General features: G+C 59.4%; 101 protein-coding genes and 1 tRNA gene (1 of these 102 only partly in view). 55 read left to right on the forward strand and 47 right to left on the reverse strand.

Annotation, left to right across the window (positions count from 1 at the left end):
* A partial coding sequence (locus V0R60_RS08360) for a retention module-containing protein (RefSeq protein WP_330079123.1) occupies nucleotides 1-3,446 on the reverse strand: 3,446 nt, incomplete at its 3' end.
* A gap of 344 nt (nucleotides 3,447-3,790) precedes the next feature.
* On the opposite strand from V0R60_RS08360, the gene V0R60_RS08365 reads away from it, so the two are divergent.
* The 3 genes from V0R60_RS08365 to V0R60_RS08375 are packed head-to-tail and all read left to right on the forward strand — an operon-like array spanning nucleotide 3,791 to nucleotide 8,688.
* Nucleotides 3,791-5,128, forward strand: coding sequence for a TolC family outer membrane protein (locus V0R60_RS08365; protein WP_136473934.1), 1,338 nt, complete (start codon nucleotides 3,791-3,793; stop codon nucleotides 5,126-5,128).
* A 40-nt stretch (nucleotides 5,129-5,168) separates the two neighbouring features.
* Nucleotides 5,169-7,325 carry a type I secretion system permease/ATPase gene (locus V0R60_RS08370; RefSeq protein WP_330079124.1) on the forward strand — a complete coding sequence of 719 codons (2,157 nt, stop codon included), beginning with the start codon at nucleotides 5,169-5,171 and terminating at the stop codon, nucleotides 7,323-7,325.
* A gap of 1 nt (nucleotide 7,326) precedes the next feature.
* The gene (locus tag V0R60_RS08375) at nucleotides 7,327-8,688 is read left to right on the forward strand and encodes an HlyD family type I secretion periplasmic adaptor subunit (protein ID WP_375547265.1); all 1,362 of its coding nucleotides are present in this window, start codon (nucleotides 7,327-7,329) and stop codon (nucleotides 8,686-8,688) included.
* Nucleotides 8,689-8,739: 51 nt separating this feature from the next.
* Here the strand turns inward: V0R60_RS08375 and V0R60_RS08380 are convergent, their stop codons facing one another.
* Complete coding sequence (locus V0R60_RS08380) at nucleotides 8,740-9,759, reverse strand: helix-turn-helix transcriptional regulator (RefSeq protein ID WP_330079126.1); 1,020 nt, start codon at nucleotides 9,757-9,759, stop codon at nucleotides 8,740-8,742.
* A gap of 206 nt (nucleotides 9,760-9,965) precedes the next feature.
* Between V0R60_RS08380 and V0R60_RS08385 the strand changes: the two genes are divergently transcribed.
* From V0R60_RS08385 to V0R60_RS08410, 6 genes are all read left to right on the forward strand, one after another.
* Nucleotides 9,966-10,790 (forward strand): tetratricopeptide repeat protein, encoded by an 825-nt coding sequence (locus V0R60_RS08385; RefSeq protein ID WP_330079127.1) that lies wholly within the window; start codon nucleotides 9,966-9,968, stop codon nucleotides 10,788-10,790.
* An 87-nt stretch (nucleotides 10,791-10,877) separates the two neighbouring features.
* On the forward strand, nucleotides 10,878-11,330 hold the full coding sequence (locus tag V0R60_RS08390) for a MarR family winged helix-turn-helix transcriptional regulator (RefSeq protein WP_330079128.1): 453 nt from the start codon (nucleotides 10,878-10,880) through the stop codon (nucleotides 11,328-11,330).
* Nucleotides 11,327-13,417, forward strand: a complete 2,091-nt coding sequence (locus tag V0R60_RS08395) for an FUSC family protein (protein ID WP_330079129.1) — start codon at nucleotides 11,327-11,329, stop codon at nucleotides 13,415-13,417. The genes V0R60_RS08390 and V0R60_RS08395 overlap by 4 nt, the downstream gene beginning before the upstream one ends.
* Nucleotides 13,414-13,626: a DUF1656 domain-containing protein gene (locus tag V0R60_RS08400; RefSeq protein ID WP_136473941.1), complete on the forward strand. Its 213-nt coding sequence runs from the start codon at nucleotides 13,414-13,416 to the stop codon at nucleotides 13,624-13,626. Before V0R60_RS08395 ends, V0R60_RS08400 begins: the two co-directional genes overlap by 4 nt.
* On the forward strand, nucleotides 13,623-14,498 hold the full coding sequence (locus V0R60_RS08405; protein ID WP_136473942.1) for an efflux RND transporter periplasmic adaptor subunit: 876 nt from the start codon (nucleotides 13,623-13,625) through the stop codon (nucleotides 14,496-14,498). The genes V0R60_RS08400 and V0R60_RS08405 overlap by 4 nt, the downstream gene beginning before the upstream one ends.
* Nucleotides 14,495-15,913 carry an efflux transporter outer membrane subunit gene (locus V0R60_RS08410; RefSeq protein ID WP_136473943.1) on the forward strand — a complete coding sequence of 473 codons (1,419 nt, stop codon included), beginning with the start codon at nucleotides 14,495-14,497 and terminating at the stop codon, nucleotides 15,911-15,913. Before V0R60_RS08405 ends, V0R60_RS08410 begins: the two co-directional genes overlap by 4 nt.
* A gap of 34 nt (nucleotides 15,914-15,947) precedes the next feature.
* Here V0R60_RS08410 and V0R60_RS08415 read toward each other — a convergent pair whose 3' ends face one another.
* Both V0R60_RS08415 and V0R60_RS08420 read right to left on the reverse strand, forming a co-directional pair.
* Nucleotides 15,948-16,700: a slipin family protein gene (locus V0R60_RS08415; RefSeq protein WP_136473944.1), complete on the reverse strand. Its 753-nt coding sequence runs from the start codon at nucleotides 16,698-16,700 to the stop codon at nucleotides 15,948-15,950.
* Between the two features lie 2 nt (nucleotides 16,701-16,702).
* Nucleotides 16,703-18,088 (reverse strand): NfeD family protein, encoded by a 1,386-nt coding sequence (locus tag V0R60_RS08420; RefSeq protein WP_330079130.1) that lies wholly within the window; start codon nucleotides 18,086-18,088, stop codon nucleotides 16,703-16,705.
* Nucleotides 18,089-18,190: 102 nt separating this feature from the next.
* Between V0R60_RS08420 and V0R60_RS08425 the strand changes: the two genes are divergently transcribed.
* The 3 genes from V0R60_RS08425 (at nucleotide 18,191) to V0R60_RS08435 (ending at nucleotide 19,663) form a co-directional block, all read left to right on the forward strand.
* Complete coding sequence (locus V0R60_RS08425; protein ID WP_136473946.1) at nucleotides 18,191-18,649, forward strand: aminoacyl-tRNA deacylase; 459 nt, start codon at nucleotides 18,191-18,193, stop codon at nucleotides 18,647-18,649.
* 61 nt (nucleotides 18,650-18,710) lie between these two features.
* Nucleotides 18,711-18,953 (forward strand): DUF2789 domain-containing protein, encoded by a 243-nt coding sequence (locus V0R60_RS08430; protein WP_136473947.1) that lies wholly within the window; start codon nucleotides 18,711-18,713, stop codon nucleotides 18,951-18,953.
* Between the two features lie 71 nt (nucleotides 18,954-19,024).
* Nucleotides 19,025-19,663: an NADH:ubiquinone oxidoreductase subunit N gene (locus V0R60_RS08435; RefSeq protein ID WP_136473948.1), complete on the forward strand. Its 639-nt coding sequence runs from the start codon at nucleotides 19,025-19,027 to the stop codon at nucleotides 19,661-19,663.
* Between the two features lie 16 nt (nucleotides 19,664-19,679).
* Here the strand turns inward: V0R60_RS08435 and V0R60_RS08440 are convergent, their stop codons facing one another.
* The 16 genes from V0R60_RS08440 to V0R60_RS08515 form a co-directional block, all read right to left on the reverse strand.
* A complete protein-coding gene (locus V0R60_RS08440; RefSeq protein ID WP_136473949.1) occupies nucleotides 19,680-20,120 on the reverse strand; it encodes a CBS domain-containing protein in 441 nt (146 codons plus the stop codon).
* A gap of 180 nt (nucleotides 20,121-20,300) precedes the next feature.
* A complete protein-coding gene (locus tag V0R60_RS08445; protein ID WP_330079131.1) occupies nucleotides 20,301-20,765 on the reverse strand; it encodes a DUF805 domain-containing protein in 465 nt (154 codons plus the stop codon).
* A 15-nt stretch (nucleotides 20,766-20,780) separates the two neighbouring features.
* Entirely contained in the window at nucleotides 20,781-21,134 is a 354-nt protein-coding gene (locus tag V0R60_RS08450) for a DUF4190 domain-containing protein (protein WP_330079132.1), read from the reverse strand.
* A gap of 107 nt (nucleotides 21,135-21,241) precedes the next feature.
* Nucleotides 21,242-22,495: a VWA domain-containing protein gene (locus V0R60_RS08455; RefSeq protein ID WP_330079133.1), complete on the reverse strand. Its 1,254-nt coding sequence runs from the start codon at nucleotides 22,493-22,495 to the stop codon at nucleotides 21,242-21,244.
* A 12-nt stretch (nucleotides 22,496-22,507) separates the two neighbouring features.
* Nucleotides 22,508-23,911 (reverse strand): VWA domain-containing protein, encoded by a 1,404-nt coding sequence (locus tag V0R60_RS08460; protein ID WP_330079134.1) that lies wholly within the window; start codon nucleotides 23,909-23,911, stop codon nucleotides 22,508-22,510.
* A 44-nt stretch (nucleotides 23,912-23,955) separates the two neighbouring features.
* Nucleotides 23,956-24,459 (reverse strand): hypothetical protein, encoded by a 504-nt coding sequence (locus V0R60_RS08465; protein ID WP_330079135.1) that lies wholly within the window; start codon nucleotides 24,457-24,459, stop codon nucleotides 23,956-23,958.
* A gap of 9 nt (nucleotides 24,460-24,468) precedes the next feature.
* Nucleotides 24,469-25,155, reverse strand: coding sequence for a hypothetical protein (locus tag V0R60_RS08470; RefSeq protein ID WP_330079277.1), 687 nt, complete (start codon nucleotides 25,153-25,155; stop codon nucleotides 24,469-24,471).
* Between the two features lie 70 nt (nucleotides 25,156-25,225).
* A complete protein-coding gene (locus V0R60_RS08475) occupies nucleotides 25,226-26,674 on the reverse strand; it encodes a formylglycine-generating enzyme family protein (protein ID WP_136478857.1) in 1,449 nt (482 codons plus the stop codon).
* Between the two features lie 91 nt (nucleotides 26,675-26,765).
* A complete protein-coding gene (locus tag V0R60_RS08480) occupies nucleotides 26,766-27,989 on the reverse strand; it encodes an ABC transporter permease (protein ID WP_330079137.1) in 1,224 nt (407 codons plus the stop codon).
* Nucleotides 27,973-28,671 carry an ABC transporter ATP-binding protein gene (locus tag V0R60_RS08485; RefSeq protein ID WP_330079138.1) on the reverse strand — a complete coding sequence of 233 codons (699 nt, stop codon included), beginning with the start codon at nucleotides 28,669-28,671 and terminating at the stop codon, nucleotides 27,973-27,975. The genes V0R60_RS08480 and V0R60_RS08485 overlap by 17 nt, the downstream gene beginning before the upstream one ends.
* Before the next feature lie 5 nt (nucleotides 28,672-28,676).
* A complete protein-coding gene (locus tag V0R60_RS08490) occupies nucleotides 28,677-30,632 on the reverse strand; it encodes a vWA domain-containing protein (RefSeq protein WP_330079139.1) in 1,956 nt (651 codons plus the stop codon).
* The gene (locus V0R60_RS08495) at nucleotides 30,632-31,648 is read right to left on the reverse strand and encodes a hypothetical protein (RefSeq protein ID WP_330079140.1); all 1,017 of its coding nucleotides are present in this window, start codon (nucleotides 31,646-31,648) and stop codon (nucleotides 30,632-30,634) included. The genes V0R60_RS08490 and V0R60_RS08495 overlap by 1 nt, the downstream gene beginning before the upstream one ends.
* A gap of 4 nt (nucleotides 31,649-31,652) precedes the next feature.
* A complete protein-coding gene (locus V0R60_RS08500; protein ID WP_330079141.1) occupies nucleotides 31,653-34,349 on the reverse strand; it encodes a virulence factor SrfC family protein in 2,697 nt (898 codons plus the stop codon).
* Nucleotides 34,346-37,423 carry a virulence factor SrfB gene (locus V0R60_RS08505; RefSeq protein WP_330079142.1) on the reverse strand — a complete coding sequence of 1,026 codons (3,078 nt, stop codon included), beginning with the start codon at nucleotides 37,421-37,423 and terminating at the stop codon, nucleotides 34,346-34,348. Before V0R60_RS08505 ends, V0R60_RS08500 begins: the two co-directional genes overlap by 4 nt.
* Nucleotides 37,424-37,440: 17 nt before the next feature.
* Nucleotides 37,441-38,895, reverse strand: a complete 1,455-nt coding sequence (locus tag V0R60_RS08510) for an SrfA family protein (protein WP_330079143.1) — start codon at nucleotides 38,893-38,895, stop codon at nucleotides 37,441-37,443.
* Between the two features lie 270 nt (nucleotides 38,896-39,165).
* Entirely contained in the window at nucleotides 39,166-39,483 is a 318-nt protein-coding gene (locus tag V0R60_RS08515; protein WP_136473961.1) for a DUF3077 domain-containing protein, read from the reverse strand.
* Between the two features lie 413 nt (nucleotides 39,484-39,896).
* On the opposite strand from V0R60_RS08515, the gene V0R60_RS08520 reads away from it, so the two are divergent.
* Nucleotides 39,897-40,808, forward strand: coding sequence for a hypothetical protein (locus tag V0R60_RS08520; RefSeq protein WP_330079144.1), 912 nt, complete (start codon nucleotides 39,897-39,899; stop codon nucleotides 40,806-40,808).
* A gap of 256 nt (nucleotides 40,809-41,064) precedes the next feature.
* On the opposite strand, the gene V0R60_RS08525 is transcribed toward V0R60_RS08520, so the two are convergent.
* Nucleotides 41,065-41,403, reverse strand: coding sequence for a hypothetical protein (locus V0R60_RS08525; RefSeq protein WP_136473963.1), 339 nt, complete (start codon nucleotides 41,401-41,403; stop codon nucleotides 41,065-41,067).
* Nucleotides 41,404-41,769: 366 nt separating this feature from the next.
* Nucleotides 41,770-41,846 (reverse strand) — tRNA-Arg (locus tag V0R60_RS08530).
* Nucleotides 41,847-42,107: 261 nt separating this feature from the next.
* Here V0R60_RS08530 and gabD point away from each other — a divergent pair.
* From gabD to V0R60_RS08545, 3 genes are all read left to right on the forward strand, one after another.
* The gene (gabD, locus tag V0R60_RS08535) at nucleotides 42,108-43,550 is read left to right on the forward strand and encodes an NADP-dependent succinate-semialdehyde dehydrogenase (protein ID WP_136473964.1); all 1,443 of its coding nucleotides are present in this window, start codon (nucleotides 42,108-42,110) and stop codon (nucleotides 43,548-43,550) included.
* A 183-nt stretch (nucleotides 43,551-43,733) separates the two neighbouring features.
* The gene (gabT, locus tag V0R60_RS08540) at nucleotides 43,734-45,014 is read left to right on the forward strand and encodes a 4-aminobutyrate--2-oxoglutarate transaminase (protein WP_136473965.1); all 1,281 of its coding nucleotides are present in this window, start codon (nucleotides 43,734-43,736) and stop codon (nucleotides 45,012-45,014) included.
* Between the two features lie 140 nt (nucleotides 45,015-45,154).
* A complete protein-coding gene (locus V0R60_RS08545) occupies nucleotides 45,155-46,363 on the forward strand; it encodes a response regulator (RefSeq protein WP_330079145.1) in 1,209 nt (402 codons plus the stop codon).
* Nucleotides 46,364-46,402: 39 nt separating this feature from the next.
* On the opposite strand, the gene V0R60_RS08550 is transcribed toward V0R60_RS08545, so the two are convergent.
* Both V0R60_RS08550 and desA read right to left on the reverse strand, forming a co-directional pair.
* On the reverse strand, nucleotides 46,403-47,431 hold the full coding sequence (locus V0R60_RS08550; RefSeq protein ID WP_375547264.1) for a GGDEF domain-containing protein: 1,029 nt from the start codon (nucleotides 47,429-47,431) through the stop codon (nucleotides 46,403-46,405).
* Nucleotides 47,432-47,527: 96 nt separating this feature from the next.
* On the reverse strand, nucleotides 47,528-48,712 hold the full coding sequence (desA, locus tag V0R60_RS08555; protein ID WP_330079147.1) for a delta-9 fatty acid desaturase DesA: 1,185 nt from the start codon (nucleotides 48,710-48,712) through the stop codon (nucleotides 47,528-47,530).
* Nucleotides 48,713-48,860: 148 nt separating this feature from the next.
* On the opposite strand from desA, the gene dibA reads away from it, so the two are divergent.
* The 13 genes from dibA (at nucleotide 48,861) to V0R60_RS08620 (ending at nucleotide 62,591) form a co-directional block, all read left to right on the forward strand.
* The gene (gene dibA / locus V0R60_RS08560; RefSeq protein ID WP_136473969.1) at nucleotides 48,861-50,756 is read left to right on the forward strand and encodes a phosphodiesterase DibA; all 1,896 of its coding nucleotides are present in this window, start codon (nucleotides 48,861-48,863) and stop codon (nucleotides 50,754-50,756) included.
* 169 nt (nucleotides 50,757-50,925) lie between these two features.
* Nucleotides 50,926-51,108 (forward strand): sulfur starvation response protein OscA, encoded by a 183-nt coding sequence (oscA, locus tag V0R60_RS08565; protein WP_007941032.1) that lies wholly within the window; start codon nucleotides 50,926-50,928, stop codon nucleotides 51,106-51,108.
* A gap of 75 nt (nucleotides 51,109-51,183) precedes the next feature.
* The gene (locus V0R60_RS08570) at nucleotides 51,184-52,191 is read left to right on the forward strand and encodes a sulfate ABC transporter substrate-binding protein (RefSeq protein ID WP_136473970.1); all 1,008 of its coding nucleotides are present in this window, start codon (nucleotides 51,184-51,186) and stop codon (nucleotides 52,189-52,191) included.
* Nucleotides 52,192-52,278: 87 nt separating this feature from the next.
* Nucleotides 52,279-53,097 carry a sulfate ABC transporter permease subunit CysT gene (gene cysT / locus V0R60_RS08575; RefSeq protein ID WP_136473971.1) on the forward strand — a complete coding sequence of 273 codons (819 nt, stop codon included), beginning with the start codon at nucleotides 52,279-52,281 and terminating at the stop codon, nucleotides 53,095-53,097.
* A 14-nt stretch (nucleotides 53,098-53,111) separates the two neighbouring features.
* Nucleotides 53,112-53,984 carry a sulfate ABC transporter permease subunit CysW gene (cysW, locus tag V0R60_RS08580; protein ID WP_136473972.1) on the forward strand — a complete coding sequence of 291 codons (873 nt, stop codon included), beginning with the start codon at nucleotides 53,112-53,114 and terminating at the stop codon, nucleotides 53,982-53,984.
* Between the two features lie 3 nt (nucleotides 53,985-53,987).
* A complete protein-coding gene (locus tag V0R60_RS08585; protein WP_330079148.1) occupies nucleotides 53,988-54,956 on the forward strand; it encodes a sulfate/molybdate ABC transporter ATP-binding protein in 969 nt (322 codons plus the stop codon).
* A gap of 352 nt (nucleotides 54,957-55,308) precedes the next feature.
* Nucleotides 55,309-57,651, forward strand: coding sequence for a TonB-dependent receptor (locus V0R60_RS08590; RefSeq protein WP_330079149.1), 2,343 nt, complete (start codon nucleotides 55,309-55,311; stop codon nucleotides 57,649-57,651).
* 244 nt (nucleotides 57,652-57,895) lie between these two features.
* A complete protein-coding gene (locus V0R60_RS08595) occupies nucleotides 57,896-58,690 on the forward strand; it encodes an energy transducer TonB (protein WP_136473975.1) in 795 nt (264 codons plus the stop codon).
* Nucleotides 58,691-58,717: 27 nt separating this feature from the next.
* Complete coding sequence (locus V0R60_RS08600; RefSeq protein WP_136473976.1) at nucleotides 58,718-59,440, forward strand: MotA/TolQ/ExbB proton channel family protein; 723 nt, start codon at nucleotides 58,718-58,720, stop codon at nucleotides 59,438-59,440.
* A gap of 1 nt (nucleotide 59,441) precedes the next feature.
* Nucleotides 59,442-59,843, forward strand: coding sequence for an ExbD/TolR family protein (locus V0R60_RS08605; RefSeq protein ID WP_136473977.1), 402 nt, complete (start codon nucleotides 59,442-59,444; stop codon nucleotides 59,841-59,843).
* Between the two features lie 200 nt (nucleotides 59,844-60,043).
* Nucleotides 60,044-60,625, forward strand: a complete 582-nt coding sequence (locus tag V0R60_RS08610) for an alpha/beta hydrolase (RefSeq protein ID WP_136473978.1) — start codon at nucleotides 60,044-60,046, stop codon at nucleotides 60,623-60,625.
* A gap of 64 nt (nucleotides 60,626-60,689) precedes the next feature.
* A complete protein-coding gene (locus V0R60_RS08615; RefSeq protein ID WP_136473979.1) occupies nucleotides 60,690-61,631 on the forward strand; it encodes a sigma 54-interacting transcriptional regulator in 942 nt (313 codons plus the stop codon).
* A gap of 174 nt (nucleotides 61,632-61,805) precedes the next feature.
* Entirely contained in the window at nucleotides 61,806-62,591 is a 786-nt protein-coding gene (locus tag V0R60_RS08620) for a MetQ/NlpA family ABC transporter substrate-binding protein (RefSeq protein WP_136473980.1), read from the forward strand.
* Between the two features lie 144 nt (nucleotides 62,592-62,735).
* On the opposite strand, the gene V0R60_RS08625 is transcribed toward V0R60_RS08620, so the two are convergent.
* Nucleotides 62,736-65,105 (reverse strand): penicillin acylase family protein, encoded by a 2,370-nt coding sequence (locus tag V0R60_RS08625; RefSeq protein ID WP_330079150.1) that lies wholly within the window; start codon nucleotides 65,103-65,105, stop codon nucleotides 62,736-62,738.
* Between the two features lie 84 nt (nucleotides 65,106-65,189).
* Between V0R60_RS08625 and V0R60_RS08630 the strand changes: the two genes are divergently transcribed.
* Nucleotides 65,190-65,738 (forward strand): sugar O-acetyltransferase, encoded by a 549-nt coding sequence (locus V0R60_RS08630; RefSeq protein ID WP_136473982.1) that lies wholly within the window; start codon nucleotides 65,190-65,192, stop codon nucleotides 65,736-65,738.
* Here V0R60_RS08630 and V0R60_RS08635 read toward each other — a convergent pair.
* Nucleotides 65,735-66,304, reverse strand: a complete 570-nt coding sequence (locus tag V0R60_RS08635) for a DUF6436 domain-containing protein (protein ID WP_330079151.1) — start codon at nucleotides 66,302-66,304, stop codon at nucleotides 65,735-65,737. The genes V0R60_RS08630 and V0R60_RS08635 overlap by 4 nt on opposite strands.
* 99 nt (nucleotides 66,305-66,403) lie before the next feature.
* Between V0R60_RS08635 and V0R60_RS08640 the strand changes: the two genes are divergently transcribed.
* On the forward strand, nucleotides 66,404-67,345 hold the full coding sequence (locus tag V0R60_RS08640; protein ID WP_330079152.1) for a phospholipase BipL: 942 nt from the start codon (nucleotides 66,404-66,406) through the stop codon (nucleotides 67,343-67,345).
* On the opposite strand, the gene V0R60_RS08645 is transcribed toward V0R60_RS08640, so the two are convergent.
* Nucleotides 67,346-68,095: a DUF2059 domain-containing protein gene (locus V0R60_RS08645; protein WP_136473985.1), complete on the reverse strand. Its 750-nt coding sequence runs from the start codon at nucleotides 68,093-68,095 to the stop codon at nucleotides 67,346-67,348.
* 113 nt (nucleotides 68,096-68,208) lie between these two features.
* Between V0R60_RS08645 and V0R60_RS08650 the strand changes: the two genes are divergently transcribed.
* Together V0R60_RS08650 and V0R60_RS08655 are read left to right on the forward strand one after the other, a co-directional pair.
* Nucleotides 68,209-68,844: a 2OG-Fe(II) oxygenase gene (locus V0R60_RS08650; protein WP_330079278.1), complete on the forward strand. Its 636-nt coding sequence runs from the start codon at nucleotides 68,209-68,211 to the stop codon at nucleotides 68,842-68,844.
* The gene (locus tag V0R60_RS08655) at nucleotides 68,831-69,328 is read left to right on the forward strand and encodes a DUF523 domain-containing protein (protein WP_330079153.1); all 498 of its coding nucleotides are present in this window, start codon (nucleotides 68,831-68,833) and stop codon (nucleotides 69,326-69,328) included. The genes V0R60_RS08650 and V0R60_RS08655 overlap by 14 nt, the downstream gene beginning before the upstream one ends.
* A 62-nt stretch (nucleotides 69,329-69,390) precedes the next feature.
* Here V0R60_RS08655 and V0R60_RS08660 read toward each other — a convergent pair whose 3' ends face one another.
* Nucleotides 69,391-70,158 (reverse strand): transporter substrate-binding domain-containing protein, encoded by a 768-nt coding sequence (locus V0R60_RS08660; RefSeq protein WP_136473987.1) that lies wholly within the window; start codon nucleotides 70,156-70,158, stop codon nucleotides 69,391-69,393.
* 239 nt (nucleotides 70,159-70,397) lie between these two features.
* Here V0R60_RS08660 and V0R60_RS08665 point away from each other — a divergent pair, with 239 nt between their 5' ends.
* On the forward strand, nucleotides 70,398-70,874 hold the full coding sequence (locus V0R60_RS08665; protein ID WP_136473988.1) for a DUF4399 domain-containing protein: 477 nt from the start codon (nucleotides 70,398-70,400) through the stop codon (nucleotides 70,872-70,874).
* A 91-nt stretch (nucleotides 70,875-70,965) separates the two neighbouring features.
* Here the strand turns inward: V0R60_RS08665 and serA are convergent, their stop codons facing one another.
* Nucleotides 70,966-72,195, reverse strand: coding sequence for a phosphoglycerate dehydrogenase (gene serA / locus V0R60_RS08670; RefSeq protein WP_136473989.1), 1,230 nt, complete (start codon nucleotides 72,193-72,195; stop codon nucleotides 70,966-70,968).
* Nucleotides 72,196-72,367: 172 nt separating this feature from the next.
* On the opposite strand from serA, the gene V0R60_RS08675 reads away from it, so the two are divergent.
* The 4 genes from V0R60_RS08675 to V0R60_RS08690 all read left to right on the forward strand — a co-directional run bounded on the left by V0R60_RS08675 (nucleotide 72,368) and on the right by V0R60_RS08690 (nucleotide 76,532).
* Nucleotides 72,368-73,765 (forward strand): FAD-binding oxidoreductase, encoded by a 1,398-nt coding sequence (locus V0R60_RS08675; protein ID WP_136473990.1) that lies wholly within the window; start codon nucleotides 72,368-72,370, stop codon nucleotides 73,763-73,765.
* 42 nt (nucleotides 73,766-73,807) lie between these two features.
* Nucleotides 73,808-74,473 carry a fumarylacetoacetate hydrolase family protein gene (locus tag V0R60_RS08680; protein WP_136473991.1) on the forward strand — a complete coding sequence of 222 codons (666 nt, stop codon included), beginning with the start codon at nucleotides 73,808-73,810 and terminating at the stop codon, nucleotides 74,471-74,473.
* A 146-nt stretch (nucleotides 74,474-74,619) separates the two neighbouring features.
* Nucleotides 74,620-75,552, forward strand: a complete 933-nt coding sequence (locus tag V0R60_RS08685; protein ID WP_330079154.1) for an SdiA-regulated domain-containing protein — start codon at nucleotides 74,620-74,622, stop codon at nucleotides 75,550-75,552.
* 68 nt (nucleotides 75,553-75,620) lie between these two features.
* A complete protein-coding gene (locus V0R60_RS08690) occupies nucleotides 75,621-76,532 on the forward strand; it encodes an SdiA-regulated domain-containing protein (RefSeq protein ID WP_330079155.1) in 912 nt (303 codons plus the stop codon).
* A 19-nt stretch (nucleotides 76,533-76,551) separates the two neighbouring features.
* On the opposite strand, the gene rpiA is transcribed toward V0R60_RS08690, so the two are convergent.
* Complete coding sequence (gene rpiA, locus V0R60_RS08695; protein WP_136473994.1) at nucleotides 76,552-77,223, reverse strand: ribose-5-phosphate isomerase RpiA; 672 nt, start codon at nucleotides 77,221-77,223, stop codon at nucleotides 76,552-76,554.
* Between the two features lie 136 nt (nucleotides 77,224-77,359).
* Between rpiA and ilvA the strand changes: the two genes are divergently transcribed.
* On the forward strand, nucleotides 77,360-78,874 hold the full coding sequence (gene ilvA / locus V0R60_RS08700) for a threonine ammonia-lyase, biosynthetic (protein WP_136473995.1): 1,515 nt from the start codon (nucleotides 77,360-77,362) through the stop codon (nucleotides 78,872-78,874).
* Between the two features lie 38 nt (nucleotides 78,875-78,912).
* Complete coding sequence (locus V0R60_RS08705) at nucleotides 78,913-79,341, forward strand: DUF2269 domain-containing protein (protein ID WP_330079156.1); 429 nt, start codon at nucleotides 78,913-78,915, stop codon at nucleotides 79,339-79,341.
* Between the two features lie 89 nt (nucleotides 79,342-79,430).
* Here the strand turns inward: V0R60_RS08705 and V0R60_RS08710 are convergent, their stop codons facing one another.
* On the reverse strand, nucleotides 79,431-80,087 hold the full coding sequence (locus tag V0R60_RS08710) for a histidinol-phosphatase (protein ID WP_136473997.1): 657 nt from the start codon (nucleotides 80,085-80,087) through the stop codon (nucleotides 79,431-79,433).
* A 140-nt stretch (nucleotides 80,088-80,227) separates the two neighbouring features.
* Between V0R60_RS08710 and V0R60_RS08715 the strand changes: the two genes are divergently transcribed.
* Nucleotides 80,228-80,707 carry an RNA pyrophosphohydrolase gene (locus tag V0R60_RS08715; RefSeq protein ID WP_010222140.1) on the forward strand — a complete coding sequence of 160 codons (480 nt, stop codon included), beginning with the start codon at nucleotides 80,228-80,230 and terminating at the stop codon, nucleotides 80,705-80,707.
* 22 nt (nucleotides 80,708-80,729) lie between these two features.
* Complete coding sequence (ptsP, locus tag V0R60_RS08720) at nucleotides 80,730-83,009, forward strand: phosphoenolpyruvate--protein phosphotransferase (RefSeq protein WP_136473998.1); 2,280 nt, start codon at nucleotides 80,730-80,732, stop codon at nucleotides 83,007-83,009.
* Nucleotides 83,010-83,041: 32 nt separating this feature from the next.
* Here ptsP and V0R60_RS08725 read toward each other — a convergent pair whose 3' ends face one another.
* Nucleotides 83,042-83,788 (reverse strand): NRDE family protein, encoded by a 747-nt coding sequence (locus tag V0R60_RS08725; protein WP_136473999.1) that lies wholly within the window; start codon nucleotides 83,786-83,788, stop codon nucleotides 83,042-83,044.
* A gap of 129 nt (nucleotides 83,789-83,917) precedes the next feature.
* Between V0R60_RS08725 and V0R60_RS08730 the strand changes: the two genes are divergently transcribed.
* Genes V0R60_RS08730 through V0R60_RS08740 form a run of 3 tightly spaced genes read left to right on the forward strand, consistent with a single transcriptional unit; the run spans nucleotide 83,918 to nucleotide 86,543 of the window.
* Nucleotides 83,918-84,700, forward strand: coding sequence for a sulfite exporter TauE/SafE family protein (locus tag V0R60_RS08730; protein ID WP_136474000.1), 783 nt, complete (start codon nucleotides 83,918-83,920; stop codon nucleotides 84,698-84,700).
* Between the two features lie 14 nt (nucleotides 84,701-84,714).
* Complete coding sequence (gene lgt / locus V0R60_RS08735; RefSeq protein ID WP_136474001.1) at nucleotides 84,715-85,524, forward strand: prolipoprotein diacylglyceryl transferase; 810 nt, start codon at nucleotides 84,715-84,717, stop codon at nucleotides 85,522-85,524.
* A gap of 47 nt (nucleotides 85,525-85,571) precedes the next feature.
* Nucleotides 85,572-86,543, forward strand: coding sequence for a thymidylate synthase (locus V0R60_RS08740; protein ID WP_330079157.1), 972 nt, complete (start codon nucleotides 85,572-85,574; stop codon nucleotides 86,541-86,543).
* A 95-nt stretch (nucleotides 86,544-86,638) separates the two neighbouring features.
* Here V0R60_RS08740 and cadR read toward each other — a convergent pair whose 3' ends face one another.
* Nucleotides 86,639-87,082, reverse strand: a complete 444-nt coding sequence (cadR, locus tag V0R60_RS08745; protein WP_330079158.1) for a Cd(II)/Pb(II)-responsive transcriptional regulator — start codon at nucleotides 87,080-87,082, stop codon at nucleotides 86,639-86,641.
* 82 nt (nucleotides 87,083-87,164) lie between these two features.
* Here cadR and V0R60_RS08750 point away from each other — a divergent pair, with 82 nt between their 5' ends.
* From V0R60_RS08750 to V0R60_RS08780, 7 genes are all read left to right on the forward strand, one after another.
* On the forward strand, nucleotides 87,165-89,408 hold the full coding sequence (locus V0R60_RS08750; RefSeq protein ID WP_330079159.1) for a heavy metal translocating P-type ATPase: 2,244 nt from the start codon (nucleotides 87,165-87,167) through the stop codon (nucleotides 89,406-89,408).
* Nucleotides 89,409-89,415: 7 nt separating this feature from the next.
* On the forward strand, nucleotides 89,416-90,300 hold the full coding sequence (locus V0R60_RS08755; RefSeq protein WP_136474005.1) for a LysR family transcriptional regulator: 885 nt from the start codon (nucleotides 89,416-89,418) through the stop codon (nucleotides 90,298-90,300).
* 144 nt (nucleotides 90,301-90,444) lie between these two features.
* Entirely contained in the window at nucleotides 90,445-91,509 is a 1,065-nt protein-coding gene (locus tag V0R60_RS08760; protein WP_330079160.1) for a putative 2-aminoethylphosphonate ABC transporter ATP-binding protein, read from the forward strand.
* A 1-nt stretch (nucleotide 91,510) separates the two neighbouring features.
* Entirely contained in the window at nucleotides 91,511-93,235 is a 1,725-nt protein-coding gene (locus V0R60_RS08765; protein ID WP_203584173.1) for a putative 2-aminoethylphosphonate ABC transporter permease subunit, read from the forward strand.
* Nucleotides 93,236-93,276: 41 nt separating this feature from the next.
* A complete protein-coding gene (locus tag V0R60_RS08770) occupies nucleotides 93,277-94,302 on the forward strand; it encodes a putative 2-aminoethylphosphonate ABC transporter substrate-binding protein (RefSeq protein WP_330079161.1) in 1,026 nt (341 codons plus the stop codon).
* Between the two features lie 86 nt (nucleotides 94,303-94,388).
* Entirely contained in the window at nucleotides 94,389-95,516 is a 1,128-nt protein-coding gene (locus V0R60_RS08775; protein WP_330079162.1) for a TIGR03364 family FAD-dependent oxidoreductase, read from the forward strand.
* 10 nt (nucleotides 95,517-95,526) lie between these two features.
* Nucleotides 95,527-96,081 (forward strand): phosphonate degradation HD-domain oxygenase, encoded by a 555-nt coding sequence (locus V0R60_RS08780; protein WP_330079163.1) that lies wholly within the window; start codon nucleotides 95,527-95,529, stop codon nucleotides 96,079-96,081.
* A gap of 65 nt (nucleotides 96,082-96,146) precedes the next feature.
* Here V0R60_RS08780 and V0R60_RS08785 read toward each other — a convergent pair whose 3' ends face one another.
* Together V0R60_RS08785 and V0R60_RS08790 are read right to left on the reverse strand one after the other, a co-directional pair.
* Nucleotides 96,147-97,511 (reverse strand): GTPase/DUF3482 domain-containing protein, encoded by a 1,365-nt coding sequence (locus V0R60_RS08785; protein ID WP_330079164.1) that lies wholly within the window; start codon nucleotides 97,509-97,511, stop codon nucleotides 96,147-96,149.
* Complete coding sequence (locus V0R60_RS08790; protein WP_330079165.1) at nucleotides 97,504-98,895, reverse strand: DUF2868 domain-containing protein; 1,392 nt, start codon at nucleotides 98,893-98,895, stop codon at nucleotides 97,504-97,506. Before V0R60_RS08790 ends, V0R60_RS08785 begins: the two co-directional genes overlap by 8 nt.
* 63 nt (nucleotides 98,896-98,958) lie before the next feature.
* On the opposite strand from V0R60_RS08790, the gene V0R60_RS08795 reads away from it, so the two are divergent.
* Nucleotides 98,959-99,477, forward strand: a complete 519-nt coding sequence (locus V0R60_RS08795; protein WP_136474013.1) for a dihydrofolate reductase — start codon at nucleotides 98,959-98,961, stop codon at nucleotides 99,475-99,477.
* 81 nt (nucleotides 99,478-99,558) lie between these two features.
* On the opposite strand, the gene V0R60_RS08800 is transcribed toward V0R60_RS08795, so the two are convergent.
* The 12 genes from V0R60_RS08800 to V0R60_RS08855 all read right to left on the reverse strand — a co-directional run bounded on the left by V0R60_RS08800 (nucleotide 99,559) and on the right by V0R60_RS08855 (nucleotide 111,932).
* Nucleotides 99,559-100,950, reverse strand: a complete 1,392-nt coding sequence (locus V0R60_RS08800; protein WP_330079166.1) for an L-cystine transporter — start codon at nucleotides 100,948-100,950, stop codon at nucleotides 99,559-99,561.
* Nucleotides 100,951-101,123: 173 nt separating this feature from the next.
* On the reverse strand, nucleotides 101,124-101,768 hold the full coding sequence (locus tag V0R60_RS08805) for a methionine ABC transporter permease (RefSeq protein ID WP_136474015.1): 645 nt from the start codon (nucleotides 101,766-101,768) through the stop codon (nucleotides 101,124-101,126).
* The gene (locus tag V0R60_RS08810) at nucleotides 101,758-102,885 is read right to left on the reverse strand and encodes a methionine ABC transporter ATP-binding protein (RefSeq protein WP_330079167.1); all 1,128 of its coding nucleotides are present in this window, start codon (nucleotides 102,883-102,885) and stop codon (nucleotides 101,758-101,760) included. The genes V0R60_RS08805 and V0R60_RS08810 overlap by 11 nt, the downstream gene beginning before the upstream one ends.
* A 1-nt stretch (nucleotide 102,886) precedes the next feature.
* On the reverse strand, nucleotides 102,887-103,690 hold the full coding sequence (locus tag V0R60_RS08815; protein WP_330079168.1) for a MetQ/NlpA family ABC transporter substrate-binding protein: 804 nt from the start codon (nucleotides 103,688-103,690) through the stop codon (nucleotides 102,887-102,889).
* Nucleotides 103,683-105,068 (reverse strand): LLM class flavin-dependent oxidoreductase, encoded by a 1,386-nt coding sequence (locus tag V0R60_RS08820; RefSeq protein ID WP_136474018.1) that lies wholly within the window; start codon nucleotides 105,066-105,068, stop codon nucleotides 103,683-103,685. The genes V0R60_RS08815 and V0R60_RS08820 overlap by 8 nt, the downstream gene beginning before the upstream one ends.
* A complete protein-coding gene (locus V0R60_RS08825; protein ID WP_330079169.1) occupies nucleotides 105,068-106,273 on the reverse strand; it encodes an SfnB family sulfur acquisition oxidoreductase in 1,206 nt (401 codons plus the stop codon). The genes V0R60_RS08820 and V0R60_RS08825 overlap by 1 nt, the downstream gene beginning before the upstream one ends.
* A gap of 20 nt (nucleotides 106,274-106,293) precedes the next feature.
* Complete coding sequence (locus V0R60_RS08830; RefSeq protein WP_330079170.1) at nucleotides 106,294-107,535, reverse strand: SfnB family sulfur acquisition oxidoreductase; 1,242 nt, start codon at nucleotides 107,533-107,535, stop codon at nucleotides 106,294-106,296.
* 176 nt (nucleotides 107,536-107,711) lie between these two features.
* Entirely contained in the window at nucleotides 107,712-108,431 is a 720-nt protein-coding gene (locus tag V0R60_RS08835) for a hypothetical protein (RefSeq protein WP_136474021.1), read from the reverse strand.
* A 170-nt stretch (nucleotides 108,432-108,601) separates the two neighbouring features.
* Entirely contained in the window at nucleotides 108,602-109,363 is a 762-nt protein-coding gene (gene tcyN, locus V0R60_RS08840; RefSeq protein ID WP_136474022.1) for an L-cystine ABC transporter ATP-binding protein TcyN, read from the reverse strand.
* Between the two features lie 3 nt (nucleotides 109,364-109,366).
* Entirely contained in the window at nucleotides 109,367-110,032 is a 666-nt protein-coding gene (tcyL, locus tag V0R60_RS08845) for a cystine ABC transporter permease (RefSeq protein ID WP_168198502.1), read from the reverse strand.
* A complete protein-coding gene (tcyJ, locus tag V0R60_RS08850) occupies nucleotides 110,032-110,826 on the reverse strand; it encodes a cystine ABC transporter substrate-binding protein (protein WP_136474024.1) in 795 nt (264 codons plus the stop codon). Before tcyJ ends, tcyL begins: the two co-directional genes overlap by 1 nt.
* A gap of 107 nt (nucleotides 110,827-110,933) precedes the next feature.
* Nucleotides 110,934-111,932 carry a D-cysteine desulfhydrase gene (locus V0R60_RS08855; protein WP_330079171.1) on the reverse strand — a complete coding sequence of 333 codons (999 nt, stop codon included), beginning with the start codon at nucleotides 111,930-111,932 and terminating at the stop codon, nucleotides 110,934-110,936.
* 190 nt (nucleotides 111,933-112,122) lie between these two features.
* On the opposite strand from V0R60_RS08855, the gene epsC reads away from it, so the two are divergent.
* Both epsC and betT read left to right on the forward strand, forming a co-directional pair.
* Nucleotides 112,123-113,055 carry a serine O-acetyltransferase EpsC gene (gene epsC, locus V0R60_RS08860; RefSeq protein WP_136474026.1) on the forward strand — a complete coding sequence of 311 codons (933 nt, stop codon included), beginning with the start codon at nucleotides 112,123-112,125 and terminating at the stop codon, nucleotides 113,053-113,055.
* Between the two features lie 212 nt (nucleotides 113,056-113,267).
* Nucleotides 113,268-113,751, forward strand: the 5' portion of a protein-coding gene (gene betT, locus V0R60_RS08865) for a choline transporter BetT (protein WP_168198423.1). Its footprint extends 1,478 nt past the window's final position; only the first 484 of its 1,962 coding nucleotides appear in the window; it begins with the start codon at nucleotides 113,268-113,270; its stop codon lies off the right edge, out of view.

Genomic DNA, 113,751 nt, shown 5'->3' on the forward strand with positions numbered 1-113,751 from the left:
GTGGTATGGACGTTGTCAGGCGCAACAAACTCCACCGTACCGGTGCTTTGACCCACTGGAATGGTGATGTGCTGACCGTTGGCCAGGTTAATGACCAGGTCGGAGCCGGTGACTGGGGCGCTAACGGTCGCGGTGTAAGTAATCACGCCGCCTTCACCGATAGTGCCGACATCTGCGGTCAGTTCTACGGTCGAAGTGTCGGTAGTGTCTTTGACTTCGGTAACGGCTGGGGTTTCGTCAACGGCCAGTTTCTCGAAATCACCACCGGTGGTGCTTTCGATCGAGGCTTCAACGGTACCGGCGTCGATATAGACGTCATCCTTCGGCGCATCGAAATCGACCGAGCCAGTGGTTTCCCCGGCGGGGATGTTGATCACGGCGCCGTTACTCAGGGTCACGGTCATTGCCGTGCCAGCCGGATGGGTCAGTGTGGCGGTGTAGGTGATCTGGCCGCCTTCGTCAACGCTGCCAGTGGCGCTCAACGACAGGCCGGTTTCGTTCTGGGTGCCAGGACCGTCAGTAACGGTGACGGTGGTTTCACCCGAGGTTTCGAGCTTCTCGTAGTTACCGCCAGTGGTGCCGGTGATGCTGTTGGTCAGATCCGGGTTGGTGGTATGGACGTTGTCTGGGGCCGTGTATTCAACGGTACCGGTGCTCTGGCCAACCGGAATGGTGATGTGCTGACCGTTGGCCAGGTTGATAACCAGGTCCGAGCCGGTGACAGGCGCACTAACGGTAGCGGTGTAAGTGATCACGCCGCCTTCACCGATAGTGCCGACATCTGCGGTCAGCTCCACGGTCGAAGTGTCGGTGGTGTCTTTGACTTCGGTAACAGCTGGAGTCTCGTCTACGGCCAGCTTCTCGAAATCGCCACCGGTGGTGCTTTCGATGGAGGCTTCAACGGTACCGGCGTCGATATAGACGTCATCCTTCGGCGCATCGAAGTCGACCGAGCCAGTGGTTTCCCCGGCGGGGATGTTGATCACGGCGCCGTTACTCAGGGTCACGGTCATCGCCGTGCCAGCTGGGTGGGTCAGCGTGGCGGTGTAAGTGATCTGACCGCCTTCGTCAACGCTGCCAGTGGCGCTCAACGACAGGCCGGTTTCGTTCTGGGTGCCAGGACCGTCAGTAACGGTGACGGTGGTTTCACCCGAGGTCTCGAGCTCCTCGTAGTTACCGCCAGTAGTGCCGGTGATGCTGTTGGTCAGATCCGGGTTGGTGGTGTGAACGTTGTCCGGTGCAACAAACTCCACCGTACCGGTGCTTTGACCCACTGGAATGGTGATGTGCTGACCGTTAGCCAGGTTGATAACCAGGTCCGAGCCGGTGACAGGCGCGCTAACGGTAGCGGTGTAAGTGATTACACCACCTTCACCAATGGTGCCGACATCTGTGGTCAGTTTCACCGTCGAGGTGTCGATGGTGTCTGCAACGTCGGTAATCGCTGGAGTGTTATCCACAGCCAGCTTCTCGAAATCGCCACCGGAAGTGCCGTCGATCGTGACTTCAACTTTACCGGCATCGAGGTAAACGTCGTCCTTCGGCGCGTCGACGGTAACGGTTCCGGAAGTGCCACCAGCCGCGATGTTGATCACTGCACCGTTGCTCAGGGTCACGGTCATCGCCGTGCCAGCTGGGTGGGTCAGCGTCGCGGTGTAGGTGATCTGGCCACCTTCGTCGACAGAGTCAGTGGCGGTCAGTTTCAAGCCGGTCGTGTCTTGCGAGCCAGGGCCATCGGTAACGGTGGTCACTGGCTTGCCGGCAGTGTCCAGCTTCTCGTAGTTACCGCCAGTGGTACCGGTAATGCTGTTGGTCAGGGCTTCGTTGGTGGTGTGGACGTTGTTCGGTGCGACGAATTCGACGGAGCCAGTGCTCTGGCCGACAGGAATAGTAATTTGCTGCCCATTGGCCAGGGTAATGACCAGCGCCGATCCGGTAACAGGTGCCGTCACCGAAGCGGTGTAGGTAACCACGCCACCTTCAGCGACGCTTGGGGTGGCGGTAAGGGTTACCGTCGAGGTGTCGATGGTGTCGGTAACTTTGGTTACCGCTGGCTCTTTGCTTGCCACCAGGTTTTCGAAGTTGCCGCCTTCGGTCTTGCTGATGGTCGCGCCGACATTGCCAGCATCGATGTACACGTCATCTTTAGGTGCAGCTACGCTGACAGTCCCTTGAGTCTGACCAGCGGCAATATTGATCACCGCACCGTTGCTCAAGGTTACGGTCATCGCGGTGCCGGCCGGGTTGGTCAGCGTCGCGGTGTAAACGATCTGGCCACCTTCGGCCACCGTACCGGTGGCCGTCAGGCTCAGGCCGGTGTTGTCGATCGAGTCGATGATATTGGTGACGGCTGGATTCGGATTAGGTACCAGATTCTCGAAGTTGCCGCCCGTGGCGCCAGTAATGGTCGCGCTGACACTGCTGCCATTGTTGTAAACGTCGTTCGGAGGCGTCTGTACATCAACCGAACCGGTCGTTTGGCCTGCACCGATAGTGATGGTGGTGCCGTTGGACAGGGTGACAGTTACCGGTGTCTGCGCCGGGTTGGTCAGGGTGGCGGTATAGGTGATCACGCCCCCTTCGGTGACGCTCGGATTCGCCGTCAGGTTAACCGTAGTCGTGTCGACAGTATCAGTGATCTGGGTAGTCGCTGGCGTCTTGTCGGGGGTGACAACCAGTCCGCCACCACCTGTGGTACCGGTGATAGTCGCTGAAATCTCGCTACCATCGATGTACACGGTATCGTTTGGCGGGATGACCACGCTGACGCTACCAGAAGTCTGGCCGGCGCTGATGACGATGGTGTGGCCATTGGACAAGGTCACTGTCAGGTCAGTCAGAGGCGGCTGACCGACGGTGGCGGTGTAGATGATCTCCCCGCCCGCTTCGGTGATCGACGGCGTGGCAGTCAAAGTCAGCCCGGTCGCGACGTCCGGGGTAGGAGCCAACGGGTTGTTGCTGTTGTCCAGGCGGCCCAGTTCTTCACGCTCGTCACCGGTGGCAAAACCAATTGGCCCGGTCGGGAAGCCAATGGTCGGGTCGACCGATCCTGCGGTGGCATCAAGCATGACGAAGCTGTGACCGCCACCGGCAGCACCACTGCCTGCTGCCGAGGGGCCGGCAGCGGTGGCTTCAAGTTCGGTAGTCGGGTCAGCACCGGCGGCGATCGCCTGTTGTAGCTCTTCAACCGAGGGCGCAGCCTGAGCTGTGGCCGCTGCGAGGTCGGTGCTGCTGTCCGGCGCATCGGCGCTCCATTGAGTGTCCCGGCCCAAGTCCAGGGTGCGGCCATCGGCCAATTCCAAAGTAACTGCGCCCGCAAGGCCAGTCAGTACCTGATCACCAATGAAAAGGCGGTCACCTTCGATGAGTACGCGCCGAGCCCCTTCGGGAGATACAGCGATAACTTGACCAACAATGCTTTTGACGATGGCAACAACACTGCTCATTGGACTCTCCGGTTTACCAAATCAGTTGGCTTCCATGCCGGCGCGCGTGCGACGCCGTCTTCTTTGGAATGCTTCAAATGTTATTTTGACGCTTATGGCGTCAAAAACTTGTCTATAATTTTTGGCTATTAACTTTATGCCAAACTATTGACCTTCCTGCTGCCATCCTAAACAATCACCACCGTAATGTCACATTGATATTTAAGCGGCTTCCACCCTTCCTACGTACGCTCGAGTACCCATTCGGAAGTTTCCGACAGAACGTCTACTTGGTTGCCATTTTCGAATGCAGCAACGTTCTTTTGCTGTGATCTGGGACAAGAGGTCCCTAGGAAAAAATTCTAATGCGCGCGTTATTGTTCACCGCTGTTCCATTCGCTTTCGCTGCCAGCTTTGTTCAGGCACAGACGCTGCCAGAGGCCATGCAGAAAGCCTTGGAAGTGCATCCGGAAATCCAGGCTGGGGTCAATAGCCGTATCGCTGCTGACTACCAATTGCGTGCTGCCAAGGGCGGCTATCTGCCCAAGGTCGATGTGCTGGCAGGGTACGGCCGCGAAGGGACCGATAGCCCAAGTACCGGCAACCGTTGGGAGACTCTCAACCGGGGTGAATCAAGCGTGCGTCTGCGCCAAATGGTTTTTGACGGTTTCGCTACTTCCAGCGAAGTAGGGCGTCAACAAGCCACCGTTAACTCTCGTGCCTATTCCTTGCTTGGTTCGTCCGAGCGCACGGCATTGACCGTAGCTCAGGTTTATCTCGATGTCCTGACTCGACGCGAAATGGTGCGTCTGGCCGAAGACAACCTGCGCAGTCACGAGCGTATTTATGATCAGATCAAACTGCGTACCACCCGCGGCGTTGGGCGTCTGGCTGACCTCGACCAGGCCGAAGCGCGTCTGGCCCAAGCCAAGAACAACCTGATCACCGAGCAAACCAACCTGGCGGATGCAAAAACCAACTACCTGAGCGTGGTGGGTGAAATGCCCGATGAGTTGAGCGCACCTGCACCGTTTATCGACATGCTGCCAGCCAACCTTGATGAAGCTCGCCATCAGATGGTCGAAAGCAGCCCGATCCTGCGTTCGGCTGAATCCGACATCGCAGCGGCGGAAAAGCAATATGAAGCCGCCAAGTCTACGTTCTATCCACGTTTCGATGCAGAACTCGGACGGACGGCAGATAACGATATTGATGGTGCGAACGGCCACAATAACGAATGGCAGGCTATGCTGCGTATGAGCTTCAACCTGTATTCCGGTGGCAGCAACAAGGCTGACCTGGAATCGAAGTCCTACCTGACCAACCAGGCTCTGGACATCCGCAACAATGCTTTGCGCCAGCTCAATGAAGAACTGGGCCTGTCATGGAATGCTATGGATAACGCCAACGCGCAATTGCCGATTGCCCAGCAATATGTCGATTACAGCAACAACGTGCGCAGTGCGTATCAGAAGCAATTCAGCCTTGGCGAGCGAACTCTGCTCGACTTGCTCGATAGTGAAAACGAACTCTTCACCGCCCAGCGTCGTCTGACTGAGGTGAAGTACATTCAAGTGTTTACTCAGTATCGAATCAAGGCGACCATTGGCCAACTGCTCAAGAGCCAGGGTGTTGTAGCGCCAATGGCAACTGTTGTGCAGAACGATTTGAAGCCCCAAGTGAGCCTGCCAGGCATGAACTGAGGCTCAGTTACCCCCAACCGCATTTACCAAGAGAAGCCGCGTGGAATCAGAAGTTAGTCGAGTTCAACTCAGTCATGATCCACGCAGCCAGCACGATGATCCGTTGCTGGACAGCCTGCTCTCGCTTTGCGTTCTGCATCAAAAGCCTGCCAGCCGGGCGATGTTGACCACCGGTCTACCCTTGCCCGCCCAGCGCCTGAGTCCGGAGCTGCTGCCTCGTGCAGCAGCCCGTGCCGGCCTACAGGGGCGCTTGCTGCAACGCAAGCTTGAGCAGATCCCGAGCATTGCCATGCCGGCCATGCTGCTGCTCAAGGATGGTCGCAGCACGGTGTTGCTCGGGTGGGAGAATGATGACACCGCGCGGCTGTTGCTCAGTGAGAGTGACGGCGGCGAGGTGCATGTCAGCCGTGATGCGTTGCAGGCTGACTACAGCGGTCGGGTGTTCTTCGCTCAACCGCAGCACAAGTTCGACGTTAATCACGGCAACCTGATACCGCGCGCGCGATCCTGGTTCCGTGACACGCTCAAGCGCAGCCGCTGGCTGTACATCGATGCCATCGCTGCAAGCCTGGTGATCAACCTGATTGCTTTGGCCGCACCGCTTTTCGTCATGAACGTGTACGACCGCGTGGTGCCCAACCAGGCGACCTCGACGTTGTGGGTGCTGGCTATCGGCATCGGCGGTGCCTACGTCTTCGACCTGATACTCAAGAGCCTGCGTAGCCTGTGCCTTGACCTTGCGGGGAAGAAGACCGACCTGATCATTTCTGCGACTCTTTTCGAGCGCATCGTCGGCATGGCGATGAAGTTTCGTCCGGCGCGGGTCGGCAGCTTCGCGCAGAACATTCATGAATTTCAGGGCCTGCGCGATTTCCTCGCTTCGCTGACCCTTGCCAGCCTTATTGACCTGCCGTTCACGCTGTTGATCTTGATGGTCATTGCCATCATCGGCGGGCATCTGGTGTGGATTCCGATTATTGCCTTCCCGCTGGCCCTGGGTATCGGCTATGCCCTGCAGAAGCCGTTGGTGGCGACGCTGGAACAGACCATGGCCCTGGCTTCGGAGCGTCAGTCCAGCCTGATCGAAACGCTGGCAAGCCTTGACGCGGTTAAAGTCAACAATGCCGAGAGCGAACGTCAGTACATGTGGGAGCAGACCATCGGCACCCTCAGTCGCTTGGAGATGCGGGTCAAGGTGCTCTCTGGCCTGGCGATGAACATCACGTTGCTTATCCAGCAGTTGGCCGGCGTGGCGCTGATTTGCGCCGGCGTGTACCAGATCATCGCCGGTAACCTCAGCATGGGCGGTCTGATTGCTTGCTACATGCTCAGTGGCCGCGCGCTGGGCCCGATGAGCCAACTGTCTGGTTTGCTTACGCGTTATCAGCAGGCCAAGGTCACCATGGTTTCAACTGACCAGATGATGGAGCTACCCCAGGAACGAAACTTCGAGGAACGTCCGCTGAGCCGTCAGGTTCTGCAGGGCGCAATCGAATTCCGCGGCGTTGACTTCACTTACCCGAACCAGCAAAACCAAGCCCTCAAGGGCGTCAGTCTTACGATTCGCCCGGGTGAAAAAATCGGCATCATCGGTCGCAGCGGCTCGGGTAAAAGTTCGCTGGCCAAGTTGATCGTCGGTCTTTACGAAGCTGATAAAGGGTCGCTACTGATCGATGGCGTGGATATCCGCCAGATCGACGTCAGCGAACTGCGCCACAACATTGGCTACGTCCCCCAGGACATTCAATTGATGGCCGGTACGTTGCGCGACAACCTGGTCAGTGGCGCGCGTTACGTCGAAGACGAGATGGTCCTGCAGGCGGCCGAGCTGTCTGGTGTTCATGAATTTGCACGTTTGCATCCCCAAGGTTATGAACTGCAAGTAGGGGAGCGCGGCCAGAACCTTTCTGGCGGGCAACGTCAGAACGTCGCACTTAGCCGTGCATTGCTGCTCAATCCTCAGATTCTACTGCTCGACGAACCTACCAGTGCGATGGACAACACCGGTGAGGAGCGCCTCAAGCAACGCCTGCAAGCCGTTATCGAAAGCAAGACCGTGGTCCTGGTCACCCACCGGGCATCGTTGTTGTCACTGGTCGATCGCTTGATTGTGGTTGATCGGGGACAGATTGTTGCGGATGGCCCGAAAGCCGCCGTTATGGATGCGCTGAAGAAGGGGCAGATCAGTGTTGCTTAAGATGGATATGGGGCAGTTCAAGGAAAGCCTGCGCAAATATTTCAAAGGCTCGGAATCCCTCAGTGGCCAGCCGCTTCCCGAGGTCAACAAGGCGCTCATCGAAGATGCACCGCGTATCGTGCGCATGACCATCTGGGGGGTGATCGCATTCTTCCTGTTTCTGGGGTTGTGGGCTCACTTTGCAATTATTGACGAAGTCACTCGCGGTGAAGGCAAGGCAATTCCCTCCTCCAAACTGCAAAAAATCCAGAACCTGGAAGGCGGCATCGTTGCGCAGATCTACGCCAAAGAAGGCCAGATTGTCGAAGAAGGTGCGCCATTGCTGCGCCTGGATGACACTCGTTTTGTTTCCAACGTCGGCGAGACCGAGGCTGACCGCCTGGCGATGGCCCTGCGTGTTGAGCGCCTGAGCGCGGAGGTCGAAGACCGTCCGCTGAAAATTGACGAAGAAATTCGCAAAGCTGTCCCCAGCCAGGCAGCCAACGAAGAAGCCTTGTACCAGAGCCGGCGTCAGCAGCTACAGGACGAACTTGGCGGAATGCATGAGCAACTGGTACAGCGTCAACAGGAGCTGCGTGAGTTCAGTTCCAAGCAGGCCCAGTATCGCAACAGCCTGCAGCTCCTGCGCCAGGAAATCAGCATGTCCGAGCCGTTGGTGGCCCAGGGCGCAATTTCTCAAGTTGAAGTATTGCGTTTGAAACGCGCTGAAGTTGAAAACCGCGGCCAGCTCGATGCCACCTCGCTGGCCATTCCGCGAGCCGAGTCGGCGATCAAAGAAGTTGAGCGCAAGATTGACGAGACCCGCGGCAAGTTCCGCAGCGATGCCCTTACCCAACTCAACGAGGCGCGCACCGACCTGAACAAGGCCAAGGCCACAGGCAAGGCGCTGGACGATCGCGTCAATCGAACCCTGGTAACTTCGCCGGTGCGCGGCATCGTCAAGCAAATGTTGGTCAACACCGTCGGTGGCGTTATCCAGCCTGGCAGTGACCTGGTCGAAATCGTACCGCTTGACGACACCCTTCTGGTCGAAGCCCGTGTTCGTCCGCAAGACATTGCGTTCCTGCATCCGGGCCAGGAAGCCATGGTCAAGTTCACGGCCTACGACTTCACCATCTACGGTGGTTTGAAAGCCAAGCTAGAACAGATCGGCGCCGATACCATCACCGATGAAGACAACAACACCTTCTACGTGATCAAACTGCGCACGGAGCGCAGTCACCTGGGTTCAGACGAGAAGCCCTTGTTGATCATCCCTGGCATGGTTGCTTCGGTGGATATCATCACGGGCAAGAAAAGCGTGCTGAGCTACCTGCTCAAACCCATCATCCGCGCCCGCGCCGAGGCCTTGCGCGAGCGCTAAGCCTGCCCCGCGATCTTGGGCAACGCGGCAGTAGTCTGAGCGCTTGTTGAATCAGGCCTGCTGCGCCGCCTGGTACTGGGCGGCCGCGTTACTCAGGGTTTCAGCCATTTGCTGGCGTAGGGTCAGGGGCTGCTCGACGATCAAACCGTCGCCTTGGCTCAGTAGCCACCAGCGCAGTTGCCAGCTGTTGCTCACGGTGGCTCGCAGACAATGACCCTGTTCCAGCTTGACGAGCTGCATATCCGCTGACAGCGGGGTCTCACGTACCAGGCGTGCCAGGTTGTCGCTGATCCAGGCCTGCAACTCGATCTTGTCGGTATCCCCGAACTGCAGAGCATCACTGCGCAAGTAGGCCTGCAGGTCGAAGTCGCGCAAGCCTTCGGTTGCGCTGCCGAGCACGCGCAGATGGCGAAAGCGATGTACTGCGAATTGGCGAATATCACTGTAGGGCGCAGCGGTGGCGATCAGGTAGCTGATCTGGCCACGCTGGATCAATGCCAGTGGATTGAGGGTCAACTCGCTGACCTTATCGGTGTGCGCTGAGTAGTACTGGCAGTGCAACTGGTACTCCTCGAGCAGCGCTTGTTGCAGGGTCTCCAGAATACTGTCCGGCACTTCCGGGGCCTGCATATTCATGTCTGCCCGTACACTGGCGACCTTGTCCAGCCAGCGTGCCGCCTTGTTGGCACCGGAAAGATGTTCAAGCTTCTGCCGAGCATGGCTGAAGCGTGGATCGAGCACCTTGAGCATGCTGCTTGGCAGCAAGGGCCGCACGGCTTCTTCGACCAGCGCCAGGCTTAAAGCCTCGCTGATACTGATGCCGCGCAGTTCGATGCAGGCGTTGGCTGCCCAGTGCCAGCCGTAGGGAATGCTCTTGTCATTACGCTCCAGCGGAAAGATCAGCGACAACTCGTTGAGGTCGCGCTCGATACTGCGTTTGCTGATGGGAAAACCGGCATCTTGCAGGCGAGCTACCAGCTCGGCGCTGGTAATGCCTGGTGAGCGGCTGGGCAGTTGGCGCAGTAACTCCCATTGACGGCTGAGAGTGGCACGGGTGGTTGCGGAGGGCAAAAGATAACGTCCTTGTCTAGGCTTGCGGTTGTAGCATGGTCTCAGTGGCGAGTTATGGCAATTGGCCATTTAACTATTAGATCAAGGATGAAGCCGTTGATTTGCCTCAACCGAATCGTTCGCGACAGGTTTTGTCGTGGCTCTGCGCAGAATCACGCCTCATTACACCCGCCAGCGTTTGGGAGGGTTGTTCAACGAGGATGAACATGTCGGCTGCCAGCAATATTTACCCACTGCTCGAGCGTCTGCTGCCTGAGCGAATCACTCCTGTGTCGGGTCGAACCGGCCAGTTGGAGCGGATGTACGCTGGCGTGGGCATGCCCAGTCAGCGGGCAGCGTTGGGCGAAAGCTTCCTCCTGATCAGTCGCCTCGAAGAAGCCTCGGATCTGCAGGCGCTGTACAGCGATCTGCGCAGCCAGGCGTTGGACGGCAGTGTCGCGGCGCTCAACGATCTGGGCTGGATCTGGCTGAATGGAAAATATTGGCGCGCCGACACCCCACTGGCCGGGCATCTGTTGCGTATGGCGGCATTGCAAGGCAGCGCTGTGGCCTGGTTCAACCTCGGCCAGCAGTATTACTTCGGCAAGGGGGTCGAGGTCGCCTATGCCAGCGCGGCCGAGTACTACCAGCATGCGTTCGAGCGCGGCCTGGAACAGGCGGCTGCGGCCTTGGGTGATCTCTATGAAGAGGAGATCTGCGACGGCGACTTGCAGACCTGGAGCGTTGATCTACAAATGGCGTACAGCTGGTTTTCGCGCGGCGCCCAGAGCGGCGATGCGCGTTGCCGTTTTGAAGTGGGCTATCGGCTGTTGCACGGGCAGAGCGTTGCAGCCGACCACAAGGCTGGCGTGTACTGGTTGGAGCTGGCAGCAGTGGCTGGGGTCATGCAGGCCGCAGAAGAGCTGGCGGTGCACTTCAGTGTTTCTCATGATGCTTTGCGCTATTTGTTTTGGCGTGATCAAGCCATCCATATGGGCAGCTCGCTTGCCTTGACCATGAAGCTGGACGATCAACTTCAGCCCGGAGTTTGACGCCGGTCAGCCGCACTTGACGATGAGGGCGTGGATCGAAGAATATAGATAGTTAGCAAACTATGAATATGCGAAGGCCTTCCCTTCATGACTCTCGATGCACTGCAACGCACTATCAGCAGCGGAATGGTGGTGGCCGGTCGGCACTGGCGGCGGATCTGTCAGGCGACCCTGGCTGGCTACGGTATTTCCGAAGCCTGCGCCATCCCGTTGCTGATGATCGTGCGCCTGGGTGATGGCGTGCATCAGGTGGCGGTGGCCCATGCAGCTGGCCTTGAAAGCCCCTCGTTGGTACGCCTGCTCAATCAACTGTGCAGCGCTGGGCTTATCTGTCGCACTGAAGACCCTGTCGATCGCCGCGCCAAAGCGCTGAGCCTGACTGAAAGTGGCCGCGCCCTGGCCGAAACCATCGAAGATGAGTTGGTGCGACTGCGCCGCGATGTGCTGCAGGGTATCGATGAGGCCGATCTGTTGGCTGCCCTGCGCGTCATTCGTGCCTTCGAACAGGCAGCGCAACGCACGCCGGGCGTGCTGGTGTGAAGGGCTTTTTCAGTTCCCTGCCGCCTGCTCGCGACTGGTTCTATGGTGTGCGTACGTTCGCCGCCTCGATGATTGCGTTGTACATCGCTTTGCTGTTGCAGTTGCCCCGGCCTTATTGGGCCATGGCCACGGTGTATATCGTTTCCAGCCCCTTTGTCGGCCCCACCAGCTCCAAGGCGTTGTACCGCGCAATGGGCACCTTGCTGGGTGCTGCAGGTGCAGTGTTCATGGTCCCGCTGCTGGTACAGACACCACTACTGCTGATTGTGGCCATTGCCTTGTGGACTGGCACCTTGTTGTTTCTCTCGTTGCACCTGCGTACCGCCAACAGCTATGCCTTGATGCTGGCGGGCTACACCTTGCCGATGATTGCCCTGCCCGTAGTCGACGATCCATTGCGGGTGTTCGATATCGCTTCGTCCCGCGCCCAGGAAATCTGTCTGGGCATTGTTTGCGCTGCAGTGGTTGGCGCTATTTTCTGGCCACGGCGTTTAACCCCGGTAGTCGTTGGCGCCACAGGCAACTGGTTCAACGAAGCAATCCGCTACAGCGATACCTTTCTTGCCCGCACCGCGTCCACCGACACGGTCGGCACCTTGCGCGCTTCGATGGTGACCACATTCAACACGCTGGAGCTGATGATCGGGCAACTGTCGCATGAGGGCGCGCGCCCGCAGACGGTGAAGAATGCTCGTGAGCTGCGCGGTCGCATGATTCACCTACTGCCCGTGGTCGACGCCCTGGACGATGCCTTGCTGGCCTTGGAGGCCCGCGCACCGGCCCAGGCCGAGCAGTTGCAGCCGTTACTGGATCAGGCCCGTGAATGGCTGAAAAGCACTTCCAGCGACGCGTCCCCCAGCCGTTGGTCGGCTCTTCGGGCTCAACTTGAACACCTGCAGCCCAGTGTCGCGGACCTCGATGAGCGCCCGGCGTTGTTGCTGTCCAATGCGCTCTACCGCCTGGCCGAATGGGTCGACCTGTGGCAAGACTGCTGCAGCCTGCAACACGCCATTCGCAACGAAGACTTGTCGCCGTGGCGGGCTGTGTACCGACATTGGCGCCTGGGTCGCCTGACGCCGTTCTTCGACCGTGGCCTGATGCTCTATTCAGTGTTTTCCACGGTGACGGCAATTATTGCGGCGACCACGCTATGGATACTCTCAGGCTGGAATGATGGCGGCAGTGCGGTGATTCTCGCTGCCGTCGCTTGCAGCTTTTTTGCGGCGATGGATGACCCTGCACCGCAGATTTACCGGTTTTTCTTCTGGACCGCCCTGTCTGTTGTGTTCGCTAGCCTTTACCTGTTTCTGGTATTGCCCAACCTGCATGACTTTCCGATGCTGGTGCTGGCCTTTGCCATTCCCTTCATTTGCGTCGGAACCCTGACGGTACAACCGCAGTTCTACCTTGGCACCTTGCTGACCATTGTGAACACAGCCTCGTTCATCAGTATCCAGGGCGCTTACGATGCCAACTTCCTGACCTTCATCAACTCCAACCTGGCCGGGCCTGTGGGGTTGCTGTTCGCGTTTATCTGGACGTTGGTGATGCGCCCGTTCGGAGTGGAACTGGCGGCCAAGCGGCTGACGCGCTTCAGTTGGAGGGACATCGTTGGCATGACCCGTCCAGCGACGCTGGCCGAACATCGTTATTTGGGCGTACAGATGCTCGACCGCTTGATGCAACACCTGCCACGTTTAATCCAGACCGGTCAGGACACGGGGTCAGCGTTGCGTGATCTGCGCGTGGGTTTGAACCTGCTCGATTTGCTTGCCTACATGCCTCGGGTTGACGTGGGGCCGCGGCATTTGCTGCAGCAGGTCGTGGAGGAGGTGGGCGAGCACTTTCAGGGTTGTCTGGATGCTCGCCGCCGTCTGCATGCGCCCGAAGTACTGCTGCAGAGCATGGAACGCGCCCGCAGGGCTCTCAATCTCAACGACCTGGCCGACAGTGGCGAAACCCGAATTCACCTGTTGCACGCCTTGAGCGGCTTACGCCTGGCTCTGCTGCCTGGTGTGGAAGTGGTGCTGGAGCCGTCTGATGACAAGCCGCAACTGCCTTATGGCATCGATGGAGCCCCCCTGTGATCGGTGAACTGGATATCAGCGGGGTATTTCTGCCCACGTTGCTGGTGATGATGGTCCTCACCTACCTGTTGTTTCTTGGGGTGCACGCGCTGCTCACCCGTTTGCATTTCTACCGCCTGGTCTGGCACCGGGCGTTGTTCAACGTTGCGCTATACGCCGTGCTGCTCGGCACGGTCGATCACTTTTGCCGAAACCTGATGCTGCCATGAAAAGACCTTTATTGACCTTGGGCCGTGTGGTCCTGACCCTGCTGGTTGTGACACTGGCGACCGTACTGGTCTGGCAGATGGTCATGTACTACATGTTCGCCCCGTGGACACGCGATGGGCATATCCGTGCCGATGTCATCCAGATTGCTCCAGACGTTTCCGGGCTAATCCAACAGGTCGAGGTGCGCGACAACCAGATGATCAAGCGCGGCGACGTGCTTTTCACCATCGACCAGGACCGCTTCAAGCTGGCGCTGCGTCATGCCCAGGCCATCCTGTCTGAACGTAAGGAAACCTTGGCCCAGGCCCAGCGCGAGGCGCGGCGCAACCGTGGTTTGGGCAACTTGGTGGCGCAGGAGCAGCTCGAGGAAAGCCAGTCCCGGGAAGCGCGTGCGCAGGCGGCAATGGCCGAGGCGCAAGTGGCGGTGGACGCCGCTCAACTCAACCTCGATCGCTCGGTAGTGCGCAGTCCGGTGGATGGTTATCTGAATGACCGCGCGCCGCGTGCGCACGAGTTCGTCAGTGCCGGCAAGCCGGTGCTGGCCGTCGTCGACAGCGCTTCCTACCATGTCGATGGCTATTTTGAAGAAACCAAACTGGGAGGCATCAAAATTGGCCAGGCGGTGGACATTCGGGTGATGGGTGACAACACTCGCTTGCGTGGCCATGTGCAGAGCTTTGCTGCCGGTATCGAAGACCGTGACCGCACCAGCGGTGCCAACCTGCTTCCCAACGTCAACCCGGCCTTCAGCTGGGTGCGCCTGGCCCAGCGGATTCCGGTGCGCATTGCCTTCGACGAAGTGCCCGCGGACTTTCGCATGATTGCCGGACGTACCGCCACGGTTTCCATCATCGACGGTAACGCGCAATGAAGTGCCTTCCACTGCTGGGTTTAAGCCTGATGCTGTCGGCCTGCCAGATGGTTGGGCCGGATTATCAACTGCCCAAAGACGCTGCAATCCAGCGTGCTGACCTGCAAGGTAACTTGCGCCAGGACGCCGACAGCGTGGTTTCTGCACCGGTGCCGCAAAACTGGTGGCACCTGTATCACGACCAGCGGCTCAACACCTTGGTCAGTCAAGCACTGACCGCCAATACCGAACTGCGTGTGGCCACGGCCAACATCAGCCGTGCCCGCGCCCAGGTCGAACAGGCCCAGTCCCAGGGCGGGCTCAACGGTGGTGTAAAGCTCGGCGCCCAGCGCTTGCAAGAGTCTGGCGAAGCGTTCTTGCTGCCAGAGAAAGTACCCGTGGCGAACATCGGTGAGGCAATCATCAGTGCCTCATACCAGTTCGACCTGTGGGGCACCCTCAAGCGTGGGGTGGAAGCGGCCCAGGCCAATGCCGATGCAACCCAGGCCGCTGCCGACACTGCACGCATCACCGTGGTGGCCGACGTCGTGCGTGCCTACACCCAGGTCTGTGCGGCCAACGAGGAATACCACATCGCGCGCGAATCTCTGGATTTGCAGGAGCAGAGTGTGACCATGACGCAACGCTTGCGTGACGCCGGACGAGGCGACGAAACCCAAGTGACGCGTTCGCAAACCCAGTTCAAGTCGCTGCGAGCCGAGTTGCCACGCTACCACGCCGCACGCGAAGCGGGTCTGTATACCCTGTCGATGTTGCTGGCCAAGCCGGTGGCGCAGTTGCCAACAGGTACGGCCGAGTGTGCCGAGCTGCCGCATATCGCCCAGGTTCTGCCCGTAGGCGATGGCGCCGCATTGCTCAAGCGTCGCCCAGATATTCGTCAGGCGGAACGCCAATTGGCAGCGTCCACTGCAACCATCGGCGTGGCTACCGGCCAGTTGTACCCGGATATCAGCATCGGAGCGCAAGTTGGCACCATTGGTATCCTGGATAACCTCGGAGAGCCTCAAACCAATCGCTGGGGCTTTGGCCCGCTGCTGACCTGGACTGTGCCAACCAATGGCTCGCGGGCGCGAATCCGTGAGGCTGAAGCCTCCACCCAGGCGGCGCTGGCGCATTTTGACGGCGTGGTGCTCAACGCCATTCGTGAAACCCAGACCAGTCTGGCGCAATACAGTGCATTGCTGCAGCGGCGTGATGCCTTGCTCGAAGCGGAACAATCGGCGCAACAGGCAGCAGAGCAGACACATCGCTTCTACAAGGCCGGTCGCGAATCCTTCCTGGCAGACCTGGAAGCGACACGCACCTACACCGACATGCGCGCACAACTGGCAATGGCCAATACCCAGGTAGCGATGGGCCAAATCCGCCTGTTCCTGGCCTTGGGTGGTGGTTGGTCAGCCGAACCTGGCCGGTAGGCGCGGGCTCGCCCTGCGATCCCGCCCCCACTCACTACTTCTCCTTCTCCACCATCCCTTTAAGCAAGTCGATCGGCAACGGAAAGACGATGGTCGACGACTTGTCCCCGGCAATACTTCCCAGCGTTTGCATGTAACGCAGTTGCATGGCCCCCGGCTGGCGCCCAAGCATTTCTGCTGCCTGCATCAGTTTCTCCGAGGCTTGCAGCTCCCCTTCGGCATGGATCACCTTGGCTCGCCGTTCCCGCTCGGCCTCAGCCTGACGGGCAATGGCACGGATCATCGACTCATTGAGGTCAACATGCTTGATCTCGACATTGGCGACCTTGATGCCCCAGGCATCGGTTTGTGCATCCAGCACCTGGCGGATATCCAGGTTCAGGCGTTCGCGTTCGGCCAGCAGCTCATCCAGCTCATGCTTGCCGAGCACTGCGCGCAGTGTGGTTTGGGCCAGTTGGCTGGTAGCCATGAGAAAGTCTTCGACCTGGATAATCGCCTTCTGCGGGTCGAGCACGCGAAAGTAGATAACGGCGTTGACCTTCACCGATACGTTGTCACGGGTAATCACATCCTGCGGCGGTACATCCAGCACCACGGTACGCAAATCGACCCGGACCATCTGCTGGATACCCGGGATCAGCAGTACCAGCCCCGGCCCCTTGACTCTCCAGAAACGGCCGAGCTGGAAAACCACCCCTCGCTCGTATTCGCGCAGGATGCGAAACGCCGATAGCAACAGCACGGCGGTAAATGCCAGCAGCGCACCAATGCCCAGTTCGAAAAACATAGTCACTCTCCTTGCGCCACAGCTTCAGCTGCTGCACTGACGTCCAAAAGTACGCCCTTGCGTGAGATAACTCGCACGTGTTGCCCCACTTGCAGCGGTGTCTGACTCTGCGCCTGCCACTGCTCACCCTGTGCCTGTACCGAGCCGATGAACGGATCGCTGTCGTTGACCGCCATGACCGTCGCCAGGCTTCCAATCAGCCCGGCATCGCCGCTCACCAGCGCACGTTTTCGAGCCTTCATGGCCGCCCCCAGCACGCCGCCAAGCAGCAAGGCCGAGAATATTGCCAGGAACAGGATCAACGGCAGCGCAATGCCGTAGCCGGGCACATCGGTGTCCATCAGGATCACCGCACCGACGACGAAGGCGACGATGCCTCCAAAGCCGACTACGCCGAAGCTGGGCATGAATGCCTCGGCAATCATGAACGCTACGCCCAGCAGAATCAGACCGGCCCCGGCGTAGCTCACCGGTAGCAACTGCAAGGCGTACAGCGCCAGCAACAGACAGATACCGCCGACAACCCCGCCTACCCCAGTGCCAGGGCTCATGAACTCGAACATCAGACCGTACACACCCATCATGATCAGAATCAGCGCGACGTTGGGATTGGTGATCACGGCCAGCAAGCGTGTGCGCCAGTCTGGCTGGCGCTCGATCAGCGCAGCGTTAGCGGTGTGCAATTGCACGGTCTGGCCAGCGGCCTCCAGTGATTTGCCGTCGAGCTGGCGCATCAAGTCGGGCAGGTCGTTGGCGACGCGGTCGATTACCTTCAGGCGCAAGGCTTCGTTGGCTGGCAGGCTCACGGTCTCGCGCACCGCCTGCTCCGCCCATTCGGCATTGCGTCCACGCAACTGTGCCAGGCTGCGGATATAGGCCGCAGCGTCGTTGACCTGTTTGCGCGTCAAGGTGTCTTGTTCGTTCGGCGCAGGTTGCTTGTCGCCGGTCGGCGTAGCAGGCGGTGCGCCAGGGTCTTTGGGTGCACCGGGCAGGCCGCCAATCTGCACCGGTGTCGCAGCGCCTAGATTGGTGCCGGGGGCCATGGCTGCTATGTGGCTGGCGTAAAGAATATAAGTGCCAGCACTGGCCGCTCGGGCCCCGCCGGGGGCGACGAAGCTGGCCACTGGCACGGGGCTGGCCAGAATGGCTTTGATAACTTCCCGCATCGAGCTGTCCAGCCCGCCTGGCGTGTCGAGGCGGATCACCACAAGCTGGGCCTGCTCGGACCTGGCCTGCGCGAAACCACGTATCAGATAGTCGGCACTGGCCGGACCTATAGCGTCGTTAATACTCAATACCAACACCGGGTTACCGGGCGCAGCTTGTCCGCCAGGCACCGCGCCGAGCAAGAGCAGCAAAAGCAGCTGCCGACACCAGCGAGCGATCACCTGAATTCACCCGAGTTGTGCGTGTCCAATAAGTTTAGTCCGCGGCCCACAGCAGCAGGGCCTAAACTTCATCACTGGGGGAGCTGTATCTGGAGGTGCATCATGCGTATGGCAAAAACCCTGCAGCGCTGCCTCGACACGGCAGGCTGCGATTACGACATCGTTCCTCATGCCCACTCATCCACCAGCCTTGAGTCGGCCCGTATGGCTGGTGTGCCAGCGGAAAGGGTGGCCAAGTCCGTCATGCTCGACGACCGTCACGGCAACTATCTGATGGCCGTGCTACCGGCCAATCGTCACCTCGACATGAGCAAGGTGCAGGCCACCGGTCAGTGGCACATGACCTCGGAAAGCAACCTGCCACACTTGTTCGGCGACTGTGAGCGAGGCGCCATTCCGGCAATGGGAGACGCCTACTCGATCAAGATGCTGGTTGACCCGACGCTCACCCGCCAAGGCGATATCTACGTGGAGGCGGGGGATCACGATCATTTGATCCACATGAACATGTCGCAGTATCTGAAACTGGTGCCGAACGCCGAAGTGCGTGAGGTTTGTTGATGATCAACCCACTGCCAGACCTGGCGTCGTAGACGACCAGCCTGGCTAACAGGAGTGCCCCATGGAAGCACCTAACCACAAGTTCTCGGAACTGTTCAAACAACTTGGGCTACCAGACGACCCCGTTGGAATCGACCAATTCATCACCAGTCACTCACCACTCAAGGGCGATGTAAAACTGGTCGATGCACCGTTCTGGACCCCGGCGCAAAAGGCTTTTCTGCAAGAAAGTGTCATTGAGGACGCCGACTGGGCGGTGCCTTTCGACCAACTGAACGAGGCGCTTCGGCGACCGAAAAAATAAACGCTCAGTGGCACTGATACCGACGTTCGGCGTTGCTATGCTCAGAAAAAAACAACAAGGGGATAGTGCCAATGAAAGATCCCTACACAGTTGGTTTCTGGTGCGCCTTGAGCGCTTTGGGACTGCTGACCGTCGGTTACTTCTATGGTGTCAAAGAGGCCTACCAACTCAATCAGGCACTGGTATTTCTATACGCAGCAGGTGGAGTAATTGGTGCCCTCGCGCTTACGGCCCTAGCCTGGATTGCCTGGCAGCAATTGCGGGTCAGCAGGCGCCAGCTTGCACAGGGTCGCACGCTGGTAGCTATCTGGAATACCAAAGTTGCCCTGCGTCGCGTTGAAACAGTGTTCGACCGTTACTTCTGGGGCAGCTACTGGCAGCCGGGGCGCACTTTCCAGGAGGTTATGGGCGAGCTGGAAGGCACACCGCTGGAGCAAAGTCTTGAAGCCCTGAAGAGTCAGTGCCGGGAGCTGGACAAGGAAACCCACGATCTGCGCCGTCACTGGTTGGACAACGCCCGCGAGCTGTCTACCGTGGCCACCGCCATGGCCCGTGAGCGCTATCAATTGGACCTGTGCGACTCCCAGCAAAGCAGCGGACGCGGTGCGGCGGTGCTTAACCGCGATCTGGAAGTACTGGTGTACACCTGGTCGGCACGCCTGCGCAGCTTCGACCACCAGCTCGATGAGCTGGAGGGCGAGTACCGCTGATCGGTGCCGCGACCCATTAGTCGCCGCGAATGTACTGCTCTAACTGTTGAATCATATTGGCCTGCTCGGCGATGGCCTCTTTTACCAGGTCACCAATCGACAGCAGGCCCAGCAACTCGCCGTTTTCCACTACGGGCAGGTGGCGCAAGTGGCTGTTGGTCATCATGTTCATGCAAAACTCGACGTTCTGGTGCGGATCAACCGTAATCACCGGGGCGCTCATGATCGCGCTGACCGGCGTGCCCACCGACGAGCGGCCTTTGAGCACCATTTTGCGTGCGTAGTCCCGCTCACTGACGATACCCACCACTTGACCTCCCTCGACCACCGGCAGGGCACCGACGTTCTTTTCGGCCATCAACTTCAGCGCATCGAGCACCATGTGATTCGGGCCAATGGTATGAACCTGATGATGCTGCTGGGCTTTGGTTTTCAGGAGCTGTGCCACGGTTTTCATAGAGGCCTCTGCAATGCTGGGAGTTGTTGACGGCAGATACCTACAGAATCGTGTACAGATGGCCGCAGGGCAAGGGAGAAAGCGGCATCGAGGCGATTGAAAAACGTCATTGGTCGGCACACAAACAAAAAAGCGACCCAGGAAAGGCCGCTTTTAGTCGACAAACTGATCATTAAATGATCATGCGATCCCCTTCGGGTTCGGGCCGAAACGGTTGGCGCCCGGGGTGCTGTCCAGGCACAGGAAGACGATATTGACGATTGGCAGCAGCAACCACCAGCCGCTACGGTCGCTGTCATGCATGCGACGAACACCAACGGCGATGCCGGGTATGAACATCGCCAGCGAGTAGACGTTAGAGAGGGTTGCATTCATTCCCAGCAGCGCTTCGACAGTGGCAATACCACAGGCAATCAGAAAGCTGATCAGGAAGAACATCCAGTATTCCTTGCGGCGCGCGCGGCCGGCGAATACGGCGTACTTCTTCAGTACGGCGATGTACCAGTTACCTGTTTGCTCAGGCGCAACTGCTGCTGTCGAAGCCGGCGTACTGCGGTTGAAAGCTTGCGGCGCGCCGCACTGTGGACAGGCGACGGCGCTTTGGTGGATCTCTTTGGCGCAGCCCCGGCAAAAAACCATACTCATTTGTTATCCCTCACGTTAATTAATTGAATATCCAATAAACACAAACAGCGAAATGCCCGACATGACTACGCCGGCAATGCCCATGTTGCTGCCGGGCTGTCGCTGGGCAATGCTGATGACGCCTAAAACCAGACTGGCGATGGCAAACACCGAGAGTCCAGCGACGGTGTCACTGTCCCAGTCAGATATATCGAACAAGGACAGGACGCAAAGAATGCCGAGAATCAGTGAAACAATGCCCATCCACGGCGACACTTCAGTGGCCGCTGAGGTTGGGCCTTGCAGGAACTGAGATGCACCGCATTGAGGGCAGGTGGGCGCCGTTTCATGTATTTCCTTGGCGCAACCGCGACAAAAAACCATTGTCATGACAAATCCTTATGCGGGTTTCTGCTGCGTGTCGGCAGCAGAAATTGGAAGCAAAGTTTACCAATTATTTCCGTGATGTCGAAATAATGGCGATGATAATTCGACGCTCAATTGCAGCCGGACGCGTTTGAAACCTCCAGGCTGGCTTCCTGCAATGCGGCGGCCACGGCGGCGGCATCGTTGGCGGTATACACCCGGCCGCCAGTGTTCTCTGCGGCACAGTTGGAGCCGGTGCTGGCGCTGATGTTGACGATGTTGACCCGCAGGCGTGGTTGCTGCTCAGCAATCTGGCGCGAAACTGCGCACACGCTCTGACCACAGCTGTCGCTACCATCGACGAACATGATGATCACGCCGTCGCGGTCGCGGCCGTTCATGTGGGAAGCAGCGGCTTCCAGACTGGTGCCTAATGCGGTTCCGCCTTGAGGCTGCAACCTGTTGATGCGCTCGATCAGATTGCTGCGTTGGCCGGGGTCGAATACGCCATGGTCCTGAGGCGAGTGGCAACCATCGAAGGTGACCAGGCGCATATCGATTCCCTGCTCCAGATTCTGGATCACGGTGCTCAGTGAGCTTTTGGCCACGTCCATGCGCGTAACTCGCTGCTTGCTGTCATACGGCAGAAACTCTTCGACCAAGGGGACCTTGCGCAGCAATGTGATGTACCACTGTTCGTCTTCACGCTTGACCCTGATCCGTTCATCCATGGAGCCCGACGTGTCGAGTACCACGGTAAATTCCGAAGGCTGAAAGTTCGTTGTCGGGGTGCAGATCTGGTTCTGCGATGAAACTGTCGCCCACAACTGGCGCAAGGAAGGCCACCACAGATACAACGCGAACAGCAGGGCAAGCAGAAGCAACCCCAGCAGCCACGGCCAAAGTACCAACGGTCGACGCGGCGCTGTCGGTCGAGGTGGAGCTGGTGCCGGCCGAGGCGCAGCAACCTTCGGCACGGCCGCCGCAGGCACCGGCTGCGGCTGCCCCCAGCGCACCACCAGCGGTTCACCATTGATGCTGAACAGATTGTTCAAGTCGGGTTCGCCAACCAGCTTGGTCAGCGCTTGAGCGGCTGCAGTCTGCCCACGTCGTTCGAGTTCGTGGGCCAGTTGCTTCACCGCTGCCTGGCGCTCTTCATAGCGCCTGAGCAGTTCGGCCTGCTGCTGGCGCTCAAGGCTGGTATAGAGGTGAGGTTGGCCTTCAAGCTCCGACCACCACTCCAACACACCGTCGCGCGCTTGGCGCGGTATGGCATACAGGTGGGCAATGCTGGGTGGAAAGTGCTGACGAATCAGCGCGACTGTCTGTTCCAGCGCTGCGGCTGCTTCCTGGCTGGCCTGGGTATCACGTATGACTCGCTGCATGTGAGTGCGTCTCTACTCGCAGTTGGTATTGGCGGAAACTTCCTGGCTGGCCTGCTCGATAGCAATGTCCAGTTGTGAAGCGTTGTTCACCGAGTAGACCTGGCCACCTGTACGCTGAGCGACGCAGTCGGCCAGGCTGTTGGTGCTGATGTTGATCAGGTTGATTTTCAGGCGCGGCTGGTCCTGGGCAATGCGCTGCGCGACTTCGCAGATGTTGCGACCGCAGCCATCTTCGCCGTCGGCAAACATGACAATCACCCCATCGCGATCTCGGCCGTTCATGCTGCTGGCAGCCATCTCCAGACTTGCGCTCAGCGCGGTGCCATCGTCGGCCTTAAGACCCTGGATGCCGCGGATCAGCGCAGGTCGCTGGGCTTTGCCGAACACGCCGTGGTCAACGGGGGTACGGCAACCATCGAATGTCACCAGACGCATGTCGATGGCCGGATGCAGGTCCTTGACCATTTGCGTCAGAGACTGCTTGGCCACGTCCATGCGTACAGGCGGTTGAGTGATTCTGGCGAAGATCGCAGGGTCGGCGAAGGGGTTGTCCAGGTTCCTGAAGAACCACCTCTCATCCTTCAACGAGGCATCGACACTGAGGTTCATAGACCCCGAGGTATCAAATACGACCGCCAACTGAGGGGGCTGAGTGTTCGTGTACTTGCGACATACAGCAGGCTTTGCCGGTGCGCTTGCCTCGGCCTGTTTGGGCTTGGCAACCGGCAGCGGCTCAGGCACCACGGGAGGTTCAGGTTCAGGTTCAGGTTCTGGAGTCGGCACAGGCAACTCAGGTGTGGGCGTTATTGCAGATTCGCTGTTGATCACCGGCTGTTCCACTGCGCTCGGTTGTGGGTTATGCCCGAACCATTGGCGCAGGAACGGGCAGTCGAACCATAGCGCTGCCAGGAGCGCCAGCAGCGCCAGCAAGGGCAACAGAAACCACGGCAGCCAGAAAATCCAGCGCCGCCGAGGCGTGGCTGCCGGCACGACCGGTGGCAAGGGTTGCGGTGGAGTGGCTACCACCACAGGCGCATCCCACCGTACCAGCAACGGGTAGCCATTGACGCTGTAGAGGTTATCCAGATTCGCCGGACCGATCAGGCGGCGCAGTGCCGACGCATCGCTGGTTTGCCCGCGCTGCTCCAGTTCAGCGGCCAATTGTCCAATAGCATCCTGGCGCTGCTCGTACACACCCAACAAAGCCGTTTGTTGCTCGGCATTGAGCTCGTGGTACAAGCGTGGCTGTCCTTCCAGCTCCGTCCACCACTCACGCACTCCGTCACGGCCTGCACGGGGCTTGGCGTAAAGTTGGGCAACACTTGCAGGAAAATGCTTGGTAATGATCGCGACTGTCTGGACGAGATCGGCCAAGCCGGAATGGTCCGGCCCGGCATCACGGGTAACCCGCTGCATGATGGAATCCTGAAAAGTACGGCAGCCGAAGCTGCCGATGGGGCTTACTCGTAACCCAAACTCAACTGCAGGCGACTAACCTGCTGCTGCAGGGCTTTGAGTTCTTGCTTGCGGGCTTCGATCTGGGCACTGCTGGCGTTTTTTGCCGGAGCGCCTTGGCCTGCCTTGAGCTGCTTTTCCAGCCCGGCGATCTGCTGTTGCACATCGCTCTTGTTGCCGTGACGCGCCTTGAGGGTGGCCAGCAGTCCATTGAGCGACTTTTGCAGGTTTGCCTGTTGGCGCTGCTGAGTGGCCAGGTCCTGGCGCGTCGAAGCTTGCAGGGCGCTCAGCTCGTCATAGACCTGGTTGAACTGACGATTCTGCTCACGGGCTGCGACCAGATCCTGCTCGCTGTTACGCACTTGCTCGGCGTAACCGCCGCCGTAGTCGCAGTTGAGCTTACTGATCAGGCTGGCGCTGCTGTCAGAGGCCGTGCACTGTGACGCTGTGGTTGCGCAGCCGGCGAGGGTGCCTAGCAGCAGTGCGCAAAAACCGATTCTTACCAACATGCCTTGTCCTCAGCCCAGAGTGATTGCCGAGCGCTGGTCGTAGAGGCCATCGACCTCTTTTTGCAGCGATGCAACCTTGGTGTTCATCTTGGCGATCTCGGATTCGACCTTCTGTACTTCAACCTGGTCGGAACCACTTTCACGCTCGAGCTTGGCGACGTTCTCGAACTCAGTGATGCGGGTTTGCATGTTCTTGACGTCTTTGCGCATCAGATCGAGGTTCTTGTCGATGGTGACGATGCTCTGCTGAGCCTTGGCCTTATCGACAGTCTTGGCCTTGATATCGCGCTGGATGTCGGCGATCTGTTGCTTGTCGTCATTGATAACGCGTTGCAGGGTGTTGGTACGTTCAGCCACCTTGGCAGTTTCTTTCTGCACATCGGCGCTCATCACGTTCAGACGTTGAGTGGTGTCGGCATACTTGGCACGACGATCATCCAGGTAGTAGTTGGCACCCATGGCCACGCCACAAGCGGCCAGTCCCGCAGCCACGGCGCAGACCGCCTTGTTGCCCGAGTTGGACAGCGTGCAAACCAAAATGCCACCTGCAGCGGCTACCGCGCAGGCCTGATAACCGGAGGCGCTGAAGAACTTGGCGTCGTTACCCGACGTCAAGCGCGGGTCGGCGCCGCTGTCGCCGAGCAGTGAGCTGCCTGTGCTGGCGCAGCCGCTCAGCACCAGGCTCAATGCAACCATCAGACCGATCCATACCCGCGAAATACCCGGCTTGTTTGTGTTCACGTTGGCTTTCCTTGTGCGCTGTTGATTAGTGAGTTACGGCCTTGCAGCTCTTGAGCCAGGCGTTGATGTCGATCTTCTGGGTTTTCAGGAACGCCGACTGGTTGGCCCAATGGGTCGTCAGGTAAGGCTTGAGTTCTGAAAGATTCTTGTTGGCCGTCAACACGCCTTCGAGCACCGGCACCTGGGCTTCGAGCAGTGATTGGCCGTAGAGCGAGCCGGAGTCCACCAGTGAGCTGGCGTAGTAACGGCTGAGCTTGTGCAGGCGATCGCTCTGCTCGTCGAGCTTGGATTTGCGCATGCCGCAGGTAGGATCTTCCTCGCCAGCCTTGCAGTTGGCGGCATAGTTTTTCTGCAGGAAGTCCAGATACTGGCCGTCATCGAGCATCTTGGTGCACAGGAAGGCACCCAGGTTCAGGCTGGCGCGAATTGCTTGGTCGCGGGCTTCCTGTTGCTGCTGGTTGCTGGCACGCAGCTGATTTTCTACAGTCTTTAGCTGGTCCTTGAGACCTTGGTCTTCAACGCTCGATGCCAGCTCTTCAAGCGCTTTGACGGTGCCTTTGTCCTTTGGGTCGGCGGACGGCTGATCGTTACCCAGCTTGCTCCAGCTTTTTTCGATGCTGCTGACCCGTTCGCGGGAGGTGAGGGTCGGCGAGACCATGGCCAGGCGCACGCCGTTGGTTTTCTTGGTTACCGGGCCCTGAGCGTTGTAGTAGGGTTCTTCCTGGCGCAGCGCCGTGCGCAACTGACCTTCAGCAGTCAGGAAGTTGCCACCGCGAACGACATAACCGCCGGCTTGGCCATGCTGACGGTCGAGCTTGTTCAGGCGGAAGGGTTCGAACATCATCTCGCTGGCGTTGCCAAGCATGTCGTGCAGACCCAGCGGATTGGGTTTGAGCAAACCACTCAACTGCAACTTGCCGTTGGACGATTGCGCGCCGGCAAACCATTCGTAGGCGTTCAGGCCCTCCGGCATAGGGTAGCGGCCATCACGAAACTCCGCGGTACTCACTTGCAGGCCGCCACGGGCAGCGAATTCCCACTCGGTTTCGGTGGGCAGGCGCAGGAAGCCCTGGGCGCCGTCTTCACTTGGTAGTTTGCTGGCGGCGTTGGTGCGCAACCAGCGGTTGTACTTGTCCGCAGCCTGCAGTGCATCCAGCCAACTGATCGACACCACCGGCAGGCGTAGTTTGTTCGACGGCGTCGGGCAGTTGTCTTCAGTCAAAGCCTGATACTGAAGCTGAGTCATCTCGTACTTGGCCATCAGGTAGTAACGAGACTTTTCGCCCTTGGCCGTGGTGAAACTGCCCGAGATAAAGGCTGGGCGAGTCTGTTCTACATAGCCCCACTCGGCACTGTCCTGACCAATGTTGATCGGGTAGTCATCCAGCGGCCCGGCCAACGGGATCAGCACTTTGCGAAACACCATCGAGCCTTCGCAGGGCATCGGCAGCACCACGTCATCGGCGTCGGGCATCGGGTTGAAATGTTTTTCTTCCCAGGCAGCGGCTGAAGCGTTAAGCAGGTAGCCGAAACTCAGGGGCACAAACAGTAGACGGCAGCAGGCTTTAAAGCTCACGCAGACTCTCCGCAGGTTGAATGTTTATCGCCCGTAGGGCACCGATCAGGGCAACCAGGGCAGCGACAAGGAAGGCAAGGAACAGGGCCACCAGGCCATGCCAGACAGTGATGTGACAAACGAACGTGCCCGTGGCCTGGCTGCTGCCCAGCAGGTGGTCGAACAGCAGGCTGCCGACGAAGTAGCTGGCCAGCCCGCCGAGGTAGCCGACCACACTCAACAACAATGCTTGCAACACCACATAACCGGCCACCGCCGCAGTGCCGAAGCCGAGCAGGCGCAGCACGGCAAGATTGCGGCGCTTGCGATCGATGTTGGCCAGGAAGGCACCCACCAGCGAGGCGATGCAGCCGATCAGCGCAGCGCCGGCAATCACGCCGAAAATCAGCCCCAATACGTGGTTGATCGCTTTGACACTGTCGATTTCGGCCAGGCGGCTGCTGGTCTCGATACGTTGCTCGTTGAGCCAGCGCTCCAGCGGTTCGACGCTATCGATATCACGGGCGTAGAGGCGCGCACGGGCATAGCCGACCTTCACGCCATCCATGGGTTTGCCCGTGACGCCGCCCAGACCTGCGACCTGATAGCCATCCCGGTAATACTCAAGTTCAAGCAGAAGCTGCGGGCTGACGAACGCTGCCGGGCGCGCGAATCGTGCGGGTTCCAGTACCGCCTGCACTTGCAGGGTACGTTCACCGCGCTCGTTGATGCCGTCCATACGCCGGGCCACGCGCAGGCGCACAGTGTCGCCGGCCTTGGCCGCCAGACGCTCGGCAGCACGTGCACTGAGAATCACCTGATTGCCTTGCAATGCGCTCAACGGCGATTTGAGTAGAGGGTCGTTGGCCTGTGTAGGGATAACTTCAACGTTGTCGGCAAAACGGCCTCGCTCACCCAGCAAGTCAGCCTGGGTATTGAGCGAGCGAGTCTGACCGATGGCGAAAGCGACCTGGGGCTGTTGGCGCAGATTATCCAACCATTGATTGTCGTAATGACCGCTGCTGAGCATCTTGATTTCAAGGTTGCGCGGGTCGCTCAGCAACTCTTCCTGCAGTTGGCTGACAACGCCATGTTTGAGGCCGAACAACAGCAGCAGCGGGGCGATCACCGCCACCAGCGACGCAGCCATGCACAATGTAACCTTGCGGTCGTGCCACAGGTCCGCCAGGGATAGCTGGGCCAGCAGGGCAAGGCGCTTATACCAGGGGTTCAAAGCGTGTTTCTCCTTCCCCGTTGACAGCACCCAGACGCGGCAATCCGAAGTGTTCGATCAAGGCCCAGTCGTGCGAAACCACTAATGCGCTCAGGCCCAGCTTACTGACCAGACTGAGCAGCAGCTCGAACAAGCGGCGAGCATTGTTTGGATCAAGGGCAGCCGTCGGCTCATCGGCCAACAGCAGGCGCGGCTCGTGGGCAATCGCGCGGACGCAAGCGACACGCTGGCGCTCACCAATGGACAAAGCCTGGGGCAATTTGTCGAGCAGCGGGCCAAGACGCAGCGCATCGACGGCCATATCCACGGCATCGCTGCGACTGCTCAAGCCGAGCAGGCGTCGAGGCAGACGAATATTGTCGCGCACGTTGAGAAACGGCAGCAGGCCACCATTTTGCAAAACGAACCCTAACTGCCGCGAGCGCACTGCTGCCAGCGCTGGCTGTTGGTCGTCGGCGAGCAACCGCGCCACATCCAGGGCCTCAGGGCCCAATTGATAGCGCTCCAGCGATTGTGGGGCCAGCAGCAGGCCGATAGCTTCGAGCAGGGTGCTCTTGCCACAGCCGCTTTCACCGGTTATTGCGTAGATCTCGCCTTGCTGTAACTGCAACGTCTCAAGTCGCACTTTGTGCGACTGAGGTCCTTGTCCGCGTTCTACCAACAGTCCCTTGATATCTAGCATGGAACTCAGGGCATCATTTCAAGCGGAACAGGGTAGACGTTGTCGCGGCTGTCGCTGCCGGGCGCCAGCGCCACCCAACGATCCACATCAGCGTTGTAGCGCTGGTAGTGGCGAAGCTTGGTGCTCAGGTTGCGAATGAATTTTTCCTGGGCCAGACCATCCAGGCCTTTCCAGGTTTCTTCATCCAGATTGAGCACTTCACTCTGGTAAGGCAGGTCTTCCAGGTACTCACCCAACACGCCGAGGTCCGCGACACGGGTGGTCGAGCCTTGCTTGAGCTGGTTAGGATCGGCACCCATGGTGGCGGCCACCGAACGCAGGCGGGTGAACATTTCGCTCGGCGAGATCATGCCCTCGTTGGCTGCATCGACGATCTGCTTGAGTACATCGCTCAAATCACTGAGCTGGGCCTTGGTCAGCAGAACCCGCACATCGGTGGTCGGCAGGTTCTGTTTGATCAGGTCGCGGTCGCTGATCCAGGCCTGGAATACCGGTGGCGCCTGAGTGCCAGTGGTTTTGCCGAGGTAGGCCAGTTGCATGGCATGTCCGATCAGCGCGGCATCTTCGAGCATCTTCTTCTCGGCGGGATCAACCTTGGCATTGGTTGCGCTGCCAATTGCATCTTCACCCATGTAGGCCGACTTCACTTGTTGAGTGATAGCGGCGGCCAAGCCGTCGACCTTGCGGCCAAACGCTTCCACGTCGCCGGCGTTCACCGGGTAGTAGAGCGAAGTGCTGGTTCCAGGGTAATTGGACAACGCACGATACTGGGCTTCGGCACTGCTGTGGTTCTTCATGCCGCTGGGGGTTTTCAGGTGCAAGGTATAAAGGGCGACGCCAGGGTTGCTGGCTTCGATCTTGACCTGCTCGGCACCCAGGCCGGTCCCCGAAAGCTTGTCGGTGCCATCGATGGCACCAGCGTCGGTGATCAGCACCACGTAGCGGGCGCCGAACTGGCTCCAGTCCACCTTATCCACAGCGTGCATCACGCCCGCGTAGGCATCTTCATCGAAGGTGCTGCTGGAAACTTTGGCCTGCTTGAGGTCAGCGACCTTGGCCATGAAGTCAGCACCGTCGGTTACGGTGTTCGGGTCGGCGTACATCTTGCTGACGTACTCAAGCCCAGGCACGGCCTTGGTGCTGGAACGGTAGGCGACCAGACCGAACTTGACCTGCTTGCCGAGATTTTCCTTCTCGATCTGTGCATACACCCGCTTGATCGCCTCGCGGGTACGATCGATGTAGGGATCCATCGAAATCGTCGAGTCGATGACAAAAACCACGGCTGCGCTGAAGGCCTTCATCTGGGTCTTGGTGGCAGCAGCCGTGTTTGCGGCCGGTGTGCTGGCCGCGTCAGCCTTGCTCACCGAGGCGACGTTGAGAATGCGGGTACGGAAGCCTTCTTCTGTCATGACTTCTTCGCCGCTCAGCACCGGCAGCAGGTAGAAGTTCTTCTGCAGGTCGACGAAGTATTCCGGTTCCTGGGCCAGCACACCTGGCGCATCGACACCCTTCTTGAGCTGGGCACGCAACGGCGCGACTTGGCTGACCGGGTCTGGCGCGTCAAGAATGCCTTCGAGCTGGCTGCGTTCCTTGAAGAACATCAGACGGTCACGGTTGGCCGGGTTGGTGAACGCCAGGGTCAGTTGCATCTTCCATTCGACGGTGCAATCACCTGGCAACCAGCCAATGCTCTTGCCCTGGGTATCAGGGCCGACGCGAAGCCATTCCTGCGCACCAAGCGTGCTGCGTTCGTACACGTAGAAGCGGCTGAAGGCGGGCTGCGCGGTGCCAGCTGCATCACCAGCGGCGGTACCGATTTTGCAGGTGGGCGTGGTCAGCACGCGCTGGAACAGGGTCTTCTTGCCGGCTTGCAGCAACGGCTGATCAGCCGCCTGCAAAACCGGGCTCAGGCTCAAGGCCAGCAGAGCGGCGCTCAGGGTGCGCAAGTGCAAAGCCATTACTTGAGCTCCTCGTAACGCTGCTTGGCGTCGGCGTTGGTTGCATCGAAACCGAGAATGGTCTCGTACCAGTACGCCGCAGTGGCATTGTCTGGCGCCTTGAAGCATTCACTTGGCTGGTGAAACTTGGGGTCGTACTCGTGGGCGTAGGCGGTGGCGATCAGAATATCGCCGCTTTGCGCGCGGTTGGCGTACAGACGCTGAGCCACGTTGCAGTTGTTGTTGGCCTTGGCCACGTTGATCACTTCCAACAGCGCTGCGCTACCTGGGGCCTTCTGAATACAGCTTTGGACAAAGGCCAATTCCTGCAGGCTCTGCATGCTTTCCAAGGAGCACGCTGGTGCTGGCGCCGTTGTCGTCGTATCAGGTTCAGGCGCTGGCGGTAAGCTGGCCACTGGCTCGGGCTGCTGCTTGAACCACCACAGACCAGCAGCAACTGCCAGCAGCACGATCAACAACAGCAGTAGTCCCGGCATCCAGCGACTTTTCTTCGCTGACGCAGCGTTAGCCGACACAGGTTCAGAAATAGGATCTGCAGTGATGGGCGTTTCGATAAGAGGTTCCGGTGCAGCGACAGAGAGCTCCGGCTCCGGTTCGGGAATTGGAGCTGGAGCTGGTGCAGGTGGCGGTGTTAGCTCGGGCTTTTTCGCCCCAGTCGAAGCGATGGAAGCCAGCAAGTGCTTGTCCAAACGCACCATGGTTGCTTCAGTCTGACCCGCGTGATTCAGCGTGATGCGGAAGTTGGCATTGCCGCTGGCAGCCAGCAGCGGGTCGATCAGATCCGGGCCAACCTGAACCTGTAGGGCGTCCGTACCTTCAGCAGGTGTCAGCCCCGGCAGGGCGAACCAATGGGCAACGGTGGTCCACTGCTTGCCTGGCTGCAGAAATTCACGGGACTGGCTGCTTTGCACTGAATACTCCAGCCCTTCGCTGGCGCCTGTCCAACCGCTGAGCCGCAGCCACCCCATGCCCGGCGTGTTGTCGTCCAACGGCAGCACATCAACTTTGATACTCATGCAATCAACTCGCTTCGAATGTGTTCAACAGAACAGCCAGTTGGCGGCGCTGCTCAGTGGTAATTTCGGGGTCGGCGCCGCTTTTGGCGTTTTCCTGAGTGAGCCAAGCCAGGCCCGACAACCAATCCACTTGGTAGCGTTGTTCCTGGTGGGTCGGCTGCTCTGACAATTGCGGCAGGTCGCCCGCCGGTACCGAGCGATAGAAGCTGAACACTGGCGTCCGGTCGCCCAACAGGCTGTTGGGCCGCTCGGCTTCAGGCTTGGCAAGCAAGCCGAACCAGGAAAGGAAGTCACGCATCAACAACTGAACGGACAGCACCTGACGCTGCACCAGTTGGTCACGGTGAATGCCACCTTGCGCACGGCGCGATACCGCAAGATCCAGTTCCGCCATGAAGGCGTTGCTGCGCACAGCACTGATCAGCTCTTCGGTGAGGGCATCGACCAGTTCTTTGCTCATGCGCAGGCTGTTGAGCAGCAGAATGCGTGTGCCGACATCACGCATATGCTTGATCCAGGCCTTCAGCGCGGCGCGGGCGAAGCGTTGCTCAGGTGTCAGGCGCTGGGCCAGGGGTTTCTTCGCGGCTGCGGCAGGCTCAGCCTGAGAGTTGGCAAACATGTTGCCGAAGTTCAACGCAGGTGCCTTGTTGGCGGGCGCCCTGTGTGCCGGCTCTGGTTCAGACTCCGCTTCGGCGTCCAAACCATCAATGTCGTACACGCCACCCAGGTACAGCTCGCGCAGTTGCTCGACAGGCAATTGCAGCGCATGGATCAAATCCCCGATGACATCCGGGTCGGCGCCCAGGTTATCGAGCAGGTATTGGGTTTTCTGGCGTTTCTTGTTCAGCAGTTGCTCGAAGTCCTCTTCGCGCCAGACGTGCATGCCGTGTTCCAGAAGGTCGGTTCGGCACTGATGTAGTTGTTCCTCGATGCGGCTCAATTTGAAGTCAATGTTGGCCACATTCTTGAAGTTGTCACTGAATCGAGTAATGCCGCCGTTGTTCAGGCCCAGCATCGCCGCGAAGGCTTCCTGCGGATCTTTCACATGACGTTGAACGGTAGGGTGGCCGACGAAGGTCTCGGTCAAATCCTGCACGTGCTGTTCACTGTGGAAAGCACATTCATCGCCGTTGGCATCCCTGTCAATGAAGGTGCAGGCGAATCGGGGCTTGCGCACCAGGAAGGTGTTGTTGAACGGCGCACCCGACCAGTCTTTCATCCATTCCAGGTTGCCGAAGCGCTCGATCAGCGTCATGGTCATCATGTTCTGCCAAAGCTCAGGCAGCGCTTGTTTCTTCTTGTCGTGGGTTGTGCCGATGAATACATCGAGCATGGTCAGCGCCCAGATAAGTCCCGGTGCTCGGTGGCTTCGTTCTTTGGGTGTCGCACCTTGAGTGGTTTGAATCCAGCGTGTCAGCACCGGGCCGATGGTGACCACATCCGCCTGTACTTTGGTACTGGTGCACATGACCAGGGCGTTCATCTGCTGGGTGTCGCTGTAGCGCTCGAACAGATAGGCGACCTTGCCACGCAAGAGCAGGTTCGAAACAGGATTGGTTTCCTGGATGCCGGACCCTTGGGCTTCTTCGATTTTCATCAATTGAAAACGGGTGCGGTAACCAGGGAAGTCGAGCAGGTCCGCGTCTTTGAGCAAGTCGGCCTGGGGCTGGTTGGTCAGGCGGAAGGTCATCTCCACCGTTAACGCGGCCAATTGGCCGATGGTTATCCCAACAGGTGCCTGAGGCTTGCCGTCACGCATCGGCAGGATGGTAATCGGATTGTCGCGGCTGGTGCCCAAACGCCCCAGCGTGTCGACGTTCATGATGTTCTGAACCTGAAGGTAGGTTCCGTCCACTTTTTCGACCAGTGCGCTCACTGGGGCGAACACCGTCTGCGGGTGACCCAGTTTGTGCAGCGCGCCAACCAACTGCTCGTAGACTTCAGTCAGCAGCGATTGCTCGCCCCAGAGGATCGAAAACAACTTGGCGCGCTGACGGTAATTCAGACGCGGCGCCAGCTTCAAAACGCGCGGCCAGTAAGTCTCGCCCAGTTTGCGTACCGCCTTCTCATAGTTGCCATTGAGATAGTCCCAAAGCGCAACCACATCGTCAGCGCTTACACCTGGCTGAAGGTTTTCTGTTTCACGCCCCTCGAATCCCGAAAGGGCTGACTGAATACGTTGCTCGTCGAACTCGTAATCGAATTTGTCCTGGTTGAAATCTTCAAACCAGGTGTTGGCGAGCATTTTCGCTACTTCGATTTCGCTGAACAGCTTCAATTCCACGGGATAGTTGGCATCAGGGCTAGGCTGCGCCGAGGAACTGAATCGGGTCACTACACCGGTAGCTTCCTTACCCGAACCTGGAGGGTTGACGTGCTCAAGGAAGTTGAAAGGCTCCCCTGCGAAGTCTGTCGTCAGATTGCCCTCAGTGTCGGCAGCCAGAGAGGAAATCAGGTACGACTTGCCAGCCTGGGACATGCCGAAAAAGCCGATTACCATCGGCGTTTCAGCGGCCTGTTGCAGGTTCTTGGCCAGGTTGCGTGCGCGGTGCAGGCGCAGGCTCAGGCCGTCGGCCTCGGCCTCGACACTGGCGGCGTTGCCACGGACCTGTTCGATCCACGTCAGTGCTTCGCCTGCACCCTTGTGGACGGCGCCCCAAGCGCCGGTCAGTTGTTGCTGCTTTGGCGTTAGTTTGCTCATTTTCCTTTGACGTTCCCGCTGTCGAGCCAATAGTCACTGTCACTCAGGTTGCCGGTAGGCATGGTGTTGAGTGAGAGCTCAAGATCCCGTTCGAAATCGAAGTCGGCATCCTGAATGTTCGATTTCAGATCAGAAATAATCAGCTTGTCGCTGATCAGTCCTTGCTCGAGCAGCAGGTCCGAAGGCTCGTCTACCGCCAGGCGAATGCGCAGCACCGGCGCTTCACCATCCTTGCCAACAGCCTGGGAGAAATTTCGACTGCCACGAGTGGTGAATCGCAGGGTATAGAGCGGCGAAGCTGACCAGCGCTCGGCGGCCAGTTGCCGGTAGCCCAGGTGCATATCGCCACGCATTTCCAGCCATGGCGTACCACGCTCTTCGCCCTCGCCGACAACCGGCAACTCGATGCGGCCGCGGTCAGAGGTAAGGTTGTGATAGAGCACATCGCCATGCTTGATGGTGCCGGCGTTATCGATCTGGCCGAAATGCTTGACGGTCGAGTACGGCTTGAGCGCAGCGGTGCGGAAATAGAAGTTCGGCACACTGTGCTTGGCACACAGCAGGCAAATCATGGCGCCAACCGATGCCGTGCTTTTCGGGTCGTCGATCAGGCCGTTCTTATGGAACGGATACCAGCCACCGGTGCGGTAGTTCTGCAATGGCAGAATGCGTCCCGGAGGCAGGGGCAGGCGTTGGCGAATGAATGCCTGGATACCTGGCAGGCGTGACGGACGCCCGGTCAACAGCAAGACGTCGCACGGATAGTGAGAAATCACCTCGCACAATTCGCTCAACACCTTGGTGATGTTGATCTGCCCGCCAATAAAGGCCAGATGCACCTCTTCAAGGTTCAGCGCGAGCGGCGTACTCAGCAGCTCCAGCGTGCCATCCCGGCCGACTTCACGGCGAACCGCAGCATTGACGAATTCCAGCACACTGTCGTTGACCTTCGCCTCGCCGAGCAGTTGTTGCCAACTTTGTTCGACCACGGGCAAGGGTGTTTCAGGATCATATTGTTCATAGGCCTTGAGCAATGCCAGGCCCAGCGGTACGAACACCTGAAGGTTGAGTTGCTGGCGCAGAACTCGTTCCTGGGCACTGGCTTCGCCGTTACCGCACAGGCGCGACATCAGCGCATCCGGGGCGGGTACACCGGCTTGCTGCAAGGCGCGCTTGAACGAAGGCAGAATGAATTCGCGGATCACATCCAGAAGGATGTCGTCGCCAGCGATCTTGAAACCATCACGAAAGCGTTGATCAGGCACGATGTGCACGTTGGCGCCATTACCGCCATTGGCACCACGATCCAGACGGTAGTCAGTAATCACCACGTCTGTGGTGCCGCCACCGATATCGATGGTCGCCAGGGTTACTTGTTCGCTTTCGGTTTTGTCCGGACGGGCCAGCGTGGCGAAAAACTCTTCCGGGTGACCGGCAAAGTTCTCGCTGATCTCGTTGTACAAGTAGACCAACTGGCCGCAACTGGCCTCGTCCCATTCCACACGGATGCTCGGCAACGGCGTGCGCGGTACGACGCTTTTGTCCTTGAATGGGTTGCTGTCACCTTCATGCCAGCCGAGGCTTTTCCACACCAGGCCGACGGCTTCGAACATCCGATTGCTGAGGATGCTGCGCTCTGCCTGGGGCATGCCTGGCGGTACAGTCAAGGTGATGCTGTTGAGTAAGCGCGGTACCCGGGCATGGCCCTGGCGTGAACGCTGTGCCGGGCTGTTGATTTGCGACAGCGCCTGGGTCACGACTTCGGCAAGCATGAAGGTCATCAGGTTGCTGCGCGAATAATGCGGGGTGAATACCTGCATATCGTTTTTTGGCGGCAGGTACAGGGCCTGGCCGAGGTCGTTGATCAGGTTCGAGAAAGGTGCGGCGATCGCTTCTGGTTCGTCGCTGGCTTTCAAGTAGGCGGTATTGAAACGCCAGCCATGACCGTAGGACTTCTCGTCCCACAAATAGCGTTTCGGGCTGGACAGCCCGGTGGACCCTTCGGTACCGCGACGGCGACTGGCCAGGCGCGCTGCCTCACCACCAACGCGAGCAAAAGTCGGCCACTGGAATGCATCGTGGCGGCCGCTCTTGCTCGACAGTTGGTCATTGCCGAAAGAGGCACGAGTGAATTCGACCCGGCTTTCGAACGCCTGGTTATAAATATGGTGTGGCTCGGTCAGATCGCGCAGTTCCAGCACATAGTTGTTGCGCATACCTGCACCGGCCTGGCCGTGGTCCTCAATCAGGATGCCGCAGGTCCGCGAGTTGCCGACGTCCAGCACCAAGTCAACCTTGATCGGCAGTACGATACCCTGGGCATCGTTGGCGACTACTTTGACTTCCGGGATCTCGACCTTGGGCTTCTCGGTGCTTTGTTCGGCCGGGGTAGGGCGACGTAGCAGGCTCAGCAGGTTGAGGTAGTGGGCGATGTGACGGTTGCCTTGCAGCTCTCGGTCCAGGCGCTCACGCGTCCATTCGGCGCGAGCGTCGGTGTACAGTTCGGTCAACCATTCACGGATCCAGCTATTGGTCAGAAACCAGCCATACTCGCGTGCGCTGCAAGCCACCTTGAAGGCCACACCGGAGCGTACGTCTTCTTCGCTTGGCGCCAGGTAGGCGGCGCCTTCGACGTTCTTCATGATGCGGCAGTCGAAGGCCAGGGTCAGGCGGTGGGTATTACCGTCGAGGTCAGGCTCAGGCAACTTGACCAGCCGCATCCGCGACCAGTTGTTCGGCCCTTCGTCATAACGGTATGGCGGCATGAAGCGCAAGAAGGGAACCGGTAGCCAGATGCCGTCGAACAGCTTAAGGCTCTCTTCCATGCTCAAGCGGAAATGGTTTTCTTCGGTGGAGTCGAACTCCACCTGAACCACTTTGTCGGGCTCGGGCTCGTAGAAGTCCTTGTATTCCTTGGACCACAACAGGCGGGTCGGAACCATGCCATTGTTGAGCTGAACGAACTTGCCAGCCTGTTCATCGGGCCCCAGGTACAAGGCGAAGTCCATGAACTGAATTCCGGTATCGCTGACCAGCGTGACCGTTTCTTCGAACTGAGTGATTTCAGGCAACATCGTATGCGCTTCTCGTGTTATTGGCCGGCTTGTTCCATCAGCATGTCGAACTCGCTCGCACCGTAGTTACCGGTGCAGCCGGCGATGCTGTTGGCGCCTGGTTTGCAATTCACTTGGGGGAGGTCGTAGCTGCTGCCGTCAGCACAAGCTGCTTGCGCTTCACTGGTAATCGACAAGTTGCCGCCATTCATTGCCGCTACTACCGGAGCATTGCAGCGCACGCCGTCGGGGCGTTTTACCGTGGCCTGGCCCTTGCCGTTCTGGAAGTCGTACTTGAGGCTCAGCGGCTTGCCGGTGCCCACTTCCTGAATGCCGGCACCGTTGTAGTTGCCGTTAAGGAAATCTGCAGCGCCGTTGCCTGCATTGGGCGGAATGGTCAACTGTGCCGACTGAGGTTGCGGCTCGTCTGGTAGCTCAGGTGGTGTTTGAGGTTGTTGGTCTTCAGCAATTTGTGGCGGCGTGGGCGCTTTGTCCTCCGGGAGTTGAGGCGCGTCGGTTTTCGAAGCGTCGGCCTGCGGGTCACCCGTTTCCGGGTTATTGGACTCAGGCGCTTGAAGTACGCCGGGCTCAGGAGCAGATTCGATGCGTCCAGCGTCACCTTGGCCTTGAATCAGACCCGTATCGGTATTGGTACCTATTACCGCGCCCGGCACTTGTTGGCCATTGACTGAAGGCTCGATTGTTTTTCCGCTGGGAATGTTTACCTCGTGTTTAGGCAGCTCGGCCAGCGGCAACCCGCCAAAGCCCAAGCCTGGCCAGCAACCACGTAGGCCGAAAAGCAAGGCCAGCAACAGCAACAGCGCCAACAGCCAGAGCAAATACCGCCACCAGGGGCGTTTGGCGACTTCGTTGATAACCGGAGCGACTTCGGGCTGTAGGGGTGGCACTACGGGTGGCACCACGGGCGGTACTGGCGGCGGCGAAACAGGCTCGACGACTTTGGCTGTTTTTGGATAGAGGCAGTGCAGGGGCTCTCGGCTGCGTTCGGCGCCAGCGTGAATAAAACCCCAGAAAGTCAGAACAGGCTTGCCATCGACCAGGTAAACGAAATTTTCGTCAGGGAAGGGCACTACACAGGTCAGCAGCTTGCCGAACACCGTCCGGTCACCTTGAGCGCCAGGTTTGGTCCCCGGTTTAGGCTGACCATTGGCGTCCAGACCCAGCAGGTCGTTGCTCAGGTCGATAATTTTGCTTTGCAGCAGTTCCAGCTGTGCACGAGCCGGTGCGCGTTCTTCTTCGGTCGCGCTGCTCCAGGGAATAACATCGCCAAGGCGATCGCTGTACCAATCGATCTTGCTGCCAAGCTCGTCGGTTTGAGGGATTGCAAGGTGCTCGATCAGCTCGGGATGGTCGGGGTTTTTACGCCGAATCGCTTCACGAAGTTGTAGCGCAGCCCGGTAGACCGGTTGACCCGTTTCTCCCAGTGCAGTGAATTGTTCACTTTTACCGCTGCGTAGCAGTACTCCGCGCATCCTTGTCCTACCCTTTCGCTCTTCCAATAAGCATCGGGCGCCCCCTGTGAGAGAGGCGCCCGAAATGTTGAGCAACACTAACGACATGCGCAGAAGTCGTCAATTCAAATGGATGGCAAATTGCTATGTGTTCCGTATGGCAGGCCTTGCACCGTGATCCGGGGTAAACAAGCAATCAAACCTGGCTGTCTGGTGGGGGTAGAAGCAGCGCGCATTCAGGTTATACGTCTGCTGCGCAGCCGACCGCGGAGCAGGGCCCGCGCCTGCCGGTCATGGATTGTTAAGGTTACTGCAGGCCCGCTCTTCTATGCCATCAAGCAAGGCTTCAACCAGCCCTTTGGCCATCTCCACTGAATGCAGGGTCGACCAGAGGAAGTTCTTGTTGGCCGGATCGATGTCGTCGAAGGCTTTGTAGCCGGTGTCGTAAGCGCAGCTCAGGTACAGCGAAGCATGCACCAGCGCATCATGGGCAGCGATGCCGGAGCAGACGGCGAACAGGGGAGAGTGTCCCGCCTGGCAACTGCCAAAGATGGTGTTGGCGGTGGCGACGGAATGACCCAAAGGTGGGTCGGGGACGATTTTTTTCATGTCAGTACTCGCTAGTTGGAGCTGACACCATCACCCGTTACCACACGAATGGGTGGCAGCTGTACACGGAGTGGTAAACCGGGTGCGAGCTCCCAGCAGGCCCGAAGGCCTCCCGCGTACAGCCGCCATAGACTGCACAAGAAATCGCAAACCCGGGTTACCACACCCGATCACCGAGTTTTCGGTGACGGATTGGAGCCTAGAGGGACGAGTTCCTAGGGACAATCAGACGGACATCGACAGACCGAGTAGGGTATTTCCTAGGACGGCCAAACAGCCAGTAATTTCGAGCGTTCGAAATAAAATCTGACATTCATGCATCAACAGCAAAGAAAACTTACGGCTTGTAGGTAGACTCTCTGGCGCAGCGCCGTGCGCGCCTGTTCATTGATGAAGCGTTGAGAGGATAGAGAATGAGTCTCTGGGATGACCTGAAAAAGAAAGCCGTCGACGCCAACCCCGAACTGGCTGCCAAAGCAGCTCAGGCACTGACCAAAGCCAAGGAGCTTGCAGTCGAGGCGGGCCAGAAGGCGGCGCCGGTATTAAAGGAAGCCAGCGAGAAGGCCGCCGCCTACGCCAGTGAAAAGACCCCCATCCTCAAGGCCCAGGCACTCAAGGCGATAGATGATGCCAAGGTGCATCGCGCCGAGCTCAAGGAGCGTGCCAAGCACGACAAGGCCGCACGCGATGAAATGATTCGCACTATGTACGACGTCAGCCTGTCGGCCGAAGACCCCAACTTCATCGATGAGCCGTTCAACCACTTCGACCGCCAATTGCACTTCTTCGTGCTCAGCGGGCAAGTGCTCGATAGCCAGAAACGCAACCAGACGCACATGAGTGCCAGCCATTCGCACAGTTCCGGTGGCGGCTACATGATCAATGGTTATGGCTCGGTGGGTGGCAGTTCGTCATCGATGCATGTCAGCAGTCACAACATTCAGGAGCACGAGTTCTGGGTTCGCCTGCAGGACGACCGGGAAGCGTGTTTCCAGTTCAGCAACAGTGACGTGCGCATTCGTGAAGGGCAGTACATCAGTATGTTGTTTGCGCGCCCGGCCGATAGCCAGACCGGCACCATGGTTGCGCTCTACAACCACAATGCCGAACGCAATTTCAGCATCTTCTCGCCGGCCGAGATCAACCAGAAGTTCAACCTGTACACGGTGGAGCCGGGGCTATTCAACAGAACGGAAGTAACCAGCACCCGCAACCGTCTGCTGCAGGCGTTGGACTTGCGCCTGGGCCAGTTGGCGAGGTATTCGGCGGTGCACGGCAATGTTCCGACGCAGGGCCAGTTGATCGAGGGCGAGACACAAGCCTGATCAGGGTGTTGCAGGCACAAAAAAAGGCCCAGGTTTTCACCTGGGCCTTTCATATATATGGCGCACTCGGCGGGATTCGAACCCACGACCCCTGCCTTCGAAGTCCTAAAAGTCTGGTTGAAGCAGGAACAGCGCAACGGCTTTGGATTCATCACGCTCAACTGAACGGCCTCACACTGGAAAAACGCAGCACCGTCGTCGGCAGATAATGACGGTCCCGTAGCAAGCATCCATGCACTCTTGTCTATGTATCACGTTAGAGGGGCTTGAGACGGTCGCCTCTGACACTTACTTGCTGGCCGATCTGGAATTTGCCATTTGGCGAGCGCACAGTTCGCTCGTGCCCCTGCTCATCGCGCACAACATACGCACGGCCGCTGGCACCGGTCACCTCTTGAACCTCAGCACCGCCCAAGGCCCCGATCCCTGCACCGACCAGAGCGCCAATTGGCCCTCCAAGCGCCCCTCCAAGTAACACTCCTGACCCGGCGCCGAAACCACCACCTACAGTATTGTCGGGTACCTCAGAAATAACTTCGTCAGCCAATGCCGACGCACATAGCAACATGCAGCTGAACGCAATCACATAACGCATAGGTTTCTCCAATGGACTCTAAGAAGCAGATTAGGCTTCTCAAAAACCATGCCAGAGTAAAAACCCTTTTAAATCAATGCATAGATTGGTGCTGGGTACAATTTACCCTCATCAGTCGAGGTTAAATTGACCATAAAAAGGTACTAACAACCCGACCTGGTAATCGCCTCATCACGGTAGCGGGCAAAATCGGAAGAGGTGAGGGTTGCGACGCCTCGACTCGAGAGACAAAGATGTCTCGGTCGATTTCGCTTTCGCCATTCCCGCCACGCTTGAGTGTGGCAAATTTGTGGCAAAAACGACTTTCAGGACTAGGACTGGTTTTCGGCAGAAGCGCCAACCCCTTGGAACCAAAGGGAAAGAAGATGGCGCACTCGGCGGGATTCGAACCCACGACCCCTGCCTTCGGAGGGCAGTACTCTATCCAGCTGAGCTACGAGTGCAACGCGGGCGCCATGATACCCATCTAGACTGGCGGCGTCCATCGCCGTAACGGGCTGTGTTCGATTTTGCACACGCTAGGGCTTAAAGGTAACGTTGATCTGAAAAAGGTCGCCATGTAGCGCTTTTTGTTCTTTTTTTCGAACACCCTATTGTCCTTTTCCCCCGTTGCTCCTAGGATTCGTTTGAGATTTCAAACGCTCTCCTTTTTCTACAATCAATAATTCGCGCCGTGTCTGTACGGTGCCGTTAAGGAAGCCGACATGCAGCTTAAAGACGCCCAGTTGTTCCGCCAGCAAGCCTTCATCGATGGCGTGTGGTTGGACGCGGACAACGGTCAGACCATCAAGGTTAATAACCCGGCTACCGGCGAGATCATCGGCACTGTGCCGAAGATGGGCGCTGCCGAAACCCGTCGCGCCATCGAGGCCGCCGACAAGGCGCTGCCGGCCTGGCGTGCGCTGACCGCCAAAGAACGTGCTGGCAAGCTGCGTCGTTGGTTCGAATTGATGATCGAGCACCAGGAAGACCTGGCCCGCCTGATGACCACCGAGCAAGGCAAGCCACTGGCCGAAGCCAAGGGCGAAATCGTCTACGCCGCTTCCTTTATCGAGTGGTTCGCTGAAGAAGCCAAGCGCGTTTACGGTGACACCATTCCTGGCCATCAGCCAGACAAGCGCCTGATCGTTATCAAGCAGCCAATCGGTGTGACCGCAGCGATCACGCCGTGGAACTTCCCGGCGGCAATGATCACCCGTAAAGCCGGCCCGGCCCTGGCCGCTGGCTGCACCATGGTGCTCAAGCCTGCGTCGCAAACGCCGTACTCCGCCCTGGCCCTGGTTGAGCTGGCCCACCGTGCCGGTATCCCGGCTGGCGTGCTGAGCGTGGTGACCGGTAGCGCTGGCGATATCGGCAGCGAGCTGACTGGCAACCCGATTGTGCGCAAGCTGTCCTTCACCGGTTCGACCGAAATCGGTCGCCAACTGATGGCCGAATGCGCCAAGGACATCAAGAAAGTTTCCCTGGAGCTGGGCGGTAACGCACCGTTCATTGTGTTCGACGACGCTGACCTGGATAAGGCCGTTGAAGGCGCGATCATCTCCAAGTACCGCAACAACGGCCAGACTTGCGTCTGCGCCAACCGTATCTACGTTCAGGACGGCGTCTACGATGCTTTCGCCGAGAAGCTCAAGGCTGCTGTGGCCAAGCTGAAAATCGGTAACGGCCTGGAAGACGGCACCACCACCGGTCCGCTGATCGATGGCAAGGCTGTTGCCAAGGTCCAGGAACACATTGCCGACGCCGTTGGCAAAGGCGCCCAGGTACTGACCGGCGGCAAGCTGATCGACGGTAACTTCTTCGAGCCAACCGTTTTGATCAACGTGCCGAACAACGCCGCAGTCGCCAAGGAAGAAACCTTTGGCCCGCTGGCACCCCTGTTCCGTTTCAAGGACGAGGCTGAAGTTATTGCCATGTCCAACGACACCGAGTTTGGTCTGGCCTCGTACTTCTACGCCCGTGACATGAGCCGTGTGTTCCGTGTCGCTGAAGCGCTGGAGTACGGCATGGTCGGCATCAACACCGGTCTGATCTCCAACGAAGTCTCGCCGTTCGGCGGTATCAAGGCCTCGGGCCTGGGCCGCGAAGGTTCCAAGTACGGCATCGAGGACTACCTGGAAATCAAATACCTGTGCATCAGCATCTGATCGCAGCGTAAGGCTTTACCTCTGCCAGCGGGGCGCGAGAGCGACGTCCCGCTGGCCTTTTTACACCGTACACCCAGTGGTCTGGGCCCCTGCAGCAGTCGATCAACGCATGCTGTCTGCAGTTGAATACCGACCACCCTGACTTGAATCGCGCCACCCTGCGTGTGGCGAATTGAGGACATTATGAGCAAGACCAACGAATCTTTGATGCAACGTCGTGTCGCCGCTGTTCCACGTGGTGTTGGCCAGATCCACCCGATCTTCGCCGAGTCGGCAAAAAACGCCACCGTCACTGACGTCGAAGGCCGTGAGTTCATCGACTTTGCCGGCGGCATCGCGGTACTGAACACCGGTCACGTGCACCCGAAGGTCATCGCTGCCGTTGAAGCCCAACTGCACAAGCTGACTCACACCTGCTTCCAGGTGCTGGCCTACGAGCCTTACGTTGAACTGTGCGAAAAGATCAACGCCAAGGTGCCAGGCGACTTTGCCAAGAAAACCCTGCTGGTTACCACCGGTTCCGAAGCTGTTGAAAACGCCATCAAGATCGCTCGCGCCGCTACTGGCCGTGCCGGCGTGATCGCCTTCACTGGCGCTTACCACGGTCGCACCATGATGACCTTGGGCCTGACCGGTAAAGTCGTTCCTTACTCGGCTGGCATGGGTCTGATGCCAGGCGGCATCTTCCGTGCTCTGTACCCGAACGAACTGCACGGTGTCAGCGTTGATGACTCGATCGCTTCGATCGAGCGCATCTTCAAGAACGACGCCGAAGCGCGCGACATCGCCGCAATCATCCTCGAGCCAGTACAGGGCGAAGGTGGTTTCTACGTCGCGCCTAAAGAGTTCATGAAGCGTCTGCGCGCACTGTGCGACCAGCACGGCATTCTGCTGATCGCTGACGAAGTGCAGACTGGCGCTGGCCGTACCGGCACCTTCTTTGCCATGGAGCAAATGGGTGTTGCTCCAGACCTGACTACCTTCGCCAAATCCATCGCTGGTGGCTTCCCACTGGCCGGTGTCTGCGGCAAGGCCGAGTACATGGACGCTATCGCTCCAGGCGGCCTGGGTGGCACCTACGCGGGTAGCCCGATCGCTTGCGCCGCGGCCCTGGCTGTCATGGAAGTGTTCGAGGAAGAAAAGCTGCTGGAACGCAGCCAGGCTGTTGGCGAGCGCCTGGTCGCTGGCCTGAAGAAGATTCAGGACAAGCACCCAATCATTGGTGAAGTGCGCGCCCTGGGCTCGATGATCGCCATTGAAGTGGTCGAAAAAGCCGGTACCCTGACCCCTAACGCTGCTGCAGTTGCCTCGGTTGTAGCCAAGGCTCGCGACAAGGGTCTGATCCTGCTGTCGTGCGGCACCTATGGCAACGTCCTGCGTATTCTGGTTCCACTGACCTCGCCTGATGAGCAACTGGACAAAGGTCTGGCAATCATCGAAGAGTGCTTTGCTGAACTCGCGTAAACTGTGACGCAGTAGAAGAAAAGCCCGCTTCGGCGGGTTTTTTTTCGCCCAAAGGAATGCAAGGAAGCTAAGGTTGCTTGCAAGGAGACACCCTGGAAGGTGCGCTGGATTGCGTGTAGAGAATTATTGGAGAGTTGAGTATGAGCGTTGCCACCCCCCCCACGGCACCGTGTGTGCTAATTGCCGAAGGCGACCCCTGGGTGCGGGAGATGTTGAGTCAGATGCTCTTGAGTGTGCGCTGTGATGCGCGCTTACAGGTGTGTGCCGACGGCTCGCAAGCATTGGCAGCGCTATCCTGCCAACCTGACTTGATTATTGCCGCGCGCGAGTTGCCCGGTGGCGATGGCCTCGACCTGCTGCGCAACGTGCGAGCAAAAGGTCGGCAACCGGCATTGCCGTTCATTCTCATGAGCAACCGTAGCGACAGCGCCAGCGTGCGCGAGGCGTTGCCGTTCGCGCCCACGGCTTACCTGAGCAAGCCGCTGAATATGGACTCCTTGCGCCATCGGCTGGAAGAGCTGTTGATCAAGGTGGGGGAGCAAATCGCCTGTCCGGTACCACCGTTGCAGCCGGGCATGACCTTGCCACGCTTTCTCGAAGGGCGCCGGGCTACGGCCGATGGTGGACCATTGCTGGCGGACGTGCAGCAGGCAATCAAGCGCAGCTTGAACCCGCAGGGGCTCAACCTGAAAACGCTGGAAGAAGAAATCCGCAATGACCCGCAAATAACCGCGGTACTGATCGCGGCAGCCAACAGCGCCGCGCTGCACCGTGATGGCGCCGTGCAGACGTTGTTGCAGGCACTGAACAAGCTGGGCACCACCCAGAGCATGAACCTGATCCTGGGGCTGGCACTCAAGCGCAGTGCCAAGCTCAGCGACCCTTTGCTGTCGCAACACGCCGAGCACTTCTGGGCGCTGTCATTGCACGCTGCCGAATACGCACGCACCCTGGCACGCATGCTTGAGCTGGACCAGGAACGTTGCTACTGCGCAGGCCTGTTGCATTGCCTGGGGGATCTGGCGTTGCTGCGTTGCCTGCAGGAGTGGCGGTTGTCCGGCGGGGAGCTGGATGAGGATGGTATCGAGTTGTCGCTCAATGAATACGGGGCGGCTTTTGGCTCGGCGCTTCGTACTCGCTGGCGCTTGCCGCTGGAGCTGCGTGAGTTGATCGCTGCGATCTACCAACTGGGCGGCGGTGTGTATTCGCGCGAAGCCTTGGTGATGAACCTGGCTGGGCAGTTGGCGCGCTTGCCGGCAGATCAGGGCCTGGAGGCGTTGGCTGAAAGCAGGACGGCGCGGCTGTTGAAGGTAGGAATGCCGGAGCTGATGCGCCTGCGCAAAGGTTGAGCGGCCGCCTGCGCCGGGAGTGCGTTGTTCAGCGTGGAGTTAGCCAATCACGATCTGATTCTTGCCCTGCCGCTTGGCTTGATACATCGCCGCATCCGCCCGGGCAAAGAGGCTGTCCAGTGACGCGTCTGGGCCGGTGATGCCCGTCAGCCCCTGGCTAACCGTCACGCCGAACGCCTGGTCTTCATAACTGAAGCTCAAGCGCTGAATCTCTCGCTGCAAACGCTCGGCAATCTGTTGGGCGATTTGCGGACCGCAACCAGGAAACACCGCCGCAAACTCTTCTCCACCAATGCGCCCAAACAGGTCGCCACGGCGCAGCACCGCTTTGCCAATGTCGGCGATGCGTTGAAGCACTGCATCGCCTTCCTGATGGCCATAGGAGTCGTTGATTTGCTTGAAGTCATCGATATCCAGCAACAGGAACGACAACGGTGTTTGCTCCCGACGAGCGGTTTCGAAGGCTTGCCCGGCACAGTCAAAGAAGTGTCGGCGGTTGCTGCTTTGGGTCAGCACGTCGGTGGTGGCCATGCGCTGCAGTTCGCCTTCGAGTAACTTTTTCTCGGTAATGTCTTCAGCCATGCCAACCACGATCAGTCGATCATTGTTGTCTGACTGTTGATTGATAAAGCACTTGTCACTGATCCAGCGCACACGACCTTCAGCATCGATGATGCGGTACTCGCGATCTTCCACGGCGCCTTTGACCAGCACCTCGGCCAGGCTGCGTTCTGCGTAGTCGAGGTCGTCAGGGTAGATGCTGTCGCGCCATTCGTTGAAATCAGCCAGCAACAGGCCCGCCGAGCGACCAAAAATTCGTTCGTACGCGGGGCTTACGTAAAGCACCTGGCGCAATTCCCAGTCGAACGCCCAGAGCACGGCATTGACACTATCGAGCAGCGAGCTGAAGAGTTGTTCTCGCTCGCTCAGGCGCGCCACTTCGCCTTGCGCATGCATGAGTGCCAGGAGGGTCTGGGCGAACTCAGGGGGTGTGCTGTGGGGTTGAGACAACGGTTTCTTATTGACCATTTGCGCGGAACTTCTCACACAGAGGCGGGCGGCCATCACCTGGCCCGCCACAGGGGCGTAGTGCCAGTCAGAGTGAAAATAAGCGGTGAAGTTCCGACAGGCGCGCCCCCCAATGGGGCGCGCCGATCAACGGCGTCAGCTCAAGGCCGGGCGCAGGGAGTAGGTTTTGAGCTGGTCGGCGAAGTCGCGCAGCGATTGGATACCGCTGGCTTCGGCCTCGTGTACCCAGTCTTTCATGGCCGCCAGCATGTCGTGGCCGTTGGCGCTGGTGCGCAGCCAGATTTGCTGCAGGGCCAGGCGTTTCTCATAGATGGTCTTGAGTGCCTGGCTGTGCTCGAGCATGGTTTGGATGCGGGCGTGATGACGGTCTTCCAGCAGACTGGTCTCCCGTGACAACAGACGCTTGGCGCGGCGGAATTGATGGCGAACCGAATCATCGACACGCGCCAGTTCCTGTTTGACCAAGGGCGCGATGACCAGCTTGCGGTACTGGGCCATGATCTGGAAACGGTTGTTGAGGATCGCCATTGCCGTGTCCATGTCCAACTGACCCTTGCCTTCGACGCGGTGGGCGATAGGGGCAACGCGCTGCACCTTGGCCAGGCGCAGGAAGCAGAACAGCTTGATCCATGCCCAACCCATGTCGAACTCCCAGCGTCTGACCGACAGCTTGGCCGAGTTCGGGTAGGTATGGTGATTGTTGTGCAGCTCTTCGCCACCGACGATGATGCCCCAGGGCACCAGATTGGTGGCGGCGTCGCGGCACTCGAAGTTGCGGTAGCCGACGGCATGGCCAAGGCCATTGATGACGCCGGCTGCCCAGAATGGAATCCACATCATCTGCACCGCCCAGATGGTGATGCCGATGGTGCCGAACAACAGCAAGTCGATAACCGCCATCAAGCCAATGCCGCCCAGCTTGTAGCGCGAGTAGAGGTTGCGCTCGATCCAGTCCTCAGGGCAGTTCTTGCCGTAGATACGCAGGGTTTCCGGGTTGGTCGCTTCTTTGCGATACAGTTCGGCACCCTTGCGCAGCACGGTGGACAGCCCCAGGATCACCGGGCTGTGCGGATCGTCAACGGTTTCGCACTTGGCGTGGTGCTTGCGGTGGATGGCAGTCCACTCGCGAGTGTTCTGCGCGGTGGTCAACCACAGCCAGAAGCGGAAAAAGTGCTTGAGCCCGGCGTTCAACTCCAGCGAACGGTGGGCTGAGTATCGGTGCAGGTAGACCGTGACACTGACGATGGTCACATGGGTCATGACCAGGGTAACTGCCAGCAGTTGCCAAGCCGACAAGTTGAGCAAACCTTGGTACCACATAGGCGATTGGGCCCTCGAAAACTTAGGGAACAGCGCAAGCATTATCCCTGCACGGACAAATAAAACCAGTCGGCCTTTTAGATAGGAGGTCACGGGATGTTTCTACCCTATAATCCCCCATTATTTTTTGTGGGCTTGTCAGGATCTTATGTCTGCTTCCGTTCGAGACGCCATGCGCATGGCTGCGCTTTATCTGGTGTTGTCCGTGCTCTGGCTGGCGCTTTCTGATCAGCTGTTGGTCAGCCTGATCAATAACCCGGAGCAACTGGCGCGTTGGCAGTTGTTCAGTTCTCACCTTTGGGTGCTGTGCAGTGCGTTGTTGATCTTCTCTTCCCGTGCGCGTTTGTTGAGTTTCATTGGTCTTGGTGCGCGCTTGCGTCGCGAAGACCGGGAGCGGCTGCGCATGGCCGCTGCGGTTTTCGACAGTACCCTCGAAGGTGTACTGGTAACTGATCGGCAAGGTGTGATCGTGCATGTGAATCGCGCGTTCATGCGCATTACCGGCTACGAAAAGGACGAGGTTCTCGGTCAGCGACCGAGCAAGTTCAAATCAGGCCGCCATGCTCCGGAGTTTTACCAAGAGATCTATTCGACGCTGGCTGAAAAAGGCGAGTGGAGCGGAGAGATCTGGAACCGGCGCAAGAGCGGTGAGGTGTACCCGCAATGGCAGACCATCTGCGCCATTCACGACGACAGCGGAGAACTCAGTCACTACGTGGCGGTGTTCAGTGACATCAGCGCGATCAAGCACTCTGAGCGGGAGCTGGCTTACCTGGCTCATCACGACCCGCTTACCGATTTGCCCAACCGCATGTTGTTCAACGATCGCGCCGAGCAGGCGCTGGCCGCAGCGCAGGCCAACAAGCGCGGGTGTGCCTTGCTGCTGCTGGATCTGGACCACTTCCAGAGCATCAACGATGGCCTTGGACACAATGTAGGTGACCAGTTGCTCAAGCTGGTAGGTGAGCGCCTCAGGACGCTGCTGGGGAGCGGCGTGACCCTGGCGCGCCTGGGGGGCGACGAGTTTGCCGTGCTTACCGAGCAATGCCCGCAGGTCGGACAGGCTGCAGCATTGGCGCAAAGCATAATCGATGTGATGAAGCAGCCCTTCGAGGTCGAAAACCAGAGCCTGTTCGTCAGTGTCAGTATCGGCATCAGTCTGTTCCCAAGCGATGCCCTGAGCGCAGAACAGCTTTTGCGCAATGCCGACTCGGCGTTGTTCAAGGCCAAGGCCAGTGGTCGCGCCGACTATGCCTTGTATACCGAAGAACTGACCGCCCATGCCCAACAGCGCGTCGAAACTGCTGGCGAACTGCGCCGGGCACTGGAGCAGGAAGAACTGCGCGTGTATTACCAGCCCGTGCACGAGTTGAGCAGCGGCGCAATGATCGGCGTTGAGGCCTTGGTGCGCTGGCAGCACCCGCAGCGCGGATTGGTGGCGCCGGGTGAGTTCATACCGATTGCCGAGCGCACAGGGCTGATTGCCGAAATCGATACCTGGGTGCTGCAACAGGCTTGTTTGCAGATGGTGCAGTGGCAGGCCAGCGGGCAGCCAATGCAATTTGTCGCAGTGAACATTTCCAGCCGCCTCTTTGGCCATCGAGACCTGTATCAGCAAGTGGCCAGGGTGCTGCATGAAACCGGTCTGGACCCCGCCATGCTGGAGCTGGAAGTAACTGAAAGCGCGGTAATGGAAAACCCCGAGGTCGCTCTGGAGCAGTTGCATCGCTTGCGTGAACTGGGGCTGCGCTTGGCCATCGATGACTTCGGTACCGGTTACTCGTCATTGCTGCGGCTCAAGCGTTTGCCGGTACAGAAACTCAAGATCGACCAGGGCTTTGTGGCGGGCTTGCCCTGCGATGAGGATGATGCGGCGATTGTCCGGGTGATCATCGCACTGGGCAACAGCATGGGTATGCAAGTACTTGCCGAAGGTATTGAGCAGGCCGAGCAAGCGCAGTTCTTGCTGGAGCATCAATGCCTGCTGGGGCAAGGCTACTGGTTTGGACGACCGGTTCCAGCGCAGCAATTGCGTTGGCAATGACCGGCCTGATGGCGGGGCCACGTCCCGCCAAAAGGTTTTTTGGTTATATAAAAATTCTTAAATAGTATTTTTAAGAATAATCAAGCCCCCCTAAGATTGCCCTCAAGCCAGGCGCAGTCGCCTTCTGTTACGCAACTGCACGGGTCCCTTTATTCATAGGAGCACGAGCATGAGCGCATCTCTGCGTAGCGTTGACGGTCAGGACGAAGCCACCATCCTGCGCGAAATTCAGAGCGCGCTGCGCGACCTGCGCTTTGGCGCGGTAGAAATTACCGTGCACAACGCCCAGGTCGTGCAGATAGAACGTAAGGAAAAGTTCCGCCTGCAGAACCCCGGCAACAAGCCCAGCTGATACCGGTGGGAGCGGGCATGCCCCGCGATGAATGCGCCGCCTAATTAGAAAAATACGCCAATCGGGAGCTTCACCATGTCAATCCGCCGTTATGCCCTGGCAGCACTCGCCAGCGCCGTTTTTGCCGGTTCCGCTATCGCCAAGGATTACGAGTTGTTGAACGTTTCCTACGATCCGACCCGTGAGCTGTACCAGGAGTACAACGCCGAGTTCATCAAGCACTGGCAACAGGCTCACCCGGGCGACAAGGTGAAGATCCAGCAGTCCCACGGCGGTTCGGGCAAGCAGGCTCGAGCGGTGATCGATGGGCTGCGTGCCGACGTGGTGACCCTGGCGCTGGCCGGTGACATCGACGAAGTGGCCAAGCTGGGCAAGGCCCTGCCAGACAGCTGGCAGAACCGCCTGCCTGATGCCAGCACTCCATACACCTCGACCATCGTGTTCCTGGTGCGCAAGGGCAACCCCAAGGGCATCAAGGACTGGGGTGATCTGATCAAGAAAGACGTGTCGGTGATTACCCCTAATCCGAAAACATCCGGCGGCGCTCGCTGGAATTTCCTCGCCGCCTGGGCCTATGGCCTGAAAGCCGGCGGTAGCGAAGCCAAGGCCCAGGAATACGTGAAGCAGTTGTTCCAGCACGTACCGGTACTGGACACCGGTGCTCGTGGCTCAACCATCACCTTCGTCAACAATGGTCAGGGCGACGTGTTGCTGGCCTGGGAAAACGAAGCCTTCCTGGCGCTCAAGGAAGACGGCGGCGCTGACAAGTTCGACATCGTTGTACCGTCGCTTTCGATTCTCGCCGAGCCACCTGTGGCCGTAGTCGACAAGAACGCCGAGAAGAAGGGCAACGAGAAAATTGCCGAGGAATACCTCAAGCATCTGTACAGCCCAGCCGGGCAGACCATCGCCGCAAAGAACTTCTATCGTCCGCGTGATGAGAAAGTCGCCGCCGAATACGCCAAGCAGTTCCCGAAACTGGACCTGGTAACTATCGACAAAGACTTCGGCGGCTGGAAAACTGCCCAGCCCAAGTTTTTCAATGATGGTGGCGTGTTCGACCAGATCTACACCGCGCAGTGAAACGTGGCCGATAGGATAGTCGCCGTTCAGTAGCCAGCATGGGCCCGGGATCTGTCCCGGGCTTCGTGCGTTCAACCAGGGACCTTTATGTCACGTCGTATCTCCCCCGTCATACCCGGCTTCGGGCTGACGCTGGGCTACACCTTGGTGTACCTCAGTCTGATTGTGCTCATACCGCTGGGGGCCATGTTTGTGCATGCCGCCCAGCTCACCTGGGAGCAGTTCTGGGCCATCATCAGTGCGCCGCGAGTAATCGCTGCTCTCAAGCTGAGCTTTGGTACTGCCCTCTTCGCCGCCATCATCAACGGCATCATCGGTACGTTGCTGGCTTGGGTTCTGGTGCGGTACACCTTCCCGGGCCGCAAGATCATCGAGGCGATGATCGACTTGCCGTTTGCACTGCCGACTGCCGTAGCCGGTATCGCCCTGACGGCGTTGTATGCCCCAGCGGGGCTGGTCGGCCAGTTCGCCACCGATCTGGGTTTCAAGATTGCCTACACCCCATTGGGCATCACCCTGGCATTGACCTTTGTGACCTTGCCGTTCGTGGTGCGCACGGTGCAGCCGGTACTCGCTGACATTCCTCGGGAAGTCGAAGAAGCTGCTGCCTGCCTGGGCGCCAAGCCGTTGCAGGTGTTTCGCTATGTGCTACTGCCGGCACTGTTGCCCGCCTGGCTGACCGGCTTTGCCCTGGCGTTTGCACGCGGTGTCGGCGAGTACGGCTCGGTGATTTTCATCGCCGGTAACATGCCGATGAAAACCGAGATTTTGCCGCTGCTGATCATGGTCAAACTTGACCAGTACGACTACACCGGCGCTACCGCCATCGGCGTGATGATGCTGGTGGTTTCCTTCATTCTGTTGCTGCTGATCAACTTGCTGCAGCGGCGCATCGAAACCCCTTGAAGGAGGCCTCGTCCATGTCTGCATCTACCCTTGGCGCGGCCGCTTCGGCCAATGCCGCTCGCCGTGGCAGTTCCACCTCACGGCGCATTTTGATCAGCCTTGGTTGGTTGATCTTTGCTCTGTTCCTGCTGCTGCCGCTGGTTATCGTGGTGTCTCAAGGCCTGAAAATGGGCCTGGGTACATTTTTTGAAGCGATCTTCGAGCCTGACGCATTGTCAGCCTTGAAACTGACGCTGATTGCCGTGGCCATCTCGGTGCCGTTGAACCTGGTGTTCGGCGTCAGCGCTGCCTGGTGCGTGAGCAAATACACCTTTCGCGGCAAGAGCATCCTGGTAACGCTGATCGATTTACCCTTCTCGGTATCGCCGGTCATTGCCGGTCTGGTCTATGTGTTGATGTTTGGTGCCCAGGGCTTTTTCGGGCCATGGCTGCAAGACCATGACATCCAGATCGTGTTTGCCTTGCCGGGCATCGTGCTGGCAACCATCTTTGTCACCGTGCCCTTCGTTGCCCGTGAACTGATCCCGCTGATGCAGGAGCAGGGAACCCAGGAAGAAGAGGCTGCGCGCCTGCTGGGGGCCAATGGCTGGCAGATGTTCTGGCATGTAACGCTGCCTAACATCAAATGGGGCCTGATCTATGGCGTGGTGCTTTGTACTGCGCGGGCAATGGGTGAGTTCGGTGCCGTGTCGGTGGTCTCCGGCCACATTCGCGGGGTGACCAACACCTTGCCGCTGCATGTCGAGATCCTTTACAACGAATACAACCATGTCGCGGCCTTCAGCGTGGCCAGCCTGTTGCTGATCCTGGCGCTCTTCATCCTGCTGCTCAAGCAGTGGAGCGAGTCCCGCATTAACCGCCTGCGCCATAGCGCCGCGGAGGAATAATTCATGTCGATCGAAGTTCGTAATGTCAGCAAGCGCTTCAACGCTTTCCAGGCCCTGGACAGCATCAACCTGGATATCCACAGTGGCGAGCTGGTGGCGTTGCTTGGTCCTTCGGGCTGCGGCAAAACCACGTTGCTGCGGATCATCGCCGGGCTGGAAACCCCGGATCAGGGCAGCATCGTGTTCCATGGTGAAGATGTCTCCGGGCACGACGTGCGAGATCGTAATGTCGGCTTCGTGTTCCAGCATTACGCGTTGTTCCGCCACATGAGCGTGTTCGACAACGTTGCTTTTGGTCTGCGCATGAAGCCCAAGGGGGAGCGTCCGAGCGAGAGCAAAATTGCCGAGAAGGTTCACGAGTTGCTGAACATGGTCCAGTTGGACTGGCTCAGCGATCGTTACCCTGAACAGCTTTCCGGTGGCCAGCGCCAACGTATCGCCCTGGCACGCGCGCTGGCGGTAGAGCCCAAAGTACTGCTGCTCGACGAACCTTTCGGTGCGCTCGACGCCAAGGTACGTAAAGAGCTGCGCCGCTGGCTGGCGCGCCTGCACGAAGACATCAACCTGACCTCAGTGTTCGTGACCCACGACCAGGAAGAGGCCATGGAAGTCGCCGACCGTATCGTGGTGATGAACAAGGGTGTAATCGAACAGATCGGTTCACCGGGTGATGTCTACGAGAACCCGGCCAGTGATTTCGTTTATCACTTCCTTGGTGATTCCAACCGCTTGCACCTGAGTGAAGGCAACCACGTTTTGTTCCGGCCCCACGAAGTGTCGCTGTCGCGCCATGAAGTCGAAGGTCATCACGCAGCTGAAGTGCGTGATATCCGCCCATTGGGCGCAACGACTCGGGTGACGTTGAAAGTCGAAGGGCAGAGCGAGCTGATCGAAGCCGAGGTGGTCAAGGATCATGACAGCCTGAGTGGCTTGGCGCGTGGCGAGACGTTGTTCTTCAAGCCTAAGGTCTAGCAGAAAGTCGCCAACATCTAACACCCTCTCTGCGAGAAATATACAGGAGCTGGTCTTGCCAGCGATCCAGACACCGCGCACCTGAAACTGCGCGGATCTGATCGCCAGCAAGGCTGGCTCCTGCGTCTTTTCTGCGCGACAAAACCTTCCTGTTTAGACACTCGACGCCTCGGTCTTCGAGCGCGTTCGTGCGCCTGTCTGCCATGCATTTTGCACATGAAAAATATCGGCCAAAGGCATTTGCCCCGCCCGTGTCGGACTCCTTATAAAGGCACTCTCTTATTCGAAATAACTATTTAAATCCATAAGTAAATAGCTGTCAGGAATATACATTTCTGGCCAGGAGCCGCCCATGAGCCCGTCCCATCGCCTTGTACCGCTTTCGTCACGACGGCTTCAGCACCTGCCCCTTGCACTGCTGCTGGCCAGTAGCGCGCACTGGTTGCCGGCCCAGGCCGCCGAGACGCAAACCACCGCCGTGAAAGCCAGTGACAGCCAGCTCCAGACTGTTACCGTAACCGCCCGGCGCCGCGAAGAAAGCGCCCAGGACGTGCCGACACCCATGAGTGTTCTCGACGGCCAGGCGTTGGAAAGCCAGCGTGTCTACCGTATTCAGGATTTGCAGCAACTGGTGCCGAGCGTCAACGTCGCCTACATGCATGCTCGCCAGTCCAGCGTGTCGATTCGCGGCCTGGGCAACAATCCTGCAAGCGATGGCCTGGAAGGCAGCGTGGGCCTGTACCTGGACAACGTTTACCTCGGTCGCCCGGGCATGGCGGTGTTCGACCTCATGGACATCGAGCAGCTTGAGGTACTGCGGGGCCCACAAGGCACCTTGTTCGGCAAGAACACCACCGCGGGGGTCATCAACATCAGTACTCGTGCACCCAGCTTCACGCCTGAGCGCAGCATCGAAACTTCGGTGGGCGAGGATGGTTACTTCCAGACCAAGGGCACCTTGTCCGGGCCATTGAGTGATGAGCTGGCCGGACGAATCTCGGCTTACCGCACCCGCAGCGATGGCGACATCAAGAACGAATATGACGGCCACACTCTCAATGGCGGCTCACGCCAGGGCTTTCGTGGTCAGTTGCTGTACAAGCCCAACGAGCAGTTCAACCTGCGCTGGATTGGCGATTACAACGAAGAAGACTCCAGTGCCGGCACCCGCTTGCTGTACAGCACCGGGCCGACCATCAATGGCGTCAACCGTTACGAAACGCGGGCCAAGGCGGCAGGTGCAACGCTGATCGACGGCAGCAAGCGCAAGGTCAACCTCGACAGTGACCAGCAGGTAACCGTGTTCCAGGGCGGCACTTCCTTGGAAGCCAACTGGACCCTGGACAACGACTTCACCCTGACCTCGGTCAGTTCCTACCGTTGGTGGGATTTCACCCCGCGCAACGACGAAGGCCTGAATGTGCCTGCCGCTTACAACTCCGGGGTGTCCGTTCGCGACAAGCAGTACTCGCAGGAATTTCGCCTGGCGTCGCCCACCGGCGGCTTCTTCGACTATGTACTGGGCGCGTATTACTTCGGCTCCGATCTGGATAACAACTCCTTTGTCTATTACGGGCCGCAAGCCGACATCTGGAACGGTACCCCGGCAGGTGCCCTGGCCAATGTCACCACCCTCGGCAAGGGACATATCAAGACCGGCAGCTTTGCCTTGTTCGCTCAGGGCACCTGGCACCTTACCGAGCGCCTGGACTTTACCGCTGGCGTACGTGGCACGTACGAAGAAAAAAGCGCCTGGGTCAATCGTGACGCACCTGTGGGTGGCGCTGATGTGAGCGGTGCGGCGGCAGCTGCCCGCCAGGGCCGGGTGGGTGCTTATAACTCGGGCGATCTCAACCAGTACAGCTCAAGCCCATCGGGGCTGTTGAACCTGAGTTATCGCTTTACCGAGGATCTTCTCGGCTACGCCACCTTGTCCCATGGCGAGAAGTCCGGTGGGGTCAACCTGGCGGTAGCGACCGCGCCGGTGGCAGGCGCCGATTCGCTGCTGGTCGGTACCGAGCGCGCCAACAATGCCGAGCTCGGCCTCAAGAGCACCCTCTGGGATCGCCGCCTGCAACTTAACGCCAACCTGTTCTGGACCGAGGTACATGGCTACCAGACCAACGCCTACGACGAAGCCAACCGCGTGCAATACCTGACCAACGCAGGCTCGGTGCGCTCGCGGGGGGTAGAAGTGGAAAGTACCTTGGTACCGATTCGTGGCCTGACGCTGAACCTGAACGGCTCCTACAACGATGTTCGGTACCTCTCCTACAAGGACGCTCCATGCGCGCCGGAGGTCGCCCTGCAGCCAGGCGCTCCTGCCGCCTGTGATTTGTCCGGCCATCAGGTAGTCGGCGCCTCGAAGTGGATCGGCAATGCCAACGGCCAGTACCAGTGGGACCTGGATAACGGCCTGCAGCCCTACGTCACTGCCAGCTATGCATTCCGCTCCAAGGCAGTGGGCACGGTCGAGGACTCCGATTTCGCGCAGATTCCCAGCTACGCCGTCGTCAATTTCTCTACCGGTTTGCGTGGCGACGTCGGTCAGGGGCAGTGGGATGTTTCGCTGTGGCTGAAAAACGCCTTTGACAAGACTTACTACACCACCCTCTGGAGCGCTGCCAATGGCGGTTATGAGGGCTTGGCGGGTACACCGAGAACCCTTGGGGTGACCGGACGCTACGACTTCTGAGCACGTTTTCCGATGCCTGCCGCGAATACTTTCAATGCGTGGCAGGCATGACCCAATCGATGGCTAAGGCAAAGCCTTGAACGGCGGGGCGTTGGGGTAAGTAGTACATTCATATATGCATTTTAAGTCTAATTATTTAAATAAAAGTTACTTTAAGAAATAAGCATTGGGCAGTGATGATTCGCCCAACGAAGGCAGTCGAGCTGCCATCGGTGAAACACACAGAGATTCCAGGAGCTGATCAATGGGTAATGTCCAGACCGCCGCCACGCTTGATGTGCTTTGGCGCCAGACGCCAAGCGGCGAGCTGGTCGACCTCGGCCGACCACACCGTGTACCTCTGGCTTACCAGCGTTTGCAGCGGCCGCCAAAAAGCACCTTGGGTCGTCGAGAAAAAGTGCTCTTGGGCGTTTTTGCTCTGGCGCTGCACGGCGCAGTGGCCTATTGGCTCAGCCAGGCACCTACGCCGGAGCTGCCCGTGGTGCCGCCGGAAATTCCGCCGATGACCATCGAGTTTTCGCAACCGGCGCCGCCTGTGGCCGAGCCACCACCGCCTGCGCCTGCGCAACCGGTGGTGGAGCCACCGCCACCAGTGGTCGATGAGCAGGCGACCAAACCTGCACCTAAGCCGGTGCCTAAACCCAAGCCCAAGCCGGTTGTTAAACCTCAACCCAAGCCTGCACCCACGCCTGCACCGAAGGCCGTCGAGCAACCGCCCGCGCCGCCACAACCGCCAGCACCACCGGCACCTGCACCGGTGACGCCGGCCTCAGCCAACGCGGGTTACTTGAAGAATCCGGCACCGGAATATCCGCCACTGGCGCACCGACGGGGTTGGGAAGGCACGGTTCTATTGCGGGTGCATGTGCTGGCCAGCGGCAAGCCCGGGGACATTCAACTGCAAAAAAGCAGCGGTCGCCAGCAGCTCGACGAGGCGGCATTGCAAGCGGTCAAACGCTGGAGTTTTGTTCCGGCCAAGCAGGGGGACGTGGCCCTCGATGGCTGGGTGAGCGTGCCCATCGAATTCAAGATCCACTAATTCGCGCTAATAGAGAGAGTATTGATCATGACGTTATTGGCATCCCCCCTCGAATCCATCGAAAGCGCGGTGATCTGGCTGCTGGTGGGCTTTTCTGTCGTCACTTGGGCCCTGGCCCTGGTCAAGGGCGTGCAGTTTGTACGCTTGAAAAACCAGGACAAGCGCTTTCACAAGCAATTCTGGGCCGCTTCCAGCCTGGACGCGGCGGCAGAGCTGAGTGAAAACCAGCCCGGCGCCGCCGCTCGAGTAGCACAGGCAGGCTACGCGGCGATTGCCGTTGGTGAGCCTGGTCAAGCCAGTGACTTGAGCCAGGCCATCAACCATCAGGACCGTCTGGAGCGTGCCTTGCGCCAGCAGATCGTGCGTGAGCGACGCTCCCTGGAAACTGGCCTGGCCGTGGTCGCCAGTATCGGCAGCACCTCACCGTTCATCGGCCTGTTCGGGACGGTGTGGGGCATCATGGAAGCACTGAAGGGTATCAGCGCGGCAGGCTCTGCCAGCCTCGAAACCGTTGCCGGTCCGATTGGTGCGGCGCTGGTCGCCACGGGTGTGGGCATCGCCGTCGCCGTTCCGGCCGTGCTGGTTTACAACTACTTTCTGCGCCGCTTGAAGCTCACCGCTGCCGATCTCGATGACTTCGCCCATGACTTCTACAGCCTGGCGCAGAAGAGCGCTTTCCGGGTTCTGGTTCACCCAGCCGCCTACAAGCCAGCCAACGCCAGCCCGCAAAAAGTGAAGGAGGCCTCCTGATATGGCTTTCTCAACCCAGGACAGTGACGAAGTACTCAGTGAGATTAACGTAACGCCGCTGGTAGACGTGATGCTGGTGTTGCTGGTGGTGTTTATCGTAACCGCGCCACTGCTCACCAACGCCATTCCCATCAACCTGCCAAAAACCGAGGCGGTGGCCCCGGTCGAACAGAAGGACCCGTTGGTGGTGAGTATCGATGGCGCAGGCAAGTTGTTCATCAACAAGGACGAAACTCAGCCGGACCTACTGGAAATCAGTCTGCAGACCGCCAAGGCCAAAGATCCGGAGCTGCGCGTGCAACTGCAGGCAGACGACGGCGTGAACTATGGCGAAGTGGCGCGAGCCATGGCCTCGATCGAACGTGCGGGCATCACCAAGCTGTCGGTGATCACTGCCCGCTAAGCAACATATTTCAGGCAAGTCTTCAGGGGCCATTCCTCGGCAGGGGATGGTCTCTTTTTTTTAGCTATACGCTTCGAGGGGCAAAAGTAGGGTTATACGTATGATTTTGGTTATTAATAAATAGCTTCTTATTCCTTTACTGATATAACCACGGCCCTATACTTAGCCTCAAGCAAGCGAAACCCTGCAGGAGGCGCCCCATGCGCAACACCTCTATCCGTTACCTGATTGTGCCGGGCTGGCAAGGATCGCCAGAAGACCATTGGCAGAGTCACTGGCAGCAGGTCCTGCCCAACAGTGCGCGGGTCGAGCAGCACGACTGGTTTACTCCGCAGCGTCAGGATTGGGTTGCTGCACTTGAGCACGCCGTGGCCGCGGAGGATTCGCCGGTCATTCTGATTGCCCATAGCTTGGGCTGCATCACGGTTGCGCATTGGGCCGCACAGGCCAGCGTCAGCTTGCTGCGTCGGGTGCGCGGGGCGTTGTTGGTAGCACCAGCGGATGTCGAGCGTCCGACCTGTGCACCGGCGTTGCGCAACTTTGCACCGATTTCGCAGCAGGTATTGCCGTTTCCAAGCCAGGTGGTCAGTTCCGACAACGACCCGGCAATCAGCGCCCCGCGAGCGATGCAGTTAGCGCGTGCCTGGGGCGCCGAAGTTGGCTTTCTTGCTGGCGCCGGGCATATCAATGTGAAGTCCGGGCACCGTCGCTGGGCGCAGGGTTTTGCCTATCTGTATCGCCTGCAGAATCGCCTGGAGCAGCACGCGCTGCGCCGCGCCTGATTCGCGCCCTGTCATTTCTCCAGATTCAACGCCCGGCCCCAGATGCTGACGGCGGGAGCTTGCCATGAGTAGTCACGACACCTTCGGTCAGCCGCTGCTGACCTTTCCCGAGTTGGACAAAAGCCCGCTGAGCATTCGCGCCAAGGCGCTGGTGTTTGTCGATCAGCGTTCGCGGCAATTGCGTGAGGAGCTTGAACGGCTCGCGCCATTGGCGCTACCCGTGCTGATTCGCGGCGAGACGGGCACTGGCAAGGAGTTGTTGGCCCGGCAGATTCACCGTGCCAGTGATCGGGGCGGCTTGTTCGTATCGGTCAGTTGTGCGGCGATCAGCCCGACCTATGCCGATGCCGAGCTGTTCGGTTACACCGCCGGCACCCATGGCGGTACGGCCAGCAGCAGGGCTGGATGGTTTGGCTCGGCCAACGGCGGCACCTTGTACCTGGACGAAATAGCCGATTTGCCGCTAGCGATTCAGACCAAGCTCCTCGCCGCCCTGGAAAACCGCGAAGTTACCCGCGTGGGTGCCCAGCAACCGAACCCTGTGGATGTACGTCTGGTGGCTGCGTCGAGCATCGATCTGGATGAAGCGGTCAGTGCTGGCAAGTTTCATGACCGTCTGTATCACTATTTGCGCGAGGGCCATCTGGAGCTGCCGGCGCTGCGTGAGCGAGTCGGCGATATTCTGCCGCTGGCGGAGTACTTCGTGGGCATCTACAGCCCGCGGCTGAACCTTGCGGTGCCGTTGATCAGCGAAGCGGCCCAGCGCGTGCTGGAGTTGCACAGCTGGCCCGGCAACACCCGGGAGCTGGAAAACGTCATTCACTTCGCCTTGCTGGTGCACAGTGGCGAGGAGATTTTGCCGCAACACCTGAACCTGCCAACGCCGCTGCAAACCCTGGCCAGCCAGCTCGACCAATTGTGCAATCGAGCGCTGGCAGGTGAGCGCCATGCCTTGCAGACCTTGCTGGAGCAGGCGTTGTCGCGATTAACCAACGGTGCGGTGTAAGTCTTGCCGAGCAAACATGCTCGATCAATGCTTATTTGGAATAAGCGCTGAATTAAAAGATATTGTTCTGGTATAAAAATTATCGGTATTGTCCGCATCACGCCAGCTATCAAAATACTGGCAACCTATTTTTTGCCGTCGAACGATGGCGCTGTATTCGAATAAGGACTGCGCATGAAAAAGGCTCTGTTGTTCACTGCTCTGGCGGCCGCTCTGTCGGTTGCAGGTTTTGCCCATGCTGGCGAAAAACTGGTGGTCGCTGCTACCCCTGTACCGCATGCCGAGATCCTTGAGCTGATCAAACCGACCCTGGCAAAAGAAGGTGTCGACCTTGAGATCAAGGTATTCACCGACTACGTGCAGCCAAACGTTCAAGTTGATCAGAAGCGCCTGGACGCCAACTACTTCCAGACCTTGCCCTACCTGAAGAACTTCAACGAAGGTAAAGGCACGCACCTGGAAACAGTGATCGGCGTTCATGTCGAACCTTTCGGTGGTTACTCGAAGAAGGTCAAGAGCCTGAGCGAGTTGAAGGACGGCGCCACGGTTGCCATTCCTAACGAAGGCAGCAACAGTGGCCGCGCCCTGCTGCTGTTGCAAAAGGCTGGCCTGATCACCTTGAAAGATCCAAAGAATGCCTTGGCAACGCCAAAAGACATCGCTGAGAACCCGAAGAAGCTGAAGTTCCGCGAACTTGAGTCGGCCATGCTGCCGCGGGTACTGGATCAGGTCGACCTGGACATGATCAACACCAACTATGCGCTGGAAGCTGGCCTGAACCCTGCCAAGGACGCGCTGGTAATTGAAGGTGCCGACTCGCCATACGTGAACTTCCTGGTAGCGCGTCCGGACAACAAGGACAGCGATGCCATCCAGAAACTGGCCAAGGCGTTGACCAGCCCGGAAGTGAAAACCTTCATCGAGAAGAAGTACAGCGGCGCGGTATTGCCGGCGTTCTGATTGCCATCCGAGCCAACGACTGGACCTTCTCTATGAAAGCGGGCTTGCTCCGCAGTGCGGTGTGATTGACACGCTGCGATCGAGTTGGCGTTGCATGGTATGTAAACCGAGGCCCTATTGATCGGACCTCGGTTTTTCCATGTTCTATTTACCGGGCAACAACCGCAAGGTGCTCTGCGCCGGAATCACCCCCGTCTGCGCCTTGTGGTATTTCCCTGCAATATAGTCCTTGGCTTGATCGGCATAGTGCGGGTCGAACAACACGCCGCTTTGTCCGACCGGGTTGATGGTCAGTGCTTGACCTACATCGGCGAAGTCGATCAGGCGCCGAGTCGAGGGGCCATAGGTGACTGGCCAGGGCGCTGGGCCTATTTTAGCCGAAAGGTTGTTCGGCACTTCATGGCTGCCCGGTGCGGCAAAGGGGCCGACGTTGAACAGCAGGTTCAGCGGTTTCTGCGAGCCTAGCGGGTGATTGTGGGTCAAGGTGTGCGCTTTGCCCCATTGCCAATTGGCCGAGTCCTGACCAAGCGTTTCGCGCAGATGCGCAAGGCTCGCCTGCCATGCCCGTTTCACTGTCGTGGTGCGATCGCCATGCTCGCTGCTGCCATGTTGCCCCCACCAGGGCGATTGAGCGTCTGCGGCAAGGCGTGGCATGGCCGCATCAATGACGCGAGTGTTAATCATGGTCTGGAACCAGGCATCACCGAGTTCGTCACGCAGGGCTGCGTAAGCCAGGTCGTAGAGGAACTGGTTGAATAAGGTGGCACTGACCGAATCCAGCGGATAATCGCCATTCCAGCTCGCCAACTGCTCGACCAACTCCTTCTCCTGCTCGCCAGAGGCTATTTCGCGCAAGGTGCCCAACAGCGGCGCCAAGGTACGTCGTCCGTAGTCGGTAGAGGTATCGAGCTGCAGCGCTTGGCTGTTCTGTGTATCCCACTTGGTCAGTGGATCCGCCAGATGGCGGTCCAGTTGTTGACCGCGGTCGGGCATGTTGTAGTAACCCGGAATCGGCATGGCCGCAGGTGGCTGATAGTTGGCCGAGACGATATAGCCGCTAGTTGGGTTTTCCTGCTGCGGGTTGGCGCTGAAGGGATAGAAACCGAGCTTGTCAGCCTCTGGTGTACTGCCGTCAAGAATGAACGCCGGGTTGACGCCATCCGGGCGAATCGGAAGCTGCGCTGCTGCCCACCATCCAATGTCGCCTAGGGCGTTGGCCCAAACCAGATTGAGTCCGGGGGCTTGAACCTTTGTTGCGGCGGCGCGCATCTTGTCCAGTGTGTCGGCGCGGTTGATCTGGTAAAAGCCGTCGAGCAGCGGATTCTCGCTTTCGAGGAACGCCCACCACATGGCAATCGGCGTGGGTCCGGCATTTTCGCCTAGCACATTGTTGACGATGGGACCGTGGGGCGAGCGGCGTAACGTGATGGTTACCGGATCTTCACCCTTTACCGCGATTTGCTCATGGGTGACGGCCAGGGTCTGCCACTGACCATTGATACGCACCTGATCGGGGTTGGCCGGGTTGACCTGTTCTGCGATCAGGTCGACATCGTCGTTCTGGAACATGGTCAGGCTCCAACCGAATTCACGGTTGTGTCCCAACAACGCGAAGGGGTTGAGCGCCTGGTGATAACCGTAAAGATTGAAGCCGGGTGCCGACAGTTCGGCTTCATACCAGACTGCGGGCACAGCAAAGCTGATATGCGGATCGCCAGCCAGCAACGGCCTGCCACTGCGGGTACGGCTGCCGGATACAGCCCAGGCGTTGCTGCCCTCGTACTGGGGAATACCTGCTTCGCTCAGGGCTTGCTGACTGACCCGAGCCAACTGCTCCAGACTTTTCCAGTCGGCAGCGGCCAGCGGTGGGCGGTTGTGCAGAGCACCTTCGGGATTCCAGTCGAGGTCGAAGATTTTCAGGTACTCGCCACCCAATTGGTCGCGCACGAAGGTCAACGCCGGTTCAGTACGGAAAGCCGCCGCAAAGCTGTAGGCCAAATACCCGGCAATACTGACGGTGTCCTGGGCGGTGAAGGGGCGTGGGGAAATGCCTAGTACATCGAATTCCATGGGTTTCGGGTGACTGGCCTGCCAAGCGTTGACGCCGTCGAGGTAGGCCTGCAGGGCGAGCCAGGCAGGTGCTTGTTTGTCCTGGCGCTCGACATAGCGTTCGGCTTGTTCGCGAATGCGCAAGCTACGGAACAGCGTGTCGGTGGGCAGTAGTTTGCTGCCGAGCACTTCGGCCAGCTCGCCACGCGCAAGGCGGCGGATGATTTCCATCTGGAACAGCCGATCCTGAGCATGCACGTAACCCAGGGCGCGATACATGTCGATTTCGTTGGCGGCCTGGATGTGGGGTACGCCTCGGGTGTCGTAACGTACACTGACAGGAGCTTGAAGGCTGGCCAGAGTCGCCTGGCCATCGCGCTGCGGCAGCTTGCCGTGTACATACCAGTAACCACCACCGGCTGCCGCGGCAATGACCACAGCGAGAACAGTCAGGCTGCGTTTCATCAGAACTCCTTGTACTTTTTAGCGGATTTTGTGGTCCGATCATCGGGGTAAACCTGGACAGAAGATAGCCCGAAAGGAGGCAAGATGAAGCTCAGCGAAAAACAGAAGATGCTCACCGGTCAGCTCTATCACGCAAATTGTCCAGAGCTGCAGGCCGAACAGGTTGCCAACAAGCACTGGATGCAGCGCTACAACACCAGCGTCGATCTACTCAACGAACAGCGCCATGCATTGTTGGAGGAGCATTTCAACGTGGTCGGCGAAGGTGTGGTGATTCGTCCACCGTTCTATTGCGACTACGGCTACAACATCAGTATTGGCAGTAACGTGTTCATGAACTTCAACTGTGTTGTGCTCGACGTTTGCCCGATCAGCATCGGTGATGATTGCCAGATTGGTCCGGCAGTGCAGATCTATGCCGCCGATCACCCACTAGACCCCAAGGTCCGCCGTAGCGGCCTGGAGAGTGGGCGTGCGGTGAAGATCGGCAACAATGTGTGGATTGGTGGCGGGGCGATCATCCTGCCCGGGGTGACTGTCGGCGACAACGCTGTGATCGGTGCGGGTAGCGTGGTGACGCGCGATGTACCCGCCAGGGCAACGGTGGTGGGTAACCCGGCGCGCTTGCGCTAATTGCTCCACGGGCAGTAGCAACCCACCGCCAGGGTATGGGTGGCGCTGACCGCCCGGCCTTGGCTCAAGGCCAGCAGAATCGGCTCGATGAAACTGTTGCTCGAATTGCAGGTGGCCCCCTCGCTGTACGGGCCAAAATAGGCAAGGTTGCCCTGGCGGTCCCAGATAGCAACGGCGGGGCTGGCAGGCAAGTGCTCGGCTCCAGGCAGTGCTGCTAGTGGCTTGAGTGCACTCAGTGTGCTCGGTAACTGTCCACGACTGCCGGGCTTCTGCACCGCATAGAATTCCACACCCTGCGCCGCAAAGTGCTCGATCAATTCGGCCAGGTGCTGCTGGTTACCGACGTTGCACGGGCAGGACGGGTCCCAGAAATGCACCAGGCGGATTGCGCCAGGCCCGGCGATGGCCGGGGGTAGCTGCAGGCGGTCGCCAGAAAACAGTGCGGTGTGGTTGTCGAAGGTGCGCAGGTAGCGACTCTGGAAGTTGTCGTAGGCCCACCACAAACCAGCGGCGCAGATCGCCGCGATTATCAGGCTGAGCAGTGTGCGTTTTCGGGCGGCGCGCATGAGGGCAGGTTCCATAAGAAGTCGCCTAGCTTGCCATGCCGCTGGCGACAGCTGAATATCACAGGTCAATATCCCGCTTCTGCTGTCTGGAAATTCACTATGCCTGCGTCATTTCAACCCGACTCGTTACGCGCCAGCCTGCTCCCGCTGAGTGCGCGCCAGCCGTTGTCGACCCAGGCTCAGGCCTATCAGCGTTTCTATGGGTTGGATCTGCCGGCTCGCAAGGAGGCACCGCAGCGCTGGCTTGGCCGCTTCGAGGCCGCCGGTTACCAGCTGGTGGGGCAGGTCTGGCAGCCAGCGGCGCCGGTGGCAACACTGGTGTTGCTGCATGGTTTCTACGACCACATGGGTTTGTACCGTCACGTAATCGACTGGGCCCTGGATCAGGACTACGCGGTCATTGCCTGTGACCTGCCTGGGCATGGTCTGTCTGGCGGCGAGCGCGCCAGCATCGGTGATTTCGCAGATTATCAACAGGTGCTGCTGGCACTGTTCGAGCAGGGGCGTGCGCTTGATCTGCCGCAACCTTGGCATCTATGCGGGCAAAGCACGGGTGGGGCGATTGTCATTGATCATCTGCTTTACGGCGGAGGGCAAAGCCCGGCTCAAGGCAAGGTGATTCTGCTGGCACCTTTGGTGCGGCCTCGCGCCTGGCGGTGGTCGAAACTCAGTTATCGACTGTTGCGCCCGTTCGTCAACGGCATCGCCCGGCGCTTCAGTGAAAACAGCAACGATCCGACCTTCTTGCCATTTTTACAGGCGGACCCGTTGCAGCCACGGCGTTTGCCAACGGCATGGGTGGGGGCGTTGGTGGAGTGGGTAAAACGTATAGAAGCGGCGCCGGCCAGTATGCGTTGTCCGTTGATTATCCAGGGGCAGTCAGACATGACCGTGGACTGGCCGCACAACCTCAAGGTACTCCAGGAGAAATTCGCCGCGCCGCAGATTCTGCTGATTCCTGAAGCGCGCCATCATCTGGTCAACGAGTTGCCAGCAATCCGCCAACGCTATTTCGACTTTATCGATCAGCGCCTGGGCTGATCACTTCAGTTCGGAGGTGCTCTGGCCGACCGCCAGGCCCGCACGAATGGCAGCCAGCGCGGCTTTGTAGTAAGCCTGGCCCTCAGCCGATTCGGCAAAGGTGGCGAACTCGTCCAGCTCTTCATCCGACAGGTCGCGATACACATACAGCAGAGTATTGTTCAGCTCGCTGCCGATCTGTTGCATCAAGCGCTGGCGTTGACCATCCAGCAGCCCTTGCGCCTGGCCACCGCCGAGCAGACCGGGGATCATCTGGCTGAGGCTGTCTGCCGCCACCCCGGCAATCGCCAGGCTGACTTCGGCACCCGCTTCACGGGCAGGCAGGGCCTGGGCGAGGTGGCCAATGATCAGCAGGCGATTGTCGCTGGCTTCGATCTTGGGCAAGCCCTTGGCATTTTTGGCCAATTGATCGCGGCGAGTGGCCAGCAGCTCGGCGGCGACGATCTTGCGTCCCAGTGGCGACTGGAAGAACGCCAGCGCCGGGGAGGGGTTGCTGAGGTTGGCGCGCAGTTGAGTCTGCGCACGCTTGTCCACCGCCTGGGCCTGGAAGCGCTGGTTGCTATTGTTGACCAAGGCTTGGTAAACGGCAGGCGGCAGGCTATTGCGATAGCGCTGCTGGGCGGCATCGAGGGCATCGGTAAAGTGGGCGCGCTGCTCGGGCCAGCCGGCGACCTTGTAGAGTTGGTCGAGGCTGTCTGCCCAGACAGGCGTGGTGCTGATCATTACAAGCAGAAAAAACAAACGGCGCATTCAGGACTCCTGTCGGCAGGGCGCTATTGTCTTGGCGTTGCCGGGCTTTGTCGAGAAGCCATTGCATACTCTCAGCTAAGTGGCGCTGTCGGTTTTCGCAGCAGATGGATACTATGCGCGGCATGCCTCTATCTCCTGAACACCCGCTGCTGTTGCGCATTGTCGACGACCTGGCCACCCATGGCTGGTCTCAGCAGGACATCTTTCTTCCAGCGTCCCTGACCCTGGCGCTGGCGGCTGAATGTCGTACCCGCGCTGCGGAGGGCGAGTTGGCACCTGCAGCGGTAGGGCGAGGGGCTACCCAGGAGGTTCGCGAGGGAATTCGAGGCGATCATATCCAGTGGCTGGAACCGGGTCAGGCCGAGTCGTGCGACCAGTACCTGGAACTGATGGATGGCCTGCGCGAAGCCCTCAATCGTGGGTTGTTCCTGGGCCTTGAGGATTTCGAATGTCACTTTGCCCTGTACCCGCCAGGCGCGTTTTACCGCAAGCACCTGGACCGCTTCCGAGATGACGATAGACGCACGGTATCGGCGGTCATCTATTTGAATGCCGAAGATTGGACGCCCGACGATGGCGGTCAGTTGCGCATGAGTCTCAAGGGCGGCGAGGAACACGATGTGCAGCCCATCGGTGGTTGCCTGGTGGTGTTCCTCTCGGGTGACATTCCGCATGAAGTGCTGCCGGCCCGGCGCGAGCGCTTGTCGGTCACCGGGTGGTTTCGCCGTCGTGGCAATGAGCCGTTCTGAAGTGCCCAAGGTTTTGGTCAGCGCTTGCCTGCTGGGCCAGCCGGTACGCTATGACGGCCGCAGCAGCGGTCACCCGGACCTGCTGCAGCGTTGGCAGAGCGAAGGCCGCGTCGTGCCTTTGTGCCCGGAAGTGGCAGGTGGTCTAGCAACACCACGAGCGCCGGCTGAAATTCCCGGCGGCCAGGGCAGTGCCGTGCTCGATGGCGACACGCAGGTAATCACGGTCGATGGCGAAAATGTCAGTGCGCAATTTCTGGCCGGTGCACAGCGGGCGCTGGAACTGGTTCGTCGTCACCGCATAGGCATCGCCGTGCTCAAGTCGGGAAGCCCGTCGTGCGGGAATGTGCAGACCTACGATGGCACGTTCAGTGGTAGCAAAGTGAGCGGTGAAGGGGTGACCACAGCGCTTTTACGACGCGAAGGCGTGCTGGTATTCAGCGAGCTTGAACTTGAGGCGGCAGAGCTGGCATTGAAGCAGCTCTGAGGCTTGAGTTCTCGCGGGACAAGCCTGCTTCCACAGGTTGATCAGGCCTTGCCCCGGGAAAATCACTTCGGCGGCTTGCTGGCGTCCAGGCCAAACCATTTCTGCGACATCGCAGCAAGCCGGCCATCAGCCTTGATGCGTTGCAGGGCGTTGTCCACGGCGCTGTGGAATGCGGGATTGCCTTTCTGGAAAGGGATTGCCAAGCTCAGGATCGGCCCGACAGTTGCACCTTCGGTAACGGCTTGCTGACTGTCGCGGATGGCATATGGCACTAGCAGGCGGTCGCTGATGGCAGCATCGATCTGGTCGTTGGCCACGTCCTTGATTGGCTGGGTGGCATCTGGATAGCTGCGCAGGTCAACGCCCTCGACCCCACGGGCTTGTTCGGCGAACTGACTGCCCTGAACTACGCCCAGGCTGTGCCCCTTGAGCGCTTCGAGGTTGCTTAACGGGCGTTTCTCTTCCTTGCGCACGATCAGTTGCGCGCTGGAATAACTATAGGGCTCGCTGAAATCCAGGCGATCCTTGAGCTCGGGAGTGGCGGCAATCTGGTTCATGGCAATGTCGTACTTGCCGCTTTCGACACCTTGGAGCAAGTCGTCGCGAGTGGTCACCACAAATTCTGCGCGAATATCCAGTTCACTTGCCAAGGCCTGGCCAAGTTCGATTTCAAAGCCCGCGAGCTTGCCGTCATCTTTGAAGTTGAATGGCGGCATGTTGGCTTCAACGGCAATGCGAAGTTCGCCACGGTCGTTCACATCATCGATCAGTTCAGCGTGTGCCCAGGGGCTGAACAGGGCGGCAACTAGTATCCCTATGGTTAAACGCATTTAAATCCCTTGAATTCATTGGCAGTGAAAAAATCGCCGGAGCTTTATGATGATGCCACGGTCGAACGCAGCTTAGGACAGCATCGGCGCTTGGATGTTAGGCCCGCGGATAAAAAATTTCTGTGCGAAATTTCGGATATGTCCTGAATCAATTGATCTATGGTTACAAGCCATTGCCTTTTGTTTCACTGGCAAAGGTTATTAAAAGCTACTGAAGAAAAGAATCACAGGAGAAGTGAATGAAAAGCCTCGTATCGCGTGCAGCCGTTGTCGGCCTGTTGATGGGAGTTTCGGCGTTCGCCGCAGCAGCCGAAGGCCTGAAGAGCCAGGAGCCGCCGAAAGACGCCAAGGTCTACATCGTTTCCCCGGCTGATGGCGCAACGGTCGACAAGACGTTTACCGTCAAATTCGGCATCGAGGGCATGGCGCTCAAGCCTGCGGGTGATCAGACCCCGCATAGCGGTCATCACCACTTGCTGGTAGATGTGGACAAAGAGCCTGCTGCAGACCAAGTCCTGCCAACCAGCCTGCTGCCGGAAAACAAGGGCGCATTGCCTGCCGGTCCGCAAGTGCTGCACTTTGGCAAGGCTCAAACCGAAGTTGAGCTGACCCTGACCCCAGGCAAACACACCTTGCAACTGGTACTGGGCGACAAGTTCCATGTGCCATTCAAGCCAAGCGTCGAATCGAAGAAAATCACCGTTACTGTCAAGTAAGGGCTGAAACGATCGCGGGGCAAGCCCGCTCCCACAAGGTTTAACCAACCTGTGGAAGCGGGCTTGCCCCGCGATGTCACGCTAGAGGAACTTAGAACAGTACGCGAGAACGGATAGTGCCCTTGACGTGTTGCAGTTTCTCTTGCGCCAGGTCCGAGTACTCGGCGTCAACGTCGATTACCACATAACCAACTTTCTCGTTGGTCTGCAGGAACTGACCGGAGATGTTGATACCGTTTTCGGCGAAGACTTTGTTGATTTCGCTGAGCACGCCAGGAATGTTTTCGTGGATGTGCAGAAGGCGGTGTTTGCCTGGGTGCGCCGGCAGGGCAACTTCAGGGAAGTTGACCGACGATACGGACGTACCGTTGTCGCTGTACTTGACCAGTTTCTCGGCAACTTCCAGACCGATGTTGGCCTGCGCTTCGGCGGTGGAACCACCGATGTGCGGTGTCAGGATCACGTTGTCCAGGCCGCGCAGCGGGCTTTCGAACTGTTCGTCGTTGGAGCGAGGCTCTACCGGGAACACGTCGATGGCGGCGCCGATCAGGTGCTTGTCCTTGATCGCGGCGGCCAGGTGATCCAGCTCTACCACAGTGCCGCGAGCGGCGTTGATCAGGATCGAGCCCTTCTTCATCGCGCGAATTTCTTTCTCACCGATCATCCATTGAGTGGACGGCAGCTCAGGCACGTGCAGCGAAACGATGTCGGCCATTCCCAACAGTTCGTTCAGGCTGGTGACCTGGGTGGCGTTGCCCAGCGGCAGCTTGGTCAGTGGATCGTAGAAAAACACCTGCATGCCCAGGCTTTCAGCCAGGACCGACAGTTGAGTACCGATCGAGCCGTAGCCGACGATGCCCAGTTTCTTGCCGCGAATCTCGAAGGAGTTGGCCGCGCTCTTGATCCAGCCACCACGATGGCAGGAAGCGTTTTTCTCCGGGATGCCGCGCAGCAGCAGGATCGCTTCGGCCAGTACCAGTTCGGCAACCGAACGGGTGTTGGAGTACGGGGCGTTGAACACGGCAATGCCGCGCTCGCGGGCCGCGTCCAGGTCGACCTGGTTGGTACCGATGCAGAAACAGCCGACAGCGACCAGTTTCTTGGCGCAGTCGAAAACCTCTTCGGTCAGTTGGGTGCGCGAGCGGATGCCGATGAAGTGGGCATCAGCGATCTTTTCTTTCAGTTCGGCGTCGGGCAGAGAACCGGTGAGGTACTCGATGTTGGTATACCCGGCGGCCTTGAGGACGTCCACGGCGGATTGGTGGACGCCTTCGAGTAGAAGGAACTTGATCTTGCTCTTATCGAGAGAAGTCTTGCTCATCTGCGTAAACCTGTGTCCCGGAGAAAAATGGCAGGGAAGTGAAGCTCTCGCAGCATCGGCCTAAAGCACGATCAGCGGGGGCGTATGCTAGCATGAGTACCCCCTTATACGCCCAGCCCCTGGCACGTGAAGTGTGCTCAGGGTGACTATGAATTGTTCGAGAGTTCTGTCGATGACCGATTCTGCATTGCTTGATGAGCTGGTGACCCTGGTAGCGCCTGGCAAGGTGTTGACCGATGCCGCATCCCTCGAGACGTACGGTAAGGATTGGACCAAGCATTTCGCCCCGGCGCCGCGGGCAATCGTGTTCCCCAAGAGTATCGAGCAGGTTCAGGCCATTGTCCGCTGGGCCAACCAGCACAAGGTTGCGCTGGTGCCTTCGGGCGGGCGTACGGGACTCTCGGCGGCAGCGGTGGCAGCCAACGGCGAAGTAGTCGTGTCTTTCGACTATATGAACCAGATCCTGGCTTTCGATGAGTTCGACCGCACTGTGGTTTGCCAGCCGGGGGTGATTACCGAGCAATTGCAGAATTTCGCCGAAGACAAGGGCTTGTACTATCCAGTGGACTTCGCCTCGGCAGGTTCCAGCCAGATTGGCGGCAATATCGGCACCAATGCCGGCGGAATCAAGGTGATTCGCTACGGCATGACCCGTAACTGGGTCGCGGGCCTGAAGGTTGTAACCGGTGCCGGTGACGTGCTGGAACTGAACAAAGACCTGATCAAGAACGCTACCGGCTATGACCTGCGCCAGTTGTTCATCGGTGCCGAAGGAACACTGGGCCTGGTGGTCGAAGCGACCATGCGTCTGGATCGCGCTCCGAACAACCTCACGGCCATGGTGCTGGGAACCCCGGACTTCGATTCGATCATGCCGGTACTGCATGCCTTCCGTGACAAGCTCGATCTGACCGCTTTCGAGTTCTTTTCCGACAAGGCGTTGGCTAAGATCATGGGCCGCGGCGATGTGCCTGCGCCATTCGACACGCCGTGTCCGTTCTATGCACTGCTGGAGTTCGAAGCCAGCACTGAAGAGGTCGCCAATGCTGCGTTGGCCACCTTCGAGCACTGCGTGGAGCAGGGCTGGGTGCTCGATGGTGTGATGAGCCAGAGCGAGCAGCAGTTGCAGAACCTTTGGAAGCTGCGCGAGTACATATCCGAAACCATCTCGCACTGGACACCGTACAAGAACGATATTTCGGTCACTGTATCGAAAGTGCCGGCATTTCTACGGGATATCGATGCGATCGTCGAAGAAAACTACCCAGACTTTGAAGTGGTCTGGTACGGCCACATTGGTGACGGTAACCTGCACCTGAACATTCTCAAGCCCGATACCTTGAGCAAGGATGAGTTCTTTGCCAAGTGCGCTACGGTGAACAAATGGGTGTTTGAGATCGTCCAGCGGTATAACGGTTCGATTTCCGCCGAGCATGGTGTAGGCATGACCAAACGTGATTACCTCACCTACAGCCGTTCGCCTGTGGAAATTCAATACATGAAAGCGGTGAAGGCGGTGTTCGATCCGAACGGGATCATGAACCCGGGCAAAATTTTCGCTGTCGAGTAAGTCAAAGGCAATAAGAGCTTCCAATAGCGCCAGGAGTCGGTAATGAGCTATCAGCACCAGTATGTAGACGGCACGCGTATTCACTTTCCCCTGGGCAAGGTGGTGTGCATCGGGCGCAACTATGCCGAGCACGCCAAAGAGTTGGACAATCCAATCCCCAGCGAGCCGCTGCTGTTCATCAAGCCAGGCAGCTGCGTGGTGCCGCTGGAGGGCGGTTTTAAAATTCCCACCGAGCGTGGCTCGGTGCACTACGAGGCGGAAATCGCCGTGTTGCTGGGCAAGTCGTTGTCTCCCGACCCTAGCGAAGAAGAAGTACTCGACGCCATTTCCGGTTTCGCCCCGGCACTCGACTTGACCCTGCGCGACCTCCAGGCCGAACTCAAAGCCAAGGGGCTGCCGTGGGAGCGCGCCAAGTGTTTTGACGGTGCTTGTGTGCTGCCGCCTTTCGTTTCTGGCAGTACCTTCGAAGACCTCGCTGACGTCGGTATTCGCCTGACCATTAACGGTGAGGTGCGTCAGGATGGGAACAGTGCCCTGATGCTTAACCCGATCGTGCCTATGATCCAGCATATGGCCTCGCAGTTCAGCCTGCAGGCGGGAGATGTGATTCTCACCGGTACGCCAGTTGGCGTTGGCCCCCTCAATCCGGGCGACGAACTGGTCCTGGAATTACCGGATGCGTGCCGCTTCGAAAGCAAAGTGTTGTAGTCCTTCGCGGCAGCCAGTCACGCTGGCTGCCCACGCTCTGTCAGCTTTTGGCATTTTTTTCACAATCAATCCGGATAATGCTCGCCGGTCTGGCTCTACGAAGTGCCAGTAATGTGATATTAACTGGCAAAAAGAGCATAGATCCCATGGCCACTCCCCTCCCTTCCGGTAAATCGGTGCCGTCTGCACGAAAGCGCGGGCTCGCCTTGCGTTGGTCGACCTGGTTGGCTGCGGCAGCCGTCATTGGCTACGGCGTGGCAATTGCCATGCACTGGGATGATCGCGGGCTGCTGTGGTTGCAAGAGGGTTTCGAGAGTCCTGTCGAGCAAAAAGCCAGCATTTGGTTACCGGACTATAAGGTCGACATCGATGCCAAGGTGTTGCCTGGCATGGAAGATGATGAAGCTTCCGATCTGACCTATAACCCGGTCAGCAAGACCTTGTACGCGGTGATGGGCAAGAACCCCTTCCTGGTCGAACTGACTCTCGACGGCGATGTACTGCGCAAAATACCCTTGGTTGGCTGGAGCAATCCCGAAGGTGTTGCTGCGCTCGAGGGTGGGCGCTTGGCGATTGTCGACGAACGTGATCACAAAATGACCGTCGTTACCTTGAACGCCGATACCCATTCGCTGAATATTGCTGACTTCCCGCAATATGACCTGGGACCGTCGGAAAACCAGAACAAGGCTTTCGAGGCAGTGGCCTGGGACCCGCGCCAGCAGCGCATTGTGCTTGGTGAAGAGCGCCCGCCAGCCTTGTTTACCTGGAACAGCGACGGACACAGCCCGTTAACGGGGGATAAGAAGCCGCTGCCAAACGACGAGTTGGACCTGCGCAACCTTTCGGCCCTGGGCATTGATCCGCGTACCGGGCACATGCTGGTGCTGTCTGCCGACTCCAATATGCTGCTGGAATTGAACGAGGCGGGCGAGCAAGTCAGCTTCATGACCCTGCTGGGCGGTTTCAATGGTCTGAACAAGCGTATTCCGCGCGCTGAAGGCGTGGCCATGGACGATCAGGGCACCCTGTACATCGTCAGCGAGCCAGACTTGTTCTATCGTTTCAAGAAGCCCTGATCAGGATTTAAGCTTGGCTTCAGTTGCATGTGGTTAGATTCAGGCAGTCATCTACAGAGTCCCCCTGAATGCGCCGCTACATCCGTCTACCGCTGATTTTCCTGGTTGCCAGTCTGTTGGCTTTGCTCGTGCTTGCGCTTGCGGGCCAACAGTACCGTTTGTTCGAACGTGGCTGGTTCAACCTCAAGACCTGGTGGCAGCCATTCGAGCAGAGTATTGGCCTGGACCAGTACCGCGTGATCATCGAAGCACAGACCGTTGAAGGTCTGGATGACGATATTTCCGCACTGACCTTCGATCCCGACCGCAAAAGTCTGTTTACCGTAACCAACAAGCGTTCAGAGCTGATCGAGCTGTCGCTGGACGGGCGCATTCTGCGCCGTGTGCCGTTGACCGGCTTTGGTGATCCGGAGGCGGTGGAGTATGTCGGCCCCGGCAGTTACGTGATCACGGACGAGCGTGAGCAGCGCCTGATACGCGTCCATCTGAGCGAAAACACCTTGTTTCTGGATGCCAAGGATGCCGAGCAACTCACGTTGGGTATCGGCCTGAACGGTAATAAAGGATTCGAGGGGCTGGCCTACGACTCGGCGGGCAAGCGTCTGTTCGTAGCCAAGGAGCGCGACCCGATGTTGATCTACGAGGTGCATGGATTCCCCCATGACAACCCGGAGCAGCCTTACGCCGTGCATGTAGTGCAGGACCAGAAACGGGACTCGCGGCTGTTTGTGCGCGACCTGTCGAGCCTGCAGTTCGACGAGCGCAGCGGGCATTTGCTGGCGCTGTCGGATGAGTCGCAGTTGGTGCTGGAGCTCGATGTGAAGGGTAAACCCTTGAGCACACTGTCGCTGCGCAAGGGCTTCCAGGGCTTGAAACGCAGCGTGCCGCAAGCCGAAGGCATCGCCATGGACGATGCCGGGACCATTTACCTGGTCAGCGAACCGAACCTGTTTTACGTGTTCAAGAAGCCGACCGAGTAACGAATCTTTGGCTCGACCCTCAGGCTTTGAGGGTCTTGACGCCTTCTGCGGTGCCGAGCAGCAACAGGTCGGCTGGGCGGGCGGCGAACAAGCCGTTGGTGACCACGCCGACAATGGCATTGATCTGGCTTTCCAGCTCTACCGGGTTGGTGATCTGCATGTTAAAGACGTCGAGAATGATGTTGCCGTTATCGGTGACTACACCTTCGCGATACACCGGGTCGCCCCCCAGCTTGACCAACTGGCGCGCCACATGGCTGCGGGCCATTGGGATGACCTCGACCGGCAGCGGGAAAGCGCCAAGTACCGGTACCAGCTTACTGGCGTCGGCGATGCAGATGAAGGTCTTGGCCACTGCCGCGACGATTTTCTCGCGGGTCAGGGCCGCGCCGCCGCCCTTGATCAGGTTCAGGTGCTCGTCGCTCTCGTCAGCGCCGTCGACATAGAACTCCAGGTCGCTGACAGTGTTCAGCTCGTAGACCGGAATACCATGGCCCTTCAGGCGCGCGGCGGTGGCTTCGGAACTGGCAACCGCACCATCGAAGGCTGTCTTGTGTTTGGCCAGGGCGTCGATGAAGCAATTGGCGGTCGAGCCAGTGCCAACGCCGACGACGCTCTTGTCGTCGAGCTTGGGCAAAATGAAATCGACAGCGGCCTGGGCGACAGCCTGTTTGAGTTGGTCCTGGGTCATGCGGGCTCCGAAGCGGGGAGGAGTATCGTGAAGGCGCGTAGTATAGCGGCTAAAACCCCGGACTTGCTGTGGTCGCCCGACAGGGCGCTGGGGTAGACTCGCAAACCCCGCCCAACCGCCCAGTGATGCTTTCCCGATGCTCGAACAGTACGTCAAGAAGATCCTCACCTCGCGCGTTTACGACGTTGCCGTCGAAACCCCATTGCACACCGCCGGCCAACTGAGCAAGCGTCTGGGCAACAACATATTGCTCAAGCGCGAAGACTTGCAGCCAGTGTTCTCGTTCAAGATTCGGGGTGCTTACAACAAGCTGGCGCAGCTTTCTCCTGAAGAGCTGGCCCGTGGTGTGGTCACCGCTTCGGCTGGCAATCACGCCCAGGGTGTAGCCCTCGCGGCGCGGGAGTTGGGGATCAAAGCGACCATCGTCATGCCCAAGACCACCCCTGAGATCAAGATCGAAGGCGTCCGTTCCCGCGGTGGCAAGGTAGTGCTGCATGGCGACTCGTTCCCTGAGGCGCTGGCTTACTCGCTCAAGCTGGTGGACGAGAAGGGCTTTGTCTACATCCATCCCTATGACGACCCGCACACCATTGCCGGCCAGGGTACGGTGGCCATGGAAATCCTGCGCCAGCACCCAGGCCAACTGGATGCGATCTTCGTTCCGGTAGGCGGCGGCGGCTTGATTGCCGGTATTGCCGCTTATGTGAAATACCTGCGTCCTGAAATCAAAGTCATCGGTGTCGAGCCAGATGATTCCAACTGCCTGCAAGCCGCCATGGCTTCCGGTGAGCGCGTAATTCTGCCGCAGGTCGGGCTGTTTGCCGATGGCGTGGCGGTGGCCCAGATCGGTCAGCACACCTTCGACATCTGCAAATCCTATGTCGATGAAGTAATCACTGTCAGCACAGACGAGATCTGCGCCGCCATCAAGGATATCTACGACGATACCCGCTCGATCACCGAACCTGCCGGTGCTTTGGGCGTGGCTGGGATCAAAAAATACGTCGAGCTCAACGGCAGCACTGGCCAGACCCTGGTGGCGATCGACTCCGGCGCCAACGTCAACTTCGATCGCTTGCGTCATGTCGCCGAGCGTGCCGAGTTGGGGGAAGGTCGCGAAGCGATCATTGCGGTGACCATCCCCGAGCAGCCGGGCAGTTTCAAGGCGTTCTGCGAGGCCATCGGCAAGCGCCAGATCACCGAATTCAACTACCGTTACCACGCCGATGGCGAGGCGCACATCTTTGTCGGCGTGCAAACCCACCCAGACACCGACCCGCGCAGCGCCCTGATCCAAAGCCTGACCGAGCAAGGCTTCCCGGTACTCGACCTGACCGATAACGAACTGGCTAAACTGCATATCCGCCATATGGTCGGTGGCCATGCGGCGCGGGTCAGTGATGAACTGGTACTGCGTTTCGAGTTCCCTGAGCGCCCAGGCGCCTTGTTTAACTTCCTCAACAAGCTGGGCGGGCGCTGGAATATTTCGATGTTCCATTATCGCAACCATGGCGCGGCCGATGGTCGCGTGGTCGCCGGCCTGCAAGTTCCGGATGATGAGCGCCACCTGGTCCCAGCCGCCCTGGCCAAGATCGGCTACCCGTATTGGGACGAAACTGATAACCCTGCGTACCGGCTGTTCCTGGGCTGAGCGGCTACGCTCAGAACAGCCCACAAGGAAGCAATGACATGGAATACCTGACGACTCTCAAGGCCCTGCACGTCGCGGCCACCGTGCTGCTGCTGGGCAGTGCCCTTGGCTTGGCGATATGGACGTGGCTTGCGCGCCGAAAAGGCGACACCGCAGCCGCGAGCCGGCTGATGCAGCGCCCGCTGGTGTTTGTCTGGCTGTTGATGGGCATCTGCCTGGTGAGCATGCCGTTCACTGGCTGGTGGCTGGTTCACCTGATCGGCTGGCCATTGGGCCAGACCTGGGTACTGGGCTCCAGCGTGATCTATACCTTCGGCGCCTTCAGCTGGTTCTGGCTGCTGGCCCGGGTCAATCGCTTGCGCACTGCGCCGACTGCGGGTAACCCGAAGTTCACCGTAGCCTTGGCAGTGTTCAGCGGTGTTTGCTTCATTGCCATCGCCGGTCTGATGGGCGCCAAGCCGGTCTGATCAGGTAACCCGGTAGACACAGGCTTGCCGCGCGAAAAGGCTTTCACTGCCTGAACACATCGCGGGGCAAGCCTGCTTCTGCGGTGTGATCAATCGCGCAGGCTGATCACCGGCCATCCGCGTTTTTCGGCTTCCGCCCGCAGGTTGGGATCTGGATCGACGGCAACCGGGTTGGCGACCTGCTCCAGTAGCGGCAGGTCGTTCATCGAGTCGCTGTAGAAGTAGCTGCCCTCAAGGTTCAGGTCATTTTCCTTCAGCCAGCGATTGAGCCGGGTAACCTTGCCTTCACGGAAGCACGGCACGTCGGTGCTGCGGCCGGTGTAGCGACCGTCTGCCATCTCACATTCGGTTGCCAGCAGGGTTTCCACGTCCAGGCGTTTGGCAATCGGCCCGGTAATGAAACGGTTGGTGGCGGTGATGATGACCAGCTTGTCGCCTGCATCACGGTGCTTTTTCAGCAGGGCCAGGGCTTTGGGCTGGACGATCGGCTCGACGCAGTCGCGCATGAAGTCGCGATGCCATTCGTCGAGTTGGGCCATTTCGGTATTGGCCAGGATCTCCAGGGTAAATTCCAGGTAGGCATTGAGGTCCAGCTTGCCGGCCAGGTAGTCCTGATAGAACTCGTCATTACGATTCTTGTAGGCCACCGGGTCGAGAATGCCGCGCTCGCACAGATAGTCGCCCCAGGCGTGGTCGCTGTCGCCGCCAAGTAGGGTGTTGTCCAGATCGAATAAAGCCAGGCGCATTTAAGTCACTCGCATAACATCTGAAAAGTCCCACAGAATACGGACTTTTCACATCGGTGCACATAAGGTAAACAGGCGCGTTGCTGGCCTTGTGACCTTTGTGGAACAATGCCGTGACATGCGTTTACGAGGTTGCTGCCGTGATCGACCCCGATGGTTTTCGCCCCAATGTCGGGATCATTCTGACGAATGATCTTGGACAGGTGCTATGGGCTCGGCGGATCAACCAGGATGCCTGGCAGTTTCCCCAGGGTGGAATCAACCCTGAAGAGACGCCGGAAGATGCCTTGTACCGCGAGCTGAACGAAGAAGTAGGGCTTGAGCGAGATGATGTTGAAATTCTTGCCTGCACCCGCGGCTGGTTGCGTTATCGTTTACCCCAACGTCTGGTCCGTACTCACAGCCAACCGCTGTGTATTGGCCAGAAGCAGAAATGGTTTCTCCTGCGCCTGGTCTCCAATGAGCAGCGGGTGCGGATGGACCTGACCGGGAAGCCGGAGTTCGATGGCTGGCGCTGGGTCAGCTATTGGTATCCGCTGGGCCAGGTGGTGACATTCAAGCGCGAGGTTTACCGCCGCGCTCTCAAAGAGCTTGCCCCGCGCCTGTTGGCGCGCGACTGACCACGGAGTTCGACCCCGAGCCATGCTCAATACGCTGCGCAAGATCGTCCAGGAAGTTAACTCCGCCAAGGATCTCAAGACGGCGTTGGGGATCATTGTGTTGCGCGTCAAAGAAGCCATGGGTAGTCAGGTCTGTTCGGTGTACCTGCTCGACCCCGAAACCAATCGTTTCGTGTTGATGGCAACCGAGGGCTTGAACAAGCGCTCCATCGGCAAGGTCAGCATGGCCCCCAACGAGGGTCTGGTCGGTCTGGTCGGCACGCGCGAAGAGCCGCTCAACCTGGAGAACGCCGCCGACCACCCGCGTTACCGCTACTTCGCCGAAACCGGTGAAGAGCGGTTTGCCTCGTTTCTTGGTGCACCGATCATCCACCACCGGCGTGTGGTTGGGGTTCTGGTCATTCAGCAAAAAGAGCGGCGTCAGTTCGATGAGGGCGAAGAAGCCTTCCTGGTAACCATGAGCGCGCAGTTGGCCGGGGTAATTGCCCATGCCGAAGCTACCGGCTCTATCCGCGGCCTGGGTCGTCAGGGCAAGGGTATTCAGGAAGCAAAGTTTGTCGGTGTGCCCGGTTCGCCCGGCGCCGCCGTAGGGAAGGCGGTGGTCATGCTGCCACCGGCCGATCTGGACGTGGTGCCGGACAAAACCGTCGAAGATATCGACGCCGAACTCAAGCTCTTCAATAACGCCCTGGAAGGGGTGCGCGCCGATATGCGCAACCTCTCCGCCAAACTTGCCACACAGTTGCGCCCCGAAGAGCGTGCGCTGTTCGACGTCTACCTGATGATGCTCGAAGACGCGGCCCTGGGCGGCGAAGTGGTGCAGGTGATCAAGACCGGCCAATGGGCCCAGGGCGCTTTGCGCCAGGTGGTGGGCGAGCACGTCAACCGTTTCGAATTGATGGATGACGCCTACCTGCGCGAGAGGGCTTCCGATGTGAAGGATCTGGGCCGGCGTCTGCTGGCCTACCTCCAGGAAGCAAGGCAGCAGACGCTGGTCTATCCCGACAACACCATTCTTATCAGTGAAGAACTGACCCCGGCGATGCTTGGCGAAGTGCCGGAAGGCAAGCTGGTGGGTCTGGTTTCGGTTCTGGGTTCGGGTAACTCCCATGTGGCGATCCTGGCTCGGGCCATGGGTATCCCCACCGTAATGGGCTTGGTCGATCTGCCGTATTCGAAGGTCGACGGCATCGACATGATCGTCGATGGCTACAAGGGCGATGTCTACACCAACCCCAGCGACGTGCTGCGCAAGCAGTATGCTGAAGTCGTCGAAGAAGAACGCCAGCTTGCCCAGGGTCTTGATGCCTTGCGCGAACTGCCGTGCATTACCCTCGATGGGCACCGCATGCCGCTTTGGGTGAACACTGGCCTGCTCGCCGATGTGGCCCGCGCTCAGCAGCGTGGCGCCGAGGGCGTCGGCCTGTACCGTACCGAAGTGCCGTTCATGATCAACCAGCGCTTCCCCAGTGAAAAGGAGCAGCTGGCGATTTACCGCGAGCAACTCGCGGCCTTCCATCCTTTGCCGGTGACCATGCGTAGCCTGGACATCGGTGGCGACAAGGCACTTTCCTATTTCCCTATCAAGGAAGACAACCCCTTCCTTGGCTGGCGGGGTATCCGGGTAACCCTGGATCACCCGGAAATCTTCCTGGTGCAGACCCGCGCCATGCTCAAGGCCAGTGAAGGCTTGAACAACCTGCGCATTCTGCTGCCGATGATTTCCGGTATTCATGAACTCGAAGAAGCCCTGCACCTTATCCACCGCGCCTGGGGTGAAGTGCGTGATGAAGGCACTGACGTGCCAATGCCGCCTGTTGGGGTGATGATCGAAATTCCGGCTGCGGTGTATCAGACCCGTGAGCTGGCCCGCCAGGTGGATTTCCTCTCCGTCGGCTCCAACGACCTGACCCAGTATCTGCTGGCGGTCGATCGCAACAACCCGCGTGTTGCCGACCTCTACGACTATCTGCATCCGGCTGTGCTACAAGCCTTGCAGTCTGTGGTGCGCGATGCTCATGCCGAAGGCAAGCCTGTGAGCATCTGTGGCGAAATGGCCGGTGATCCGGCGGCTGCAGTGCTGCTCATGGCGATGGGCTTTGACAGCTTGTCGATGAACGCCACCAACCTGCCGAAGGTCAAGTGGATGCTGCGCCAGGTGAGCCTGAGCAAATCCAGGGAATTGCTGGCCCAGGCCATGGGTATCGACAACCCGCAAGTTATCCACAGCTCATTGCAACTGGCCCTGAAAAACCTGGGGCTGGCGCGGATGATCAATCCGGGGTCGGCGAAGAGCCTTTGAGATGCTAGCGCGGGGCAAGTCCCGCGATAGCATTACACCTGCAGATCCACCTCTCCCAAATGCCCTCCAAACGGCCCGAAACTGCGCTCCACCAGGCGCCGTCGACCGTCCGCCTCGACGATCAACACCGTGCTGGCCCGCGTCCCGTAGTTCTGACTGGCAATAAACACGCTCGACAGTAAACGCTCGGTGCCGAGCCCTACACCGGTTTCAGGCAGGTCACCGTCTGTTGCTTGCACGTTGTCGCCGAGCAATCCCAGCAGTGGCTCCGGTTGTGGATCTGCAAGGTGCTGCTGCAGGCCGGCACGCGCCTTGACCAGCTTCGGCCAGGCCGTGTCCAGCCCGGCGTTGGACAAACCGTAGACGCCGGCCTCCAGCAGTTGTACCTGCGCCTCACGGGCATTGAGGTAGCCCAGTGTGGTGTTATCGCCGACCAGCAGGTTGAACCCCGAGTATTGCTGGCTGCGGCTGGCCACCTGATCCAGGTAGGCCGCAACACCCAGCTCACCGCGCAGGAAGGCAGCCACCAGTTCTCCCCTCGAGCGTGTGCCCAGGGCGGCCTGCGGGTCGCGAATATTGGTCAGCGCGGCAAACCGCCCGGATGGACCGACGCCCAGCCAGGTACCGCCGGCTTCCAGATCGCGCCCGGCATACACCCCTGGCGCATCGTCCCAGGCGGCCAGCATGCGGCTGGGGCGGGCGTAGAACTCATCGCGGTTGGCCGCGACAATCAGCGGCTGGGCATGCCCAGGCCGCCAGGCGAAGACGATCAAGCACATAGGTTGTCCTCTGTGTTTTTGTTCACTCTACCGATAGCGCCAGCGCTGATCCATCTTCCAAATGTGTCTTCACTAGAGCCATAGGCCTCCCTTCCGTTACCATGCCGGACTGAATTGACGGGGGCGACAATGGAATTCGTACTCTATTTACTGCTGGGAGCCTGTGCGGGCGTGTTGGCCGGGCTATTTGGGGTGGGTGGCGGCATCATCATCGTGCCGGTGCTGGTGTTCAGTTTCACGCTGCAGGGTTTCGATGCCTCGGTGCTGACTCACCTGGCGGTGGGTACGTCGCTGGCAACCATTGTCTTTACCTCGATCAATGCCATCCGCGAGCATCATCGCAAGGGTGCGGTGCAGTGGCCGATTTTTGTCTGGATGACACTGGGAATCCTGGTCGGCGCCGGTATCGGCGCCAAGACAGCTTCGCTGATCCAGGGACCGATGTTGCAGAAGATCATTGGTGTGTTTGCCCTGGTGATCGCCGTGCAAATGGCCCTGGACCTCAAACCCAAAGCCAGCCGCGGTGTTCCCGGCAAGGTCGGACTGACCGCCGCCGGTAGCGTGGTGGGCTGGGCGTCGGCTATTTTCGGTATTGGCGGTGGTTCATTGACCGTGCCGTTTCTCACTTGGCGAAGCCTGCCCATGCAGCAAGCTGTGGCAACCTCGTCGGCCTGTGGTTTTCCGATTGCAGCGGCCAGCGCCCTGAGTTTTATCTGGCTGGGCTGGCACGACCCGCACTTGCCCGCGCATAGCGTGGGCTTTGTCTACCTGCCCGCACTGCTCGGGATCGCCCTGACCAGTATGTTTTTTGCCCGCTTCGGCGCGCGTCTGGCGCACAAACTGTCGCCACGCTTGCTCAAGCGGCTGTTCGCTGCGCTGCTGTTCTGCGTCGGCTTAAGCTTTTTGCTTTAACGAGAGGAGTCACCATGCTGCCTTACCCGCAGATTGATCCCGTGGCCGTTGCCCTGGGACCGCTGAAAATCCATTGGTATGGGTTGATGTACCTGATCGGCATCGGCGGCGCCTGGCTGCTGGCCTCGCGTCGGTTGAACCGTTTCGATCCAACCTGGAGCCGTGAAAAGCTTTCGGACCTGGTGTTCTGGCTGTCCATGGGTGTGATCGTTGGTGGGCGCCTGGGCTATGTGTTGTTCTATGACCTGCATGCCTACCTCGCCAATCCGACACTGATCTTTGAAGTGTGGAAGGGCGGCATGTCGTTCCACGGCGGCTTTATCGGGGTGATGCTTGCGGCCTTGTGGTTCGGCAAGCGCAACAACAAGTCGTTTTTCGAACTCATGGACTTCGTCGCACCGCTGGTGCCGATTGGCCTTGGAGCAGGGCGTATCGGCAACTTCATCAACGCCGAACTGTGGGGCAAGGCTACCGATGTGCCGTGGGCCATGGTCTTTCCGCCATTCAGTGATCCGGCGCAGTTGCCGCGTCACCCGTCGCAGCTCTACCAGTTCGCCCTGGAAGGTGTGGCATTATTCCTGATTCTTTGGCTGTACTCGCGCAAGCCGCGCCCGACCATGGCCGTATCCGGCATGTTCGCGCTGTTCTACGGGATCTTCCGCTTCATCGTGGAGTTCGTGCGGGTACCCGATGCCCAGCTTGGCTACATTGCCTTCGGCTGGTTGACCATGGGTCAGTTGCTCTGCGTGCCGATGATTGTCGGTGGCATCTTCCTGATCTGGTGGGCCTACAACCGTAAACCCTCGGCCAAGGCCGCCGTTTGATTTTCCACGGCAGGGCAATCCCCTGCCGTCTTTGCTACAGGTAAGCCATGAAACAGTATCTAGATCTGGTCCGCGACGTGATCGAAAACGGCACCCTGCAGGGTAACCGTACCGGTATCCGCACCATCAGCCTGCCCGGCGCCATGCTGCGCTTCGACCTGCAGAAAGGCTTTCCGGCTATTACCACCCGCAAGCTGGCATTCAAGTCGGCGGTCGGTGAAATGGTCGGCTTCCTGCGTGGCGTGAAGAATGCTGGTGAGTTCCGTGAACTGGGCTGCAAGGTCTGGGACCAGAACGCCAACGAAAACGCCCAATGGTTGGCCAACCCGTTCCGCCAGGGGCATGACGACCTTGGCGAGATCTACGGTGTGCAATGGCGCCAATGGCCGGCCTACAAGCGTATCCCGCTGAGCAACCCTGCAGCAATCGAACTGGCGCAGAGCCAGGGCTTCGAGAAAATCGCCGAATCTGAAGAAGATGGCGAAGCCTTTGTGGTGCTGTACAAAGCCATCGACCAGATTCGCCAGTGCATCGACACCATCCATAAGGACCCAGGCAGCCGCCGCATTCTGTTCCACGGCTGGAACTGCGCCCAGCTGGATGAAATGGCCTTGCCGCCGTGCCACTTGCTGTACCAGTTCCACCCGAACGTGGAGACCAAGGAAATTTCCCTGACCCTCTACATTCGTTCCAACGACCTGGGCCTGGGCACGCCTTTCAACCTGACCGAAGGCGCTGCATTGCTGTCGCTGGTTGGCCGCCTGACGGGCTACACACCGTGCTGGTTCACCTACTTCATCGGCGATGCGCACGTCTACGAGAACCATCTGGACATGCTCAACGAGCAGCTCAAGCGCGAGCCGTTGGCCGCGCCGAAGCTGGTGATCAATGACCGCGTACCGGAATACGCCAAGACTGGCGTGTATGAGCCGGAGTGGCTGGAGAAGGTCGAACCGAGCGACTTCACCCTTGAAGGCTACGAACACCACGCGCCAATGACTGCGCCGATGGCGGTCTGATCGGCATTGTTGGCGGGCGCAGCGCGATGAAAACTACGGCGGCGGGCCTTGCTTGCCCCACGATCTGCAGCTCCGCGCCCGTTAATCCCGGTGACTCAGTGACCGTGGCTCCTGCCGACATGTGAGTGCTCCGCTTCCGGAGCAGTCACCGCGCCATTGACCTCCAGATGCTGCAGGATCGAGCATTGCACTTCCTTGGGTAGGCAATGCTGGCGCAGGTCCAGCAGTTGGGCCTGCAAAGCCTGCAGGCCTTCGATACGTGCACTGACATGCTGGATATGTTCGTCGATCAGGGCGTTGACGCTTACGCACTGGTCGTCCGGGCTGTCGCGCAGGCGCAGCAGGCTACGGATCTCTTCGAGGGTCATGTCCAGGGTGCGGCAGTTGCGGATGAAGGTCAGGCGCTCGACGTGGGCCTGGGTGTACATCCGGTAGTTGCCCTCGCTGCGCGCAGGCTCTGGCAGCAGGTTTTCCCGCTCGTAATAACGGATGGTCTCTACCGCGCAGTCGGTGGCTTTGGCCAGTTCTCCGATCTTCATCTGAAAATACCTCGGCAGGTTGCTTGACCCTATAGTGGCTACAGGGTGTTCACTTGGCAACAGGACATTTAAGGATGAGCCCATGAACCAGCCTGTAAGCCACAAACCGGGTGAAGACACCCATGATCACGCCAGCCACGACCACGCCGAACACGCTCATAGCTGCTGCTCCCATGAGGCGGCGCCGTCTCTGGTGCAACTGAGTGAAGCGGCCAGCGGCGATGCGCGCCTGAGTCGTTTTCGGATCGACGCAATGGATTGCCCGACCGAGCAGACCCTTATCCAGAACAAACTGGGCAAGCTTGCGGGTGTCGAGCAACTGGAATTCAACCTGATCAACCGCGTCCTCGGGGTTCGCCATACCCATGCCGACACCTCGGCGATCGAGCAGGCGGTAGCCTCGCTGGGGATGCAGGCCGAACCGCTGGCCGAGTCCAGCGAGGACGCGGTCGCCGCACCGGCACCGGTCAAGAAGCACTGGTGGCCGTTGGCGCTGTCGGGTGTCGCGGCATTGGCTGCCGAGGGCATTCACTTTGCCGCGCTGGGGCCAGACTGGGTTGTAGCATTAGTGGCGTTGGTATCGATTCTGAGCTGTGGCCTGGGCACCTACAAAAAAGGCTGGATTGCCCTGAAGAACCGCAACCTGAACATCAACGCGCTGATGAGTATCGCCGTGACGGGTGCGGTGCTGATTGGCCAATGGCCGGAAGCGGCCATGGTGATGTTCCTCTTTACGGTCGCCGAGCTGATCGAGGCACGCTCGCTGGATCGCGCGCGCAACGCCATTGGCGGCTTGATGCAACTGAGCCCGGACATGGCCACGGTGCAACAAGCCGATGGTCAATGGCACGAAGTCGAGGTCAAGCAGGTGGCGCTGGGTGCGCTGGTGCGGGTGCGTCCCGGTGAGCGCATTGGTCTGGATGGCGAAGTGGTCAGTGGCCAGTCGAGCATCGACCAGGCACCGATTACTGGTGAAAGTCTGCCGGTGGAGAAAGGTCCGGGCGACAAGGTCTTCGCTGGCACCATCAACCAGGCGGGTGCCCTCGAGTATCGGGTGACGGCGGCGGCCGGGCAATCCACTCTGGCGCGCATCATCAAGGCGGTGGAGGAGGCGCAAGGCGCCCGTGCGCCGACCCAGCGTTTCGTCGACCAGTTTTCGCGGATCTACACCCCGGCTGTGTTTGCCATTGCTCTGGCGGTGGCAGTGATTCCGCCGCTGTTCATGGCCGGCGCCTGGTTCGACTGGATCTATCGCGCCCTGGTGCTGCTGGTGGTTGCGTGTCCTTGTGCGCTGGTGATTTCCACCCCGGTGACGATTGTCAGTGGCCTGGCTGCAGCTGCGCGCAAAGGCATTCTGGTCAAGGGTGGTGTTTACCTTGAGGGTGGACGCAAGCTCGACTTCCTGGCACTGGACAAGACCGGCACCATTACCCACGGCAAGCCGGTACAGACCGATCATGTCGTGCTCGATCCATTGTTCGAGGGCCGCGCGCAAGCACTGGCTGCCAGTCTTGGTGACCGCTCCGATCACCCGGTGTCGCGTGCCATTGCCGTCTACGCCGCTGAAAAGCAGCTGGCCCTGAAGGATGTAGCGGCGTTCGAAGCCTTGGGCGGGCGTGGTGTACGTGGCGAAATCGAGGGCGAGTTGTATCACCTGGGCAACCACCGTCTGGTCGAAGAGCTTGGCCTGTGCTCGCCGCAGCTTGAGGCGCAACTCGATGCGCTTGAGCGTCAGGGTAAGACCGTGGTGCTGTTGCTCGACAAGTCTGGTCCGCTGGCCCTGTTTGCCGTGGCCGATACCGTCAAGGACAGCAGCCGCGAAGCGATCGCCGAGTTGCATGAGCTGGGTATCAAGACTGTCATGCTCACTGGGGACAATCCTCACACCGCGCGAGCCATTGCCGCCCAGGTGGGTATCGATGAGGCCTATGGCAATCTGTTGCCCGCCGACAAGCTCAAGACCATTGAAGAGCTGTACGCCAAAGGGCACCGGGTCGGCATGGTTGGTGACGGCATCAACGACGCCCCAGCCTTGGCGCGCTCGGAGATTGGTTTTGCCATGGCCGCCGCCGGTACCGACACGGCCATCGAAACTGCCGACGTTGCGTTGATGGATGACGACTTGCGCAAAATTCCAGCCTTCGTCAGGCTCTCACGTCAGACCGCGGCGATCCTCACCCAGAACATTGTGCTGGCCCTGGCGATCAAGGCGATCTTTCTGGCGATTACTTTCGCCGGTATGGCAACCATGTGGATGGCGGTGTTCGCCGACATGGGCGTAAGTTTGTTGGTGGTCTTCAACGGCCTGCGTCTGTTGAGAAAATAGAGGATGTATGTTGAGTTCCGAGTTGAAAGCCTTCTACATGGTCGCCCGCCTGGGCAGCATTACCCTGGCGGCAAAGAAACTCGGGCTCAGCCAACCGACGGTGACGACGCAGATCCGTAACCTGGAAAGCCAGTATTCAGTCGAGCTTTTTTTTCGCGGCGGCCGGCGCCTGACACTTAGCGATGACGGCGCGCGTCTGCTGCCGATGGTAAAGACACTGTTGCAGCAAGAGGCCGATATCGAGTTCTTCCTGCGCAACAGTGGCCAAGGCCAGGGCAGCCTGCGGATCGCGGCGACGGCGCCGTACTACATTCTCGATCTGGTGAAGATTTTCCGCGAGCGTCTGCCACAGGTCGAGGTGTCGGTAGAAATTGGCAACTCCCAGCAAGTGCTGGAACTGCTGGAGGACTACCGGGTTGATCTTGCCGCGTCCTCGCAACTGCTCGAAGACGCACGACTAGTGCGACGGGTGCTGGGCACTGACCCGCTGGTGGTGGCTGTACACCGTAACCACCCCCTGGCCAGCCGTGAGTCACTGCCGCTGTCGGCCTTGGCCGGGCACTGTTTGCTGGTACGCGAACAGGGGTCGAGCACACGTAAACTGACCGAGCAGATGCTTGTCGAGGCTGGGATCAAGGTCGGTTCGATGTTGGAAATAGGCAGTCGCGAGTCGATTCGTGAAGCGGTGTTGCGCAATATCGGCATCAGCATCATTGCCCGTCATGAAGTACCGCATAACCCTGAGCTGCGGGTGTTGAGCCTGGAGAATGCCCCGGTCATGCATGAGTACCTGTATTGCTTGAAAGAGCGGCGCCAGGCGCGCTTGCCTGCGGCGTTCCTGGGATTGGCGCAGGAAGCGGTCGGCGCCGGCTTGTCCCGCGACGGGGGATAACCGCCAGGCCGCAATCGCAGGGCAAGCCCGCTGGCGCAACACCAAAATTTGCCTATATCACTATCACCATCTTTTGCTTAGCCGCCACAGAACCTTCGCATTGCGCCCCTAGCATGGCCCTCATTCGTTCAATGAGGTCTTGCCATGAACACTCCAGTCGCAACCCCAGGCGCACAAATGAAAGTGCGCGGCATCCACAAGCGCTTTGGTGCCTTCACCGCCCTGCAGGATGTTTCGCTCGACATCGCCGCCGGCGAGTTGGTGTGTCTGTTGGGCCCTTCCGGTTGTGGCAAGACCACGTTGCTGCGGTGCATCGCAGGCCTGGAGCGACAGGATCGCGGCACGTTGTATATCGGCGATCGTGATATCTCCGAATTGCCGCCGCAGGCTCGCGACTACGGCATTCTGTTTCAGTCCTATGCGTTGTTCCCGAATCTCACCGTCGAAGCCAACATTGCCTACGGCCTGGCAGGCAGCGGGCGCGAGGAAGTGCGTCAGCGTGTAAACCAGATGCTTGAGCTGGTGGGCTTGGCCGGCAGTGAAAAGAAATACCCGGGTCAGCTTTCCGGCGGTCAGCAGCAGCGGGTGGCCCTGGCTCGCGCCTTGGCCCCGGCGCCCTCGTTGCTGCTGCTCGATGAACCCATGTCGGCCCTCGATGCGCGGGTGCGCGAGCATCTGTGTACCGAGCTGCGCCAGCTGCAACGCCAGCTGGGCATCACCACCCTGATGGTGACCCACAATCAGGACGAGGCCATGCTCATGGCCGACCGTATCGCCGTGATGAACAACGGGCAGGTCGAGCAGTATGCGACGCCTCAGGAAATCTACGACAAGCCGGCTACCCCGTTCGTGGCTGAGTTCGTGGGGCAGGGCAACTGGTTGCCGTTCCAGCGTCAAAGCGCCAGTCATGCTCAGGTCGGTGCCCTGAACATGCGTCTGGCCGAGGGTGCCAGCCAGGCGTACAGCGGACGCTTGTTCTGCCGTCCGGAAGCCATCAGCGTCAACCCGCCGGTGCATGAAGAAAACCTGTTTCCGGCGCGGGTACGTGAAATCACCTTTCTGGGTAACCGCTGCCGGATGAGTTTCGAGCTGAACGAATTGCCCGGTCACGCTTTGCTCGCTGAAGTTGCGCCTGAGTCGATGCCGCGCCTGGGCTCGCAGGATATCTGGGTAGCGTTGCCACCGCGCAGCCTGCAGGTGTTTGCCTGAGATGGCCGCGCCAATGGCCATGCCGATCGCACAGGCGAAGGCAGCACAGCGCTCCGGCGCATCCCTGGGTGATCGACTGTTTGTAGTGGGCGGCAAATGGCTGTTGCTGCTTCTGCTGAGCATTGCGGTGTTGATGCCGCTGCTGGCGATCTTCTGGCGCGGCTTCAGCGGTGATGCCGGGCAGGGTGGCGGGCTGGTCGCTGCACGTGAGCTGTTTGCCAGTGCCAACTTTCACTGGCTGCTGGGCAATAGCCTGAAAGTGTCGGTGAGCGTCGCGGCCATCGTCGTACCCTTGGCTTATCTGTTTGCCTATGCCCTGCAGCGCACGCTGATTCCTGGCAAGCGCATCTGGCGCGGCATCTCCTTGCTACCTTTACTCGCGCCCTCCATGCTGCCGGCCATTGCCCTTGTGTACCTGTTCGGCAACCAGGGCCTGTTGCGCGGGCTGCTCAGCGACAACATCTACGGTTTCTGGGGCATCGTCCTGGGTGAAGCCATCTACACCTTTCCGCACGCCTTGATGATCTTGCTGTCGGCATTGTCGCTAGCCGATGCCCGTCTGTTCGATGCTGCTTCAAGCATGGGGGCGGGGCCGTGGCGCGCCTTCCACAGCATCACCTGGCCCGCCACGCGCCAGGCTGTGTTCGCCGCTTTCTGTCTGGTGTTCACCCTGACTATCACCGACTTTGGCGTGCCGGTCGTCGTCGGCGGTGACTACCAGGTACTGGCTCTGGAAGCCTACAAGGCCGTGGTCGGCCAGCAGCAATTCGGTCGCGGTGCGTTGATTGGCATGGTCCTGTTGGTACCGGCCCTGCTCAGCTTTGGCGTCGATGCCTGGTTGCGCCGTCGTCAGGGCGATTCGATGAGTGGCCGTGCCCAAGTGTTTGTGCCGCAGCCGTCGCGTCGACGTGATGCCTGGTTCCTGGCGGTGGTGGTAGTGGTCTGCGCCGTGCTTTTGTTGGTGGTGGGCATGGCGGTGTACTCGTCGCTGGTCACCTTCTGGCCGTACAACATGACCTTGTCGCTCAAACACTATCAGTTCGATGAAACCGCAGGTGGAGGATGGCTGGCGTACCGCAACAGCCTGACCATGGCACTGGCCACAGCATTGATCGGCAGTGCGGTGATTTTCACTGGCGCCTACCTGATGGAGAAAACCAAGGGCCAACGCGCGCTGAATCTGGTGCTGCGCTTGCTCAGTTTTATTCCGATGGCGGTGCCGGGTTTGGTTCTGGGCCTGGGCTATGTGTTTTTCTTCAATCTGGCCAGCAACCCCCTGCATGTGTTCTACGGCAGCATGGCGCTGCTGGTGGTGTGCACTATTGCTCACTATTTGACCACTGCACAGATGACCGCGACCACTGCGTTGCGCCAGCTCGACGGCGAGTTCGAAGCCGCTGCGCTGTCACTCAAGGCGCCGCTGTACCGGCACTTTTTGCGGGTGACGGTACCGATCTGTCTGCCGGCACTGCTGGACATCGTTCGCTATCTGTTTGTCTCGGGGATGACCACCGTGTCGGCGGCGATCTTCCTCTACAGCCCGGACACCATTCTCGCCGCCGTCGCCGTGTTGAACATGGACGATGCCGGCAATGTTGGCGGCGCTGCCGCTATGTCGACCCTGATCCTGCTCACCAGCGCCACCGTATCACTGCTGCTGGCCTGGGCTTCGCGGGGCCTGCTGCAACGTTCACAAGCCTGGCGCCAGCGTGCCCCGGGTAATTGATTGCCCTACCCAACCCTCGTACCGTTCAAAGGAACCGCATCATGTTCAAGCCACTTGCTCTTGCCGCTGCCGTCCTCACTGCGTTCAGCCTGCAGGCGACTGCTGCCGAGACTCAGCTGACGGTCTACACCGCACTCGAAGCTGAACAACTGAAGAGCTACAAGCAGGCCTTCGAAAAAGCCAACCCGGATATCGAGATCAAGTGGGTACGTGATTCAACCGGCATCATCACCGCCAAGCTGTTGGCTGAAAAAGACCGTCCACAGGCTGATGCAGTGTGGGGATTGGCCGCTTCCAGCCTTGCGATCCTCGATCAACAAGGCATGCTGCAAACCTATGCCCCCAAGGATCTGGACAAGATCGGCGGCAACTACCGCGACGCTGCCAACCCACCGGCTTGGGTTGGCATGGATGTCTGGGCAGCGACTATCTGCTTCAACACCATCGAAGCCGAAAAGCAGGGCCTGACCAAACCGGTGAGCTGGCAGGACCTGACCAAGCCCGAGTACAAGGGCAAGATTGTGATGCCTAACCCAGCGTCTTCCGGCACTGGCTTCCTGGATGTCAGCGCCTGGTTGCAGACCTTTGGTGAAGCGCAAGGCTGGGCCTACATGGATGGTCTGCACCAGAACATCGGCCAGTATGTTCACTCCGGATCCAAGCCATGCAAGCTGGCTGCGGCGGGTGAATTCCCTATCGGTATTTCGTTCGAGTACCCGGCTGTACAGCTCAAGCGTCAGGGCGCACCGCTGGACATCGTGCTGCCGAAGGAAGGCCTGGGCTGGGAAATCGAAGCGACTGCCGTACTCAAGGGCAGCAAGCATGAAGACGCCGCCAAGCGCCTGGCCGACTTCTCGGCAAGCCCTGCGGCCATGGAACTGTACAAGGAAAACTTTGCCGTACTCGCCCAGCCGGGGATCGCCAAGCCACAGACCGAACTGCCCGCTGACTACGAACAGCGTTTGATCAAGAACGACTTTGCCTGGGCTTCGAAAAACCGTGACGCCATCCTGGCGGAATGGCGCAAGCGCTATGACGGCAAGTCGGAGAAGGTTGCGCAGCAGTAATACCTTATCGCGGGACAGGCCCATCCTTTGGGGTGAAAGCAAACCTGTTGGGGTGGGCTTGGCCGGCGATCCTCAAGGAGATAGCAATGACCGATCTACTGATTGTCGGCGCCGGCATACTCGGCCTGTCCCACGCCTATGCTGCCGCGCGCCGCGGTCTCAAGGTCACGGTTTTCGAGCGCACCGCCACGCCTTTGGGCGCCTCGGTGCGTAACTTCGGCCAGGCGCTGGTAACGGGCCAACCTCCGGGTGAAATGCTCGAGTTGGCCAAAGCCAGTCGCGGTCTCTGGAAACACTGGTCGCGTCACGCCGGTTTTGAAGTAAGGAGCAATGGTTCGCTGCTGTTTGCGCGCACGGCGCTTGAACAAGAATTGCTGGAAGCCTTCTGCGCCGAGCGCGCGGTGGATCAGGGTTATCAGGTCGAGTTGTTGTCGGGCGCGGCCCTCAACGATCTGTACGACGGTCGCTTTCGTCATCACCGCGCAGCCTTGCGCGGACTGGAAGACCAGCAGTTGTACTCCCGCGAAGCGATTCCCGCGCTGATCCGTTTCCTGGCGCAAGAGTTGGGCGTGACCTTCCACTTCTCCACCCTGGTACGCGATATCCAGCCTGGAAAGGTGTCGACCACTGCCGGGGAATTCAGCGCTGCTCAAATCGTTGTATGTTCTGGGCACGACTACCAGACCTTGCTGGCTGAACCCATCGCCAATCTGCAACCGCAGGTCTGTCGGTTGCAGATGCTGCGAGCCCGCCCATGTTTCAGTCTCGACCTGCAGCATGCCTTGCTCACTGGACTGAGCGGTGTGCACTACGGTGCCTTTGCCGATCTGCCCCAGGCCCAGGCGCTGAAGGCACAATTGCAGGCCGATAGCCCGCACCTGATGGAGCACGGTATTCACTTGCTGATCAGCCCCACACCCCATGGTGAGCTGATCATTGGTGACTCGCATGCCTACGGCAGCGATGCCTCGCCGTTCAATGCAGAGCAAATCGATGATTGGATGATCGAACTGGCAGAGCACACCCTCGGTGGTCGTATCGAAGTGGTCGAACGCTGGCAGGGCGTCTATGGTTCTGGCGGGCCGGGACCATTTTCGTTGCTGCAGGTGGCGCCAGGGGTCAATGCCGCGCTTATGCACAGCGGTGTCGGCATGAGCGTTGGGCCGGCGTTGGCCGAGCGACATATCGCTCGGCTGTTCAACGAAACCGTTTGAGGGGATGACGATGAGAACAGCCGAACAGGTTGTTAGCCAGATTTTCGCCCTGTATCAGCAGCATGGCGATGAGGACTACATCGGCGAGCCGGTGTCGCAGTTGGAGCACATGTCCCAGGCCGCTAAATTGGCGCTGGACGAGGGATTTGATGATGAAGTGGTGCTGGCAGCGTTCTTCCACGACATCGGCCATATCTGCGGCGGTGCCGAGGGCAATATGGGCGGCTATGGTGTGGTCAGCCACGAACAGGTGGGCGCCAACTACCTGCGCAACTGTGGGTTCAGCGAGCGCCTGACGAAGCTGGTGCAATACCACGTTGAAGCCAAGCGCTACCTTACATTGCGCAAGCCGGGCTACTACCAGCGATTGAGTGAGGCCAGCCGCCGTACCCTGGAGTATCAGGGTGGGGTAATGAGCGAGGCCGAGGCGGATGCATTCGAGCGTGACCCGTTGTGCAAGGTAAGCCTGCGCATGCGCGAGTGGGATGAGTTGGCCAAGGAGATGCATGTGCCAGTGATTGACTTGAATATGCTCAAGTCCAAGGCATTGGCGCTGTTGCATTGATACATCGTGGGGCAAGCTTGATGACCACTATCCCAGTGGCAACTGGCTTGCTCCGCGATAGGGTCCTAAAGCTCTTGGACCAAGCTGTCGATCTGCTCCTGGCGCTCAGGCTGATTGATCCGCGCCCCTGGATTCAATGACGACCATTGTGGATGCGCTCGCGCTTTGCTCAAGGCCTCCGGCAACTTGCCCTCACGCCAACTCTGCTCTTGTGGTGTGCTCAACTTGATCCTTTCCATAGCGGCATGACCGCGGCTATCCAGGGCTTGGATCAGTTGGTGCTGGCGCAACGCCAACAAGCGCAGAACACTGTCATCGACCGTCAATTCGCGCTGTCCCTTAAGCTTACCCAGCAAGCGTGAGCCGTAGCTACGCGCAGTCTGTAAAGCGCCACCGGCAATGGCACCGGCCAGCGCTGCGGCGCCCAAGGTCAAACCGCCTACCAGCAGATCGACGCCGGCACCGGCAGCAGCCCCTGCGGCCACGCCACTGCCTAGACGCACCCCCAGAAGTTTGAGGGTCTCGGGGTTGAACAGGTCATCGCCCCAGCGTCCGTCGAGCAGCGGCAAATCGCTGGCGCTGGCATCGTCCTTGCGAAAGGCATACAGCTTGAGCAAGGCCTCGACGCAACGTTGTTCACGTTGGCGAACATCCTTGCGCAACGCCTCGATCGCCACGCCTTGCGCGCCAGGTTCGGCCACCACGCTACGGCGGCACGCGGCACAATCTATCAACAGTTCGGCAATCAGGCGTTTGGCGCTGTGCTGACGGGCCAGGCGCTGGGCGTGCTGATCGTCGATCAGGCGTTGCAGCGCGGGGCGAGATTTCTCCAGCATCAGTGCCAGGCTTTCATAAAGCCGTCGCTCGCCATCTTCCGGTGGCGCGACGCTGTCGAAACGCACCAGCGCATGCAAGCCAAGCCGCGCCAGTGCTTCACGCCAGGCGGGCTCGCGATGGTCGCTACTGGCGACAAAATTGAGCACCGGCAGTAGCGGTTTGCCGCAGCTGGCAAGCACTTCCAACTCGTCGCGGTACTTGGCCAACACCGGTTCACGTGCATCGATTACATACAGGCCAGCATCACTGGCGAGCAGTTGGCGTACCACCTTGGCTTCTTGCTCAAAGCGTTGGCGCGCTTCACTGCCCTGAAGAAAGCGCTCCAGCCGCGCCGGGCCGTCCAGGCGCTCGCCAGGACGCTCCAGGCGTTCGAGGTAGTCGAGCAGGGCGATAGCGTCTTCCAGCCCTGGGGTGTCGTAAAGCTCCAGTAACGGTTCGCCGCCCACCGATAGTCGCGCACCTTCCACATGGCGAGTAGTGCTGGGCCGATGGGATACTTCGCCAAAGCCGACATCACGGGTGAGGGTACGCAACAACGACGTCTTGCCGACGTTGGTGTGGCCAACCACGGCCAGTCTCAGCGGCTTAGTCATGGCCATGCTCCAGCCAGTTCAGCGGGACGCTGTCGGAATGCACAAGCCCCAGTTGGTCCAGCGCCTGATGCCAGTCGCCGAGGCGATCGGCATCCAACGCCTGCCCAGGCAGCGCTTGCAGCAACCATATGCGTGTAGCACCGGCATTGCGGGCGAGTTCGGCGAGCAACGCCAGACTGCCACGATCCGGTGAGCGCCGCGGGTCACAAGCAATGACCAGGCGTGCCGGGGGAAAGCGGCTGAGTTGCTCAAGCAACTTATTGCGCGACTCACGGCTGTCGAGTATTCCGGCATTGTTGACGGTGGCGGGCAGGGCGGGTGGCCACGGCCGCTGGTCGTCCAGTTCCAGGCCAACCAGCAAGGCACCGTCGGAGTGCTCGTCACCCACACCACGGACAATCTGCGGCAGGGAATCCGGGGCTGCGTCGTTAACGCCAAGGCGCTCGCTGCTGGGCATCAGCGCTTCACGCAATTGGCTATAGCCTGGAAGGTTGATGTCCAGGCTCAAACGCTTGCGGCCACTGCGCCAGCGCCACAGGCACAGCGCGGCCAGCAGCAGCCGTGGAGCAATACCGAACACCAGCAACACGCCGAGCAACCAGCTAGCCCAGGCCTGACGGGCCAGTTCCACGGCGGGTTGGCTGTCGCCACTGGCGCGGATCATGGCCATGTCCGGTACGTTGAAACCGAGCAGGGCAGGCAAGGCGCCGAGGGCTTGGGTCAGGGCTACGAAGGTATCGGCACCGAGAATGGTCGTTTCCCAAACGAAGCCGTAGCGCCGAGTGGCGAGCAGGATCAGCAGCATCACCAAGGCTGTGCCGAGGGCCACCAGCCACAGGCCATGGACCAGCAGGCCCAGTAGCCAGCGATTGAGTTTTTGCCGCTGCAGCAACACCAGCAGGGCGGGAGCCAAATGCACGGCCTGGGCATCACGGGCAAATTTTTCACTGAGCCACAACCACAGCCTGCCCAGGGTCGCCCCTTGTTCCCCGGCGAAGAAGAAGCCGAGCGCCCATCCGCCCAGCAACAGCAGGTTCAAGCCCAGCAGGCTACCCAGCGCCCAGAACACATTCACCGGGCGCTGGCTGTCGCCCAGGGCGGCCAGGGCCAGGCCAGCGCCGCTGAGTATCGCCAGCAGCAGCAACAGCGCCAGTGCCAAGCGGGCACCTTGCTTCCAGCGTTGCAGGGCGCTGCGCATGCCATCGCGCTCGGCCAGCCACAAGGCTCGATGCTCAATGCGTGTTGGCAGGTCACCGCCCGCTTGGCGGGCGTGGCGGTTGGCTTCCTGGTCGTCCAGAAGGCCTGCATGTTCCTCACGCAGGCGTACTGCTTCAGTGAGCCAGCGTTTGTCCAGGTCAGTCAGTGCAGTCACGCGGTCTTCCATTGATCAAGTCAGCCCAAAGCATAACCCAGGCGCGGAAGAACGGGCTTTGCTATCCTCGCGGACATGAAAACATCACTTCCCCTCAGCCTGATCGCGGCGCTCGCCGAGAACCGTGTGATCGGCATCGACAACAGCATGCCCTGGCACCTGCCGGGGGACTTCAAGTATTTCAAAGCTACCACCCTGGGCAAGCCAATCATCATGGGGCGCAAGACCTGGGATTCGCTCGGCCGGCCGTTGCCTGGACGTTTGAACCTGGTGGTCAGCCGCCAGCCAGGGCTGCAGCTCGAAGGCGCACAGGTGTTCGACTCACTCGACGCGGCCATGCTGCGGGCCGAGCAATGGGCGCTGGAACAGGGCGTGGATGAGCTGATGCTGATTGGCGGCGCGCAACTCTACACCCAAGCCATCGAGCGAGGCCTGGCTGATCGGTTGTATTTGACGCGGGTCGAATTGAACCCGGAAGGGGATGCGTGGTTTCCAGCGTTCGATGCGGCGCAATGGACGCTCGCGTCGACGCAGGCAAATCCGGCGGAAGGTGACAAGCCGGCCTACCACTTCGAGGTCTGGGAAAAGGCCTGATTCACTTGGTAGGAGTGGGCTTGCCCCGCGACAAGGCGGCAAATAACCTGCCGGCCTATCGCGGGCCAAGCCGCTCTGGCGTTAGCTGTGGCTCAGTTCGGCATGTTCGTCGGTGCCCAGCACCTGGCGATCTGTTTGCTTGAGCATCTGGCTGGTAATCGCCCCTGCGGTCATCGAACCGTTCACGTTCAATGCCGTACGCCCCATGTCGATCAGCGGCTCGACCGAGATCAGCAACGCCACCAGTTCTACCGGCAAGCCCATGGCCGGCAGCACGATCAGCGCGGCAAAGGTCGCACCGCCACCGACGCCGGCAACACCGGCCGAACTCAGGGTGACGATTGCCACCAGCGTTGCGATCCACAGTGGGTCGAGCGGGTTGATACCAACTGCTGGAGCCACCATCACCGCCAGCATTGCCGGGTACAAACCGGCGCAGCCGTTCTGGCCAATGGTCGCGCCGAACGAAGCGGCAAAGCTTGCGATCGACTGTGGAATGCCCAGGCGCAGGGTTTGCGCTTCGATGCTCAGCGGGATGCTGGCAGCACTGGAGCGGCTGGTGAAAGCGAAGGTCAGCACCGGCCAGACTTTGCGGAAGAAGCGCAGTGGATTGACGCCGCTGATCGCCAGCAACACGCCATGCACCACAAACATCAGCCCCAGGCCGATGTACGAAACCACCACAAAGCTGCCGAGCTTGAGGATGTCGTCAAGGTTCGAGCTGGCAACCACCTTGGTCATCAGGGCCAACACGCCATACGGGGTGAGCTTCATCACCAGGCGCACCAGACGCATGGTCCAGGCTTGCAGGGTGTCGATAGCGACCAGGGCGCGATTTCCTTTTTCGGCATCATCCTTGAGCAATTGCAGGGCGGCCATGCCAAGGAACACGGCAAAGATCACTACGCTGATGATCGACGTCGGCTTGGCGCGCGCCAGGTCGCCCACCGGGTTGCTGGGGATGAACGACAGCAGCAGTTGCGGGATATTCAGGTCTGCGACCTTGCCCACGTAATCGCTCTGGATAGCCTGCATGCGTGCGGTTTCGGCGGTGCCTGCCACTAGACCGTCGGCGGTCAGCCCGAACAAATTGGTCAGCCCGATACCGATCAGCGCGGCGATGGCCGTGGTGAACAGCAGAGTGCCGATGGTCAGGAAGCTGATTTTGCCCAGTGAAGAAGCATTGTGCAGCCGCGCCACAGCGCTGAGGATCGAAGCGAAGATCAGCGGCATGACGATCATTTGCAGTAACTGCACGTAGCCGTTGCCTACTAAATCGAGCCAACTGATGGTGGCCTTGAGTACCGGATTGCCAGCGCCATAAATGGTATGCAGGGCAGCACCGAACAGCACGCCCAGAACCAGGCCGACCAATACCTTCTTGGCCAGGCTCCAGTTGCCATGACGGGTTTGCGCCAGGCCTAGCAGCAATGCCAGGAACGCCAGCAGATTGAGAGACAGCGGCAGATTCATTGAAGCTCCAGGGGATAACGCGGGGAATCGCCTCTGTGTGCGATTGCGAACAGAAATGCTAACAGCATGAAAACGAACGAATTTATATCAAAAAGTAATTTGCTTAGTCGTTTTTGGAATATGAAGGGTGTGCGTAAGCCTGTGATGCTGGCTCACGCAGCTATCGTCGTCGCCTAGCGCTTGTTCAGGCCTTTGGCCAAGCGGTCCCCGCCAAGCTGTATCAATGCCACCAGCACCACCAGCATGACAATCACGGTGAGCATGATCTGGCTGTCGAAACGCTGGTAGCCATAGCGATAGGCAATGTCGCCCAAGCCGCCTGCACCGATGGCGCCGGCCATGGCCGAGGAATTGATCATGGTCACCAGGGTGATGGTGAAGCCGCCGACGATGCCCGGCAGGGCTTCGGGCAATAATACGTGCCAGACGATATGCCAGCGTCGGCAACCCATGGCTTGCGCCGCTTCGATCAGGCCGTGGTCAACTTCACGCAAGCTGACTTCGGCGATTCGGGCAAAGAACGGCGTAGCGGCAATGGTCAGCGGCACTACCGCGGCCCACACGCCATAAGTGGTACCGACGATCAGGCGAGTGAAGGGAATCAGCGCGACCATCAGGATCAGGAACGGAATCGAGCGGAACAGGTTAACGAAGGCGCCCAGTACCCGGTTCAAGGTGGGGGCTTCGAAGATCCCGCCCTTGCCACTGGTAACCAGAATCACCGCCAAGGGAATCCCGGCAAGCAAGGCAATCAATGATGACACCCCGACCATCAACAGGGTATCGAGTACGCCCTGAAGCAGGCGATCAGTCCACATAACCCAGTACCTCTACTTGAGTGGCCCATTGGCGGGCGCGTTCGATGATCTGCGCGTGGCTGTGCGGTGAATCCGCTACCGACAGCACCAACTGCCCCAGCGCACGCCCCTGGATCGGCTCGATGCCTCCCTGCAGCAGGCTGATCCGCCCGCCGAGGCTGGCAAACAATGTGGATAACTCCGGTGCCTGGCGTTGCGTTCCAGCAATCTTGAGGTTCAATACCAAGCCTGCCTCGGCACTGCCCGGCTGCGCTTGCAGACGGGCCTGCAGGTCGGGTGGTAAAGCGGTTTGCAACGGTGCCAGCAAGGTTTTGCTGACCTCATGCCGTGGGTCGCCGAACACTTGCCATACGGCACCTTGCTCAACGATACGCCCGCGCTCTAGCACCACTACTCGATGGCAGACATCGCGGATGACTGCCATCTCGTGAGTAATCAGCACCACGGTCAGGCCCAGGCGTTGGTTGATGTCGCGCAGAAGCTCGAGAATGGAGGCAGTGGTTTCCGGGTCGAGGGCTGAGGTCGCTTCATCGCAGAGAAGAATATCCGGGTCGTGTACCAACGCCCGGGCGATACCGACGCGTTGCTTCTGCCCCCCCGACAGTTGTGCCGGGTAGGCATGGTGCTTGTGTTCGAGGCCTACCAACGCCAGCAACTCGGCTACCTTGCGTTGGCGCTGGACCTTGGGCACGCCAGCGACCTTGAGCGGCAGTTCGACGTTCTGCCAAACGGTTTTCGCCGACATCAAATTGAAGTGTTGAAAGATCATGCCGATGCGTCGGCGCAGGCGTACCAGACGGTCTTCATCGAACACGCCGATGTCCACCTGGTCGATCAGCACGCGGCCGCTGCTGGGTTGTTCGAGACGATTGATGGTGCGGATCAACGACGACTTACCAGCGCCGCTACGCCCGATGATGCCAAAAATCTCACCGCGCTGAATGTTCAGATCGATGGCTTCCAGTGCTGGTGCGCCTTGTCCCGGATAGGTCTTGCTCAAGCCGATAAAGCGCACATGGGCATTGCTCGACTCAGGATGCAGTGCTCGTTGTTCAGCCTGATGCAGTGGTGCGAAAGCGTGCTCCTTGGGCACCTCGAGGGCGGTAGCAGCACTCATTTCAGCTCTCCCAACCGGGTTGGTAGAGCTTGCCGTGGGCCTTCTCCAGGGCGGCACGTACCGCAGCCGAGTGCTGGTAAATGTCGATGAACTTGGCCAGGCGTGGGTCATCTTTGGTCTGCGGACGGATGACGAACTGAATCACATACTCCTTGTGGTCCAGGCCATCGAACAACAACGCCGAGGCGGCATCGAAGGTGTTGGCCAGGCGAATGTAGGCCGGATAGCCCTGGACCAGGTCAGCATCGTCATAGGCACGTACCAACTGCACCGCCTCGACCTGGAGAATCTTCAACTGCTTGGGGTTGGCGATGATGTCCTCTTCGCTAGCCTTGTAGCCAACCCCCGGCTTGAGGCTTATCAGTCCGGCCTTGGCCAACAGTTGCAGACCGCGACCGCTGTTGATCGGGTCGTTGGCGATCGCGACGCTGGCGCCTTGTGGCAGTTCATCGAAGCTTTTGTACTTTTTCGAATACAAGCCGACGTTGTTGATGATGCCCGGTGCATAGGGCACCAGATCAAAACCGGCGGCAGCCTTGGCGTTTTCCAGGAAGGGGATGTGCTGGAAGTAGTTCACGTCGATATCGCCGCTGGCCAGGCTTACATTTGGAGCTATCCAATCGCTGAACTCGATCAGTTCGACACTAAGGCCCTGTTTTTTCGCTTCGCTGACGGCGGCTTCCAGCGGGATGGCAAAGGCTGCAGTGGTGCCCACTTTCAGCGCCTCAGCGGCATGGCTGCTGCCAATTAGACCAAGGGCCAGGGCCAGGGCCGCCACGGGGCGGGCAAAGAAGGTCTTAAGCATGCTGGTGCGCTCCTGTCTGGGCGGTGTGGCGATAGCTGGCGCCGGGGTGGTCGGCGGGCAGCAGGGAGTGGTCACTGGCGAAGAGTTTTTCGCGCAGGCTGCCGGGTTCGTAGGCAGTCTTGTAGGAACCTCGGCGTTGCAGCTCGGGTATCACCAGGTCGATGAAATCGATGTAGCTTTCCGGGGTTACCGTGCGGGTCAGGTTGAAGCCATCCAGGCCGGTATCGGCAATCCAGCTTTCCAGCGCGTCGGCAACCTGAGTCGGTGAGCCGACAATGGTGACGTAGCGCCCGCCCAGGGCATGCTGGTCAAGCAGTTTGCGGCGGGTCCAATCGTTGTTCTGCAAGGCTTTGGTGGCCGACTGAATAGCGTTGCTTTTGACGTACTGGATAGGCTCGTCCAGCTCGTATTGTGAAAAGTCGATTCCGGTCGAGCTGGCAAAGTGTGCGACCCCAGCTTCGGCGCTAGCGTAGTGCAGGTACTCGGCATGTTTGGCCCAGGCTTGTTCTTCACTGCGGGCAACAATCACGGTAAGGCCCATGAACACCTTGATCGCCTCTGGATCACGGCCGGCGGCCACAGCACTGGCACGCACCTTGTCGACCTGGGCGCGTGTGCCTTCCTTGGTCTGGCCGCTGATGAACACGCATTCGGCATGGTTACCGGCAAAGCCCAGGCCACGCTCGGAGCTTCCCGCCTGGAACAGCACCGGCGTGCGCTGCGGCGAAGGCTCGCACAGGTGGTAGCCGTCGACCCGGTAGAACTCTCCCTGATGGTTGACCTTGTGGACCTTGTGCGGGCGGGCGTAGACCCGTTGCTGGCGATCGTTGATCACCGCACCGTCTTCCCAGCTACCTTCCAGCAGCTTGTACAGCACCTGCATATACTCGTCGGCCTGATCGTAGCGGCGGTCGTGTTCAGTTTGCTGCTCAAGGCCCATGGCCCTAGCTGCGCTGTCCAGATAACCGGTGACGATGTTCCAGCCGACGCGGCCGCGACTCAAGTGGTCGAGGGTCGAGAGCTTGCGGGCGAACAGGTAGGGCGGCTCGTAAGTGAGGTTGGCGGTCAGGCCGAAGCCCAGGTGCCGGGTTACCGCGGCCATCGCCGAAACCAGCAGCAGCGGGTCGTTGACCGGCAACTGGATCGACTCTTTGAGCGGCACCTCGACGCTGTCCTGGTAGACGTCGTAGACGCCGACGATATCGGCGATGAACAACCCGTCGAACAGTCCGCGCTCAAGTAACTGGGCAAGCTCGGTCCAGTACTCGAGGGTCTTGTACTGGGTGGAGGTGTCTCGCGGGTGAGTCCACAAACCGTGGTTGATGTGCCCGATGCAGTTCATGTTGAAGGCATTGAGCAGGATCTTTTTCCGGGTCATCAGATGGTCCCCCGCAGCGGTGGGTTCTCATCGTTGAGGTAGTAGTTGCCGATGGCGTGGTACTTCCAGCGCACCGGGTCATGCAGGGTGTGCACGCGAGCATTGCGCCAGTGGCGATCGAGGCCGTGTTCGGCGAGGGTCGCCTGGCTTCCGGCCAGTTCGAACAGAGTGCTGCCAGCTGCCAGGGATATCTCGGTGCTGATCGCCCGGGCCTCGGCAACGGCGATGGACGCCGCGGCTACGGTGCTGGCATTCGGGTCGGCCTGGGCCTGATCGAGAAACTCGCCGGCACGCTCAAGCAACGCCTCGGCTGCGTGCAAGCGGATCGCCAGATGACCGAAGGACTTCAACGTCAATGGATCTTCACTGGCCTGATCACTGCCTGAGTCGATCCAGGGGCGGCTGCGGGTGCGCACGAACTGCAGGGCATCTTCATAGGCGGCGCGGGCGATGCCGGTGTCGATCGCCGCATGGAGAATCTGCGCCAGCGGGCCGACAGGCGTAGGTCGTTCAAAGGCACTCTGGAAGGGCAGCACATCCTGGGCATCGACCCGGACATTCTCGAACAGTACCGAGCCGCTGCCGGTGGTGCGTTGACCAAAACCGCTCCAGTCGTCGATCACTTGCAGTCCTTCACTCTCGGCTGGGACGAATACCAGATGTTGCACGCCGTTTTCATCCACTACCGAGGTGGGAATGCGCTGGGCATAGAGCGCACCGGTGGCGTAGAACTTGCGCCCGTTTATGCGGTAGGCGTCGCCGTCGCGGCTCAATGCCGTGGTCCGATCATGAGCGGTCTTGGTGCCCAGTTCGGCCAGGGCATTGCCAAAGCGTTGGCCGGCCAGTACTTCGGCGTACAGGCGCTGCTGTTGCGCGAGGCTGCCATTTACGCGCAGCACCTCTAGGGCATAGAAATGGTTTTGTGGAATTTGTCCAAGCGATCCGTCGGCCTGGGCGATGCGGGCAATGACCTTGGCCAGGGTGACGTTCGAAACACCCGCGCCGCCAAAAGCTTTGGGAACGCTGATTGCCCATAGCCCAGAGTGGGAAAAGAGTGCCAGCTCCGGGTGTGGCAGGCGCCGTTCACGGTCACGCAGGGCGCTGTCGCGACGCAGTTGAACGGCAACTTCCTCGGCAATGTGTAAAGCCTGGGCGTCAGTGTGGATGACCGCGACGTTTTCGTGCGGTTGCGGCAGAAGGCTCATATAAAGCTCCAGTGGTCTGGTTAAATCCAGGAATGCCGGGCAGGCAACGTACCGTTGAGGTGGTAGGCGCCAACGGCGTGGTATTTCCAGCGCACTGGATCGTGGAGGGTGTGGACCCGGGCGTTACGCCAATGCCGGTCGAGGTTGAACTCGGCGAGGGTGGCGCGGCTACCGGCAAGCTCGAAGAGCTTCTCGCTGGCCAGCAGGGCAATCTCGGTGGTCAGCACTTTGGCTTCGGCCACCGCAATCGAGGCGCGCGCAGCCGAGGCTGCATCGATCGGCGCTGCGCTGACTTCATCGAGGGTGCGCGCCGCCTTGCTCAGCAAGGCCAGGGCAGCGTGCAACTCAAGTTGCAGGCGTCCGATGTCGGCGATTACATAGAGATCTTCGCTGGCGCGCTCGACCTTGGCATCGATCCAAGGTCGCGAGCGTTCGCGCACGAAGCTGATGGCGTCGGCGACGGCTTCCTGGGCGATACCGGCGTCGATGGCGGCCTGGATCAGTTGAGAAACGGCGCCTTGAATGTTAGGCACCTCGTTCTGCCGCCAATTGTCGATCACCAGTTCAGGGTCTACCTGAACCCGGTCCAGCAGCACGGTGCCGCTGGCCGTCGTGCGTTGGCCAAAACCGGACCAGTCGTCGACGATCCGTAGCCCTGGGGTGCCGCGACGAACAAAAGCCATCACCTGGCGGCCTTCATCGTTCAGCGCCTTGACTGCCACCCAGTGGGCGAACAGTGCGCCAGTGGAATAGAACTTCTGTCCGCTGAGCAGATAATGATCGCCCTCGCGGGTAATCCGCGCCTTGAGCTCCAAGGTGTGCTTGCTGCCGCGCTCGGGGCCGGCATTGCCGATGCGCCAGCCGTCGAGCACCGACTTGAACAGCAACGTCTTTTGCCGTTCGCTGGCGGTGCCTTGGAGCAACTGAAGGATGCCGAACTGATTCTGCGGAATCTGTCCCAGCGCCGGATCGGCTGCGCTGATGATGCGAAACACCTCGGCAAGGGTGACAAAAGACACCTGCGCACCGCCGTAGGCATGGGGAATGGAAATGCTGCCCAGGCCACTGCGGGTGAACTGTTCAATTTCTGCCCAGGGCAGTTTGCGTTGTTGATCGCGTCGTGCTGCCTGACTGCGCGCTGTTTCGGCCAGCTCGTGCGCGGCCTGCAAGGCTTGTGCGTCGGTGCTCAGCACGGTGGCTGGCAACAGCCGCGGGGCGCTATCAAGATCGCTTTGGACGTTTGTATCTGCCAGATTGGACATCAGTACCGCTCCTTGGCTGTACTCAATGCCCTGGCGTTACGCACTGGGGTGATTGTGTTCCCGACCATACCTTACCTCACGTATTGAAGAGGTCGGCGCAATGCGCGCCGACTGAATGCGCTGGTCCGGTGGTCCGGTGCATATACCCTAAAGCTGTATAAAAATTAAATAAACTATCATTTTGGAATATGAATAGAAGTACCCGGTAGTCGCTCGGCGAACACCTGTAATTGCCTGGCACAAGCCCATCTAGAGCGGTTGCCGACGCGATCCAGAATGCAGTAACTCAGTTGCAGGTGCGGGTCTGGTCCCCATTCCTGAATCAACGCCAACGGAATGTTCGCCTGGATCGGTTTGCCTACTTGATGCGCATGCAACGGCGGCAAGTCCAGACGCAGATCGCCCCAGCACAGGGTAATGTGGTCGCCACTGGCCATGTTCGAATAAGGCGCCAATGTGCAAGGCAGGTCGTGGTTCAGGGCATCGAGAAAAAGGCCGTGACGGCGCACCCGTGCGGCCAATTGCAATGGCTGAAGCTGCGCGTGGTCGCTGTTGCCTCCTGGGCAGTCGAGTTTGGCGAACACCTGTAACTCGGGCGAACGTATTGGACGGTGACCCGGTGTCAGCAAGCGGTAGTGCAGGCGGTGTATGCCGTTGTGCAATAGATGGCCAGGTATGGGTATATCGATCAAGCCCGGCACTTCATCGATGCGCAGGGTGTGGGCACTGACAAATCGTGGCCCCCAGAAGATGGCCAATAGATCACCGGCTTGCATCGGCGGCTCAATGACTATGCGCGCCTGTAATCGGGCGGCGCTATGGCGCCCGATACCGCCAGCGTGGATGCCGGGGAGGGACGGAGGGGGTAATTCGCTTGCTTGGCTGACGTTGGGCATAACGCGCATCCTTGGCATGAATAGCTGCGGGATTGGCGGTTATTAGTCAGCGAGCGGGAAGGATCAAGCCTGAATGCTGCCTTCTTGCCAGGCCGCGGCAAACTTCGGATCAAGCCTACGCCTGCAGTGGGTTTGCAGGCGCAGCGCAAGCTGTGAATCTGGCGGGGAATTCAGTACCCGGTGTTTTGCGTACCGAGAAACTTGCCCAGAAACTGCCGGGTACGTTCTTCCCGGGGATGGGCGAACAGCGCCCGCGCCTCGCCCTGTTCGACAATCACACCCTTGTCGAAAAAAATCACTCGATTGGCGACATCGCGGGCAAAGCTCATTTCGTGAGTGACGATAATCATGGTGCGCTTTTCCTCGGCCAGGCTGCGGATGGTCGCCAGCACCTCTCCGACCAACTCAGGGTCAAGTGCCGAGGTTGGCTCGTCGAAGAGAATCACCTCAGGCTCCATCGCCAGCGCACGGGCAATCGCTACCCGTTGCTGCTGGCCACCGGAAAGCTTGCGCGGATAGGAAGCCTCCTTGCCTGCCAGGCCGACCTTGGCCAACAGTTTCATGCCCAGGGCCACCGCTTGTTCGCGAGGCGTCTGTTTGACCACCAGCGGACCTTCGATGACGTTTTCCAGGGCTGTGCGATGGGGAAACAGGTTGAAGTTCTGGAACACGAACCCGACTTGCTGGCGCAGCTTGCGGATCAGCCCTTGCTGCTGCTTGAGGGGGCGGTTGGCATCGATCGTCACATCACCCACCTGGATCAGGCCGCTGTTGGGTGTTTCCAACAAATTCAGGCAACGCAGGAAGGTGGTCTTGCCCGAGCCACTGGGGCCAATGATGGCAATAACCTCACCGGCCTCGACCTTCAGGCTGATCTCCTTCAGAACTGTCTGGCCGTTGAACTGCTTGCTCAGTCGCTCTACCACGATCATGCCTCAGGACTCCTGGTCGTGCCGGTTGACTCGCGCTTCCAGGCGGTTCTGGAAGTGCGCAAGAATGCTGGCCAGTACCCAGTAGATGAGGGCGGCGGCAAGGTACATGGTGAAAATTTCAAAGGTCCGTGCCGTGATCAACTGCGCCTGGCGGAACAGCTCTGGCACCTGAATAGTGGCGGCCAGGGCAGTGTCCTTGACCAATGAAATAAAGCTGTTGCCCAGGGGCGGCAAGGCGGTGCGGGCTGCCTGCGGCAGAATTGCCCGGCGCATGGCCTGACCGCGGGTCATGCCGATACTGGCCGCAGCCTCCCATTGGCCTCGATCGATCGAGCCGATAGCGGCGCGTAGAATCTCACAAGCGTAGGCGGCCATGTTCAGCGAGAAGCCGATCAGCGCTGCTGGCAGCGGGTCCAGTTCCAGCCCCAATTGCGGCAGGCCGTAATAGATCATGAACAACTGGACCAGCAGCGGTGTGCCGCGAAAGAACGACACATAGACCCGCGCTGTCCAGCTCAGCAGCTTGAGAGATGACAGGCGCATCAGCGCCAGGCCGAAACCCAGCAACAGACCGAAGAACATCCCGCCAAGGCTGAGGATGACGGTGTAGTACGCGCCCTTGAGTAGAAAGGGCGCGCTGTCCAGCGCAAGCTGCAGGCTTTCTTCGATCATTTAGTCACGTCGGCGCCAAAGTACTTCTCGGACAGTTTGCTCAGCGTGCCGTCGGCGCGCAGTTTGTCCAGTGCCTTGTTGATGGCGTCGAGCAGTTCTGGCTCGCCCTTGCGCAGGGTGACGCCCGACTCCAGGCGCGAGAAGGCGTCTCCGGTAATGCTGGTGTCCTTGGCCTTCTTGGCATATTCGAGGGCGGCCAGGCGGTCGATCAAGGTCGCGTCGATGCGGCCGACACGCAGGTCCTGGAATTTGGTTGGGTCGTCGTCGTAGGTCTTGATCACCGCCTGTGGGACGTTCTCTTTGAGCCACTGCTCATAGTTTGTCCCCAGGCCTACCCCGACTTTCTTGCCGGCAAGGTCTGCGGCAGTCTTGATATTGAGCTCATCCTTTTTCTTGGTCAGGACCAGCGCCTGAATACCGGAAACGGTATAAGGCTGAGAGAAGTCGTACTTCTTTTTGCGCTCGTCAGAGATGGTCACCTGATTGATCACCACATCAAGGCGCTTGGACTCAAGGGCTGCGAGAATGCCGTCCCATTTGGTCGGTTGCAGCTTGGCTTTGACGCCCAGCTCCTTGGCCAGCGCCTCCGACAGCTCCACTTCGAAACCGGCCAGCTTGCCATCGGCATCGACGAAACTGAACGGCGGATAGGTGCCCTCCAGGCCGACGCTGATCGTGCCCTTGTCCTTGATCGTCTTCAACTGCTCGCCGGCAACGGCCTGACCGAGCAGACTGGCGCCCAGCAGCAGGGCAACGCCCGCATTGAGAATCTGTTTACCGATTACTGTCATGACGAAGCCCCAACGTTATTGTGGTGTGGAAGGCGACTATAGGGTGACGCTAATAGGTTTAAAAATAATATAAATCAATTTTGTTATTCTTTTTTTGAATATGCTATTCAGCTATTCCAGACCTCAGGGTAGGCGAATAATGCCGGGGCCCCGCCGGTATGCAGGAAAATCAGTGGGCCGTCGTCGAATCGCTGGCGGGCAATACCGTCGAGCAAGCCCGCCATGGCTTTGCCGGTGTAGACCGGGTCCAGCAACAAACCTTCCTGGCTCGCCAGCAGGCGAATGGCGGCGAGGGTGCCGGCATTCGGTTCGCCATAGCGTGGAGCAAAATACTCATCCCACAGCTCAACTTTGAAGGCTTCAGGCAGGCGCACACCCAGGAGTTCTGCGGTGCGTTCGGCCAGCCCCTGGACCTTGGGCCGCTGCGCCTCGTCACTGCGCGACACGGTGACACCAATCACCGGCAAGTGTGGCAACGCTTCTGCCAACGCCAGGCCTAGCCCGCTGTGGGTGCCGGCGCTGCCGGAGGCAAGCACTACACCTGCGAATGTCTGCCCGCTTTGGTGGATCTGTTCGGCAAGCTCCAGGCCTGCGCGGACATAACCGAGGGCGCCAAGGGCGTTGGAGCCACCAATAGGGACGATGTAGGGTTTGCGGCCACTGGCGTGCAAGCGTACTGACAAAGCTTGCAGTTGTTCGTCGGCGTTATCGAGGTTATCCACAAGCTCGACCTTGGCGTCGAACAGCTCCAGCAACAGGCGGTTGCCGTTGCCCTGATAGTTTGCCGAGTCAGTGCCGATAGGGTTTTCCAGCAATGCGACACATGCCAGGCCCAGGCGTGCAGCCAGCGCTGCGGTTTGACGCACATGGTTGGACTGGATTGCGCCAGCCGTGACCAGGGTGTCGGCGCCTTTGCTCAAGGCATCCGCCGCCAGGTATTCGAGTTTTCGCAGTTTATTGCCACCCAGGGCCAGGGGGGTGCAGTCATCGCGTTTGACGTAAATATCACGGCCCAGCCAGGTCGAGAGGCGGTGCAGCTTTTCCAGCGCGGTTGGCGCGCCAAGCAGGTCCAGACGATTGAAGCGGGAAAGCTGTCCGTCGATCATGGCAATACATCTGCAAGGGAAAAAACGACTATAGGCAGGCCTGTGCCCGCAAGCAACTCCCGGCCTTATGCCAGCTTTATTGCGTTTTGGAATAAAGGGTATTTTTTCTCTCGACGCCAATTGTCGTAGAGTGAGCGTCTATCTGGCGGCCTTTCATTCCATTCTCGCCGCCGCGGCAGGAGATGTAACCGTGAGCGAAAACGCGCAGACAGGGCATTGGCAGTTGCATGGCATCGTTGCCGGCTTGCGTAGCGCCCGAGCCAAATGGCGCAGCGACAATGGTCGCAGCAGTGGTGAACAAGGTGGGCGCGAGCTGCCGTCGCGAGAAGCCATGCGGCACATTCTCGAGCAACTGTGCGGCGCACTGTTTCCCATGCGTCTTGGTCCGGTGGACCTGCGTGAGGAAAGTGAAGATTTCTATGTCGGGCATACCCTCGACTCAGCCTTGACTGCCTTGCTTGCCCAGGCCCGTCTGGAGCTGCGCTATGTCGCCCGCCATGGCAAGTGCAACACCGCTGATGTCGACGCCAAGGCATTGAGCCTGATCCAGGACTTTGCTGCGGCGCTACCGGGCTTGCGCAGCATCCTCGATACCGATGTACTGGCCGCGTTCCATGGGGATCCGGCAGCGCGAAGCGTCGATGAAGTGTTGCTGTGCTATCCAGGCATCCTGGCGGTTATCCATCACCGTCTGGCTCATCACCTGTACCGCTCCGGCTTACCGCTGCTGGCGCGCATCAGTTCGGAACTGGCGCACTCGGCCACCGGCATCGACATTCACCCCGGCGCGCAAATCGGCCAAAGCTTCTTCATCGATCACGGCACGGGTGTGGTGATCGGTGAAACCGCGATCATTGGTGAGCGGGTGCGTATCTACCAGGCGGTAACCCTGGGGGCCAAACGCTTCCCGGCAGACGAGGACGGTCAGTTGCAAAAGGGCCATCCACGCCACCCGATCGTCGAGGACGACGTGGTGATTTATGCCGGTGCAACTATTCTGGGACGAATCACCATTGGCAAGGGCTCGACCATCGGCGGCAACGTCTGGCTGACCCGCAGTGTAGCTGCGGGTAGCAACCTGACTCAGGCCAATCTGCAGCACGATGACGGCACGCAGAAGTAGCCCAGGCAGGGCTTGGATTGCGGCATCGGGTCGCATTAAGGACCCCATCCATGTTTAACTTGAACGCTTGTTCAAGTTAAAACGGTGGTCCGCTGCCGGCGTTCAACAGGAGGAAACCCTTTGCTGAACCCGTTCAATCCAAGCCTTTCCCGTCATTTTGAGGTGCACATTTAATGGGTGCACCGAGTTCTTTACCTAGCGGCAAAATCCGCATGAATCCGCCGGTCTTCTATTTCTCGGCGAGTTTTATCCTCATTTTCGGACTAGTGGTAATCAGTAATCCGCAGGCAGCTGGCGAATGGCTGTTGGCGGCGCAAAACTGGGCGGCCAATACGGTCGGCTGGTATTACATGCTGGCGATGACGCTGTACCTGGTCTTCGTGGTGGTCACCGCCTTATCTGGCTACGGCAAGATCAAGCTCGGTGCCGACCACGACGAACCCGAGTTCAGCTACCTGTCCTGGGCCGGAATGCTGTTCGCTGCGGGCATCAGCATCACTCTTTTCTTTTTCTGCGTATCCGAACCCCTGACTCATATGCTCCAGCCACCCCAGGGGGAAGCTGGAACGGTCGAGGCTGGGCGTCAGGCCATGCAGCTACTGTTTCTGCATTGGGGGCTGCACGGTTGGGGCGTATTCGCTTTCGTCGGCATGGCCCTGGCCTACTTCGCCTATCGCCACAACTTGCCCTTGGCCC

Source organism: Pseudomonas auratipiscis, assembly GCF_036324085.1.
GTDB classification, from domain to species: Bacteria; Pseudomonadota; Gammaproteobacteria; order Pseudomonadales; family Pseudomonadaceae; genus Aquipseudomonas; species Aquipseudomonas auratipiscis.

What these genes read in the sequence shown, in the direction of transcription:
- V0R60_RS08705 (WP_330079156.1), top strand. Translation starts at nt 78,913, where the DNA reads ATGGAATACCTGACGACTCTCAAGGCCCTGCACGTCGCGGCCACCGTG.
- lgt (WP_136474001.1), top strand. Translation starts at nt 84,715, where the DNA reads ATGCTGCCTTACCCGCAGATTGATCCCGTGGCCGTTGCCCTGGGACCG.
- V0R60_RS08760 (WP_330079160.1), top strand. Translation starts at nt 90,445, where the DNA reads ATGAACACTCCAGTCGCAACCCCAGGCGCACAAATGAAAGTGCGCGGC.
- cadR (WP_330079158.1), bottom strand. Translation starts at nt 87,082, where the DNA reads ATGAAGATCGGAGAACTGGCCAAAGCCACCGACTGCGCGGTAGAGACC.
- V0R60_RS08570 (WP_136473970.1), top strand. Translation starts at nt 51,184, where the DNA reads ATGTCAATCCGCCGTTATGCCCTGGCAGCACTCGCCAGCGCCGTTTTT.
- V0R60_RS08685 (WP_330079154.1), top strand. Translation starts at nt 74,620, where the DNA reads ATGGCCACTCCCCTCCCTTCCGGTAAATCGGTGCCGTCTGCACGAAAG.
- V0R60_RS08620 (WP_136473980.1), top strand. Translation starts at nt 61,806, where the DNA reads ATGAAAAAGGCTCTGTTGTTCACTGCTCTGGCGGCCGCTCTGTCGGTT.
- V0R60_RS08500 (WP_330079141.1), bottom strand. Translation starts at nt 34,349, where the DNA reads ATGAGCAAACTAACGCCAAAGCAGCAACAACTGACCGGCGCTTGGGGC.
- cysW (WP_136473972.1), top strand. Translation starts at nt 53,112, where the DNA reads ATGTCTGCATCTACCCTTGGCGCGGCCGCTTCGGCCAATGCCGCTCGC.
- V0R60_RS08410 (WP_136473943.1), top strand. Translation starts at nt 14,495, where the DNA reads ATGAAGTGCCTTCCACTGCTGGGTTTAAGCCTGATGCTGTCGGCCTGC.
- V0R60_RS08590 (WP_330079149.1), top strand. Translation starts at nt 55,309, where the DNA reads ATGAGCCCGTCCCATCGCCTTGTACCGCTTTCGTCACGACGGCTTCAG.
- V0R60_RS08825 (WP_330079169.1), bottom strand. Translation starts at nt 106,273, where the DNA reads ATGAGCCTTCTGCCGCAACCGCACGAAAACGTCGCGGTCATCCACACT.
- V0R60_RS08615 (WP_136473979.1), top strand. Translation starts at nt 60,690, where the DNA reads ATGAGTAGTCACGACACCTTCGGTCAGCCGCTGCTGACCTTTCCCGAG.
- V0R60_RS08375 (WP_375547265.1), top strand. Translation starts at nt 7,327, where the DNA reads ATGGATATGGGGCAGTTCAAGGAAAGCCTGCGCAAATATTTCAAAGGC.
- V0R60_RS08770 (WP_330079161.1), top strand. Translation starts at nt 93,277, where the DNA reads ATGTTCAAGCCACTTGCTCTTGCCGCTGCCGTCCTCACTGCGTTCAGC.
- V0R60_RS08635 (WP_330079151.1), bottom strand. Translation starts at nt 66,304, where the DNA reads ATGCGCGCCGCCCGAAAACGCACACTGCTCAGCCTGATAATCGCGGCG.
- V0R60_RS08820 (WP_136474018.1), bottom strand. Translation starts at nt 105,068, where the DNA reads ATGACCCGGAAAAAGATCCTGCTCAATGCCTTCAACATGAACTGCATC.
- serA (WP_136473989.1), bottom strand. Translation starts at nt 72,195, where the DNA reads ATGAGCAAGACTTCTCTCGATAAGAGCAAGATCAAGTTCCTTCTACTC.
- V0R60_RS08730 (WP_136474000.1), top strand. Translation starts at nt 83,918, where the DNA reads ATGGAATTCGTACTCTATTTACTGCTGGGAGCCTGTGCGGGCGTGTTG.
- V0R60_RS08630 (WP_136473982.1), top strand. Translation starts at nt 65,190, where the DNA reads ATGAAGCTCAGCGAAAAACAGAAGATGCTCACCGGTCAGCTCTATCAC.
- V0R60_RS08405 (WP_136473942.1), top strand. Translation starts at nt 13,623, where the DNA reads ATGAAAAGACCTTTATTGACCTTGGGCCGTGTGGTCCTGACCCTGCTG.
- V0R60_RS08585 (WP_330079148.1), top strand. Translation starts at nt 53,988, where the DNA reads ATGTCGATCGAAGTTCGTAATGTCAGCAAGCGCTTCAACGCTTTCCAG.
- V0R60_RS08475 (WP_136478857.1), bottom strand. Translation starts at nt 26,674, where the DNA reads ATGCCCGACGCCGATGACGTGGTGCTGCCGATGCCCTGCGAAGGCTCG.
- V0R60_RS08810 (WP_330079167.1), bottom strand. Translation starts at nt 102,885, where the DNA reads ATGAGTGCTGCTACCGCCCTCGAGGTGCCCAAGGAGCACGCTTTCGCA.
- V0R60_RS08470 (WP_330079277.1), bottom strand. Translation starts at nt 25,155, where the DNA reads ATGGTTGCATTGAGCCTGGTGCTGAGCGGCTGCGCCAGCACAGGCAGC.
- gabD (WP_136473964.1), top strand. Translation starts at nt 42,108, where the DNA reads ATGCAGCTTAAAGACGCCCAGTTGTTCCGCCAGCAAGCCTTCATCGAT.
- V0R60_RS08775 (WP_330079162.1), top strand. Translation starts at nt 94,389, where the DNA reads ATGACCGATCTACTGATTGTCGGCGCCGGCATACTCGGCCTGTCCCAC.
- V0R60_RS08665 (WP_136473988.1), top strand. Translation starts at nt 70,398, where the DNA reads ATGAAAAGCCTCGTATCGCGTGCAGCCGTTGTCGGCCTGTTGATGGGA.
- V0R60_RS08435 (WP_136473948.1), top strand. Translation starts at nt 19,025, where the DNA reads ATGAAAGATCCCTACACAGTTGGTTTCTGGTGCGCCTTGAGCGCTTTG.
- V0R60_RS08740 (WP_330079157.1), top strand. Translation starts at nt 85,572, where the DNA reads ATGAAACAGTATCTAGATCTGGTCCGCGACGTGATCGAAAACGGCACC.
- V0R60_RS08430 (WP_136473947.1), top strand. Translation starts at nt 18,711, where the DNA reads ATGGAAGCACCTAACCACAAGTTCTCGGAACTGTTCAAACAACTTGGG.
- tcyN (WP_136474022.1), bottom strand. Translation starts at nt 109,363, where the DNA reads ATGATCGTGGTAGAGCGACTGAGCAAGCAGTTCAACGGCCAGACAGTT.
- V0R60_RS08365 (WP_136473934.1), top strand. Translation starts at nt 3,791, where the DNA reads ATGCGCGCGTTATTGTTCACCGCTGTTCCATTCGCTTTCGCTGCCAGC.
- V0R60_RS08440 (WP_136473949.1), bottom strand. Translation starts at nt 20,120, where the DNA reads ATGAAAACCGTGGCACAGCTCCTGAAAACCAAAGCCCAGCAGCATCAT.
- V0R60_RS08755 (WP_136474005.1), top strand. Translation starts at nt 89,416, where the DNA reads ATGTTGAGTTCCGAGTTGAAAGCCTTCTACATGGTCGCCCGCCTGGGC.
- V0R60_RS08390 (WP_330079128.1), top strand. Translation starts at nt 10,878, where the DNA reads ATGACTCTCGATGCACTGCAACGCACTATCAGCAGCGGAATGGTGGTG.
- V0R60_RS08790 (WP_330079165.1), bottom strand. Translation starts at nt 98,895, where the DNA reads ATGGAAGACCGCGTGACTGCACTGACTGACCTGGACAAACGCTGGCTC.
- tcyJ (WP_136474024.1), bottom strand. Translation starts at nt 110,826, where the DNA reads ATGACAGTAATCGGTAAACAGATTCTCAATGCGGGCGTTGCCCTGCTG.
- V0R60_RS08805 (WP_136474015.1), bottom strand. Translation starts at nt 101,768, where the DNA reads ATGTGGACTGATCGCCTGCTTCAGGGCGTACTCGATACCCTGTTGATG.
- V0R60_RS08610 (WP_136473978.1), top strand. Translation starts at nt 60,044, where the DNA reads ATGCGCAACACCTCTATCCGTTACCTGATTGTGCCGGGCTGGCAAGGA.
- V0R60_RS08675 (WP_136473990.1), top strand. Translation starts at nt 72,368, where the DNA reads ATGACCGATTCTGCATTGCTTGATGAGCTGGTGACCCTGGTAGCGCCT.
- V0R60_RS08660 (WP_136473987.1), bottom strand. Translation starts at nt 70,158, where the DNA reads ATGCGTTTAACCATAGGGATACTAGTTGCCGCCCTGTTCAGCCCCTGG.
- V0R60_RS08605 (WP_136473977.1), top strand. Translation starts at nt 59,442, where the DNA reads ATGGCTTTCTCAACCCAGGACAGTGACGAAGTACTCAGTGAGATTAAC.
- oscA (WP_007941032.1), top strand. Translation starts at nt 50,926, where the DNA reads ATGAGCGCATCTCTGCGTAGCGTTGACGGTCAGGACGAAGCCACCATC.
- V0R60_RS08835 (WP_136474021.1), bottom strand. Translation starts at nt 108,431, where the DNA reads ATGCCCAACGTCAGCCAAGCAAGCGAATTACCCCCTCCGTCCCTCCCC.
- V0R60_RS08520 (WP_330079144.1), top strand. Translation starts at nt 39,897, where the DNA reads ATGAGTCTCTGGGATGACCTGAAAAAGAAAGCCGTCGACGCCAACCCC.
- V0R60_RS08625 (WP_330079150.1), bottom strand. Translation starts at nt 65,105, where the DNA reads ATGAAACGCAGCCTGACTGTTCTCGCTGTGGTCATTGCCGCGGCAGCC.
- V0R60_RS08495 (WP_330079140.1), bottom strand. Translation starts at nt 31,648, where the DNA reads ATGAGTATCAAAGTTGATGTGCTGCCGTTGGACGACAACACGCCGGGC.
- gabT (WP_136473965.1), top strand. Translation starts at nt 43,734, where the DNA reads ATGAGCAAGACCAACGAATCTTTGATGCAACGTCGTGTCGCCGCTGTT.
- V0R60_RS08815 (WP_330079168.1), bottom strand. Translation starts at nt 103,690, where the DNA reads ATGCTTAAGACCTTCTTTGCCCGCCCCGTGGCGGCCCTGGCCCTGGCC.
- V0R60_RS08515 (WP_136473961.1), bottom strand. Translation starts at nt 39,483, where the DNA reads ATGAAAAAAATCGTCCCCGACCCACCTTTGGGTCATTCCGTCGCCACC.
- V0R60_RS08680 (WP_136473991.1), top strand. Translation starts at nt 73,808, where the DNA reads ATGAGCTATCAGCACCAGTATGTAGACGGCACGCGTATTCACTTTCCC.
- V0R60_RS08795 (WP_136474013.1), top strand. Translation starts at nt 98,959, where the DNA reads ATGAAAACATCACTTCCCCTCAGCCTGATCGCGGCGCTCGCCGAGAAC.
- V0R60_RS08780 (WP_330079163.1), top strand. Translation starts at nt 95,527, where the DNA reads ATGAGAACAGCCGAACAGGTTGTTAGCCAGATTTTCGCCCTGTATCAG.
- V0R60_RS08830 (WP_330079170.1), bottom strand. Translation starts at nt 107,535, where the DNA reads ATGTCCAATCTGGCAGATACAAACGTCCAAAGCGATCTTGATAGCGCC.
- V0R60_RS08655 (WP_330079153.1), top strand. Translation starts at nt 68,831, where the DNA reads ATGAGCCGTTCTGAAGTGCCCAAGGTTTTGGTCAGCGCTTGCCTGCTG.
- V0R60_RS08855 (WP_330079171.1), bottom strand. Translation starts at nt 111,932, where the DNA reads ATGATCGACGGACAGCTTTCCCGCTTCAATCGTCTGGACCTGCTTGGC.
- V0R60_RS08600 (WP_136473976.1), top strand. Translation starts at nt 58,718, where the DNA reads ATGACGTTATTGGCATCCCCCCTCGAATCCATCGAAAGCGCGGTGATC.
- V0R60_RS08595 (WP_136473975.1), top strand. Translation starts at nt 57,896, where the DNA reads ATGGGTAATGTCCAGACCGCCGCCACGCTTGATGTGCTTTGGCGCCAG.
- desA (WP_330079147.1), bottom strand. Translation starts at nt 48,712, where the DNA reads ATGTGGTACCAAGGTTTGCTCAACTTGTCGGCTTGGCAACTGCTGGCA.
- V0R60_RS08545 (WP_330079145.1), top strand. Translation starts at nt 45,155, where the DNA reads ATGAGCGTTGCCACCCCCCCCACGGCACCGTGTGTGCTAATTGCCGAA.
- V0R60_RS08645 (WP_136473985.1), bottom strand. Translation starts at nt 68,095, where the DNA reads ATGCGCCGTTTGTTTTTTCTGCTTGTAATGATCAGCACCACGCCTGTC.
- V0R60_RS08800 (WP_330079166.1), bottom strand. Translation starts at nt 100,950, where the DNA reads ATGAATCTGCCGCTGTCTCTCAATCTGCTGGCGTTCCTGGCATTGCTG.
- V0R60_RS08455 (WP_330079133.1), bottom strand. Translation starts at nt 22,495, where the DNA reads ATGCAGCGAGTCATACGTGATACCCAGGCCAGCCAGGAAGCAGCCGCA.
- cysT (WP_136473971.1), top strand. Translation starts at nt 52,279, where the DNA reads ATGTCACGTCGTATCTCCCCCGTCATACCCGGCTTCGGGCTGACGCTG.
- rpiA (WP_136473994.1), bottom strand. Translation starts at nt 77,223, where the DNA reads ATGACCCAGGACCAACTCAAACAGGCTGTCGCCCAGGCCGCTGTCGAT.
- V0R60_RS08525 (WP_136473963.1), bottom strand. Translation starts at nt 41,403, where the DNA reads ATGCGTTATGTGATTGCGTTCAGCTGCATGTTGCTATGTGCGTCGGCA.
- V0R60_RS08725 (WP_136473999.1), bottom strand. Translation starts at nt 83,788, where the DNA reads ATGTGCTTGATCGTCTTCGCCTGGCGGCCTGGGCATGCCCAGCCGCTG.
- V0R60_RS08450 (WP_330079132.1), bottom strand. Translation starts at nt 21,134, where the DNA reads ATGACAATGGTTTTTTGTCGCGGTTGCGCCAAGGAAATACATGAAACG.
- V0R60_RS08385 (WP_330079127.1), top strand. Translation starts at nt 9,966, where the DNA reads ATGTCGGCTGCCAGCAATATTTACCCACTGCTCGAGCGTCTGCTGCCT.
- V0R60_RS08460 (WP_330079134.1), bottom strand. Translation starts at nt 23,911, where the DNA reads ATGCAGCGGGTTACCCGTGATGCCGGGCCGGACCATTCCGGCTTGGCC.
- V0R60_RS08690 (WP_330079155.1), top strand. Translation starts at nt 75,621, where the DNA reads ATGCGCCGCTACATCCGTCTACCGCTGATTTTCCTGGTTGCCAGTCTG.
- ilvA (WP_136473995.1), top strand. Translation starts at nt 77,360, where the DNA reads ATGCTCGAACAGTACGTCAAGAAGATCCTCACCTCGCGCGTTTACGAC.
- V0R60_RS08510 (WP_330079143.1), bottom strand. Translation starts at nt 38,895, where the DNA reads ATGCGCGGAGTACTGCTACGCAGCGGTAAAAGTGAACAATTCACTGCA.
- V0R60_RS08485 (WP_330079138.1), bottom strand. Translation starts at nt 28,671, where the DNA reads ATGCTAGATATCAAGGGACTGTTGGTAGAACGCGGACAAGGACCTCAG.
- ptsP (WP_136473998.1), top strand. Translation starts at nt 80,730, where the DNA reads ATGCTCAATACGCTGCGCAAGATCGTCCAGGAAGTTAACTCCGCCAAG.
- V0R60_RS08505 (WP_330079142.1), bottom strand. Translation starts at nt 37,423, where the DNA reads ATGTTGCCTGAAATCACTCAGTTCGAAGAAACGGTCACGCTGGTCAGC.
- V0R60_RS08445 (WP_330079131.1), bottom strand. Translation starts at nt 20,765, where the DNA reads ATGAGTATGGTTTTTTGCCGGGGCTGCGCCAAAGAGATCCACCAAAGC.
- V0R60_RS08490 (WP_330079139.1), bottom strand. Translation starts at nt 30,632, where the DNA reads ATGGCTTTGCACTTGCGCACCCTGAGCGCCGCTCTGCTGGCCTTGAGC.
- V0R60_RS08465 (WP_330079135.1), bottom strand. Translation starts at nt 24,459, where the DNA reads ATGTTGGTAAGAATCGGTTTTTGCGCACTGCTGCTAGGCACCCTCGCC.
- V0R60_RS08650 (WP_330079278.1), top strand. Translation starts at nt 68,209, where the DNA reads ATGCGCGGCATGCCTCTATCTCCTGAACACCCGCTGCTGTTGCGCATT.
- V0R60_RS08415 (WP_136473944.1), bottom strand. Translation starts at nt 16,700, where the DNA reads ATGTTTTTCGAACTGGGCATTGGTGCGCTGCTGGCATTTACCGCCGTG.
- V0R60_RS08750 (WP_330079159.1), top strand. Translation starts at nt 87,165, where the DNA reads ATGAACCAGCCTGTAAGCCACAAACCGGGTGAAGACACCCATGATCAC.
- V0R60_RS08765 (WP_203584173.1), top strand. Translation starts at nt 91,511, where the DNA reads ATGGCCGCGCCAATGGCCATGCCGATCGCACAGGCGAAGGCAGCACAG.
- dibA (WP_136473969.1), top strand. Translation starts at nt 48,861, where the DNA reads ATGTCTGCTTCCGTTCGAGACGCCATGCGCATGGCTGCGCTTTATCTG.
- V0R60_RS08425 (WP_136473946.1), top strand. Translation starts at nt 18,191, where the DNA reads ATGCGTATGGCAAAAACCCTGCAGCGCTGCCTCGACACGGCAGGCTGC.
- V0R60_RS08785 (WP_330079164.1), bottom strand. Translation starts at nt 97,511, where the DNA reads ATGACTAAGCCGCTGAGACTGGCCGTGGTTGGCCACACCAACGTCGGC.
- V0R60_RS08640 (WP_330079152.1), top strand. Translation starts at nt 66,404, where the DNA reads ATGCCTGCGTCATTTCAACCCGACTCGTTACGCGCCAGCCTGCTCCCG.
- V0R60_RS08710 (WP_136473997.1), bottom strand. Translation starts at nt 80,087, where the DNA reads ATGCGCCTGGCTTTATTCGATCTGGACAACACCCTACTTGGCGGCGAC.